Source organism: Rathayibacter sp. AC182 (genome assembly GCF_979253875.1).
Window position 1 is genome coordinate 57672 of the sequence record NZ_CEEDEK010000003.1, and the last position, 111353, is coordinate 169024.

The window sequence follows — 111353 nt, forward strand, 5'->3', positions numbered from 1 at the left end:
GACGAGCCACGGGAGGAGCGAGTCGCTGGCCAGCTCGAGGACCCTCGAGCTTGCTCCAGGCGAGGACGAAGGTCTCCTGCACGACCTCCTCGGCATTACCTGGGTCGCGCAGGATGCCGTGCGCGATCCAGTAGACCGGGCGGACGTACGCCCGGTAGAGCGTGCGGAAGGCAGCCTCACTGCCCGCCGCCGCCCGGCGGACGAGCTCGGCGTCCGTCGTCTCGTCGGTGATCATCGCGCCTCCCCTCGTCCGCTCTCACTGTGACAGTGTCGGCAGGAGGCGGATCGTCTCGGTTCCGCGTCGATCCCGTGACCGGAGGAGACCGGACGGCCGGATTCAGCCGGGGACGACGATCTGCTGCAGGGACCAGGTGTTGCCGTCCGGGTCGGCGAAGTGCACGAACTCGCCCCACGGCTGCGAGTCGATCTCCGATACGTCGGCTCCTCGGGAGAGGAGCTCCTCGCGGGCGGTGACCGCATCGGCGACGACCATCTGGAGTCCCTTCTGGGAGCCCGGCACCATGTCGGTGATTCCGGAGGCCGAGGACGACGGAGCAGGCCGAGCCCGGCGGAGTGAGCTGCACGAATCGCAGACCGTCGTGGACGACGACGTCGTGATCGGCGACGAAGCCGATGACGCGGGTGTAGAAGTCCTTCGCGCGATCGACGTCCGTGACCGGCACGGGGACGAGCTCGAGCTTCATCTCGATCATCTGACTCCCTCTCTCTGTGCTCCGACGGGGCGACGGAGCTGCGGATGAGGGCAGGCTACGGCGCGGACGGGAGAGTGCACCAGTGCGCAGAGGCAGCGAGCCGCGCGGTGGTTCCGGCTCGCAGCCGTGCTCCTCCACAGGCGAGCGGGCGCGGCAGGTCTCCACCGGATCCCACCTCACGCGTCCGCGCCCGTCGCGGACCGACGACGCTGTCCGCCATGCCTCCTCCTCGATCGCACCTCCGACCGTTCCCGTCCATCCGACCCCGACCTGCTGCGCGAGGTCGAGGCTTCGTCCGTGCGAAGGGCTTCGCCGACCTGCTCTCCGTCGTCCCGTCGCTCCTGGGCGTCCTCCCGCAGGAGTCCCTGGTGGTCGTCCCGTTCCTCGGGCGCCGCACCGTCGGCGGCTTCCGCCTCCCGCTCGCCGCGGAGCTGCGTCCGTCGGACGTCGACGCCCTCGCAGAGGGTGCGGTCGCCTCGCTGGCGGCGGTCCCCGAGGCGGACGGAGTCCTCGCCGTCGTCTACACCGATCGGAGCTTCGACGCGGAGGCGGGCATCCCGCTCCCGCAGCTGGGCCGGGCCCTCGTCGAGCGTCCCGAGCGCACCGACCTCGGGATCGTGGGGGTGGCGTGCGTGGCGTCCGACGGCTGGGGCAGGTACACGCTCCCCTCGGAGCGGCGGACTCCGCGTCCTCTCGCCGGGATCGAGGACAGCGAGTCCGGCCTCTTCTCGCGAGCGGTGGCGGACGAGCCGCTGGACGTGTCGGCGCTCGCCGTGCTCCCGGTGGTCGAGGAGGACGACCGCCGCGTCGTCGAGGCGGTGCTCGCGACGCCGCCGGGAGGGATGCTCGAGGACCCGACCGCTGTCGTCGAGCGATGGGCTGCAGGGGCCGTCTGGTCGCGCGGAGGGAGGGGCGGGTCCTCCAGCTCCTGCAGTCCCCGCCACTGCGCGACCAGCCGACGCTGCAGATCGCGCTCGGCCCTCACCGTGCGCGGTCGTCGTTCCTCCGCGTGGTCCGCCAGCAGGCGGAGCAGGAGTTCACCGGCGAGACGATGGACGAGATCATCGCGAGGGAGGCGGCGATCGGGCGCACCGATGCGAGGGACGTCGCCGACGCCGAGCTGCTGATGGGAGAGGGGCCTCGGGCCGGATCGCGGACGACTCGAGCGGGCGACGACCGCGCTGGCGCGGACAGCCGCGCTCGCTCCTCCCGGGGCGCGCGTGCCGGTCCTGACCGTGCTGGCCTGGTGCTGGTGGGCGCGCGGCGTCGGCTCCCTCGCCGCACTGCATCTCGGCGAGGCGCGGAGGCTCGATCCCGCGTACTCGATGGCGCAGCTCTACGAGTCGCTGTTCGCCGCCCGCCACGTGCCCGGCTGGGTCCTCGACGGCACCTCGCGGAGGCTGCTGGCGGCCGCGGAGCGCCGCTGATGTCCGGGGTGGCGGGACGATTCAGGGGAGAGGGGAGCGCGCGACCCGGGCCGCGAGGTCCGGCTCGTCGGATCCGGGCCGGCAGGTCTTCCCTTCCCGCTGACCCGAGGAGTAACGTGCAACCAAATGGTTGTAGATGTGGAAGACGACGAGCGGATCGACCGGGTAGTCCCGAAGCGCTCGCCGACGCCACCCGGCGCGACATCGTCGCCCGGGTGTTGCAGAGCGAGCAGTCGGTCTCGGTGCTGGCGTCGGAGTACGCGATGTCGTTCGCCGCGGTGCAGAAGCACGTCGCGGTGCTCGAGCGCGCGTCGCTCGTGCGCAAGCGACGCAGCGGACGGGAGCAGCTCGTGAGCGGAGAGGTCGAGGCGCTGCAGCGGGCAGCGCGACTCCTCGACGCCTACGAGGAGCTCTGGCGCGGACGCATCGACCGCATCACCGGCCTCCTCGCCGAGGAGGGCGGCAGCCGACCGCAGAACCGAGGAGAGGGAGCGCACGATGACCGTGCTGGAGTCCGTCAAGGACGTCGAGAACCTGACCATGACCATCACCGCGGAGTTCGACGCGGGGATCGACCGCGTCTGGCGCATTCTGGGTCGAGCCGCGACTGCTCGAGCGGTGGTGGGGGCCGCCGACCTGGCCGGCGACCTTCGAGCGGCATGAGGCTGTTCCGGGGAGCCGCAGCAGCTACTACATGACCGGCCCCGATGGGGAGAAGGCCCGGGGATGGTGGCTCGTGACCGCGGTGGAGGAGCCCGCGCGCTTCGAGTTCGACGACGGCTTCGCCGACGACGACGGGAACCCGGTGGACGAGCACGGCACGACTCACGCCGTCGTCACCCTCGAGGAGGCTGCCGGGCGTACCCGGATGGTCGTCCGCTCGGCCTTCGAGTCGGTGGAGCAGCTCGAGCAGATGGTCCAGATGGGCATGGAGGAGGGGATGCGCCAGGCGATGGGCCAGATCGACGCGCTCCTCACGGAGTGAGGGCTCAGTCGGTCAGGGCGGCGGCGTACGCGGCGACGGACCGTCGATAGCGGGGCAGGGTGGGGGTGAGGGCCTCGAGAGCGGTGCGCAGCGCCTCGGCGGGGCGTCCCGCGCTGTGCAGCGCGCAGAGCGAGGAAGACCTCGCGAGCCGCTCCGACGGAGGGGTGTGGGTCCGCCGCGCGCAGCAGGGCGCGACGGCCTCTTCGTGCCGACCGAGGTTCCGAAGGGTGGAGGCGTACTGGATGCTCAGCTGCGCCCGGCGCTCCTCGTCGAGACCGAGCTCCAGCGCCCGCTCGTACTCGGCGGCGGCCTCGGTCTCGTGAACGGCGCTGTCGAGCGCACCGCCCAGCTCGAATCGGCCTCGACCGCCGTCGCCCGGGTAGCTCGCGGCGAGCACGCGCATCCGCTCGACGACGTCGTCGCCCTCCTCCTGCAGACGGTCCGCCGCCCGCTGCCAGGCGTCGAGGTCCTCGGCGGCGGGACGGGGCGGATGGTCGGCGGGGCGGGGCGAGTCGGTCACGAGGCGAGGCCAGCGGGAGAGGCCGACGGGCGAGGGCCGACGTGGTCCCGGAGGCTCGAGCACGCCGTTCACGACGCGGGGATCGAGCCTCCGGAACCCGGAGCGACGGTGTCAGGCGGTGCCGTCGGCGGCGGAGGTGGGGGAGTCGGGGCTGGTCGACGCGGAGGAGTCGGCCGTGGTGGGCGCGGGCGCGCCGGCGCCCGCCGAGCGGCGACCCGCCTCGACGGCGGCGGTCGAGGCGGCGGCGCCGGCGACGAGCGCGAGCAGCGCCCATCCGGCGCCCCACTTCGACCTTGCCGACCAGGGCGTCGAGCGAGAGCGGACCGGGACCGTCGGCGACGACCGCGGCGGTCGCCGCGACGAGCAGTCCGTTGAACTCCCAGCCTCCCCCCGCGTTCCAGAGGCCGTTGCTCCAGTGCACCTTCCGCACCGCGGTGACCATCGGGCCACGAGACCCGCGGCGGCGAGCGGAGTGACCGCTCCGAGGGCCAGTGCGGCACCGCCGGCGGTCTCGGTGACCGCGGCCGCGAGGGCGTTGCGGCGCGGCGGGTGCATCCCGAGGCTCTGCATCATCTGCGAAGTGCCCTCCAGGCCCGGACCGCCGAACGAGCCGCGGAGCTTCTGCAGTCCGTGTCCGACGAACAGTCCGCCGACGGCGAGACGGAGAACGAGCGAGCCGACCTTCATGGGTGACCTCCTGATGCGAGTGGGAGCGTGCGTGGTAGCGAGAGTCGCCGCTCCCAGCTCCTGGGTCAAGGGGTCGCGGAGGCGCGTCGGGACGCTCCGGGAGACGCCGGACGGCGGAGTCGAGCGGACGCACTGGAGAGAAGGGAATGCGGTCAACCGGTTCGCCTCCTATGATCGAGCTGGATCGACTCGAAGGAGAGCACGCATGACCGGACGCCTCATCGGCAAGAACGCCCTCGTCACCGGAGCCGGCTCCGGCATCGGCCGGGCCGTCGCGGAGCGGTTCGCCCGCGAAGGGGCCCGCGTGGCCTTCACGGACCGGGACCTCGACGCGGCGCGCGACGCGGCCGGCGCCTACCCGGATGCTGTCGCCGTCGCGCTCGACATCTCGGACGAGGCGAGCGTCGAGGCCGCCTTCGCACAGCTCGACGCGGACGGCCGTGCTCCCGACGTCGTCGTCGCGAACGCCGGCGTGCAGCTCTTCGGACAGGACGCGAAGATCGCCGACCTGAGCCCGGAGGCGTGGCGCAGGACGATCGACATCAACCTCACCGGCACCTTCCTGACCGTGAAGCACGCGGTCAGGGCGATGCAGGGCCGCGGCGGCTCGATCGTCCTCCACCGGCAGCCCCACGGGGCTGAACGGCGAGGGCCAGGACTTCACCGCCTACAGCAGCTCCAAGGCCGGCATCCACGGCCTCGGCCGCACGGTCGCCGCCGCCTACGCCGGCGAGGGCATCCGCGTGAACACCGTGGTGCCCGGCTACACCGAGACCCCGCTGGTGACCGCGATCTCGGGGACGCCGAGGCGCGCGCCGCGATCGTCTCGCGGATCCCGATCGGGCGACCGGGCTCGGCCGAGGACGTCGAGGGCATCATGGTCTACCTCGCGAGCGACGAGTCCTCGTACGCCACCGGCGCGCTCTTCCGCGTCGACGGCGGCATGACCACCCTGTGACCATGGGGCCGATCGGCATCCGCCCCGCCGCTCCGACGATCCCGGCCGCGCTGCTGCTCCCGGCCGAGCGCGACGAGCGGGAGGTGCGCTGCGGCTCCATGGACCCTGCGCACCGCCGAGGGTCGACTGGACGAGATCCGCTTCGCAGGGGCGCGGATCCTCCGGGGAGTGCGGTTCGTCGTCCGCGACCGCGACTGGGGGACCTTCGCGACCACGCGCGCCGACCTGAGCGCGAAGGACTCCGGGCTCGTCATCGAGGGGGTGAGCGAGAGCGGTTCCGCCCGCGTCGAGTGGACGCTGAGCGCCCGCTTCGAGGAGTCGGCCCTCCTGCTCTCCCCCGAGGCGCGCGCCGCCACCGCTCTGCTGCGCAACCGGCTCGGTCTCGTCGTCCTGCACGGAGCCGAGGCGGCCGAGAGCCGCTCGAAGGTCCGCCGCACCGACGGCTCCGTCGAGCGGATGCGCTTCCCGACGCGGATCGCCCCGCATCAGCCGGCCCGCGACATCACCGGTCTCGCGTGGGCGGCGAGCGGAGTGGCGGTGACGGCGGCGTTCGACGGCGACGTCTTCGAGATGGAGGACCAGCGCAACTGGACGGACGCGTCGTTCAAGACGTACTCCACTCCGCTGGACCTGCCGTTCCCGGTCGCGGTGGCCGAGGGGGAGGTCGTCCGGCAGAGCGTCCGGATCGAATGCTCCGCGACGCCGACCCCGGCGGAGGACGAGCCGGACGGGCTGCGCCTCGCCCTCGCCGGGCACCTGGTTCCCCGAGATCCTCACGGGGGTGTCGAGCGCACCGTCGGCGGCTCGACCGGCGGAGAGCCGATCGTCGGCGCCGGCCTGCTCGTCGAGTGCGACCCGCGCTGGGCCGGCTGGCGGCGGGCACTCGCCCGCGCCCTCGAGGACGCGCAGGAGCGGAGCATCGACCTCCGGATCGTCGCGGCGGAACCGGACGACGTCGCGCGGGTCCTCGATGCCGTCGGCGACGCTCCGCTCGCCCGCCTCGGCGTCTACGCCGCGCACGGCCACCGCAGCACTCCCGAGCTCCTGGACGCGGCCCGGCGCGCGGTGGGCGGGACGGGCATCGAGGTGCTCGGCGGCGTCCGCTCGCACTTCACCGAGCTCAACCGGGGAGCGCAGGAGCTCGCCGTCGTCGACGCTCCGCTCGCCTTCAGCCTGACCGCCTTCATGCACGACACCTCGGGGCACCAGCTCGTGGAGTCGCTCGGGACCCAGCGCACGGTCGCGCGGGACGCCCTGGCGATCGCCGACGGCCGTCGACTGCGCATCGGCCCGATCACACTCGGGGCGCGGATGAACGCGGTCTCGACGTCGCCGTTCGACCCGGGGGACGCCGACGTCGACGCCCACGGCTACGGCCCGCAGCACCTGCCCGGTGCGACCGACCCGCGGCAGTCCTCGCCGGCGCTCGCCGCGTGGGTCGTGGGGAGCCTCGCCGCTCTGGCGCAGCCCGGCGTCGACTCGCTCGCCTACTTCGAGGAGTGGGGACCCCGCGGGGCATCCGGTACACCGGCGGGCCGGGTGCTGGAGTGGGCCGCCGAGATCGGCGGCGGCGAGGTCGTGACCGTCGACGCGGCTCCGCTCCCGCTGGTGGCGATCGGCGTGCAGCGGGAGGGGAGCAGCTGCTCCTCGTCGGCAACCTCGGCGCCACCGCGATCGAGCCGTCGCGGGACGGCGTGCACGAGTGGCGGCGGTCGCTCGACGGCTCCCGCGGGGACGGCCCGCTCCGGCTGGCTCCCGGCGAGGCCGCCCGCGTCGTGCGGACGGTTCAGCCCAGCGGCGTGTAGGTCGACGCCTCGAGCACGACCGTGCCGTCGGTGCAGACCTCGAGGGCGGCCGGAGCGCTGACCGCCGGATCGAGGTCGTCGACGACCTCGGCGACGATCCGGGCGGACACGGCGGAGGGGCAGCCGTAGGCGCCGGGGGAGTGGCGGACGACGCGGACCTCGGCCCGGCCGGCGGGCTGCAGGGTGAGCAGGCCGCCCGGGTTCGGTCCGACCGCGGCGGCGACCGCGCCGATGCGCACGCCGTCGGCGTCCGTCGGGTAGACGCCCGGGATGCCGGCGAGCGCACAGGGCAGCGACGACGCGTTGGTGAAGACGAGGTCGAACGCACTGGAGCCGGCGCCGGAGGCGTCGGGATCGGGGCGGTACTCGAGCGCGAGGTCGCCCCCGTGGCAGCGCTCGACGGGAGCGGGAGCGGGAGCGGGAGCGGGAGCGGCCGGAGCCGGTGCCTCCGGGACCGACGCCTCGGGAGCGGGCGCTGCGGGGAGGGTGCGATCGGCGAGGCGGTGGGCGCCTCCGGAGTCGGCGTCGCACCGGGCGTCGCCGTCGATGCCGCCGTCGGCGTCGCGCTCGGCACCGCCGTCGGCGACGCGCTCACCGGCCTGGGCAGCGGCGTCCGGGAGGAGGGCGATGTCGGCGCGCCCCGCGCAGCCGGCGAGCAGGACGCAGGGCGGCGGCGACGGCGAGCACCGCGGAGCTCGACCGGCCCGGGAAGGTCGTCATGCGCCGAGTCTGCCACCGACCGCGTCGATCAGCTCCTCGAGTCCGCCAGTCGGCGCGAGGCGGTGCTCATGTGCGACTCCATCGCCCGCGCGGCCGCGGCCGGATCGCGCGCCTCGGAGTGCCTCCAGCACGGCGCGGTGCTCGGCGAAGGCGTCGCGCGCCTGCTGCGGGTCGCTGAGCGCGCGCTCGACCCACAGCCGCAGCAGCGAGCGGATGGTCTGCAGCAGGTCGCGGAGCACCACGTTGCCGCAGCTGACCGCGATCTGCAGGTGGAAGCGCACGTCGGCCTCGACGAAGGCCGCGAGGTCGTCCAGGTGCGACTCCATCGCGTCCAGGTGCGCGCGCAGCTTCGCCAGGTCGGCGTCCTCGATGCGGAGTGCCGCGAGCATCGCCGCCTGGATCTCGAGCCCGCTCCGCACCTCGATCAGCTCGGCCGTGCGGCCGGCGGAGAGCATCAGCCCCCAGCTCAGCGTCGTCGGCAGGAGCTCCGACGTGCTGTCGCGGAGGTAGGTGCCGGAGCCCGGGCGCACCGTGACGATGCCGAGGATCTCGAGCGCCGCGAGGGCCTCGCGCACGGCCGAGCGGCCCACTCCAGGCTCTCGGCGAGCTGGCGCTCGGGGCAGGCGCGACCCGGGTGCCAGATCACCCGTGGTGAGGAGGGAGGTCAGCTGCTTCGCCACTTCGGCGACCGCGGTGCCGCGGGGGAGCACCTGGAGCTCCAGGCGCACGAGGGACGGGTCGTCTTCGGGATACGCCGGCATGCGACGACCGTAGCAACGGCTCGCGTGGGGCAGGAGACGCCACGCGACAGCCGAACCGGTTGACACTTGCGGCGGAACGGAGCATCATCGAATTGGTCAACCGGTCAGCCAATTTGGCCCGGTACCCCAACACAGTCGTTGATAAGGATCTGGAGATCGACGTGGACCTTTCCTCTCAGACCACCGCCGGTGGTCCGGCCGCGGCCGACGCCGCCGTCGAGAAGAGCGCGATCAGGAAGATCTCGGTGCGCCTCGTGCCGTTCGTCGCCCTGATGTTCTTCATCAACTACCTCGATCGCACGGCGATCGGCTTCGCCGCTCCCAACGGCATGGAGGCCGATCTCGCCCTCTCGGCGGCCCAGTTCGGCTTCGCCTCCGGCGTCTTCTTCATCGGCTACATCCTCCTCGAAGTGCCCAGCAACCTGGCGCTGCACCGCTTCGGCGCGCGCGCTGGCTCGCCCGCATCATGGTGAGCTGGGGCGTCGTGGCGCTGCTGTTCACGTGGGTGCAGAACTTCGAGCAGCTGGTGGTGCTCCGCTTCCTGCTCGGAGTCGCGGAGGCAGGCTTCTTCCCCGGCGCGATCCTGTTCCTCAGCCTCTGGGTGCCGGCGAAGCACCGCTCCAAGATCCTCGCGCTCTTCTACCTGGCGCAGCCGCTCACCACGGTCATCGGCGCTCCGCTCGCGGGTCTCCTGATCGAGCAGGACGGCATCTTCGGCCTCGAGGGCTGGCGCTTCATGTTCCTCGGCGTCTCGCTCCCCGCGATCGTCGTCGGACTCATCGCCTGGTTCTACCTCAAAGACAGGCCCTCAGACGCGAAGTGGCTGACGCGCGAGGAGCAGGTCTGGCTCACGACGGCGCTGCAGCGCGAGGAGGACGTCAAGACCAAGGGCGTCACGACCCACCCGAAGATGTCCTCCGCTTTCAGGAGCGGCCGCGTCTGGATGCTCAGCTTCGTGTACTTCGGCTTCATCTACGGCCTCTACGCGCTGGCGTTCTTCCTCCCCACGATCATCGAGGGCTTCCAGGAGCAGTACGGCACCACGTTCGGCATCTTCGAGAAGGGCCTGATCACCGCGATCCCCTACGTGCTCCGCGGCGATCGCGCTCTACCTCTGGTCGCGCGATGCGACGCGTCGCGGAGTGCGCACCTGGCACATCGTGATCCCGGCGATCGCGGTGGATCGAGCATCCCGCTCGCGCTGTTCGCCGGCTCGCCGGCCGCGACGATCGCTGTGATCACGGTGACCGCGATGGCGATCTTCTCGGCCCTGCCCAACTTCTGGACGTTCCCGACCCGCTTCCTCACGGGAGCGGCCGCGGCGGCCGGCATCGCCCTGATCAACACGGTCGGCAACCTCGCCGGCTTCTCGGCGCCGTACATCACCGGAGCCCTGAGCGACGCGACCGGCGGCTACGAGATCCCGATGTTCGTCGTCGGCTTCTTCCTGCTGCTCTCGGCCGTGCTGATGGCACTGCTCGCGCGGCGCTACAAGGACGCCCCGAGCGTCGACGTGATCGCCCACCGACGCACACCGCCACCACGACAAGGACCCCGAGATGACCCGGCTCTACAACGATCCTTCCGATTTCGCCGACGAGATGATCGACGGATTCGCCGCCGCGAACCGCCGCTTCGTGCGGCGCGTGCCCGGAGGAGTGGTGCGCTCGACCGAGGTCGCCCCCGGAACGGTCGCGCTCGTGGTCGGCGGCGGCTCCGGCCACTACCCGGCCTTCGGCGGGCTGGTCGGCCAGGGCCTCGCGCACGGCGCGGCGATGGGGAACCTCTTCGCCTCTCCGTCCGCGCAGCAGGTCCACTCGGTCGCCACGGCCGCCGAGCACGGGGGCGGCGTGCTGCTGAGCTACGGCAACTACGCGGGAGACGTGCTGAACTTCGACGCGGCGCAACGGCGCCTGCGCGACGAGGGGATCGACGTCCGCACCGTCACGGTCACCGACGACATCTCGAGCGCGAGCGTCTCCGAGAAGCACAAGCGCCGCGGCATCGCGGGCGATCTGACCGTGTTCAAGGTCGCCGGAGCCGCCTGCGGAGGAGGGCGCGTCCCTGGACGACGTCGAGCGCCTCCGCGATCCGCGCCAACGAGCGCACGCGCTCCTTCGGCGTCGCGTTCTCGGGCTGCTCGCTGCCCGGGGCGTCGGAGCCGCTGTTCACCGTCCCCGAGGGGCGGATGGCCGTCGGCATGGGCATCCACGGCGAGCCCGGCATCCGCGAGGACGACGTGCCCTCGGCCGACGGACTCGCCGAACTGCTGGTCGAGTCGCTCCTCGCCGAGCGCCCGGACGACGTCGCCGAGCTCGAGGGGACTCGACTCGTCGTGATCCTCAACGGCCTGGGCTCGGTGAAGTACGAGGAGCTGTTCGTCGTCTACTCGGGCGTCGAGCGCCGCCTGCGCGAGCGCGGCGTCGAGATCGTCGAGCCGGAGGTCGGCGAGCTGGTGACCAGCTTCGACATCGCCGGCGTCTCGCTCACCTTCTTCTGGGTCGACGAGGAGCTCGAGCGGCTCTGGTCGGCTCCCGTCGAGACGCCCGCCTACCGCAAGGGCGCCGTCCGCGCCGCCGCCCAGGTGGCGGAGCAGGCGGTCGTCGAGAGCGCCCGCGCCGAGATCGGAGCCTCCAGCGAGGAGTCCCGCGCCGCGGCCGGCACCGTGCTCGCGGCCCTCGAGGCGACGCAGCGCGTGATCGACGAGAACGCCGACGAGCTCAGGTCGGATCGACGCGGTCGCCGGTGACGGCGACCACGGCATCGGGATGCAGCGCGGGGTGCACGCGGCCGTCGCAGCCGCCCGGGCCGCCCACGAGGAGCGAGCGGGAGCCGGCACCGTGCTCGACGCCGCCGGCGACGGCCTGGTCGGACCGCGCGGGCGGCACCTCCGGAGCCCTCTGGGGGCCGCGCTCGGCGCAGTGGGCGCGGCTCTCGGCGACGAGGGCCGGCCCGACGCGGCCGCGGGTGCTGACCGGAGTCGACGGCGCGCGGACCGCGATCCTCGCCTTCGGCGCGAGCGTCGGGGACAAGACGATGGTCGACTCCCTCGTGCCGTTCGCCGACGTGCTCGGCGAGCGGATCGGCGCGGGCGACTCCTCGCCGACGCCTGGACCCGTGCGGCCGGGGCCTGCACCGACGCCGCTGCCGCCACCGCGCAGCTGCTGCCCCGGATGGGCCGCGCCCGCCCGCACGCCGAGAAGAGCCTCGGCACCCCCGACGCGGCGCGCACTCGCTCGCCCTGATCGTCACCGCCGTCGGCGCCGTGCTCCGCGAGAGCGCAGCCAGCCCGTCCAGCACCGACGCGTAACGTCGCACACCGTCACCCCGGCACCCGCCAGCAAGGAGAGAGCACCATGAGCGCACCGTTCCGCATCGTCGTCGGATCCGACGACGCCGGTTTCACCTACAAGGAGATCATCAAGGCCGATCTCGAGAAGGACGCGCGCGTCGCGACCCTCGTCGACGTGGGAGTGGACGCCGACTCCCACACGCCGTACCCCAGCGTCGCCATCGCCGCCGCCGAGATGATCGCCCGCGGCGAGGCCGACCGAGCCGTGCTGATCTGCGGCACGGGACTGGGCGTCGCCATCGCGGCGAACAAGGTCGCGGGGGTCCGCGCCGTCACCGCGCACGACTCCTTCTCGGTCGAGCGCTTCGATCCTCTCCAACGACGCGCAGGTGCTCTGCATGGGTCAGCGCGTCGTCGGCATGGAGCTCGCCCGCCGCCTCGCGAAGGAGTGGCTGGGCTACGAGTTCGACACCTCCTCCGCCTCGGCCGAGAAGGTGCAGATCATCGAGGCGTACGAGGAGGGCCGCGCCGACGAGGCTCCGGTCTCCGTCCTCGCCCGCGTCGTGCTGACCCCGGACGCCTCGCCCGCCTTCACCGTGGGCGTGAGCCTGAAGATGTACTTCGGTCACGAGCGCACCCTGGAGTGGAGCCGTCGCGTCGTCGAGATCGCGCGGACCCACGAGGCGGTGACGTCGGGAGTGGTCGAGCTGTTCGTCGTGCCGACGTTCCCCTCGCTCGTGCCGGTCGGCGCGCTCGTCGACGGCTCCGGAGTCGCCCTCGGCGCCCAGGACCTCTTCTGGGAGGACGAGGGTGCGTTCACCGGCGAGGTGAGCGGCTCCGAGCTCCGCGAGATCGGCTGCCGCCTGGTCGAGATCGGCCACGCCGAGCGCCGAGCGCTGTTCGGCGACGACGACGAGCGGATCCGCCAGAAGGTCGCCGCCGCGTTCCGCAACGACCTCGTGCCGCTGCTCTGCGTCGGCGAGACCGAGCGCGGCAGCGTCGAGGACGCCGTCGCGCTCGTGCTCGCCCAGATCACGTCGGTGCTCGACGCGGCCGACGCCGCGGGCTCGACCGGCCCGGTGCTCGCGGCCTACGAGCCCGTCTGGGCCATCGGCGCGCCCGAGCCCGCCGACCTCGGCCTTCATCGCCGGGGTGGTCACCGCGCTTGAAGCGGCGCTGATCGCGCTCCCGGGGCGTGTCGGCAGCCGCGTGATCTACGGCGGCAGCGCCGGGCCCGGTCTCCTGACCGCGCTCGAGGGCCGGGTCCCCGGACTCTTCCTCGGCCGCTTCGCGCACGACCCCGAGGCCGTGCGGACGATCCTCGACGAGGCGCTCGCGCTCGCGGAGGCCCGCCCGTGACGATCGGACTCAGCAGCTACGCCTTCTTCTGGCGCTCCTCCGACCGGGTGGCGGAGCCGATGAGCGTCGAGGACATGGTGCGCGAGACGGCCGACCTCGGCGTGGGCCTCCTGCAGCTGTGCGACGTGCCCGGCCTCGAGGAGTTCCCGCCCGAGCGGCTCGCCGCGCTGCGGGAGCTCGCGGCGGGTCGCGGCGTCGCCCTCGAGCTCGGCACGCGCGGCACCGATCCCGAGCACCTGCGCCGCTGGCTCGGCCTCGCCCGCGCGCTCGACGTCGTGCTGCTGCGCAGCATGTGGACGTCGGGGAGGACCGTCCCGGCCGAGAGGAGACGCTGCGCCGGCTCCGGAGCATCGCGCCCGAGCTCGAGGCGGCGGGCGTGGTCCTGGCGCTCGAGACGTACGAGCAGGTCGGCACCGCCGACCTCGTCGACGTCGTCGCGACGCTGGACGATCCGCGGATCCGGATCTGCCTCGACCCCGCCAACACGGTCGCGAACCTCGAGCTGCCGGCCGACGTGGTCGCGCGCTGCGCGCCGTACGTCGCCAACTGGCACGTCAAGGACTTCGACTTCAGCCGCAACCCGGGCTGGGTCGGCTTCGTCTACACCGGCACCGCCCTCGGCGACGGCCGCCTCGACTACGACGGCTTCCGCGCACTGCTGGATCCGGACGCGCGCGGCATCACCCAGATCATCGAGTTCTGGCTCCCCTGGCAGGACACCGTCCCCGCCGCGGAGCAGGCGCTCGTCACCACCCGGCTCGAAGCCGAGTGGACCCGCACCACCCTCGACCAGCTCAGGAGAAGGAACCCATGACCGACACCACCGCCACCACCGCCCCGGGCACCGCCGCCCCCGCTCTCACCGTCGCCGTCATCGGCGCCGGCGGCAAGATGGGCATGCGGGTCTCGAACAACCTGCAGAAGTCCGACTACAACGCCCTCTACAGCGAGGCGTCGCCCGCGGGGCAGGAGCGCACCCGCGAGGCCGGCCGCGAGATCACCGCGACGCCCGACGCCGTCGAGGACGCCGACGTCGTGATCCTCGCCGTCCCGGACGTCGTGCTCGGCGCGGTCTCTGGAGGACGTGATCCCGCAGATGAAGTCGGGCGCGATCATCCTGACCCTCGACCCGGCCGCGGCCTACGCGGGCTCCTCGCGAAGCGCGAGGACATCCACTACGCCGTGGCGCACCCGTGCCACCCGTCGGTGTTCCTCGAGCGCACCACCCCGGAGGAGTGGGCCGACACGTTCGGCGGCATCGCCGCCCTGCAGGAGGTCGTCGCGGCCCTCGAGGACGCGGACGACGACGTGCGGGCGATCGCCGAGAAGGTCATCTCGACCATCTACGCGCCCGTCATCGCGGTGCACTGGGTGACCGTCAAGCAGCTCGCCGTGCTCGAGCCGACCCTGGTCGAGACCATCGCCTGCATGGTGGGCGAGTTCCTCAAGGAGGCGCTCGACGAGACCGTCAACGGCGTCGGCGTGCCCTACGAGGCGGCGCGCGCCATGCTCTACGGCCACACCTGGATCGCGCTGACCAACGGCCTGCGCGGATCGAACCCGTTCTCGGAGGCCTGCCACATCGCCATGGGCTACGGCCGCGAGGCGCTCATCAAGGACGACTGGAAGAAGATCTTCGACGACTCCGAGCTCGACTCGGTCATCGCCAAGATGCTGAAGATCGACGCCGTCAAGCGCTGACGATCGACCGGGAGACCCCGGACGGTCGAGGTAACCCGCACTTGCAGGTTCCCTCGACCGTCCGGGGTTCCTTCGCGCTCAGATGCGGACGACCATCTTCCCGGTGCTGCCGCCGCGCATCATCGAGAGGAACGCCTCGACGGTGTTCTCGATCCCGTCGACGATCGTCTCGTCGTAGGCGATGCTCCCCTCCTCGAACCAGCCGGCCATGAGCCGGTCGAACTCGGGAGCCCGGTCGAGGTGGCCGGAGAGGGTGAAGCCGCGGAGGGTGAGGCCGCGGGTGATGATGTTCGCCGTGTTGTCGGGGCCGACCGGCTTCTCGGTGCTGTTGTAGCCGGCGATCGCTCCGCACAGGGCGGCGCGGCCGCCGTCCCTGAAGGCGTCCAGCGCGGCCTCGAGGTGGTCGCCACCGACGTTGTCGAAGTAGACGTCGATGCCGTCCGGAGCGGCCTGCGCCAGCTGCTCGCGCACGGGTGCCGCGTGGTAGTCGAAGGCGGCGTCGTAGCCGTACTTCCCGGTGAGCAGCTCGACCTTCTCGGCCGAGCCCGCGGAGCCGATGACGCGCCCCGCGCCCAGGAGGCGGGCGATCTGCCCGGCGGCCGAGCCGACCGCCTCCGGCGGCGCCCGAGACGAAGACGGTGTCGCCCTCCTCCATCCCGGCGATCGTCGTCAGGCCGACGAACGCGGTGAGACCGGTCATGCCGAGGATCCCGAGGCGGAGCGAGAGGGTGCCCCCGGCAGCTCGGGGACGACGCGGAAGGCCGAGGCGGGGGCCTGCACGACGTCGCGCCAGCCGAGCTGGTGCAGCACCGCCGCGCCGACCGGGAACTCCGGGTCGTCCGACACGCTCACGCGTCCGATCGCGCCTCCGGTCATGGTCTCGCCGAGGGCGTACGGCGGGGTGTAGCTCTTGACGTCGTTCATCCGACCGCGCATGTAGGGGTCGACCGAGACGAAGGCGTTCTCGACGCGGATCTCGCCCGCGGCGGGGGCGTCGTAGGTCACCTGGACGGTGCGGAAGTCGTCGGCGACCGGCCAGCCCTCGGGGCGGCGGACGAGCTGGATCTGGGTGCTGGTGGCGGTGGTCATGGAGCCTTCCGGAGAGGGGCGGAGCGGAGCCGGAGCGGACGCGGAGCCGGTTCAGGGCGGCGAGGCCGATCGCGAGCGCGAGGATCGCGAGCAGGCCGGGCGTCATCTGGGTGAGGGCCGCGCGGCGCTTGGCGGGGGAGGAGAGCAGGAGGACGAGCGCCGCGGCGACCATCGAACCTGTGCCCGCGAACACGAGGGCGGCGCCGACCCCAGTCGCTCCGGTCGTGAGGGCGAGGACGCCGACGATCGTCACGATCGCGAGGAAGAGGTTGTAGAAGCCCTGGTTGAAGGCGAGCTCCTTCGTGGCCCGGGCCTCGTCCTCGGTGGTGCCGAAGGTCGAGCGGGCCCGCGGAGTCGTCCAGAGGAGCGATTCCAGCACGAAGATGTAGACGTGCAGCACAGCGGCGAGGGCCGCGAGCACGAGTCCTGTGACGATCACGGCGGGACCTCCTGATTGTGTAACGATCGATCCACCATAGGCCTGCACGCGGCATGATGGAACGAACGGTCCAGAAGGAGGCCCTGATGGGACGCACGCAGACGTTCGAGACCGCCGAGGTCGTCCGATCGGCGCGCTCCGTGTTCTGGGAGCGCGGCTTCGAGGAGGCGTCCGTTCCCGAGCTGGAGGCGGCGACCGGAGTGCGCCGGTCGAGTCTGTATCACGCGTTCGGCAGCAAGCGCGGACTGTTCGACGCGGCCGTGCAGAGCTACCTCGACGAGGTGGTGCGGCCTCGGCTCGCGCCGCTCGCCCGCGAGGACGTGGCTCCGGACGCCCTGGAGGTCTACTGGGGCCTGCGCGCCGCTCTCTCGACGCCGCGAGCCTTCCTCCCGCAGCGGCTGCCTGCTGCTCAATGCCGCGGGCGCGCCGATCGCGCGCGACGACGCCGTGCGCGAGGTGATCGCCGAGTACCGGGCGGAGCTGCTGCGCGCGATGCGCGCCGGGGCCTCTGCGCGCTGGCCCGGGGCGGAGCCGTCGCGGCGGGCGCTGCAGGCCGATCTGCTGGTGTCGCTGCTGGTGGCCGCGCTGGTGCTGGCGCGGGTGGATCCGGAGCAGTCGGTCGCGACCGTGGACGCCGCGCTCGGCCCTCGTGCGGGACGCGCAGGTGTGAAGGACGGAAGCCCCCGGCACGCCGCCTCGGGAGGCGGGTGCGCGGGGGCTCCCGGGAGCGGAGGCGTCAGTCGGTGCCGCGGCGTCGAACGCCGCGCCCTCCGAGGCCAGGTCGGTCGCGCGTCCCAGTGCGTCGGCGGCTGCGGAGCCGCCGCCCTCGGTGATCGCCTCGCCCTCTCCGATCCCGAGGTGCCCGACGAGCTCGGCGGTCGGGCCGCCCACGAGACCGGCGGCCGCGTACTGCTCGAGGCGCGAGCGCGAGTCGGCGATGTCGAGGTTGCGCATGGTCAGCTGGCCGATGCGGTCCTCGGGACCGAACGCGGCGTCGCCGACGCGCTCCATCGAGAGCTTGTCGGGGTGGTAGCTCAGTGCGGGGCCCGCGGTGTCGAGGATCGTGTAGTCGTCGCCGCGGCGCAGGCGCACGGTCACCTCGCCGGTGACGGCGGAGCCGACCCAGCGCTGGATCGACTCGCGCAGCATGAGCGACTGCGGGTCGAGCCAGCGTCCCTCGTACATCAGGCAGGCCGAGGCGGCGGCCCTCGGAGTGGTACTGCGCGATGGTGTCCTCGTTGTGGATCGCGTTGAGCAGGCGCTCGTAGGCGAGGTGGAGGAGGGCCATGCCGGGGGCCTCGTAGATGCCGCGGCTCTTGGCCTCGATGATGCGGTTCTCGATCTGGTCAGAGCTGCCCAGGCCGTGGCGGCCGCCGATGGCGTTCGCCTCGAGCACGAGCGCCACCGGGTCCGAGAACTCCGTGCCGTTGATCGCGACCGGCCGGCCCGCCTCGAAGCGCACGGTGACGACCTCGGAGGCGATCTCGACGTCCTCGCGCCACGACGCGACGCCCATGATCGGCTCGACGAGCTCGATGCCGCTCGAGAGCTCCTCGAGGCGCTTGGCCTCGTGGGTGGCGCCCCAGATGTTCGCGTCCGTGCTGTAGGCCTTCTCGGTGGCGTCGCGGTACGGGAAGCCGCGGGCGACGAGCCACTCCGACATCTCGGTGCGGCCGCCGAGCTCGTTGACGAACTGCACGTCGAGCCACGGCTTGTAGATGCGCAGGCGGGGGTTGGCGAGCAGGCCGTAGCGGTAGAACCGCTCGATGTCGTTGCCCTTGTAGGTGGAGCCGTCGCCCCAGATGTCGACGCCGTCCTCGCGCATCGCGCGGACCAGCAGCGTGCCGGTGACGGCGCGGCCCAGCGGCGTGGTGTTGAAGTAGGTCTTGCCGCCCGAGCGGATGTGGAACGCGCCGCACTGCAGGGCGACGAGGCCCTCCTCCACGAGCGCGCTCTTCGCGTCGACGAGGCGCGAGATCTCGGCGCCGTACTGCGCGGCGCGCGACGGGACGCTGTCGATGTCGGGCTCGTCGTACTGGCCGATGTCGGCGGTGTAGGTGCAGGGCACCGCACCCTTCTCGCGCATCCAGGCGACCGCGACGGATGTGTCGAGGCCTCCCGAGAATGCGATTCCGACACGCTCGCCCACGGGCAGACTGCTCAACACTTTCGACATGGCTCCGATTTTAGGAGACTCGCGCACCCCGCTCGTGCCGCCGGTGGCATACTGAGCCGTATGGCTCACCATGGCGAGGCGCTCGACACGGCGTTCCGCGCGCTCGCGGACCCGACGCGCCGGGCCGTCGTGAGCCGTCTGCGCCGGGGTCCGGCGACCGTCGGCGAACTCGCGGAGCCGTTCCCGATGGCGCTCACCTCGTTCCTCAAGCATCTGCGCGTACTCGAGCAGGGCGGCTGGATCCGCACCGCGAAGCAGGGGCGAGTGCGCACCTGCCGGCTCGATCCGGCGGCGTTCGCCGCGGTGGAGGACTGGCTCGCCGAGCAGCGCGCGGAGTGGGAGGGGCGCACCGACCGCCTGGAGCGCGTGGCCGCCGAGCACGCCGGCTCCGAGCACGCCGGCTCCGAGCACGCCGGCTCCGAGCACGCCGACCCCGAGCACGCCGACCCCGAGCGCCGCCGCCCGGCGACGCCGCGACCGTCCGACGAGAGGACAGCACCATGACCGGCTTCGACCCGCGGCTCGATCTCGAGATCTCCCGTGTGCTCCGCGCGCCGCGCGCCAGCGTCTGGGCGGCATGGACCACCCCGAGCTGTTCGCGCAGTGGTGGATCCCCGCGCCGACGCGCTGCCGGGTCGACGCGATGGACGTGCGCCCGGGAGGTGAGCTCCGGACGCGATGAGCGACGGCGACGCCTTCGTGCCCCACCTCTCCGGCTGCTACCTGGCCGTCGACCCCGAGGAGCGGCTCGTCTTCACGACCGCGCTCATCGCCGGCTGGCGCCCGGCGGCCGCGCCGTTCATCACCGCCGTCGTCACCCTCGAGGACCACCCCGACGGCACGCTCTACCGGGCCCACGTGATGCACAAGGACGCCGCGACCCGCGACGAGCACGAGCGCCTCGGGTTCGCCGACGGCTGGGGAGCGGTCGCGGACCAGCTCGCGGCGGTCGTCGAGGACCAGTCCCGCGCGCCGAGTCCGACCGCCGGCAGCAGGATCCCGTCGATCAACGACAGCAGGAACTCCCGGTCGACGGGGATGCGCAGCAGCAGCACCCGGTAGGCGACCATCGCGGGCGTGACGAGCGCGAGGGTCTCGAGGTCGATGTCCGCCGCGATCTCGCCGCGCTCGATCGCGCGGCGCATCAGGATGCGGTTCGCCTCGGCCCGCGGCTCGATGATCGCGGCGCGGACGGCGTCGGACAGCTCGGGCGACTTCGAGATCATCGCGACGACGCCGGCCATGATCCGGAGCTTGCGCTCGGCGTCCTCGATGGTGTGCGGGCGGATGAGAGCGACGAGGTCGCCGCGCAGGGTTCCGGTGTCCGGGAGGCGGTCGGGGGCGAGGTCGGCGCCCTTGAGGCAGGCCAGGGCGTCGACCACGAGCTCGGCCTTGGAGTCCCAGCGGCGGTAGAGGGTCGCCTTCCCGGCTCGGGCGCGCGCGGCGACCATGTCGATGGTCATGCCGTCATAGCCGGTCTCGGCGAGGACGTCGAGGGCGGCGCTCAGGATCTCGCCGTCGCGGCTCGGATCGCGGCGGCGGCCGGGGCGCACGGGGGCGTCGGTGCCGACGGCGGGGAGGAGGGCGGCGTCATCGCAGCGTCTCCTGTCTGGTGCGGGCGGCCGTCCGTGCGGGCGGCTGGTCGCTCCAGGGTAGGTCAGGAACCCGGAGTTGCGGAACCGAGAAGTTTCGAGACTTCTCAGTATCGGAACCGCTCGGTCTCGCATAGGTTCTCACTCATGACGCAGACCTCCTCCCTGCCGGCCGTCGCCGCCTCCGCGGCCCCGGCCCCCTCGAACCGCCGCTGGTGGACCCTCGTGGCCGTCGGCCTCGCCCAGCTGATGGTGGTCCTCGACTCCACGGTCGTGAACATCGCCCTCCCGGCCGCCCAGGCCGACCTCGGCTTCTCGGACGGCGACCGCCAGTGGGTCGTCACCGCCTACTCCCTCGCCTTCGGCAGCCTCCTGCTGCTCGGCGGCCGGCTCTCGACCTCCTCGGCCGCAAGCGGACCTTCGTGATCGGCCTGATCGGCTTCGCGATCGCCTCGGCCCTGGGCGGCGCCGCCGGCAGCTTCGAGCTGCTGATCGCGGCCCGCGCGCTGCAGGGCGTCTTCGGCGCGCTGCTGGCCCCCACGGCGCTGGCGGTCCTCACCACGACGTTCACCGTGCCGAAGGAGCGGGCGCGGGCGTTCGGCGTCTTCGGTGCGATCGCGGGCGCGGGCGGCGCGGTCGGCCTCCTCCTCGGCGGCGTGCTGACCGAGAGCTTCGACTGGCGCTGGAACCTCTACATCAACGTCGTGATCGCGGTCGTCGCCGTGATCGGGGCGATCGTCTTCGTGCCGCCGATCGAGCGCAGCGGCCCGCGCCCGAGGCTCGACGTGCCGGGCACGCTGCTCGTCTCGGCAGCGCTGTTCGGGCTGGTGTTCGGCTTCGCCAACGCCGAGTCCGACGGCTGGGACTCGCCGATGACCTGGGCGCCGCTGGCGGCCGCCGTGCTGCTGCTCGTCGGCTTCGTGCTGCGCCAGCGGTCGACGGAGCACCCGCTGCTGCGCTGCACATCGTCCTCGACCGCGATCGCGGCGCCGCCTACCTCGCGGTGCTGATCGCCGGAGCCGGCATGTTCGGCATCTTCCTCTTCGTCACCTACTACCTGCAGGTCTCGCTCGGCTACTCGCCGATCCGCACAGGAGCTCTCGTTCCTGCCGATGATCGGCATGCTCGTGCTCGCCGCGCAGCTCTCGACCAACCTGCTCCTGCCGCGCTTCGGCCCGAAGATCATGGTGCCGTCCGGCATGCTGCTCGGCGTCGTCGGGATGCTGCTGCTCACGCGCCTCGACCTCGACAGCGCCTACGCGGCCGACGTGCTGCCGGCGCTGATGGTGCTCGGCGCCGCGATGGGCTCGATCATGCCCGGGGCGATGCAGACGGCGACCCGCGGAGTGGATCCGCGCTTCGCCGGAGTCGCGTCGGCGATGGTCAACACCAGTCAGCAGGTCGGCGGATCGATCGGCACCGCGCTGCTGAACACGCTCGCGGCGACCGCGGTCACCGACTACCTCGCGGCGAACTCCCCGGTCACCTCGCTGGTCGCAGCGCAGGCCGCGGTCCAGAGCTACGCGGTGGCCTACGGATGGGGTGCGGGCTTCTTCGCGCTCGGCGCCGTGCTCTCGGTGCTGCTCTTCCGCCGCCGCTCGGCCGCCGCCCAGGCGCCGTCCTCCGCGGAGCCGGTGCTCGCGCACTGACCCCGCGGGCTCCGCAAGCCCCCGCCGCGGCCTCCGGTCTGCGGCGGGGCGCCGCCGTGTCGCCGTGTTGCGGTCCGGGTCGCCCGACGGCGAGGGCCTCCCTAGCCTCGGGAGCATGCCGGAGACCCTCGACATCGTCCACCTGCGCACGCTCGTGGCGATCGCCGACTGCGGTGGATTTGGCCGCGCGGCCATCGCCCTGCACATCAGCCAGCCCACCGTCTCGCAGCACGTCCGCACGCTCGAGCGCCGCCTCGAGCGGACCTTCATCGAGAAGGCGGGCCGGAAGGCGCGGTTCACTCTGGCCGGCGAGCGCCTGCTCGTGCAGGCCCGCCGCATCCTCGCCGTGCACGACGAGGCGCTCGAGGCGCTCGACGCCGCCACCGAGAACCTGCTCGCCCTCGGGCTCACCGAGCCGGCGGCCGAGCAACTGCTGCCGCGACTGCTCGGCACTCTGCGGCGCGCGTTCGACGACCGGCCGCTGACCTTCTCCCTCGACCGCTCGACGCAGCTCGCCGAGGCCGTGGCGCGAGGAGTGGTCGACCTCGCGGTGATCCTCGTGGGCGGCGACCTGCCGGGACGCCAGGTCGCGACCCTCCCGCTCGACTGGTACGCGGCGCCCGGCTGGCAGGCGCCCGAGGGCGTCCCGCTTCCGCTCGTGGCCTACTCCGAGCCGTGCGGCATGCGCCAGCGGGCGCTGCAGCAGCTCGGCGCCTTCGGGCACGAGGTGCACGTGGTCGCCGAGGCGGCGGCGCTCGAGGGGGTCATCGCCGCGGCACGCGCCGGCATCGGAGTGGCCGTCCTGCCCACCGCGCACGCGGGCGCCGTCGCGGAGGGGCTCGAGGTGCGCCGCGACCTGCCCGCGCTGGGCTCGGTGAACCTCCGCCTCGTCCCGCGCCGCGGACTCGCTCCGGACGTCGAGGAGACGGCGCTCGCCGCACTCGCGGAGGTGTTCGGGACGAACCGCTCGCGGCTCTCGCCCGTACCCCACGGACTGCGCGCGTGACGCCCCTCGCGACGAATGAGTCGGGAGGTTAGCAACGATCGGGAGCGCCGATCGGAACGCATCCGGAATCATCGTTGGACGCCCCGCGACCCCGCGCCGTAGCGTCGTGGACATGACCTCCTCCCGTGCCCTCGCCCCGGCCGCGCCCCTCGGCGCCGGCCTTGCGATGCGCCGTGGAGTCGACGGGTCGACCTGTGCGCGAATGCGCAGGGACGGGGACGCCTCCGCGCCGGTGCGCGGATGTTCCTGTCCGGTCTCCTTCTGACGCGCGGCTTCTGACGCGCCGCTTCTGACGCGCTGATCCTGTCGCGCGGCTCCTGACGCGCTGCTGCCGATTCGCTCGCCGCGCCGAGCCCCCCCGGGTCCGGCCCACTCCTCCGCACGCGATCGACCCCCTCAGCGGGGTCCCTCCGCCGCGCCCTCCTGCGCTCTGCTCACCCTCCTGAAAGGACCTCCCGTGGCCGTCGAGTTCATCTCCGCCATCAACGTCAACCGCTCCAACGAGGTCAACGGCCTCGCCGACAGCGCGATCGACGTCCCCTATCTCCGCCGCTACTCCCGGATCCTGGAGGAGGGCGGGTTCGACTACACGCTCGTCCCCTATGGCAGCGCCGGTCACGACCCGTTCACGATCGCCGCGGCGGTCACGCAGTCCACCGAGCACCTGAAGCCGATCGGCGCTGCGCCCGAACACGGTGTACTCGACGGTCGCGGCGAAGGCGCTCGCCACCCTCGACCAGGCTCTCGGGCGGCCGGGCGGTCGCACCCATCGCCGGAGGGAGCGACCAGCGAGCAGGCCCGCGAGGGCGACCGCCTCGACGAAGGCCGAGCGCTAGCGCGGCAGGAGGAGTACATCCGGATCCTGCGGCGCGTCTGGTCGGCGACCGAGCCGTTCGACCACGTCGGCCGGTACTACCGCTTCGAGGGACTTCGTCTCCCGGGTCCGCCCGGTGCGCGGCGACATCCCGGTCTCGGTCGGGGGATCCAGTGACGAGGCCACCGGCGGGGCGGGGCGCTCGCGGACGTCTTCGGGCTGTGGGGCGAGCCGCTGGCCGACACGCAGCAGCAGATCGACCGGATCGCGGACGCGGCGATCGCGGCGGGCCGGCGCGGACACCCGCGCACCTGGGTCACCTTCCGGCCGATCATCGCGCCGACGGAGGAGCTCGCCTGGGAGAAGGCGCACCGGATCCTCGGGATCCTCGCAGGGCCGCACCGCCGCGCGCCCGCGCAAGGGCGAAGGGGGGCCGGTGCAGACCCCGCCGCCGCCGGCCCGCGAACGTCGGCTCGCAGCGCCTCCTCGACATCGCGAAGCGCAGGACCTGCACGACCGCGCGCTCTGGACGCCGACCGCGACGGCCACCGGCGCCCAGGGCGCGTCGACCGCGCTCGTCGGCACCCCGGAGACCGTGGCCGCGGCGATCCTCGACTACGTCGATCTCGGCGCCGACCTGATCTCGATCCGCGGGTACGACAACCTCGACGACGCGATCGACTACGGGCGGTACCTCATCCCCTCGTGCGGCAGGAGCTCGCGCACCGCGACGCGACCGGGCGCCGAGGCGAGACCGCGGCGCAGCCTCCGCTCGAGGCCGAGCGCGAGCTCGCGGAGGTGTCCGCGTACGCTCCTGACGGAACCGCTGCCGGCCACCGCCGACCTCTCGGACCGCGCCCTCGCCCGCGTCACCGCACGACTCGCCGAGACGGCGGAGCACTACGACCGCACCGCCGAGTTCCCTGGGAAGGCATCCGCGCGGTCCACGACGCCGGACCGCTCACCCTCGCGGTCGGCACCCGCTACGGCGGGCCGACCCGCCTCGACGGTGGACCTCGTGCGCGTCTTCGGCGCCCTCGGCGCGGGCGACCTGGCCGTCGCGCTGATCTCGGCGATGACCGCGCTGCAGCACGCGGCGCAGGACCGCACCGGCGTCTGGCCCGAAGAGCTCTACCGCGGTGTCCTCGCCGACTCCCGGGAGCGACCGGTGCTGCTCAACGCGGTGCGGGCCGAGCCGGAGTGGGGAGCGCCCGCCCGCGGAGGACTCCCGGCCACCACGATCCGCCGCCGGGGCGACCACTGGGTCCTCGAGGGGCGCAGGGATTCGCCACCGGCTCCGAGGGTCTGGCCTACCACCTGGTCTGGGCGGTGGATCTGCAGGGCGCGTCGGGGGAGCCGGAGCTTGGCCACGCGATCGTCCCCGGCGACGCGGAGGGCGTGCGGATCGAGGACCTGGGACCACCTCGGCCAGCGCGCCTCGAGCACCCACGACGTGCTCTACGAGCGCGTGCGGATCCCGCTCGAGCACTTCCGCGGCACGCCGCGCTCGCAGCTGCCTCCCGAGGCGGGGGCCGCCGGCGCCTTCGATCTCCGCGGTCGCCGCGCTCTACGTCGGGGTCGGCCGCGCCGCGCAGCGTTTCTTCGTCCGGTTCGCGAACGAGCGGATCCCCACCCCGCTCGGGCGGCCGATCGCGACCACCGAGCGGATCCGCTCCGTCGCCGGCGAGATCCAGGCGCAGCTCGTGCAGGCCGAGGAGTGCTGCTGCTCACTCGCCGCGCGCGTGACGCGGGCGATCCGCAGGCCGCGGAGCGCGTCCTCGTCGGCAAGCTGCTCGCCACCCGCTCGGCGGTCACCGCGGTCGAGACCGCGGTCGCCGCCTCGGCAACCCGGGGCTCACGCGCACAACCCCGCTCGAGCGCCACCTCCGCGACGTCCTCGCCTCCCGCGTGCACTCCGCCGCAGGACGACGCCGCCCTCCTCCTCGCCGGCACCCGCAGCCTCGCGGCCGCCGCGCACTGACCCTCCCGGAGACATCGACATGACCGCACCCTTCCGACGATCCCGCGCCGCGGCGCTCGTCCTCGCCTCGGCCCTCGCCCTCACCGCCTGCTCCGGCGCGTCCGAGGCGGGCACGGGCGCCGACTCCTCGACCCCGGTCGACGGCGGACGGCTCCGGCTCGCCTTCTTCCCCGGACAACGCCGCGTTCTCGTGCGTCGACCCGTTCCAGACCTACTGGATCGAGCACCGCACCGTGATCCGCAACGTCGCCGACTCCCTGACCGACCAGGATCCCGAGACCGGCGAGATCCGCCGTGGCTCGCCACCGACTGGACGGTGAACGAGGCCGGCACCGAGTACACCTCGACCTGCGCGGCGACGTCACCTTCTCGGACGGCACGGCGTTCACCGCCGAGAGCGTGAAGACCGCGTTCGACAGCGCGCAGGCGACGCTCGCCGAGCTGCCCGCGGCCTACGGAGGCGTCTACCTGGCCGGCTACGCGGGCACGGACGTCGTGGACGCCGACACCGCGACCGTGCGGTTCTCCAGCCCGAACGCCTCGTTCCTGCAGGGCACGTCGACGACGAACCTCGCGATCCTCGCGGCCTCCTCGTACGCGGCGACCCCGGAGGAGCGCTGCCTCGGGAACGTGGTCGGCTCGGGTCCCTTCACCCTGACCGGCTACACGCCGGGCACGGGCATCACGCTCGACAAGCGCGAGGGCTACGCGTGGGGCTCGGCGCTGCGCGAGAACACGGGTGAGGCGCACCTCGACGGGATCGACGTCACCTACGTCGCCGAGGACAGCGTGCGCGTGGGCCAGCTGACCAGCGACGAGATCGACATCGCCTGGCCTCGGAGCCCGATCTCCGAGAACGACCAGGCCGTGATCACCGGGGAGGCGACCGGGTGGAGAGCCGGGCGCTGCCGGGTCCGGCGAGCAACTACTACCCCAACGTCGCGGAGGGCCGGATCCTGTCGGACGAGCGGGTGCGCACGGCCGTGCAGAAGGCGATCGACCGCGGGTCCTACGCCTCGACGGTCTTCGGCGCCGAGTACCCGGCGGTCACCGGTGTCTACAACACGACGACCCCGTACTCCGTGGACCACTCCGACGCGCTGGCGTTCGATCCCGACGGAGCGGCGGAGCTGCTCGACGAGGCGGGCTGGGTGCTCGGAGACGACGGCTACCGCTCGAAGGGCGGCGAGGCTCACGCTCTCGGTGCCGATCGTCACCCAGTTCGGCGCGGGCGACCAGCTGATCCAGGACCAGTTGAAGCAGGTCGGCATCGAGCCCGAGCTGAACGTGATCACCAACGCGCAGCGCGCCGAGGTGCTCGGCAGCGGGCAGTACGACCTCATCTCGACCTACTACACGCGAGCGGATCCCGGAGTGATCCAGTGGATCGTCGACGCGCGCGTCGCCGGGTCGAAGGCGCAGGCGCTCAACAACTTCGCGCCCGAGCAGGCGACGGAGGTGCAGGCGCTGCTCGACGAGGGCGTGCAGACGATCGACCTCGACGGCACGCGCGGCGGTGTACGCCGAGCTGCAGGAGTACCTGATCGACAACGCGCTCGTGCTGCCCTTCGCCGAGCGGGTGCAGCTGGCGGGCGTCTCCTCGAGCGTGCACGGCTTCCGCTTCACCTCGGAGTCGTTCGGCGACTTCGCCGACGCGTGGATCCAGCGATGACGATCGCTCCAGGCGGCGCCGGCCGGGACCCGGGTGCGCTCGGCGCCCTCAGGTCTCGGCCGCTACCTGGCCGGGAGGATCGCCCAGGCCGTGCTGGTGCTCTGGGCCGCGTACACCCTCACGTTCGCGGTGCTCTGGCTGCTGCCGAGCCGATCCGCTGGCACTGCTCCTCTCGGCGAACAACGTGGAGCTCGACTCCCTGTCGCCGCAGCAGCTCGCCGAGGCGCAGGCGCGCTACGGCCTCGATCAGCCGGTGTGGCAGCAGTACGCGGGCATGCTGGCCGACGCGCTGCGCGGCGACTTCGGCACGTCGATCACCAAGGGGATCCCGGTCACCGAGCTGATCGCCCAGAAACTGCCGGGCACCCTCCAGCTCAGCGCGCTCGCCATCGGCCTCGCGCTGATCGGCGGGACCGCTGCTCGCGTACCTGGCGGCGTACGCAGTGGCGGCCGCTGAAGGTCGTGCTCGGCCGGCTCCCGTCGGCGGGGTCGCGCTCCCGGCTTCTGGATCGGGCTCCTGCTCGTGCAGTTCTTCGCCTTCACGCTGCACCTGCTGCCCTCCACGGGCAGCGCGACTCCGGCGGGTCTCGATCCTGCCGGCGGTCACGATGGCGATCCCGACCTCGGCGATGCTGGCCCAGGTGCTCACCCGCAGCTTCGCCGACGTGCAGGCGGAGTCGTACATCACGACTGCGCGCGCCAAGGGCCTGGGCCGCGGGGCGGTGCAGTGGCGGCACGCGTTCCGCAACGCCTCGCTGCCGACCCTCACGATCCTGGGCGTCCTCGCGGGCAACACGGTCACCGGCGCGATCGTGGCCGAGACGATCTTCGCCCGGCAGGGCATCGGCACCCTCGCCCAGGAGTCGGTGCTCACCCAGGACGTGCCGGTGGTGCAGGCGATCGTCGTGCTCGCCGCCGCGGTCTTCGTGGGCATCAACCTGCTCGTCGACCTGCTCTACCCGCTCCTGGATCCGCGCATCACCCACACCTCGAAGGCGGCTCGACCATGACGCTCGAACTCACCCGGCCCGGGGCGGCCGTCACGACCGCCCCGGCGACCGCTCTCCGTCGCCGTCCCGCACGGGCGGGGCGCGAGACGGCGCAGGACGCTCCGACTCCTCCTGCGCCGCCCCGGCTTCCTCCCTGGCGCTCGCCTTCGCGGTCTTCGTGCTGCTCTCGGCGATCGCGCCGGCGCTGTTCACCGCCTACGACCCGTTCGCGACCGCTCCGGCGGACAAGCTGCAGGCGCCGAGCCCCGCCCACCTCTTCGGCACCGACGAGCTCGGACGCGATCTCTTCGCCCGGGTGCTGCACGGGGGAGCACTGACGATCCAGGCGACGGTCGTCGCGCTCGCCATCGCGCTCGTCGGCGGTCTCGCCCTCGGGGTCGTCTCGGGCTACGCCGGCGGAGTGGTGGACGCCGTGATCATGCGCGTGGTCGACGTCCTGCTCGCCGTCCCCGGGCTGCTGCTCGCCCTCGCGATCGTCACGGCGATCGGATTCGGGACGCTGCCCGTCGCCCTCGCGGTCGGCATCGGCATCCTGCCCGGCTTCGCGCGGACGACCCGCGCCGAGGTGCTCCGGGTGAAGACGCTGCCCTACGTCGAGGCGGCGCGGACGGGCGGCGCGACCCGCCTGCGGGTGCTCGTGCGGCACGTGCTGCCGAACTCCTGGGGTCCGGTCGCGGTCCTCGCCGTCCTCGACCTCGGCACGGCGATCATCGCGGTCGCCGCGCTGAGCTTCCTCGGCTTCGGTGCCGCTCCGCCCGCCGCCGAGTGGGGCACCCTCATCTCGACCGGGCGCAACTACCTCGTCACCAGCCCGTGGCTCTCGCTCCTGCCCGGGCTCTTCGTCGGACTCCTCGTCTTCTCGCTCAACCACGTCGCCAAGACCGTCGAGGAGGTGCAGCGCGATGAGCGCCCTGGTCCGTCTCGATCACCTGGCTGTCGCGTACGACGGGCAGCCGGTCGTGCACGACGTGTCGCTCGAGATCGCGCCCGGGGAGATCGTGGCGGTCGTCGGGAGTCGGGGTCGGGCAAGTCGACGACGGCGAACGCCCTGCTGGGACTGCTGCCCGCGAACGGGCGCGTCACCGGCGGCTCGATCACGATCGGCGGAGCCGACGTCACCGCGGCGTCCGAGAAGGAGCTGCGCCGGCTCCGCGGCCGCGTCGTCGCCCTCGTGCCGCAGGACCCGATGGTCGGGCTGAACCCGACGCTCCGGATCGGCGCCCAGGTCGCCGAGGCCGTGCGCCTGCGCGGAGTCGACCGCCGCTCGGTGCCCGCCGAGGTGCGCGAGGCACTCGAGCAGGCGGGCATCGACGATCCCGACCTGCGCGCGCGGCAGTACCCGCACCAGCTCTCGGGCGGACTCCGCCAGCGAGCGCTCATCGCGATCGCCCTCGCCGGGAAGCCGCGGCTGATCATCGCCGACGAGCCCACCTCGGCCCTCGACGTGACCGTGCAGAAGCGGATCCTCGACCACCTGCAGTCGCTGGTCCGCGAGCAGGGCATCTCGCTGCTGATCATCACGCACGACCTCGCCGTGGCCGCCGACCGCGCCGACCGCGTGCTCGTGATGCGCGCCGGTCGCGTGGTGGAGCAGGGCACGCCCGAGCGGATCCTGGTCGCCCCGCGCGAGGAGTGCACCCGCGCCCTGATCGCCGCCGCTCCCGGGCTCGGGCACGGCGGCACGATCGTGCCGCGGTTCACGCGCGTCGAGCCGGCTCCCGAGGTGCTCCGGATCGAGAACGCGGTGAAGGAGTACGCGCTGCCGGGGCGCCGAGCCGGCTTCCGCGCGCTCGACGACGTCTCCTTCTCGCTCCACGCCGGGCGCACGCTCGCCCTGATGGGGGAGTCCGGATCGGGCAAGACCACCGCGCTGCGCGTCGCCCTCGGTCTCGTCGCGCCGACCAGCGGTCGCGTGCTCGTGGAGGGCGTCGACGTGACCGGAGCGCGCGAGCGGCAGTGGCGACCGCTGCGCCGCCGGATCCAGCTCGTCCACCAGAACCCGTTCGCCGCCCTCGATCCGCGCTTCACCGTGCTCGAGTCGGTGATCGAGCCGCTCGTCTCCTTCCGGGTCGGCGACCGGGCCTCGCGGATCGAGCGCGCGCGGGAGCTGCTGGACCGCGTCGGCCTGCCCGCCTCGTCCCTTCGCGCCTGCCCGCCGAGCTCTCGGGCGGCCAGCGTCAGCGGGTGGCGATCGCCCGGGCGCTCGCCCTCGGCCCGGACCTCGTGCTGCTCGACGAGCCCGTCTCGGCCCTCGACGTCTCGGTGCAGGCGCAGATCCTCGCCCTGCTCGTCGAGCTGCAGCAGGACCTCGGAGTGGCGTACCTGTTCGTCTCGCACGACCTCGCCGTCGTCGCCGACGTGGCGCACGAGGTGGTCGTGCTGAACCGGGGGCGCGTGGAGGAGACGGGCACGACCGCCCGCGTCTTCGGCGCGCCCGAGGCCGAGTACACGCGCGCGCTCCTGGCCGCGGTCCCGGGCGCCCGTGTCTCGGCAGTCCCGGCATGAGCGGCCGCATCGTCGTCATCGGGGCGGGCGCCGTCGGCTCCGTCCTCGCCGCCCAGCTGCACCTCGCCGGGCACGCCGTGGTCCTCGTCGCCCGCGGCGAGCAGCTCCGCGTGCTGCGCGAGCGGGGCTGAAGCTGCGCCGTCCCTCCGGAGACGAGACCGTCGCGGTCCCGGTCGCCTCGGGCCCGGAGGAGGTCGCTCCCACCCGCGGCGACGTGCTCGTGCTCGCGGTCAAGGCGCAGGACGCCGCGGCGGCGCTCGCCGAGTGGGCCTGGACGCCGCTCGCGGGAGGAGGCGCGGGGGCGGAGCTCCCGGTGCTGACCCTGCAGAACGGCCTCGCGGCCGAGGACGCGGCGCTGCGCCGCTTCCGCGATGTCTTCGGCGTCTCGATCGGCATCGCCGCGAGCTTCCTCGCACCGGGCGAGGTCGTCTCGCCGTCCTTCCCGACCGTCGGGGTCCTCTGGATCGGGCGGTACCCGGACGCGCTCGACCCGCGCGCCGAGGAGTACGCCGCGCTCCTGCGCAGCGCCGGATTCGCCGCGCGCGCCGTGCCCGGCATCAGCGCCTGGAAAGCGCGGAAGCTGATCGTCAACACCGCGAACGGCCTCGACCTCTTCGCCGGGAGCGACGACGAGCGGACGCGGGCGCGCACGGCGCTCGCCGCGGAGGCGCGTGCCGTGCTGCTCGCCGACGGCCGCGCGATCGCCGAGGACGACGGCACCCGCCTCGTCGTCGAGCCCGTCCCCGGTCACGTCCCCGGCCGCCTCTCGACCTGGCAGAGCTTCGCCCGCGGAGCCGGCAGCGAGGTCGACCTGCTGACCGGAGAGATCGTGCTGCTCTCCCGGCGCACCGGCGTCCCCGCTCCACTCAACGAGCGCCTCCAGCACCTGCTCGGCCTGCGCGGGGCGGAGGCGGCCCGCACGCCGCTCGCCCTCGCCGAGCTCCTGGATCCCGTCCCCGTCCCCACCGTTTCAGAGAGGGTCCCCGCATGACCGTCACCGCCCCCGCCGCCACCACCGCCCCCGTCCTCGCCTTCGACGAGCCGGACGGGATCGCCCCGCGCGGCACCCTCGTCGTCCTCGCCGGCCGCGGCGAGACTCCGGCCGTCTACGAGCGCTTCGGCACCCGGATCGCCCGCGACGCCTACCGGGTCCGCGTCCTCGGCGACGCGACGGCCGCGGGCACGGTCGACGCCGCACGCGCCCTGCTCGCCGACCGCTCGCTCGCCGCTCCCGTCGTGCTCGTCGGCTCCGACGCCGGAGCGGCGGTCGCCCTCGAGATCGCCGCCACCGCGGAGGTCGACGCCGTCGTGGTCGCAGGACTGCCGGTCCGCTCCGGGGGCGCGGCCGTCGGCGACCGCACGGCCTGCCCGAACCATGCGGGCGTGCTCGAGCGCGAGACCGGCTCCGCTCCCACCGTCGTCCTCCCGCCCGAGCTGCTCGCGGTGGCGGCGAGCGCCGTCCGGGCGCCGCTGCTGGCGCTGCACGGCGATGCCGACCCGGTCAGCCCCGTCGACGAGGCCGTCGCGGTGCTCCGGACAGCCCCGCACGCCGAGATCCACCTCGTCGCGGGCGGACGCCACGACGTCCTCAACGACGTGTCGCACCGCTCCGTCGCCGCGACAGTCGTGCTGTTCCTCGAGCGGGTGAAGGCCTCGCCCGAGGGGGCTCCCCTCGTCGTGCGGGCCGGAGCATGAGCGCCGTCGACGTGGAGGTGGTCCGCGCCGACCGCTCGGGCTGGTCCCCGGGCGGAGTGCCGGCGGGCGTCGTCCGCGCCCGCTCGGTCGACGAGGTGCGCGCGACCCTCGCCCACGCCTCCCTGCACGGCCTCCCTGTCGTGACCCGCGGCGCCGCCTCCGGACTCGCCGGCGGAGCCAGCGCGGGGAGGGGGCCCTGGTGCTCGACGTCTCGGGTCTGGACCGCATCCTCTCGATCGACCCCGTCGACCAGATCGCGCGCGTCGAGCCCGGAGTGATCACCGCCGACCTCGACCGTGCGGCGGCCGAGCACGGCTCCTCTACGCCCCCGATCCGGGCAGCGTCGAGATCTCGACGATCGGCGGCACCATCGCGACCAACGCCGGGGGTCTGCGCGGGGCGAAGTACGGCGTCACCCGCGACGCCGTGCTCGCCCTGGACGTGGTCCTCGCCGACGGCTCGCTCGTGCACGTCGGCCGCGACACCTTGAAGGGCGTCGTCGGTCTCGACCTCACCGCGCTTCTCGTGGGCTCGGAGGGGAGTCTGGGCGTGATCGTCGGCGCCACGCTCCGTCTCCTGCCGCGGCCCCGCTCCACGGCCACCGCCGCCGCCTACTTCACCGACGTCGCCGCCGGTGCCGAGGCCGCGACCGCCCTCGCACGGGCGGGGCTCCGGCCCAGCGTCCTCGAGCTCGTCGACGACCGCACGCTCGGGGCCATCGACGCGCTGCGCGGCACCGGCCTCGCCCTGCACGGCGGCGCCTTCCTGCTGGTGCAGACCGACGGCTTCGGAGCGGCGGAGGAGATCGAGGCCGTGCGCTCCGTCCTCGCCCCCACCGCCGTGAGCGTCGAGACGACGCTCGATCCCGCGGAGGGACTCGCCCTCGCCTCGGCCCGCCGCGACGCCCTCCCGGCGATCGAGGCGCGCGGGCGGGTCCTCATCGAGGACATCGCCGTGCCGCGGTCCCGGCTCGCCGAGGCGATCCGGAGGGTGCACGCGATCGCGGACGGCACCGGCGCCGACGTGTACGTCTTCGCCCACGCGGGCGACGGCAACCTGCACCCGATCATCCGACTCCGCGACGACTCCGAGGCCGCCCGCCTCCAGGCCGAGGCAGCCGCCGACGCGGTGTTCGCCCTCGCCCTCGAACTCGGCGGAACGGTCAGCGGCGAGCACGGCGTCGGAGTGCTCAAGCGCGAGTGGGCCCGCCGCGAGCTCGGCCCCGAGGTCGTCGCCCTGCAGCGCGCGCTGCGGCGGGTCTTCGATCCGCAGGGCATCCTGAATCCCGGAACAGCGCTGTGAGCGCGCCCTCGAAAGGACCGTCATGACCGACATCCCCGCCTGCAGCTCCGTGCTCGTCGCACCCGACGAGCTCGAGGCGGCCCTCGCCTCGCCCGCGCCGCCGCTCGTCCTCGACGTGCGCTGGCGGCTCGATCGCCCCGACGGGCGCCCCGCCTTCCTCGAGGGCCACGTGCCCGGCGCCGTCTACGTCGACCTCGATCACGAGCTCGCGCAGCACGGCGCACCGGAGGAGGGCCGGCACCCGCTGCCCTCCGTCGACCGGCTGCAGGAGGCGGCGCGGCGCTGGGGCTTCGCCAGGGGCAGCCCGTCGTCGTCTACGACGACCTGAAGAACCTGTCCGCCGCCCGCGCCTGGTGGCTGCTCCGCTACGCGGGAGTCGCCGACGTGCGCCTGCTCGACGGATCCCTCCGGGCCTGGACCGCCTCGGGCCGCCCCTCGAGACCGGACCCGTCGAGACCGCCGCGGGCGACGTCGAGCTGCGCTACGGAGCACTCCCGGTGCTCGACATCGACGAGGCCGCGGCCCTGCCCGAGCACGGCGTGCTGCTCGACGCCCGGGCGCCGGAGCGCTTCCGCGGCGAGGTCGAGCCGATCGATCCGCGCGCGGGGCACATCCCCGGCGCGCGCAATGCTCCGGCCACGGCGAACGTCGACGAGAGCGGCCGCTTCCTCCCGGCCGACGAGCTGCGCGCCCGCTTCGGAGTCCCTCGGCGTCACCGCGTCGGCACCCGTGGGCGTCTACTGCGGCTCCGGAGTGACGGCCGCGGCCGACGCGGTCGCCCTCACGCTCGCGGGCTTCGCCCCGCAGGTGTTCCCGGGCTCCTGGTCGCAGTGGTCGAGCACGCCCGGCCGCCCGGTGGCCGTCGGCGAGGACTGAGCCGGGCGGAACGCCGGAGCGGCCGCCCTCGGACCCCGAGGACGGCCGCTCTCGCGTTCGAGCGGGTCAGCCCAGGCGCGAGTGCTCGCCGAGGTGGTGCCAGGTGCGGTTGTGGTAGACGAGCGGAGCCGCGGCGTCCGAGTCCTCCGGCACGTGCGCCTCGAGGGCGTGCACCGCGACGATCGTCGACGAGCCCGCCTCCATGCGGTTGATGACGGTGCCCCGGATCCACGCCGCGGCGGCCGGGAAGTACGGCTCGCCGGTGGGCAGTCGCGACCAGAGCGACGTGTCGGCGAAGCGGTCGATGCCGCTGGTCGAGCCCAGGCGGGCGAGGTCGAGCTGCTGCGCCCCGAGCAGGTGCACGACGAGCGTCTCGGAGGCGCGGATCGCGGGCGTGCTCGAGGAGGCGGCGGACAGCGAGGAAGACGAAGAGCGGGGGCTCGGCGCTGACCGAGAACACCGACGTCGCGGTCAGCGCGACGGGTCCGGTGCCCGGGTCGGCCGTGATCAGGGCGACGCCGGCGGCGTGATTGCGGAACGCGAGCTTGAACTCCTCCGGCGACAGGCCGGCGAAGGCGGCGCGGTGGTGCCCGCTCGCATCGGCGTCGGAGGTGGTGGCGAGGTTCTCACGGCTCATCGGAGACTCCTGATCGCTCGGGGTGCGGCGCGGCGACCGGGACGGCTCCGCCTCCGTGCCGCAGCACGGTCCCTCCAGCCTGTCGTACCGGCCGGGGCCGCTCGGGCCGCATTGCGGAGTATGACACCGGCTCCTGCAGGTCCCCTCGGCATCCCGCAACCGGTGGCACAGGATCGGACGCCCGCGCAGACTCGGAGCATGGCCCACCGCGTCCGCGAGTCCTCCGCCCGCCCCGAGAGCAAGACCTGCGCCTCCTGCGCGGGCGCGAGATCCAGTGGCGCGCGAAGTGGGCGCGCGACTGGGAGAACGTGAAGTACCGCTCCGACGCCTGCCGCCGCCGCGGCTGGGGCCGGAGGAGGCGCGGCTGGAGGACGAGATCCGGACCGTCCTGCTCGCCCGGGCCGCGTCCTCGACCGCCTGCCCGTCGGAGGTGGCGCGGAAGGTCGGCGGCGAGGACTGGCGCCCCCTGATGGAACCGGTGCGCCGCGCCGCGCGCCGACTCGTCGACCGCGGCGAGATCGACATCGTCCAGGGCGGGCAGATCGTCGATCCGTCCCGCGCGAAGGGGCCGATCCGCCTCCGCCGCCGCCCCGGCGGTCCCCTGTCGCCGGGCGGCGCCGCGGGCTAGCGTGGGGGATGCCCCGAGACGCCGTCGTCCTCACCGTCCCCGGACCGCACGGCGAGCGGGAGGTGCGGCTCCGAGCCCCGATCGGGTGCTCTACCCGGAGCCGGGGATCACGAAGCGCGAGGTCGCCGAGTACCTGATCGCGGTGGGCGACGCGTTCGTGGCGGCCAACGGCGACCGGCCGATCTCGCTGCAGCGCTTCTCCTCCGGGATCGACGGCGAGCAGTTCTTCTCCGAAGAACCCGCCGAAGGGCGCACCCGAGTACGTGCGCTCGGTGCCGGTGACCTACCCGAGCGGCCGCGTGCATCCGCAGCTCGTGATCGACGAGCCGGCCGTCGCGGTCTGGGCCGCCCAGATGAACACGCTCGTCTTCCACCCGTGGGCCTCGCGCGCCGAGGACTCCGACCACCCCGACCAGCTGCGCATCGATCTCGACCCGCAGCCGGGCACCGGAGTCGCCGAGGCGGTCCGCGCCGCGCACGGTGCTCCGCGAGGTCCTCCGCGAGGCCGGGCTCGAGCCGTTCGTCAAGACCTCCGGCAACCGGGGTCTGCACGTGTTCGCGCCGATCGTGCCCGAGCACGAGTTCCTGGTGGTCCGGCACGCGGTGATCGCCGCCGCCCGCGAGCTCGAGCGCCGGATGCCCCGGGACGTCACCACCGCGTGGTGGAAGGAGGAGCGCGGCGAGCGCCTCTTCGTCGACTTCAACCAGGCGAACCGCGACCGCACGATCGCCGGCGCCTACAGTCCCCGCCCATTGCCGCACGCGCCGGTCTCCTGCCCCGTGGAGTGGGACGAGCTCGACGGTGTCGATCCGACGGCGTTCACGATCCGCACCGTGCCCGACCGGCTCCGCGAGACGGGCGATCCGTGGGCCCGCATGCACGACGCGCCGGGGACGCCCGAGACGCTGCTGGCCTGGTGGGAGCGGGACGTCGCGGCCGGGCTCGGCGAGCTGCCCTTCCCGCCCGACTTCCCCAAGATGCCGGGGGAGCCGCCCCGCGTGCAGCCCAGCCGCGCGAAGAAGACGGCCGACTGAGTCTCAGCCCAGCACGTCCTGCAGGTCGTAGGCGACCGGCTGCTCGAGCTGCTCGAACGTGCACGAGCGCGCCTCGCGGTCCGGGCGCCAGCGCTCGAACTGCACGGTGTGCCGGAAGCGGTCGCCCTCGCGCTGGTCGTAGCGGACCTCGAGCACGCGGATCGGCCGCAGGCGGACGAAGGACGTGTCCCTCCCGTTCGAGAACCGGCTCCGCTCGCCGTCGCCGCGCACGGGCTCCCCGGCCTCGTCGCGCTCCACCGCGTCGGCGAGCTCCTCGACGAGCCCGAGCCGGCGGGCGTCGGTGAAGGCGGAGGCGCCGCCGACCTGCCGCAGCTCGCCGTCGGAGTCGAACAGGCCCAGGAGGAGGGAGCCGACACCGGGCTTGGACGTGTGCTCGCGGTACCCGATCGCGACGACGTCGGCCGTGCGGTGGTGCTTCACCTTGAGCATCGTGCGCTTCCCCGGGGCGTAGCCGGGCTCCCAGCGGCTTGGCGATCACCTCGTCGAGCCCCGCGCCCTCGAAGCGGTCGAGCCAGTCGCGGGCCAGCGCCTCGTCGGAGGTGGTGCGTCCGAGGTGGAGCGGATGCGGCACGCCGTCGAGCAGGTCGGCGAGCGCGGTGCGGCGCGCCGAGTACGGCTCCTCGAGCAGCGAACGCCCGCCGACGGCCAGGAGGTCGAAGGCGACGAGCATGGCAGGAGTCTCGGCGGAGAGGGTCCGGACCCTGCTCGCCGCGGGTGGATGCGCTGCGAGAGGAGGTCCCAGTCGAGCCGCTGCGCGCCCTCCGGCCCGGTCGCCAGCACGATCTCGCCGTCGACGACGCAGCCGTCGGGGAGGAGGCGGGGCGAGGGCCTCGACGAGCTCGGGGAAGTAGCGCGTCAGCGGCTTGGAGCCGCGGCTGCCGATCTCGACGACGCCGTCGGCGATCGAGACGATCGCGCGGAATCCGTCCCACTTGGGCTCGTAGGAGAAGCCGCCCGCGACGCTGTCCTGCGCGGGGACGGCGGCGACCGCCTTGGCGAGCATGGGGGCGATCGGGAGCGGGAACGGGAGGTCCATCCCCGGATCATCCCGGCCGCACCGGTTCCGCGCACCCCCGCGCGGGGTCGAGCGGAGGAGGCGACACGCGGGACTCCCGTGCCCCCAGCGTTTCGTTTCGCGCCACTGCACCGCAAGACTGTGCCCATGCACAGGTGGGGACGCGCTTCCGCAGCGCACGACGGACCAAGCCGATCGACCGGAGGGGCTCCGAAGAGGAGACATGACCCTCGGACGACGGAACGAGCCCCGGACGGAGCGTGCGCTGATGGCGCGCGCGACGACCGCGGCCCGACGTCTGCTCTCCTTCGTGCGCCCCGGTGCCGACGCGGAGCCGGATCGCTCCGAGCCCGACCACCGCGGCGCCACTGCTCACGGGAGCGCCGTGCCGCCCCGGCCGCCCGCCCCGCAGCCCGAGCAGCCCCGCGAACTCCCCGTGTTCGAGGTAGCCGCGCCCGTTCTCGGCGAGACGTGCGAGCTCGACGCCGACGCGATCGAGTTCCCGAACCCGGCGGTCGCCGACTTCGTCCCCGACCTCTCCCGACCCCGCGCCGCCGCCTTCAAGCAGGAGCGGACGCCCCGCGACGTGCCCGCCCGCTCCGAGGTGCCGGTGCCCGTCCTCGAGGTCGATCCCACGCGACCGGAGCCGGACGAGGCGCCGACCGTGCACGAGGTCGACCACGCCGTCGTCGCCCCGGCGCTGCTCGCTCCGGCGCTCGCCGCAGGCGGAGGGGCCGTCGCGCCGGTCATCGGAGAGGTCTGCGAGCTCGACACCGACCACGTCGAGTTCCCGCACCCGGCCGTGGCGTCCTTCGTCCCCGCGGAGGGTCGTCGTCGGGGAGCGTTCGGAGCCGGCGCGGCCCCGCAGCCGACGGCACCCGCGGAGCCCGTCGTCGCGCCGGCGCCGGTCGTCGTGCCGGAGCCCGTCGCCGAGCCGGAGCCCGAGCCCGAGCTCACGCCGGAGCCGGAGCCGATGCCCGTCGTGGCGCCCGAACCCGCTCCTGATCCGGAGCCCGTCATCGAGCCGGAGTCGGAGCCTCTCGTCGCGCCCGAGCCGGAGCCCGAGGTCCCCGTTGCCCCCGAGCCGGAGCCGGCGCGCTTCGTCGAGCCCGAGCCCCTCGTCGCGCCCGAGCCGCCGGCCGCCCCGGCGCCGTTCGTCGCGCCGGTGCCCGTGCCGCACCGTCCGTCGCCTCCGTCCGTCTTCCCGGAGCCCGTCCGCCCCGAGCCCGCCGTCTCGCCCGAGCCGCCCACCGCCCCGCTGACGGAGCCCGACGAGGACCTCCGTCCCTCCGCCGACGCACCGCCCCCGCCCGTCGCCGCTTCGGCGCACCAGTGGTACGGCGCGCCCGTCGATGCCCAGCCGTCGCCGTCCTCGCGCGGCCGTCGCCGCGCCCTCGTGATCGGCGCCGGGATCGGCGCCGCCGTCCTCGTCCTCGGCGGAGCCCTCGTCGCCGTCCCCCTGCTCACGCAGGGCGGGGACGACGCGGCGGAGCCCGTCGCCGCGGCACCCGGCACCACGGAGGCGGCCGTCGCGTGGGTCGCCTCCTCGCTCGACCCCGACTCCGTGCTCCTCGTCGAGGACGCCCTCGTCACCGACGTCACCGACGCCGGCTTCCCGGGCGACACCGTCGTCTCGGAGTCGACCCTCACGGCCGCCGCGCCGGACTCGGCCTGGCGCGCGGCGGACTACGTCCTCGCGACGCCCGCGCTCGGGCGAGCGCGTCCGGCGAGGCCGAGACCGCGCTGGCCAACTCCGAGGCGGTCGCCGCCTTCGGCAGCGGCGGGTCCGCCGTGGAGGTGCGCCGGGTGCTCGACGAGGGGATCGACCAGGCCGCCGCCGCAGCCGCCGTCCTCACCGCCGCTCGCGCGTCGGCCGGAGGGCAGCTCGCCGCGAATCCGGCGCTCACCACGACTCCCGCCGCGCGCGCTCTGCTCGAGCAGGGCCGGGTCGACGCCCGCCTGCTCCTGCTGCTGGGTCAGCAGCTCGCCTCCGCGCCGCTCTCGGTCGCCGACTTCCCCGTCGGACCGAACGAGACCGACGGAGTGCGCCACCTCCTGGTCCTGTCCGGCTACAACGGGGCCGGCGTGCCCGCGGACCCCACCGCCACCGCCGAGGCCACGACGTGGCTCGGCAGCCAATCGGGGGAGTTCGTCCCCACCTCCGTCGAGTCGACCCCCCAGGGCCTGCTCGTCACCCTCGACCTCGACGAGCCGACCGGGCTGCTCCCGGGCGCGCCGTAAGGCACCACCTCACCCGAAGGACCTCTCATGCACCCGTTCGCCCCCTCCTCCCGCCGCCGCTCCTGGGCCGCGATCGCCGTCGCCGCGGTGTCCGCCGCGACGCTCCTCGGAGCGGCCCCCGCCTCGGCCGCGGAGCAGGGGACCGGATGGGTGCGGGTCGCGCACCTCTCGCCCGACACGAAGTCGGTCGACGTGACCCTGACGTCGCTGGCGGGCGGCGGCGCCGCGTTCGAGCTCGACGACGTCGCGTACGGAGCGGTTTCGCCCTACTGGACCCTGCAGCCCGGCACCTACGTCGTCTCGATGGTGCCCTCCGACGCACCCGAGGGCACGTCGCCCGTCATCGAGCAGTCCGTCGACGTGTCAGCGGGCACTCCGCTCACCGTCGCCGCTCTGGGCCGGAACGCCGTACTGCGCACCACCGTCTTCACCGATGATCTGACGCCCCCGGCCGACGGGCAGGCCCGCGTGCGGGTGATCCAGGCCTCCACGACGGCCTCGCAGGTCGACGTCGCCACCACCACCGGCACCGCTCTGGCCACCGACGCCGCGCAGGGGACCGCCACCCCGTACACGAGCGTGCCCGCGGGCCCCTGGAGCCTGGACCTCTCCGCCGGCAGCGTCTCGGCGACCGCCGACCTCGACCTGGCTCCCGGTTCCGTGGCGTCCTCTTCGTCCTCGACGACGCGAGCTCGGGACTGGTCGTCTCCCCGGTCCTCGACTCCGCCGCGGTGGGCGATCTCCCCGTCGGCGGCATCCAGACCGGTGGCGGAGCGACCGCCGTGCACGTCTCCTCCGCGCAGGGTCCGGCGGTCCCCGGACTGCTCGGCGTCGTCTCCGTCCTCGGCCTGATCGCGGGAGCGGTCGCCCTGCTCGCGCGTCGCACCCGTCTCGGCGGCCGGACGAGCTGATGCGCGTCGCCGCGCACGCCGCAGGCCTCGTCGCGGCGCTCCTGCTCCTCGCCGGCTGCTCGGGCGCCCCGGGGGCGGGCGCGCCCGAGGGAGCTCCCCGGTCGCCTCGAGCACTGCGCCGTCGCCGACCGCGCCCGCGACGCCCGGACCCGGTGCCGCCGGAGCGCTGCAGGACCCCGTCTCCGCCGCCGCACCGGCCCGCTCCTCGGTCGTCCCCGTGCGCGTGGTCGTCCCCGCGCTCGGGGTCGACTCCACCCTCGAGTCGCTGACCAGGGACGGCACGGGCTGGATCCAGCCCCCGGTCGCGGTCGACGAGGCCGGCTGGTACCGCGACGGAGTGGTCCCCGGCGACATCGGGCCCGCGGTGATCGCGGGTCACGTCGACTCCCGCATCGGCCCCGGGGTCTTCCTCGACCTCGCCTCCCTCGTCCCGGGCGACACGGTGGACGTCGTGCTCTCCGACGGCAGCACGCGCACCTTCGCGGTCACGGGCTCCGTGACGGTGCCCAAGGAGGACTTCCCGACGGAGGACGTCTACGGCCCGCAGCCGACCGCCCAGCTGCGCCTGATCACCTGCGGCGGCGTCTTCGACGACTCCTACGGCCACTACGTCGACAACGTCGTCGTCTCGGCCGAGCGGGTCGCCTTGACGTCCCGCGACTCGCAGCAGGCTCCGTGGTTCGGCGCGTACCTCCCGGGGTATGAGCACCACTTGGAAGCGCTGGGCGCCCGCTGCGGCCGTCCCCCTGGTCGTCGTCGCCGCGGCCGTCGCCCTGCCCCTCTCCGCGAGCGCCGCCGGGGACCTCCCCGAGAAGTCCGCCTCCGAGCTGCTGAGCTTCGTCGCCGAGAACGACGTCACCGCGTTCTCCGGCGACATCGAGCAGACCTCCGACCTCGGGCTGCCCGATCTGTCCGCGCTCGGGTCGGCCGCGGGCGGAGCGCCCGACTCCGAGGCCTCCGCAGTCGACGCCCTGATGGAGCTCGCCACCGGCTCGCACGAGGCGCGGGTCTTCGTCGACGCCGACCGCGGCGCCCGGCTCCAGGTCCTCGACCGCCTCGCCGAGCGCGACGTCGTCGCGACGAAGGGCGAGGGCGTCTGGGTCTACGACTCCGCCGAGAACACCGCCACCCACTTCCTGCCCCCGGAGTCGGACGGCACGGCCCCCGAGGCCGTCCCGCCGACCGAGGTGCCGACGCCCTCGAGCGTCGCCGAGCAGCTCCTCGCGAGCATCGATCCCACGACGACCGTCGCCGTCGGCTCCGACGTCGAGGTCGCCGGGCGGGACGCCTACGAGCTGGTCCTCACGCCGCGCGACGGCACGACCCTCGTCGGCTCCGTGACGGTCTCGATCGACGGAGAAACCGGGCTCCCGCTCGGCGTCGCCGTCACGGCCCGCGGAGGCACGGCCCCCGCGTTCAGCGTCGCGTACTCGAGCATCGACTTCGACGCTCCCGACGCGGCGATGCTGTCGTTCACCCCGCCCGCCGGTGCCGAGGTCACCGAGAAGGCCGCGCCCGTGCACGAGGCGCCCGAGCCCGGCGCGGTCGAGCCCGGTGCCGTCGAGCCCCAGGAGCCCGGGGCCGACGGATCCCAGGTCGTCACGACCGGTAGCGGCTGGGCGACCGTCGTCGAGCTGCCCGCCGGCGGCACCGGAGCGCTCGGCGCCCTCGACGCCGTGACCACCCCCGTCACCGGGGGCCGCGCCCTCGAGTCGGCCCTCGTCTCGGTGCTGCTGACCGACGACGGCCGCGTCCTCGCCGGAGCGGTCCCCGTCGACGTCCTGGTCGACGCGGCCGGTCGGTGACCGCGGCCGACCTCGCGGTCGAGACCCGCGGCCTCACCAAGCGCTTCGGGCGTCAGGAGGCCGTCTCGGGTCTCGACCTGGCGGTTCCGCGCGGGGCCGTGTTCGGCTTCCTCGGGCCCAACGGCTCCGGCAAGACCACGACCATCCGGATGCTCCTGGCCCTCGCCGCACCGACGGAGGGGAGCATCACCGTCCTCGGCGAGAGCATGCCCCGGCGCTCGGCCGATGTGCTCCCGCGGGTCGGCGCCCTGGTCGAGGGGCCCGGCTTCTACCCGTTCCTCTCGGGTGCGGCCAACCTGCGTCGCTTCGACGCCGCCGAGGCCGGCACCTCGTCGCGCACCCGCCGGGCGCGCGTCGACGAGGCGCTCGCCCGCGTCGGGCTGGGCGCCGCCGCCCGCAAGAAGGTCGGCTCCTACTCGCTCGGCATGAAGCAGCGGCTCGGCATCGCCGTCGCCCTCCTCTCCCCGCGGGATCTCATCGTGCTCGACGAGCCCACCAACGGCCTCGACCCGCAGGGCACCCGCGAGGTGCGGTCGCTCGTGCGCAGCCTCAACGCCGACGGCACGACCGTGCTGGTCTCCAGCCACCTCCTCGCCGAGATCGAGCAGCTCTGCACCCACGCCGCCGTGATGCGGACGGGACGCCTCGTGGCTCAGGGAGGGCTCGACGAGCTCCGCGGGGACGCCGCTGCGATCGAGCTCGTCACCCCCGATCCCGAGCGGGCGCAGCGGAGCCTCGCGCAGCTGGGGCTGGTGCCTCGACCGCGCCCGGAGGCCATCCCTCCGACCCGCCCGTCGTCCTCGCCGCGATGCCTCCGGGACTCGCCGCCGAGTCCGTCGTCGCCGCGCTGGTCGCGGACGACGTGCGCGTGCGCGGCTTCGCCGTGCGCCGCCCCTCGCTCGAGGAGCGATTCGTCGAGCTGACCGGGGAGGGATTCGATGTCGAGCGCTGACCCCGCGATCGCCGTGCGCCGCTCCCGCGGGGGAGCGGGCGGGCTCCTGCTCTCGGAGCTCGCGCTGCTGTTCCGCCGCCGCCGCACGTGGGCGCTCCTGGCGGCCCTCGCGGCGATCCCTTGCTGCTCGCCGTGGCCGTCCGGCTGTCGGGCGAGGGCGGTGGCCCGTCCTTCGTCGGAGCGATCGGCGGCAACGGCCTGTTCACCGGGTTCGCGGCCGTCACCGTCGCCGTGCCGCTCTTCCTGCCGTTGACCGTCGGAGTGGTCGCCGGCGACGCGATCGCGGGCGAGGCGTCGCTCGGGACGCTCCGCTACCTCCTCGTCACCCCGGTCGGGCGGCTCCGCCTGCTCGCGGTCAAGTTCGCGGCCTCGCTCGCCTTCTGCCTCGCCGCCGCCCTCACGGTGATGGTGGTCGGCATCCTGATCGGCTTCGCGCTGTTCCCCGTCGGGCCGGTGACGCTGCTGTCCGGCAGCACGGTGCCGCTGGCCGACGCCGTCGCACGCGCGCTGGCGATCGCCGTCTACGTGGCCCTCTCGCTCGTCGGACTCGCCGCGATCGGCCTGTTCGTCTCGACGCTGACCGACGTGCCCGTCGGCGCCATGGCCGCCACCGTGGTCGTGTCGATCGCGGCGCAGATCGTCGGCTCCCTCTCGCAGCTCGACGCGCTGCATCCGTTCCTCTTCACCGACCGGTGGTTCGACTTCGCCGACCTGCTGCGCGACCCGATCGCGTGGAGCTCGTTCGGCGAGAACGCGCTCCTGCAGCTCGCGTACGTCGCCGTCTTCGGCGCCCTGGCGGCCGGCCGATTCACGACCCGCGACATCCTGTCCTGACGCTGGCCGCAGGAACACGAGAGGCCGCCTCCCGCTGGAGCGGGGAGGCGGCCTCTCGACGGTTCAGCGGACTCAGCCCTGCGCGGCGAGCCCGAAGCTGACGGTGCCGCTGTCGTCGACCTGCGCGTCGAGCACCTTGTCGCCGAGGGCGACCGAGGCGGCGACGTCGAGGAAGACGCGGGCGCCGTCCTGCTCCACCACCGCGTCGGTGGTCTCCGGAGCGGCCGCGACCGCGACCGCGAAGTTCTGGGCGTCGAGGTCGTTCCCGCTGATGCGCAGGCCTCCCTCGACAGGGGTCTCGGTCTGTCCCGTGATGGTCTTGACGACGGTGCTGGCGTTGTCGGTGAGCGTGAGCATCGGTCGTTCCTTTCCGTCCGTGGTCGATGAGACGGCCACGATTCCGAGAACCGCCGTGCGTCTCAAGCCGGGGGAGCGGATGTGGAGGGATGCACACCTGAGCGGCCTGCTCGCTCACCTGCGACACTGTCCGGATGCACCCCGCCGACGCCTGCCCGTGCGGAAGCCGCCGCCACTACGCCGACTGCTGCCGCCCCGCCCACCTCGGCGAGACCCCGTCGCCCACCGCCGAGCGCCTGATGCGCAGCCGCTACAGCGCGAACGTGCTCGGCAGTGCTCCGTACCTGCTCGCGAGCTGGCACCCGTCGACCCGGCCCGCGCGCATCGACCTCGACGACGGCGTCCGTTGGCGCCGTCTGCAGATCGTCGACACGGCTCGCGGAGAGGAGGGCGCCGTCGACGGGCTCGTCGAGTTCCGCGCGTCCTACCGCTCGTCCGAGGGCGTCGGCCTCGTGCACGAGCGCAGCCGGTTCGTCCGCGAGGACGGGCGCTGGTACTACGTCGACGGCGACCTCCTCGACGACGAGTCCTGATCGGGGTCTTCCGGACACCTCGCCCGCGGCGCCCGCCCTCGTCCTACGCTGAGGGCATGGCCCAGGAATTCCGTCGAGCGGACGACGCCTCCCGCTACGAGCTGCACCAGGACGGCGCCCTCGTCGGCGTCCTCGACTACCGCGAGAACGAGAAGGCGGTGTCGCTCGTGCGCTCCTTCACCTCGCCGCCGTTCCGCGGCCGGGGCCACGCCGGGGAACTCGTGGCGTTCGCGGTGGCGGACATCGAGTCCTCCGGCGATCGCCGGGTGGTGCCGCTCTGCTGGTACGTCGGCCAGTGGTTCGACGAGCACCCCGAGAAGGCGCACCTGCTCACCCGCGGGGGCTGAGCCTCACTCCCGGACGAGCGGCTCGACCCCTTCGAGATCGGGTCGCAGGCCGATGTCGACCAGGCGGATGCGCCCGGCGAACGCATCACCGGGCGGCAGCAGGAGCCCCGCCTTGATCGCCCCGAAGGTGACGGTCACGTCAGCGCGCAGGACGACCGGATCGGGCACGCCGCCGTCGTCCGGTCCGACGCCGCTGGGCAGATCGACCGCGACGACGACGGGCGGGTGCTCGCGGTCGGTGAGCGCATCGATCACCGTCGCGACGATCTCGCGCGGCCGTCCCGTCAGAGCGGGGTGGCGGGTGCCGATGCCGAGGATCCCGTCGACGACGACGTCCGCCTTCGCGACCGCCGCCAGCAGAGCGCGCACATCGTCGGCCTGCACGCGGTCGCAGCCCTCGTCGAGCGCGACCGCGAGGCCGCGCTGGTGCCAGCGGTCCGCGGTGAGCACCAGCAGCACGTCGACTCCGGAGGACGCCACCTCGGCGGCCGCGTAGAGGGCGTCTCCGCCGTTGTTCCCCGGCCCCACCAGCACGAGAACCGTTCCGGGCCCGCGCCGGTCGCGTCGCCCGGCGAGCAGTGCGCGGATCTCGCGCGCCAGACCGTCCGCAGCCCGCTGCATCAGCGGTTCGCGCCGGGCGAGGTGCGGCGCCTCTGCGGCCCGCACCTGCGCGGCGGAGTAGCCCTCGACCATCCCTCCACTGTGCGCTCCGAGGGGCGGTTCGGCAAGTCCGGTCCGGTGCTCGACAGCGGACGATCGCCGGGTTCGGCGGAGGTGAGGGAATGTCAGTGGTCGCTGGTTCACTCCTCGTGGGGCGGGGGAGCGATCAGAGGAGGTGGCGGGTGTGGCGAGCGGGTTCGAGAGCGACGAGCGAGAACAGTCGTCGGGGTCGGAGTCGGGGCTCGCGGAGGTGCGCGGGCGCGGTGATCGGGCGGATCGGCTGGTGCGTTCGGTGGCGCCGGTGCTGCTGGCGGCGGCGGAGGAGCTGCATGAGGGGCATCGGGTGGCGGTGAGGTGTCCGGAGGCGTTCGCGCGGGGGTTGTCGCGGAGCGAGTCGGATGATCTGGTGGAGCGGTCGGTCCGGGCCGAGCTGGCGGTCGCGCTGGGGGTGTCGGAGCGGGTGGTGTCGCGGGAGCTGCTGCACGCGCAGCTGCTGGTGGAGGATCTGGCGTGCATGCGGGCGCTCCTCGAGTCGGCGCAGGTGTGGTGGGAGGCGGGTCAGGTGATCTGCGCGGTCGCAGCGACGCTGCCTCCGGAGTCGCGGGCGGTGTTCGATGCGCGGTCGCGCCGCTGGCCGTCGAGCTGACGCCCACGCAGTTGCGGCGTCGGGTCGCGCGACTGCGGGACGAACTGCATGCGGAGCCTCTGACGGTGCGGCATGCGCGTGCTCGGGAGGATCGCGCGGTGTGGGTGGTGCCGGAGGTGGACGGCATGGCGATGCTGTGCGCGCTGCTGCCGGCTCCGGTGGCGGCGGGGCGTTCGCGCGGCTCGATCGCATCGCCCGCTGCCTGCGCGAGAGCGCGGAGAGCGGGCGGGCGGACGGGGACGGGCGCACGCTGTCGCAGCTGCGCGCGGACGCCCTCGCTGATCTGCTGTGCGACGGGGACGTCGCGGGCACCGCTCCCGGCGCCGGACCGGCGGACTCGACGTTCGTGCCGGGGTGCGCGCCGAGGTGCGGCTGACCCTGGCCGCGAGCACCGCTGCCGGACTCGACGACGCGCCCGCGGTGCTCGACGGCTACGGCCTGGTCCCTGCCGGAGCCGCCCGCGAGCTGGTCGGGGTCGCCGCGTCGTTCACCCGGGTCCTGACCGATCCGCAGACCGGGGCGGTGGTGTCGGTCTGGCGCACGCACCGGGTGCCTCCGCCGCAGATGCGCCTCGCGCTGCAGCTGCGGGATCAGACCTGCCGCTTCCCCGGCTGCACCCGCGTCGCGGCCCGGACGGAGGCGGATCACACGATCGAGTGGCGCCATGGCGGAGAGACCGCCCTCGAGAACCTCGCCTCGCTCTGCATCGCCCACCACCACGTCCGCCACGGCGACCGCTGGACCTACGTCCTCCACCCCGACGGCACCGCCGACTGGACCACCCCCACCGGACGCCGCATCACCACGAGACCACCCGCCCTCATCCCCGAGCTCGCCACCACCGCGCGCTCGCCACGCTTCCAGGAGTCCCCACGGCCGTTCTGAGGGTGCTGGCGGATGGCCGAGCCGGCCGCCGGGTGCAGCGGAGAGAGCGTCCTCCGGCATTCCGAGCAACTCCCGGGCGCTGCCGCGCCGCTCCTGAGCGCCCGGACCGCCGGCATCCCGTTGAGATGCTCGCCTTCTTCCGGCGCGCCCCGTCGGTTCGAGGCCCGAGCCGCCGGCGAGCACAGCTGCTCAGGACGACTGCACCGCCCGATCCGCCTCCTCCACGATCGCCCGCATCGCGGTCTCGGCGGACTCCCCGTCCCCCTCGGCGACAGCCGATGCGACCGCGCGGTGCAATCGCACGGCCTCGCTGTCCGCCTCGCGCGGCATGAGCGCGTTCCGGGTGCGTCCGGCGAGCACCTCGGCCACCAGGTCGGCGAGCTGCGCGAGCATCCGATTGCCGGACGCGGCCAGGAGGGTCCGGTGGAAGGCCGTGTCGGCGGCGAGGTAGGCGCTCTCGTCCGCCGAACCGGCGTTCGCCGACATCGTCCGGACCGAGTCCACCAGCGCCTCCCGCTGCGCGGGGGTCACGTTCACCGCCGCGAGCCGCGCGGCCAGCGGCTCGACGCCCAGGCGGAGCTGGCTGAGCTGATGCAGCTGCCGCTGGCGGTCCGGTCCGTCCAGACTCCAGCCGATCACGCGGGGATCCAGTGCGTTCCACGACTCCTGGGGCTCCACCCGGTGCCGGAGCGGCGCCGCGAGGTGACCAGTCCGAGGGACTCCAGCACACGGACGGCCTCGCGCATCACCGACCGGGACACGCCCCGGCGCTCCGCCCGCTCGTCGGCGCTGAACGCCGTTCCCGGCTCCAGCTCCCCGCGCACGATCTGCGAGCCGAGCTCGTCGAGCACCGAGTGGTGCAGGGAGGGCGGCGTCGCGGTCATGGGGACATCCTCCCAAGTCCGCTCGACGCCGCGCCAATCATCGGACATAATCTTCGAGCACACCGGTTATGTCGGACATAACGCTCCTCAGGAGCCGTCCGGCCGCCGTCGGATCGACCAAGGACGCTCATGACACCGACTCTTCCCTCCTCCTCCGCGCCGCGGGCGAGGAGGTCAGCACCACCGCTCCGCAGGGGCAACTGATCCTCGCCGCGATCCTCGGCATCGCCGTGATCGTCGTGCTGATCACCTGGCTCAAGCTGCACCCCTTCGTCTCGCTGCTGATCGGCGCACTCACCACCGGTCTCGTCGCGGCGATGGCCCCCGCCGACGCCGTGGCGAGCTTCGCGCTCGGCTTCGGCAACACCATGGGCGGCGTCGGCATCCTCATCGGCCTCGGAGCCATGTACGGCAAGCTCCTCGCCGATTCCGGCGGCGCCGACCGCATCGTCGACACCCTGATCGCCCGCTCCAGCACTCGGGCACTCGCCCTGGATGATGGGCTTCGTCGGCGCGCTGATCGGCCTGCCGATGTTCTTCGAGGTCGGCCTCGTGCTGCTCATCCCCGTCGTCATCCTGGTCGCCCGCCGAAGCGGCCTGCCCCTGATGAAGGTGGCGATCCCGACGCTCGCCGGCCTCTCCGTCATGCACGGCCTCGTGCCTCCGCACCTGGGCCCGCTCGTCGCCATCGACGCCCTCGGAGCGAACCTCGGAGTCACCCTCGCGTTCGGCGTCCTGGTCGCGATCCCGACCGTCGTCGTCGCCGGCCCGCTCTTCGGCCGCCTCGCGGCGAAGTGGGCGCCCGTCGAGACGCCGCCGCTGTTCGGCGAGGGAGCCGGCGACGCCCGCGAGCACCGCCCCGGCTTCGTCGCCGCGGTCGCGAGCATCCTGCTGCCCGTCGTGCTCATGCTCGGCAAGGCCGTCGCCGACATCGCCGCTCCGGGATCCGACGACGCGTGGAAGTCCCTGCTCGACTTCCTCGGCACTCCGACCATCGCCCTCGCCATCGCGCTGCTGGCCGGTCTGGTGCTGCTCGGGCGCGGCGGCCGGATGAACCGCTCCGAGCTGCAGGACTCGCTCTCCAGCTCCCTCCCGCCCATCGCCGGGATCCTGCTGATCGTCGGCGCCGGCGGCGGATTCAAGCAGGTCCTGGTCGACACCGGCATCGGCAGCGTCGTCGCTCAGCTCGCCGAGGGGAGCGGAGCGTCCGCGCTCCTGCTCGCCTGGCTCGTCGCGGTCGTCATCCGCATCGCCACCGGCTCGGCGACGGTCGCCACCGTGACCGCCGCAGGGATCCTCCAGCCTCTGACCGAGACGATGGACGGACCGATGGTCGCCCTCATGGTGCTCGCGATCGGCGCCGGATCGGTGTTCCTGTCCCATGTCAACGACGCGGGCTTCTGGCTCGTCAAGGAGTACCTGGGACTCAGCATCGGCCAGACACTGAAGACCTGGACCGTGATGGAGTGCCTGGTCTCGGTGACCGGGCTCGCCGGGGTGCTCGTGATCGGTCTGTTCGTAGGAGGTCTCTGATGTCGCAGCCGCTCACCGCGCCTGTCCGCGCGATCGTCGTCATGGGGGTGTCCGGCAGTGGGAAGTCCACCGTCGCCGCCCTGCTCGCCGGTTTCCTGCACTGGAGCTTCCTCGAGGGCGACGACCTGCATCCGCGCTCCAACGTCGAGAAGATGGCGGCAGGAACGCCTCTGACCGACGTCGACCGGGGCCGTGGCTCGCCGAGATCGCCCGAGAGGTCGACGAGCGGATCGGCAACGGCCGCCCTGTCGTCGTCACCTGCTCGGCTCTGCGCCGCAGCTACCGCGACATCCTCCGCCGCGACGACCTGGTGTTCGTGCACCTCGCCGGGTCGAAGGAGGTCGTCGCCGACCGTCTGGCCTCGCGGCTCGACCACTTCATGCCGGCGGCGCTCCTGGACTCGCAGTTCGGCCTGCTCGAGCCCCTCGGCGACGACGAGCGTCACATCGCGGTCGACGTCGGCAGGGCTCCGGAGGAGGAGATCGCGGAGATCGTCGAGCGGCTCGGTCTGAGCTGATCGAGCCGGTCGAGGCCGAGCAGCGCGGATCCGGGTGGTCGTGGTCCTTGTCTGCAACAGCGCCGAGGAGGACACTCTGGTCTCGTGGGAAGAAGGCCCGATGTCGCGCTCCTCTCGTGGTTACAGCCGACCGATCGCGGCCGTCGCCCTGCTCGCTCCGCTTCTGCTGTGTGCCCTTGTCTGGAGCTCCTCTCGCCTTCCCCCGAACGGGGAACCGGCGCGCTCTACCTTCCGACGCCGTGCGCCACTGCCCCCGCGACGACGCTCGCTGCACCGACGGGGCCGGACGGCCGGGTCTGCGTGCCGACGCCCCTCCCCGAGCCGTCCGAATCGGCCCCCGCCGCGCAACAGGAGGAGAACGCACGGCAGGGCACGGGCTCGACGGGGATCGCTTCCGATCAGCCGGAGGTCGCACCGAGTGCCACCGCTTCGGCGACACCGAGCTCCGCTCCGAGCACCGCGGCTCAGCCGCGCAACGACTGGGAGGCGTTCTCAGCGGGATGGACGGCGGCGGTCGACGCCTGGTTGACACCGGTCCTCGCTCCGATCGTCGGCGCAGTCGTCTTCCTCCTCGTCTGCCTGTTCGTCGCCCGTCTGCTCGTCTACCTGCCGATGAATCCGTGGGGACGGATCGGGTTCCGCAGGAACGCCGTCCTCCTCGCGGCGGGCGTCGCAGCGCTCCTTCTCGCCGCGATCGGCTTCGTGCTCATCGTCGGCGCCCTCGGTGCGGACGGTGCTCGGGCTCTCGTCTCGAGCAGCCGGGGGACGACCCCGTGCCTGCGGTGCGACTGGTACTCCTCCCCGTACTGCTCGCGCTGTGGGGGAGCCTCGCCCTCTCGAGGGTCGCCGCCTCGCGACTGCGAGTCGCTGTCGTGATCGGGCCGGCCTCCGATGCCGCGACCGGGTCGCAGGCGCCGGAGGCTCAGATCGGGTCGGCGGCCGAGGACGTGCCGGCGACAGGGGCCGGAAGCGGCCAGGAGGGCGGGCAGTCGACCACCGCCGCGACTGCGGCAGGTCCGCGAGGGGCTGCTCCGTCTCCGCGAGCGGCCCTCCGCCCCTGACCTGTCGAAGAGCCAGTCGGAGGTCGCGAAGCGTTTCGCGGCGGGAGTCAGGACGCTCTGCAGAAGTGATGCCGGATCGATCGAGCTCCCGGCTCCCGGCGACAGCGTCGAAGCACTCGTGCGTCGAGCGATCGAGGATCTTCCCGTCACAGGAGTGCCGATCGCCGGAAAGCTCGCCGTGCCGGCGAGGCTCGTCGGGGCGGCGAAGGCCGCGATCCTGTGGTTCTCGGCCCTGACGCCGTGGGTCGTCACCGTGACAGTCGTCAGCGACGACGTGCATCTGACGGTGCGCCGCAACGGGCGGGTGATCCTCGACGAGTCGATGGACGACAGCGAGTGGGAGCTTCCGCTGGCTCGGACCGGGGAGGAACGGGAGCGCGACAGGATCCTTCTCGCGGCGGCCTCCTTCGTCATCGCCGCAGCTCGAGCGCATCCCGGCTTCGGGTCACTCGCCGGGGCGTCGGACGCGCACGCCCTGGCGTTGCACTCCATCGCCACGACACGTTTCCGATACGACCGCGAGTCGGCCCTTCGGCTGCTGACGCTGGCCAGGGAGCGCGATCCAGGGAATCTCGCCGTCGAAGTGGCACTGCAGCGGACCCGATTCCGTCTGGCGGGCGACCGTGCCGCCATCCACGCGTACCGGGACTGGTTGTGGGAGTTCGACGAGCAGCGCCGATTCGATTTCCACGGCTCCGGGCGCGCGGTCGTCGATCTGCGCTGTCGTGTACTCGCGACCTATCTCGCTCTCGCCAGAAACGGAGGGGAATCGCCCGAGCGCTACGAGACGGCTCTCAAACGACTGCACTCGCTCGTCTTCCTCCGAGGCGCCTTCCTGAGGTGGCCGTTCCGCCGACGCGCGAGCCGTGCGCTGCGGGAGGGGATCCGTGCGGAGCTCGCAGTCAGTGCAGCGGTGACCCTCGCGGAGCAGGACCCGGCCGAGACGGCGGACTCCCGCCGCCACCCACGCCTTCTCGATGGCGGCTGGAACATCGGTGGTACTCGCTCCCGGAGCGACCCTCTGGGAGTGCGTCTGCCTCGCGAAGGCGGGTGGGGCACCTGAGCCGCAGAGGAGGTGGTGCACCTGCGACCCCGCTTCCCGACCGAGGGTGAGCCTCGTGTCGGCGACCGCGGTGACCTGTGAGTCGGGCGTGCTCGGCTTTATCCCCCGAGGCGCCGTCGGACCGCGACTCTCCCTGCCCGAGGGGACCCAGATCCGGGTGGAGCCGGGTACGCGCCTCTCGACGGTCCCCGCCGGAACGATCGTGATGACCCCGAGCGGTCGGCGGGTGATCTACTCGGGGACACTCGTCGTCGCCTCCGCGTCCGTCGTCTGCTCCGGCAGGACGCCCGTCCGACCGCGCACGGCGGGGGCCCACCTCGTCGCTCGAGTCTGGGACACGGCCGTCGCAGACCTACTGCTCGGCACCCGGTGGCGGGATCGCTGGCTCCGTCGCGCCATGGCGCACTCCGATCCGCCGATCGCGTACAGCGCGGCGTGCATGCTGTCGCGAGGCGGCTCGATCTCTCCGAGAGCGATCGAGCTCTTCCGGACCGCCTGCGAGCAGTCGGCGATCCGCGCATGGATCCCGCACGACCCGGAGCTCGATATTCCCGCGGGCCGCTCACCCGCCCGTGAACCCGTCCTCGAGTGGCGGGACGTCCTGGTCGTGTCACGCCACTACGGGTGGAGGTGGCGTTCTGATCCGGTCATCGACGAACTCAGTCGTCGCCTCGGTCTGATCGAGGGCCGCGAACCGTGGGAGGGCCTGCCGCCGGAGTCGGAGCAGGAGGTCGCCCTCATCGCGTCCTCCGAGAGGGTCCGGAAGGAGCGCGAGAGGATCGGCAAGGAGAGGAAGTCGTTCGCCGACCTGATCGACAGAGCCGACAGCGCGCGCGGCCCGATCGATCTCGCTTCGCCGTCGCCTTCTCGGCGCGATCTCGCTCTGCGCACACGTCTCGTCCGGCTGCTCCTCCTCGCAGGCATCCGGTCCAGGGAAGACGTCACGCCTCGGCGCCTCTCCATGCTCGAGGACGCCATCGAGCGAGTCGTCCGCGACGTTCTCGTCAAGACGGCCCCCGATGTCCACGGGCCTCAGGCGCCACTGGATCAGCGCCTCGCCCTCGATCGGACGAACGACTGGCTCCGATCCCTCGCGCCTGACGAGTCCGAGGAGCGTGAGGCCGCTGAGGGAGTCCCCCGATCGACCTCGGGATCCCGCACCTCGCGATCCCGCACCTCGCGCACCCGCGCTCGGCGTACTCGCGGTGGGTGGAGAGGAGTCAGACGACGATCGTCCCTGTAGCCCTCTTCTGTCCTCTCCGGGTCGGCCGCGGAGCGAGTTCCGCTTGCACCCCTGTCCGCATCAGGGCACTGTCGTCCCAGGGCCCGCCGAGCACTGGAGACCGATGGACGACGAGAATCTGCTCGCAGCACTGCACCGCGGTCGTCCGGGCACTCTGGCCGAGGCGGCCGAGCTCACCCACCTCGATCCGTCCGAGGTGGCGGCGGGGCCGAGCGGCTCCGCGGCCGAGGGCTGCTGGCGGGCGAGGGCGAGCTGCTCTCCTACGTCCCGCCGGCCGAGTGGGCCGGCCTGCGGATCGCGCAGCACACGGCGGCGGCCCGCCGCGCCACCCGGGAGTCGACCGACGGCATCGAGGGCATCGTGGCCGAGCTGCAGGGCCTGCTCGGAGCCTGGTCGGTCGGCGAGGTGTCCGGCGACCTCGTGCCCACCCTCCTGCGCCACGGACCGCACGCCTCCGAGGACCTCTGGTTCGATCTCGTCCGCCGCGACTCCGGAACCCTCATCGCGGTCCTGCCGGATGTCGAGCGCTTCCTCGATCCGCCGACCGAGCGGGCGCTGCGCTTCGGACGCGCACTGGCCGCTAAGGACCGCGTGCGGGTCATCATCCCGTCCGAGGGGATCCGCGACCCGCGCGTGCTCGCCCGGATCGAGGCGTACCAGCAGGCGGGCGTGGAGTACCGGCTGCTCGAGACCCCGCCCAGCTGGTTCTGGGTCGACGGCGAGTACCTGGCGGTGCCGTTCGAGTGGGGCGAGACCCGGCCGACGAGCGTGCTGGGCCTGCGGCATCCCGCCCTCGCCGGGCTGGTCGGCTCGTACTTCGAGGAGCTCTGGCGGCAGGCCGTCCCGGTGGACGCCGTCGAGGAGCACTGGACCCCGCTCCTGCGCCTGATGCGCACGGGCATCACCCTCGAGACCGCGTCCTACCGGCTCGGCATCAATCCGCGCACCGGCCGTCGTCGGGTCGCCGCCGCCATGGAGCACCACGGGGTCTCCACCCTGTTCGCGCTCGGGGCGGCCTGGGCGGTCGACTACCGCTCAGCGGGGGCCGAGTCGGGCACCTGACGCGGTGCGCGCCCGCTCGTCGTGGGCGGGGCCGGCGGCCCGGCGCTCCCGTCCGTCCGGTAGGATCGGGTCATGGCCAGGGGGACGCGCTCGCACCGCACGCAGGCCTACCTCCAGGAGCACCCCTGGGCGCTGTCGCTCGTCAGCGCCGTCTTCGTGCTCGCGATCGTGGTCCTGGCGGCCGACGCCGGCTGGGACCTCCAGGCAGACATCGGCGGTTCGCGCCGCCACGCCCCGCTGTGGTTCGTGCTCCTGCTCGGTCTGCCGCTGTTCGGCGCCGGAGTGGTGATGGGAGTCGTGCAGCAGGTCCGGCTCCTGATCCACCGGTCCGCGGCGCCGGCCGCGCCGGGAGCCGACGGCACGCCGAGCGATGATCGGCGGCGCCTCGCAGCGAGGGACCGGGGTGGCTGAGCCGGCGGGGCGAGGTCGGGGACGACGACCCCCCGAGCGCTGCATGAGCGACCGGCGCGCCGGTGCGCCGACCCCGGCCGCCGTGGCCGTGCTGCGCATCTCCCTGGCACTCGTCGTCCTCGGGGTCCTCGGCTACGCGTACGGCCTCCGCCTCGCCGCCGGTGACGGCGCCCCGCTCGACTACTTCGGCTACTTCACGAATCAGACGAGCGCCCTCTTCGCCGTCGTGCTCCTCGCGTCCGGCGCGATCGCGATCGCCGGGCAGCGCCCGTCGGCGGCGTTCGATCTCGTCCGGGGCATCGCGACGGCGTCGTTGATCGTGGTCGGCGCGATCTACAACACCCTCGTCCCGGGCACCGGATCCGCCCCGACCTGGGTCAGCGTGCTCCTGCACGTCGTGCTCCCGCTGCTCGCGGTCCTCGACTGGGCGCTGGTCGCCGACCGCCGCCGGCTGCGCTGGTCCGCCCTGCCCGTCGTCCTGGTCCACCCGCTCGTGTGGCTCGTCGTCGTCCTGATCCGCGGACGCACGGACGGCTGGGTCCCCTACGGCTTCCTGCTTCCCGCGAACGGCGCGCCGTCCCTCGTCCTCCACGTCGTCGGCCTCTCCGCCGCCGTGCTCGCGGCAGGAGCGGCGGTGTGGGCGCTCAGCCGTCGTGGCTTCCGCCCAGCAGCTCGTCCACGCGGGTGACGGGCAGCCCGAACGACTCCGCGACCGCCGCGTTCACCACGTGCCCCTCGTGGATGCTGAGGCCCTTCGCCAGGGACGGGTCGGCCGACAGCGCCCCCTCCCATCCGCGGTCGGCCAGAGCCACGACGTAGGGGAGCGTCGCGTTCGTGAGGGCGCGCGTCGAGGTCTCGGGAACTGCACCGGGCATGTTCGCCACGCAGTAGTAGACGCTGTCGTGCACCGCGAAGACGGGATCGTCGTGCGTGGTCGGCCGCGAGCCCTCGAAGCAGCCGCCCTGGTCGATCGCGATGTCGACCAGCACGGAGCCCGCCTTCATGGTGGCGACCATCTCGTCCGTCACGAGCTTCCGAGCGCGTGCCCCCGGGATCAGGACGGAGCCGACGACCAGATCGGCCTCGGCGACCTGGGCGGCGATCTCGTAGGTCGACGACGCCCGGGTCTGCACCGCGCCGCCGAACCGGTTCTCGAGCTCGCGCAGGCGGGGGAGCGACAGGTCGACGACGGTGACGTCCGCGCCCATCCCGAGGGCGTTGGCCGCGGCGTGCTCTCCGGCGACTCCTCCGCCGATCACCACGACCTTCGCCTTGGGTGTGCCGGGCACTCCGCCCAGGAGCGTGCCGCGCCCTCCGGTCGGGCTCATCAGGTGGTACGCCCCGACGGTGATCGAGAGGCGCCCCGCGACCTCGCTCATCGGCGAGAGCAGCGGCAGCCGGCGATCGGGGAGCTGCACCGTCTCGTAGGCGATCGCGGTGGTGCCGGAGGCGAGCAGCGCGTCGGTGCAGTCGCGCGACGCCGCCAGGTGCAGGTAGGTGAAGAGCACCTGCCCCGAGCGCATCCGCGGGTACTCCGCCGCGATCGGCTCCTTGACCTTCAGGATCAGGTCCGCCTCGCCCCAGACCTCGTCGGCGTCCGCGGCGAGCCGGGCTCCGGCGGCGGTGAAGTCCTCGTCGCGGAGGTGCGAGCCCAGGCCCGCGCCGGACTGCACGAGCACGTCGTGCCCGCGCCGGACGAGCTCGTGGACGCCGGCGGGCGTCGCGGCGACGCGGCTCTCGTTGTTCTTGATCTCGCTGGGGATCCCGATGCGCATGACGGCTCCTCGACTCGCGGGCGCCCGAGGTGCGGCGCCCGGCACTGGGCGGTGGACGCCGATCCTGCGCCGACGTCGGTCCTATCGTGCGAAGATCGTGTTCCGAACAGATGACGTTCCGCAGGATCGTCGATGATCGCCGCCAGATCCGCAGGATCAGCGGTGCGAGAACAGGTGGGGCGGATGAGACCGAAGGATCTGCACGACCTCGGCGATCTCGACCCGGTCGATCGCACGCTGGTCCGGCTGCTGCGCGCGGATGCCCGGACGCCCAACAGCCGCCTCGCCGAGCAGGCCGGCATCGCGGCGTCCACGTGCGTCTCGCGGGTGCGCTCGCTCCTGGACCGCGGCATCATCACGGGCTTCACCGCCGAGCTCGACCCGGCCGCGCTCGGACTCGCACTGCAGGCCCTGATCAGCGTCAGCATCCGCGTCGGTCAGCGCCAGGCGATCACGCGGTTCGCCGATGAGATTCCGGGCGCTGCCCGAGGTCGTCCAGCTCTTCTTCCTCGGCGGCTCCGAGGACTTCATCATCCACGTCGCGGTCCGCGACTCGAACGATGTGCGCGACTTCGTGGTGTCGAACCTGTCGGCGCACCCGGCGGTGGCGTCGACCCGTACGAGCATCGTGTTCGACCACCACCGCAAGGGCCCGGCGGTCCCGGAGTAGCGCGGCCGGCGAGCGGTCAGTGCGCTCCGGGGTTCATCTCGCCGTCGCTGCGCTGGTCCAGCCCGGGGATCCGCTTCGCGAGCCCGGCGATGCTCTCCTCCGGGATCTCGATGCGCGTGTCGCGCAGCCGCTGGCGCAGCAGTGCCTCCGGGTCCTCGTCGGGCCGCAGCTGGAGGTCTCCGGCGACCTGGAGCAGGATCCCCTGCACCTTCTCGTCCTGGACCGCGTCGTCGCTGCCGTGCTGGATCGGGTGGTCCTGGGATGCGTTCGTCATGCCTCCATGCTTCCACCCCGCGCAGGGCTCGGCGAGCACTTGCGGACGCCGCCGCGCGGCAGGATGGAGTCATGCCGTTCACCCGCGCCGAGCTCGCCTCTGTTCCGCGACCGCACCGTCGAGGACCTGCTGGGGCCCCGCGTCCGGCTCCTGTTCGTCGGCATCAACCCCGGGCTCTGGACGGCGGCGACGGGCGCGCACTTCGCCCATCCCGGCAACCGCTTCTACCCGGCGCTGCTCGCGGCAGGGATCCTCGAGCGGCCGATGCGCGTGTCGGAGGGGATGAGCGAGGACGACCGCCGCCTCCTGATCGAGCGCGGCGTCGGCATCACGAATCTCGGCCTCCCGCGCCACCGCGCGAGCCGACGAGCTGACGGCGGCCGAGCTCCGCGCCGGAGCGGACCGACTGGTCGCCACGGTCGAGCGCGTCCGCCCGTCGGTCGTGGCGATGGTCGGGATCACCGCCTACCGCGCCGCGTTCGGCCGCCGCACCGCGAAGCAGGGCCGTCAGGAGGAGGGCATCGCGGGAGTCCCGCTCTGGGTGCTCCCCAACCCGAGCGGTTCGAACGCGCACGACACCACGGCCACGCTCGGCCGCGCGTACCGCGAGCCGGCCCTCGCCGCCGGGGTCGTGCCGCCGGAGGTCGAGGAGGCCGATATCGTCCTGAACGGCGCCGTCGAGGAATAGTCCTCGTCGCCGGGAGGTTGCAGAAGTCCATGAGTACGCATGAAGTGAAGTTCGGGGTCGACACGTTCGGCGACGTCACCCGCGGCGCCGACGGCGCCCTGCTCCCGCACGGCCAGGTGCTGCGCGACGTCGTCGAGGAGGGCGTCCACGCGGACGCCGTCGGCATCGACTTCTTCGGCATCGGCGAGCACCACCGCGCCGACTTCGCGGTCAGCGCGCCCGACGTGGTCCTCGCCGCGATCGCGGGGCGGACCGAGCGCATCCACCTCGGCTCCGCGGTCACGGTCCTCTCCTCCGACGACCCCGTGCGGGTCTACCAGCGCTTCGCGACGCTCGACGGCCTCTCCGGCGGCCGCGCCGAGGTCATCCTCGGCCGCGGCTCCTTCACCGAGTCCTTCCCGCTCTTCGGTCTCGACCTCTCCCAGTACGAACTCCTCTTCGAGGAGAAGCTGGAGCTGTTCCACGCGCTCGTCGAGGGCGGTCCGGTCACCTGGGAGGGTCGCACCCGCGCCGCGCTCACCCAGCAGAGCGTCTATCCGTCCGTCGAGAGCGGACGGCGCCTGCGCACCTGGATCGGCGTGGGCGGCAGCCCGGAGTCGGTGGTGCGCGCGGCGCGCTTCGGCTTCCCGCTCGTGCTCGCGATCATCGGCGGATCGCCCGCGCGGTTCCGCCCCTACGTCGATCTGTTCGGCCGTGCGCTCGACCAGCTCGAGCAGCCCCGGCTCCCGGTCGCCGTGCACTCGCCGGGCTTCGTCGCCGACACCGACGAGGAGGCGCGCGAGCTCTACTTCCCGCACTACAAGGGCATGGCCGACGCCATCGGCCGCGAGCGCGGCTGGTCCCCGCTCACCCCCGAGCGCTTCGCGGAGGAAGCGGGCCCCGACGGCGCCCTGCACGTGGGATCGCCCGAGACCGTGGCCCGCAAGATCGCGAACACGATCGGCGCCCTGGGCATCGACCGCTTCGACCTCAAGTACAGCGCGGGCACCCTCCCGCACGCCGCGATCATGCACAACCTCGAGCTCTACGGCACCCGCGTGATCCCGATGGTGCGCGAGATGCTCGCCGAGGGCTGAGCAGCCGCTCGCGGCGCGTTCCGAGCGGGTGCGGTGCGGGCTCCCATCGGGCACCCGGCCCCCGCCGATATGCTCGAGGACCCGGTGCCCGCACCGCCCCCGACCCCTCCGGAAGACCATGCCCGACAGCCACGCCGCCCGCACGCCCTACGAGGTCCTCGGCGTCCCCGCGACCGCGTCCGACGACGAGCTGAGGAAGGCGTACCGCCGCCTGCTCCGCGAGACCCACCCGGACACGGGCGGGGACGCCGCCTCGTTCCACGCCGTCCAGCTCGCCTGGGAGCGGATCGGCAGCGCCTCCGCGCGGAGCGACTACGACCGCGGAGCTCCGGCTCCGGGGCGCAGTCGCCGCAGTCGCCCTACACCGGCTCGCCTCGCCCGCAGACGGCCTCGGCCGTCCGGGCCCGCTCCTACGGCCACCCGGGCGGAGCGGCGCGCGAGTACTACCTGCGCCTCGTGCGCGAGTGGCTCGGCCGCGGTGTCGACGTCGACGATCCGTTCGATCCCGCGATCGTCCGCTCGGCCCCGCGCGAGGTGCGCAGCTGGCTGGCCAAGGCGCAGGCCGAGGAGGCGACCGCGTCCCTCGTCGCCTCCCTCGGCATCGCGTACACGGTCTGGAACGACGTCGCCGTCGGCGACGGCGGGCTCAAGGTCGACCACGTCGTGCTCGGACCGTCGGGCCTTCTCGCCCTCACCTCGGCGGACTGGGGCGATCCCGTCCGCTTGCGCAAGGGCGAGCTCGAGGGCCCGGGCATCCGGGAGGACGAGAAGCCGATCGCGTCGCTGTCCAAGGCGGCGCGCCGCCTCGGCCGCGAGCTCGGAGTCCGCTTCTCCGCGAGCGTCGTGGTGGTGCCGGACGACGGGCTCGAGCAGCCCTACGAGCAGGTCGAGCGCGGCCGCCACCAGGGCGCCGTGGTGATCCGGCGCTCGCTCCTGCCGCAGTTGCTGCGCTCGGGAACCGACGATCGGCTCGGCGGCTACGGCGAGTCGTTCGAGGTCCGCACCCGCGTGCAGAACCGCGTCCGCTTCGTCTGACGCGGCGCTAGCCGCCTCCGCCGACCCGTGCAAGGGGTTAGCACGCGCCGGGGTCGCCGCGCACGATGGGACGGTGCCCGCGGGCACGCCCCACGAGCGGAACGAGGAGCGACCATGGTGCGATTCGGATACACCCTGATGACGGAGCAGAGCGGACCCAAGCAGCTGGTCGGCTACGCGGTCGACGCCGAGCGGCACGGCTTCGAGTTCGCGGTCTCGAGCGACCACTACTCGCCGTGGCTGACCGAGCAGGGCCACGCCTCCTACGCCTGGACGATGCTCGGCGCGGTCGCGCAGGCCACCTCGACCATCGACCTCACGACCTACGTCACCGCCCCGACGATCCGCTACCACCCCGCGGTCGTCGCGCAGAAGGCGGCGACCCTCGCGATCCTCTCCGACGACCGCTTCACCCTGGGCCTGGGCTCGGGGGAGAACCTCAACGAGCACGTGGTCGGCGAGGGCTGGCCCGCGGTCTCGGTCCGCCAGGACATGCTCGAGGAGGCGGTGCACATCATCCGCGCGCTGCACACCGGCGAGCTGGTCACCTGGGAGGGCGAGTACTTCCGCGTCGACTCGGCGCGGATCTGGGACCTGCCCGACCGGCCCGTCGAGATCGGCCTCGCCGTCTCGGGCGAGAAGTCGATCGAGCGCTTCGCCCCGCTGGGCGACCACCTCATCACCACCGAGCCCGACGCCGAGCTGATCTCGCAGTGGACCGCGGTCCGCGGAGCCGACGCCGCGCCCTCGCGCACCATCGGCCAGATCCCGATCTGCTGGGCGCCGGACAAGGAGCAGGGCATCGCCCTCGCGCACGAGCAGTTCCGCTGGTTCGCCGGCGGCTGGTCCGTGAACGCCGACCTCCCGACCCCGGCGGGCTTCTCCGGAGCGTCGAAGTTCGTCCGTCCCGAGGACGTCGCCGAGCAGATCGCCTGCGGCCCCGACCTCGACGAGCTCGCCGAGAGCTTCGTCCCCTACATCGAGGCGGGCTTCACCGACATCGCCCTGGTCCAGGTCGGGGACGAGCTCCAGCAGCGCTTCCTCGACGAGGCGGCCGACGGCCTCCTCGAGCGGCTGCGGGCCCTCGCGCCGTGACCATCAGAAGCCGCGCAGGCGCTCGATCTCGCGGCGGTCGCGCTTCGTCGGCCGCCCGGCGCCCCGGTCGCGCTCGATGATCGCGGGCGCCGATTCGCGCGGCGGGGGCGGCGGAGTGAGATCCTCCGCGCACTCCGCGGCGATCGGCGCGCCGACGCGCTTCACGATCAGCCCGCGCACGATCAGGCGCCGGTCGAATCCGGCGATGCGCGCGCGGACCTCGTCGCCGACCTTCACGGTCTGCGCCGCCTTCGCACGCTCGCCGTTCACGCGGATGTGGCCCGCGCGAGCCGCCGACGTGGCGGCCGAGCGCGTCTTGTACACGCGGACCGCCCACAGCCAGGCGTCCACGCGCACGGCGCCGGTGACCGGGATCTGCATCCCACCAGTCTACGAACCCGAGCACGACGCGGTCCTCCCGGACCGCCCGACAAGGAGAACCTCATGAGCACCGACGGACCGAACACCGGATCGAACCCCAACGGCAGCACCTACACCGGCCAGGAGGACGCTCCCGTCGCGGAGGGCACCGCGACGAGCACCGCGGCGGGCACCTCGGCCGACGTGGGGATGAGCACGACGAGCGCCCGCTCCTCCGAGGGCGGCACCGGCGTCCCCACCCGCGGCGCGCCCCCGCACAGCGGTCTGCCGTCCGAGCTGCGCGACACGCCCTTCGAGCACGCCGGAGGCACGTTCTCCCTCGTCCCGTCTGGACACGAGGAGTGGCAGGTCCGCCACCCCGACGGCCGCGCCGTCGGCACGCTGGCCGTCATCTCGCACGCGGGGGAGGAGTCGGAGGCCGTGTTCGTCTCCAGCCGTCTCGGATCCGAGGACGCCGTCGCCGAGGGCACCGACTGGCGCGGCCTGGTCTCGGCCGTCATCAACGACGAGGCCGCTGATCAGCGCGAGGGCGTCGATCTCGATCCCGCCGCCGTGCGCGTGCGCGGAGGCATGATCAGCCGCACGACGACGGACGTCACCGACCTCTCCTGAGCGCTCGGCCCCGGATCGACCGCGTCGTCAGCGGGTGAGCAGCGCCGCGTTGATCCTGGCCGACAGGGCAGGATCAACGCGGCGCTCCCGACCGTCGACGGCGCGGATCGGAGCGGCGTTGCGCGCGCTCGAGACCAGCCAGGCGGCGTCGGCGGCCTCCAGGTCCTCCTCGCGCAGCGCGCGGTGGGCGCCGTCCAGCCCCAGTCCCGGCGCCAGTGCGAAGAGATCCGCCTGCGTCGTCCCGGGCAGGAGCCCGAGGCTCGGCGGCGGAGTCAGCAGCACGCCGTCCGAGAGCAGCACGAGGTTCGACGTCGGACCCTCCAGCAGGAAGCCGTCGCTCGAGACGAACAGGGCGTCGTCGGCTCCGCGGCGCGCCGCCTCGCGGGCGGCCGCGCGGTTCACCGCGTACGACAGCGTCTTCGCCCCCGCGAGCAGCCAGGGCGACGTCTCGCGCACGTCGGAGCGGAGCCCGCGGTCCAGCAGCACGATGCGCACCCCTCCCGCCTCGCCGAGGTGAAGTCCGGGCTCGTCTGCACGAAGACGACGCCCGTGGGGCGACCGGCGCCCTCGAGGCCGCGAGTCAGGATCGTCTTCACCATCGCCTCCGGCACCGGTGGGTGCGCGGCGACCGCGGTCCGGATCGCGAGGAGCCACGCCTCGCGGTCCGGGGCGACCAGCTCCAGCATCCGCGCCGAGCTCGCGAAGCGGTCGAGGTGGGCGTCGAGCGCCTGCAGCCGGCCGTCGACCAGGTTGATCGTCTCGAAGACCCCGTCGCCCCGGGTGAAGCCGAGGTCGGTGACGTCGATGCCGCCCACTCCGCTCGGGTCCACGACGACCGGGGAGGGGAGTCCGCGGGCCGGCGCCTCGGCGGACGGGCGATCGAGCAGGACGAGGGTCTCAGCGGGCATGGGCGGTGCGGTCCTTCCGGGCGGTGCTGCGGGGGAGGGGCGGGGCAGGAGCACGATCACCAGCAGGGCGCCCAGGAGCGAGCCGAGCCCGTTCGACACGAGATCGCGGACGTCGGCGACGCGCGACGGCAGCCAGAGCAGCTGGATCGTCTCGACGAGCACCGAGACGCCGAGCCCCGTCAGCGCGGCGAGGAGACGGCTGCGCGGCGGAAGCTGCGCGGCGAGCAGGGCGCCCAGCGGCACGAGCATCAGCACATTGGCGGTGAACTCGGCGACGTCGTAGTCGAACCACGCGGTCAGCGGAGTGGACCCGAGGAACGCGATGATCGAGCGCACGAGCTCGGACGGCTCACCGGCCGGGTAGGGGGCCGGCGTCAGCGTGATCAGCGCGATCACGCCGATCCAGAGCACGGTCGCGAGGCGGAGGACTCCCGAGCGGCGCATCGTCCGATTCTGCCAGTCACGCGGCGTCCCGCCGTCCGGCTCGCCCGGCGCGGTGTGCCAGGCTGGAGGGCATGACCGGCAACGACAGCGGCGGCGACGCCGCCCTTCCGCGCCACCCCTTCGACGCGTCGCTCGGCGACGGCTGGGTCGAGATCGGGGACGGGCGCCGGTTCTGGGGCCGCTTCGGCGCCGCCGGACTGCTGCTGCGCGATCCCGACGGCCGCATCCTCCTGCAGCACCGCGTCGCGTGGAGCCACTTCGGCGGCACCTGGGGCCTGCCCGGCGGCGCACGGCACCCGGAGGAGAGCGCCTTCGAGGCGGCCCTGCGGGAGTCGGCCGAGGAGGCGGGCGTCCCGGTCGCGATCGTCGTGCCCGACGCCGCGAGCGTCGTGACCATCGGGCCGTGGAGCTACACGACGGTCCTCGCGCACGCGCTCGAGCACTTCGAGCCCGTGATCACCGACGCCGAGAGCACCGAGCTGCGCTGGGTCGCTCCGGACGACGTGGACTCGCTCCCGCTGCATCCGGGCTTCGGCGCCTCCTGGAGCGGGCTCCGCGACCTCGATGCAGCTCTGCCGGTGCTCGTCGTCGATGCCGCGAACGTCGTCGGCTCCCGGCCCGACGGCTGGTGGCGCGACCGCGCCGGAGCGGCCGAGCGGCTCCTTCTCGGCCTCGCCCGGCTGAGCGTCGACGGACTGCCCGGAGCCGTGCTCGGCGTCGACGCCGACCGGGTCTGGCCGCTGATCGCGGTCGTGCTCGAGGGAGCCGCGCGGGACGCCGGTTCCGGCGCGGCCCTCGCTGCGTCCGCGCCGGGCCGCCTCCGCATCGAGTCGGCCGAGGGGTCCGGCGACGACGCGATCGTCGCCCTGGTCGCGGGTCTGCACGCCCCCGCCCGCGTCGTCACCGCCGACCGGGGACTCGTCGCCCGCATCGAGGCGCTCGGAGCGAGCGCCGTCGGGCCCCGCGCCCTGCTCGACCGCCTCGCCGCGGAGGACCAGGCGGGCCACCGGGAATAGCCGCGCTCCGTCGGGGGTTGGATCCGGCATGGCTACGACTGCGATGACCCTCGACTCCCACGACGAGACCGTCTCCGACGGCATCGTCCTCATCGACTTCTGGGCGGCCTGGTGCGGCCCGTGCCGCCAGTTCGCCCCGGTCTTCGAGGCGTCGAGCGACAAGAACTCCGACATCGTCTTCGCGAAGGTCGACACGGAGGATCAGCAGCAGCTCGCCGCGAGCTACGGCATCTCCTCCATCCCGACCCTCGTCGTCTACCGCGACGGCATCCCGCTGATGGCGCAGCCCGGCGCCCTCCCCGCTCCCGCGCTCGACAACCTGATCGAGCAGGTCCGCGGCCTCGACATGGTCGAGGTGCGCCGCCAGTACGACGAGGCGAAGGCCGCTCAGGCGGCGGCCGGCCCCGAGCAGTTCGCCGACGGCGCCCAGATCTGATCGGGCCCGATCCGATGCCGACCGCCATCGGCTGATCTCCAGCACGAACGACGGAACCCCCGCCGACCGGATGGTCGCGGGGGTTCCGTCGTTCGAGGGACTCGATCAGCCCGTGTTCTGCAGGCCGGCGGCGACGCCGTTGACGGCCAGCAGCAGCAGGCGCTGATTCTGCTCGGTGCCGGATCCGCCCGGGTCCGTGCGCAGCGCGCGGAGGGCGCGCAGCTGCAGGAGCGACAGCGCGTTGACGTAGGGCGTGCGCAGGCGCACGGCGCGGCCCAGCACCCGGTGCCCGGTGAGCAGGCTCTCCTCGCCCGTGATCGAGAGCACCCAGCGACGGGTGCGCTCCATCTCGTCGAGCACGAGGCCCGCGAGGTCCTCCCGGGAGTCGAGGGCCAGATAGCGGCGGGCGATGCCCTCGTCGGTCTTGGCGAGCGACATCTCGACGTTGTCGATCATCGTGGTGAACAGCGGCCACGACGCGTACGCCGACCGCAGCAGCTCCAGGTCGCCGACCGCCTCGAGGGCGCTGCCGAGACCGAACCAGCCGGTGAGGTTCACCCGCGCCTGGGTCCAGGCGAACACCCACGGGATCGCCCGCAGGTCCTCGAGCGACTCGACCGAGAGACCGCGGCGGGCGGGGCGCGAGCCCAGTGCGAGCAGGCCGACCTCCTCCTGCGGAGTCACCCGGGCGAACCACGGCGCGAAGCCGTCCGCCTTCACGAGCTCGAAGAAGCGCTTGCGCGACTCGCGGTCCATGGTCGCCGCGACGTCGCGGAAGCGGTCGGCCGCCTCGGCGTTGCGGTCGCCCACCGAGGGGGAGGAGGCGAGGAGCGTCGCCCCCGCCACCTGCTCGATGTGCCGCGTCGCGATGTCCGGGTTGCCGTAGCGCGCGAAAATCACCTCTCCCTGCTCGGTCAGCTTGAAGCGGCCGTCGACGGATCCCGGGGCTGGGCCAGCACGGCGCGGTTGGCGGGTCCGCCGCCGCGGCCCAGCGCTCCTCCTCGGCCGTGGAACAGCGTGAGCACGATGCCCTCGTCCTCTGCCCACTGCGCGATGCGCGCCTGGGCGTCGTAGAGCGCGAGGGTCGCCGAGACCGGTCCGACGTCCTTCGACGAGTCGGAGTAGCCGAGCATGACCTCGAGGCGGTTCCCGGTCTCGTCGAGGCGCCTGCGCACCTGCGGCAGCCGGATCATCTCGGCGAGGATGTCCGTCGACGCGTCCAGGTCGGCGAAGGTCTCGAAGAGCGGGACGGCGTCGATGATCGGCGGGTGCCCCTCCGTCGCCGCCTCGGCCAGCTCGAACACGGTCCGCAGGTCGTCCGAGGACTGCGTGAACGAGACGATGTAGCGCCGCGCGGCGTCCACGCCGAAGCGCTCCTGCACCGTGGCGATCGCGCGGAAGACGGCGAGCACCTCCTCGCTGCGCTCGTCGAGCTCGCCTCCGGCCTCGATGGCCGCGATCGTCTCGCGGTGCACCTTCGAGTGCTGGCGCACCTCGATCTCGGCGAGGTGGAAGCCGAAGGTCTCGACCTGCCAGATCATGTTCTGCAGGTCGCCGTACGCCGAGCGGGCGTCGCCGGCCGCCACGAGCGACTCCTGCAGGGTGCGCAGGTCGCTCATCAGGTCGGCGGCGGCGGAGTAGGCGAGAGGGCCGCCGGAGCGCGTCGCGGCGAGTCGCTCCGCTGCGAAGAGCAGCACGCGGCGGTGGGTCTCGTTGGGGGAGCGGTCGGCGATGTCGGCCGCGAGCTCGGGCGCGCGGTCGGTGCAGGCCGACCAGAGGGCGAGGACCGCGTCCGAGGGCGGAGTGGTCGCGGCATCGAGGGTCAGAGCACGGCCCACGCGGCGTGCGACCCGCTCGAGGCCCATCAGCACGTGCTCGGAGGCGATGCCGACGGCCTCCAGGGTCGTCTCGGCGGTCACGAACGGGTTGCCGTCGCGGTCGCCGCCGATCCAGGTGCCGAGCCGCACGAACGCCGGGGCGATCGGGGCGCGGGTGCCGGAGGCCTCGCCGAGGAGCGCGTCGTCCAGGCGGCGGTAGACGCGGGGGAGGACCGAGAAGAGCGACTCGTCGAAGACGCTCATGGCCGTGCGCACCTCGTCCAGCGGCGAGGGCTTCGACTCGCGCAGCGGGGCGGTGCGCCACAGGGTGTCGACGTCGGCCAGCAGACGGCGGCGGTTCTCGAGCAGCACCACGCCGCCCGTGCGCGGGTCGTCGCGCTGCTCGAGCAGCGCGCTGATCCGGCGGATGGTCGAGGCGACCGCGCGACGGCGGGCCTCGGTGGGGTGCGCGGTGAGCACCGGGCGGAACTCGAGGCGCGAGAGGCGGTCGAACGCCTCCTCCTCGCCGAGCTCGGCCGTGAGGGTGGCGATCGACGCGGTGATCGAGTCCTCCGGCGACTGCGCGCCGGCGTCCGCCTCGCGCTGGCGGAGCACGCGGACGCGGTGGAACTCCTCCGCCACGTTCACGAGGTGGAAGTAGCATGTGAAGGCGCGAGCCACCTCCTCGGCCCGCTCGGCCGAGAGCGACGCGACGAACGCCTCCGCGTCGGCCAGGTCCTCGGGTCTACCGCTGTCGTACGCGCTGATCGTCAGCGCGCGCAGGCGCTCCACGTCGGTGTACAGGGACGGGTCCCCGGACTCGCGGAGCACCTGGCCGAGGAGCTCGCCTGGCAGGTGGACGTCCGCACGGATGCGGTCGTCCAGGGGCGGCGCGACGGTGCCGTCGGCGGAGGAGGGGCGGGTGCTGCGGTCGCGGCTGGCGCGTCGGAGATCGGAGGCACGTGAGAGACATTAGCGGCGGTGCGTATCCGGGAGATGACGCCCCGGTCCCGTTTCGGAATGGAATGATCGAAGGTGTGACCGCGACACCCGCACCCTCAGCGCCCGCCGTCCAGACCGAGCAGGCCGCGCCCCACGTCGTCGTGCTCTTCGGTGCGGTCGGCGATCTGGCCCGGCGCAAGCTCATCCCGGGCATGGCGCACCTCGCGCTGTCCTCCCTCGCGCCGGACGTCCGGATCGTCGGGACCTCCCTCGAGGAGCACGACGACGAGTCGTTCCGCGCCTTCGCGAAGCTGGCCTACGACGAGTTCGGCAGCCGCTCGCTGACCCGCGCCCAGTGGGACGAGTTCGCGTCGAAGCTCTGCTACGTCCCGCAGTCGGCGGGTCCGGCGGCTCTCGCCGAGGCCGTGACGTCGGCCGAGAAGGAGCTGGGCCCGGACGTCAGCCGGCTGCACTACCTCAGCGTGCCGCCCAAGGCCGCGCTGTCCGTCGTCCGGATGCTCGCCGAGGCAGGCCTCGTCGAGCGCTCCCGCATCATCATGGAGAAGCCCTTCGGCGTCGACCTCGAGAGCGCCGTCGTCCTCAACGCCGAGCTGCACGAGACGTTCGACGAGGAGCAGATCTTCCGGATCGACCACTTCCTGGGCAAGGAGCCGGCGCAGAACATCCTCGCGTTCCGCTTCGCCAACGGCCTCTTCGAGCCGATCTGGAACCGCAACTTCATCGACCACGTCCAGATCGACATCCCCGAGAAGCTGACTCTGGACCGGCGCGCCGAGTTCTACGAGTCGACCGGCGCCTACAAGGACATGGTCGTCACCCACCTCTTCCAGGTGCTCGCGTTCATGGCGATGGAGCCGCCCACCGCGCTCGAGCCGCAGGCCATCAGCGAGGAGAAGAACAAGGTCTTCCGCTCGATGCGCCCGCTGAACCCCGAGAACGTCGTGCGCGGCCAGTACATCGGCTACCGCGAGGAGCCGGGGGTGGCGCCCGACTCCGAGACCGACACCTTCGTGGCGCTCAAGTGCGAGATCGACAACTGGCGCTGGGCGGGAGTGCCGTTCTACCTCCGCACCGGCAAGCGCATGGCCGAGGGCCAGCGCATCATCTCGATCGCGTTCCGCGAGCCCCCGAAGAGCATGTTCCCTGCAGGGCTCCGGAGTCGGCGCCCACGGGCCGGACCACCTCACGTTCGACCTCGCCGACGCCTCCAAGGTCTCGCTGTCCTTCTACGGCAAGCGCCCGGGCCCCGGCATGCGCCTGGACAAGCTCAGCATGCAGTTCGCGCTGCAGGAGACCGATCGCGCGGGAGACGCCCTCGAGGCCTACGAGCGCCTGATCCTCGACGCGATGCGCGGGGATCACACCCTCTTCACGACCGCCGAGGGCATCGAACGGCTGTGGGAGGTGTCGGCCCTGCTCCAGGACCCGCCGCCCGTGCGCCTGTACGCGCCCGGCTCCTGGGGCCCCAATGCGATCCACCAGCTGATCGCGCCGCACGCCTGGCGCCTGCCGTTCGAGCGGGTCTGGCGCGACAAGCGCTGACCGCGCGCCGGGAGCCCGCCCGTAGGCTGGGCGCATGGCGCGCACGGGGGAGGACCGGATCTGGACGGTGCCGAACGTCCTGAGCATGGTCCGCCTCGCCCTGGTGCCGGTCTTCCTCGTCCTCGTGATCGAGGGGGAGGACGCGCTGGCGCTGCTCACCCTCGTGGTCTCGAGCCTCACCGACTACCTCGACGGCTGGATAGCGCGCCGCTTCGACCAGATGACGCGCCTCGGGCGGGTCCTCGATCCGGCCGCCGACCGCCTCTACATCTTCGCGACCGTGCTCGGCCTGGCCTTCCGCGAGCTCGTGCCGTGGTGGCTGGTCGCGGTGCTGGTGGCCCGCGATCTGATGCTCGTCGTCCTCGCCGTGATCCTGGCCAACACGGGGTACGGGCCGCTGCCCGTGCACCACCTGGGCAAGTTCGCCACCTTCTGCCTGTTCTACGCGCTGCCGCTGATCATGCTCGGGCAGGCGTTCCCGGCCCTCGCCCCGGCCTCGCTGCCGATCGCGTGGGCCTTCGCGCTGTGGGGCGCGTTCCTCTACTGGTGGGCCGGTGTCGTCTACGCCGTGCAGACCGCCGGGCTCGTCCGGGGGGTGCGCGACGAGAACTCCGGGTCCGGCGCCCGCCCGGATTCCGATACGCTGAACGGATAGGAGGTACGTCTTGGCCGAGCCCGTGCGTGGAGCATCATCCACCGAACCGCTGAAGTCCGAGTCCGTCGAGCCCTCGACCGACACGACGCTCACGTTCACCGACGACATCGGTGCGCAGCTCGCTGCGCTCGACAACCGCGCCTCCCGCGAGGAGGCCGAGGCGGTGCGCGCGCTCCCCTCAGGATCCGCCCTGCTGGTGGTCCGCCGCGGTCCCAACACCGGAGCGCGCTTCCTCCTCGACACCGATTCGACCACCGTCGGCCGCCACCCCGACGCGGGCATCTTCCTCGACGACGTCACCGTCTCGCGCCGCCACGCGGAGTTCGTCCGTCGAGGCACCGGCTTCGAGGTCCGCGACCTCGGCTCGCTCAACGGCACCTACTTCGACGGCGTGCGCATCGAATCCGCACTCCTCACCGACGGCTCCGAGGTGCAGGTCGGCAAGTTCCGACTCACCTTCTACGCGTCCCGCGCCGACCTCGTCGCCGCTCCGGACGCGTAGACCGTGGGGCGATCCACCGCCCGGCGCTCGCGTCCGGTCCGGCCGCTCTGCTGAGCATCGGGCAGGTCCTGTCCCGGCTGACGACGGAGTTCCCGGACGTCACCCCGTCGAAGCTGCGCTTCCTCGAGGAGCAGGGACTCGTCTCGCCGGCCCGCACCGAGTCCGGCTACCGCAAGTTCTCCTCGGCCGACGTCGAGCGCCTGCGCATGATCCTGGCGCTCCAGCGCGACCACTACCTCCCGCTCAAGGTCATCCGGGGCTACCTGGACGACGTCGATGCGGGCCGCGAGCCTGTGCTCCCGAGCGGAGTGGGCGGCGGCCCCGCCCTCGCTCCTCGCTCCTGCCACGCGGCTCACCCGCGATCAGCTCGCACAGGAGGCCGGCGCGAGCACCGTCCTGCTCCAGGAGGCGATCGCCGCCGGCCTCGTGCGCGGCGGCGAGTTCTACGGCGAGGAGGCCGCGACGACCCTCAAGGCCCTCGTCGAGCTCGGCCGCTCGGGCATCGAGCCGCGCCACCTCCGTCCGCTGCGCGTGGCCGTGGAGCGCGAGATGTCGCTCATCGAGAGCGTCGTCGCGTCCAGTGCGCGCCGGGGCGACGCCTCCGGTTCGGCGGGAGCCGCCGAGAACGCGATGGGGCTCGCCGCGCAGCTAGGCACCATCCGCCAGGCGATGGTCCGCAGCGCCCTCACGCGGATCTCGCGCTCCTGATCCGACCGCCGCGACGACACGCCGCGGCCCGGGAGCCGATGTCGTTTACTCGGCACCCCCGGGTGAGTACCGTAGGGAGCGCGTTCGGACGATCCGGCGTTTCGGATCCGGAAGGCCACGGGATGAGAGAAGTCAGCCGCGACGTCAGCGGCCAGCGCGACCTCGTCCTGTTCACCGACGGACTGCCCGATCTCGACGCGCACGCGGGGTACCGCGGTGCCGTCGCGGCCCGTGCCGCGGGCATCACCTACCGCCAGCTCGACTACTGGGCGCGCACCGAGCTCGTCGAGCCGACGGTTCGGGGGGCCTCCGGCTCTGGCACGCAGCGCCTCTACGGCTTCCGCGACATCCTCGTGCTCAAGCTCGTGAAGCGACTCCTCGACACCGGCATCTCGCTCCAGCAGATCCGCACGGCCGTCAACCAGCTCCGCGAGTCCGGGGTCGACGACCTCGCTCAGACCACGCTGATGAGCGACGGGGCGAGCGTCTACCTCTGCACCTCCAATGACGAGGTCATCGACCTCCTCAGCCGCGGACAGGGCGTCTTCGGCATCGCCGTCGGCAAGGTGCTCCGCGAGGTCGAGTCCAGCCTCGTCGACCTCGGCGACCAGTCCGTCGATCCGACGGACGAGCTCGCCCAGCGCCGCGCATCCCGCAAGGTCGGCTGACCGCTCCGCACCGGTCACCTGCAGGCACCCGACTGCCCCTGCTGATCGAGTAGCCGCGCCGCGGGCGTATCGAGATCCACCACCGCCAGCAGCCACTGTCACCGCGCCGACCACCCCGCCCGACGACGACGGCGCCGCAGCCGGAGCTGCGACGCCGTGATCGAGACGGGGGAGGCGCTACTTCGCCGCCGGGACCTGCTCGCCGATCCGGCCGGTCCGGATGACACGGTCCAGCAGCAGATCGAAGTTGTGCGCCATCTCCCGGGCGCTCTCGCCGGGCCACACGTGCACCGGCTTCGCCGCGCCCTGCGCCTGCTGGAGCGACGTGCGCTCGGGCAGCTGAGGGCTGAGGACCAGCGGGCCGAACATGTCGCGCAGCTCCTTGATCCGGAACTGGTGCTCGAGCGACTGCACGCGGGCGCGGTTGACGATGATGCCGAGCGGCTGGAGCCGGGGCTCAGGCCGCGCCGGATCTCCTCGATGGCGCGCAGAGCGCGGTCGGCGGCGGCCACCGAGAAGAGGCCGGGCTCGGTGACAACGGCGACGCGGTCGCTCGCCGCCCAGGCCGTGCGCGTGAGCGCGTTGAGCGACGGAGCGCAGTCAATGAGCACGAGGTCGTAGTCGGCCTCGACGCTCGCGAGCGCCTCCTCCAGCTTCCAGATGTCGCGGATGCTCGGGTGCGGTCCGTCGAAGTTGATCGCGGAGGGACTGCCGATCAGCACGTCGATCGTGCCGTGGTGCTCCTTCGTCCATCCGGAGGGGGCGATGGCCGAGCGGACGATCTTCTCCTTCGGCGACGTGAGCACGTCGGCGATGTTCAGATGACCGGCGACGTTGATGTCCATCCCGGTGGAGACGTCGGACTGGGGGTCGAGGTCGACCACGAGCGTTCGCAGACCCTTGGAGAACGCGGCGGACGCGAGGCCGAGGGTCACCGTGGTCTTGCCGACGCCGCCCTTGAGGGAGCTCACGCTGAGTACATGCATGGCTGGTTACTTTACTTTCACTAGGGTGGGAGAACCTAACCGTTCCCTGCGCGCCCACCGCCGGGGAGGCGGATGCAGGGGTCCCGACGTCGTGGCCCCGGCTCCTCGTCGCCCGCGGAGGACCGACCCGAAGGACTGCCGTGTTCTCGAAGATCCTTGTGGCCAATCGCGGCGAGATCGCGATCCGGGCGTTCCGCGCCGCGTATGAGCTCGGTGCGCGCACGGTGGCGGTGTTCCCCTACGAGGATCGCAACTCGCTGCACCGGCTGAAGGCCGACGAGGCCTACCAGATCGGCGAGAAGGGGCACCCGGTCCGCGCGTACCTCGACGTCTCCGAGATCATCCGGGTGGCACGCGAGTGCGGCGCCGACGCGATCTACCCCGGCTACGGCTTCCTCTCCGAGAACCCCGAGCTCGCGCGTGCTGCGGCGGAGGCGGGCATCACCTTCATCGAGGCCACCCGCACGGGTGCTCGAGATGGCGGGAAACAAGGTCACGGCCAAGGAGCACGCCAGCGCGGCCGGCGTGCCGGTGCTGCGCTCCACCTCCTGCCTCCCGCGATCTCGACGAGCTCGTCGCGGGAGCGGAGGGGATCGGGTTCCCGATCTTCGCGAAGGCGGTGGCCGGAGGGGGCGGCCGCGGCATGCGTCGCGTCGACGCCCCGGAGGACCTCCGCGCCGCCCTCGAAGCGGCCATGCGCGAAGCCGACAGCGCGTTCGGCGACCCCACGATGTTCCTCGAGCAGGCGGTGGTCCGCCCCCGGCACATCGAGGTGCAGATCCTCGCCGACGCGACCGGCGAGACCGTCCACCTCTTCGAGCGCGACTGCTCGGTGCAGCGACGGCACCAGAAGGTCGTCGAGATCGCGCCCGCGCCGAACCTCGACGAGGCGACGCGGCAGGCCATGCACCGGGACGCCATCGCCTTCGCCCGCTCGATCGGGTACGTCAACGCGGGCACGGTCGAGTTCCTCCTCGACACGGCGGGGGAGCGCGCGGGAGAGCACGTCTTCATCGAGATGAACCCGCGCATCCAGGTCGAGCACACCGTGACCGAGGAGGTCACCGACGTGGATCTCGTCGCGTCGCAGATGCGGATCGCGTTCGGGCAGACCCTCGCCGAGCTGGGCCTCACCCAGGGCGAGCTGCGGCTGCACGGCGCGGCGCTGCAGTGCCGCATCACGACCGAGGACCCGGCGGCCGGATTCCGGCCGGACACCGGCCGCATCACGACCTACCGCTCGCCCGGCGGCGGCGGGATCCGGCTCGACGGCGGCACGATCAATCCGGGCGCGCAGATCAGCCCGCACTTCGACTCCATGCTCGCGAAGCTCACTTGCCGCGGGCGGGACTTCGAGGCGGCCGTCGGACGCGCCAAGCGCGCCCTGGCCGAGTTCCGGATCCGCGGCGTCTCGACCAACATCCCGTTCCTGCAGGCTGTGCTCGAGGATCCGTCCTTCGCGGCCGGCGACCTCAGCACGTCCTTCATCGACGAGCGGCCGGGACTGCTGGCCGGCCGGGAGTCCCGTGACCGCGGCACGAAGCTGCTGACGTGGCTCGCAGAGGTCACGGTGAACCAGCCGCACGGCGCCCGTCCGCCCGGACTGCCGCCCGTCGACAAGCTGCCCGCCGTCGATCTCTCCGCACCCGCGCCGACGGGGTCGCGTCAGCGCCTGCTCGAACTCGGCCCGCGGGGTTCGCCGCCGCACTGCGCGCCCAGACGGCGCTCGCGGTCACCGACACGACCTTCCGCGACGCCCACCAGTCGCTGCTCGCCACCCGGGTGCGATCGCGCGACCTCGTCGCCGCGGCACCCTCGGTCGCCCGGCTGACGCCGCAGCTGCTGTCGGTCGAAGCGTGGGGCGGGGCGACCTACGACGTCGCGCTCCGCTTCCTCGGCGAGGACCCGTGGGAGCGGCTCGACGCCCTGCGCTCCGCGCTGCCCAACGTCGCGATCCAGATGCTGCTGCGCGGGCGCAACACCGTCGGCTACACGCCCTACCCCACCGAGGTGACCGACGCCTTCGTCCAGGAGGCCGCGGCGTCGGGCATCGATGTCTTCCGCATCTTCGACGCCCTCAACGACGTCTCGCAGATGCGTCCCGCGATCGACGCCGTGCTCGCCACCGGCACCACCCTCGCCGAGGTCGCCGTCTGCTACACGGGCGACCTGCTCGACCCGGCCGAGAACCTCTACACGCTCGACTACTACCTCCGCCTGGCCGAGCAGATCGTCGAGGCGGGAGCGCACGTGCTCGCGATCAAGGACATGGCGGGTCTGCTGCGGCCCTACGCCGCCGCGCGCCTCGTCGAGGCGCTGCGCACCAGGTTCGACCTCCCGGTGCACGTGCACACGCACGACACCCGGGCGGCCAGCTCGCGACGCTCCTCGCCGCGGCGGAGGCGGGGGCCGATGCGGTCGACGCCGCCTCGGCTCCGATGGCGGGCACCACCAGTCAGCCGTCCCTGTCGGCGCTCGTCGCCGCGCTCGCGCACACTCCTCGCGACACCGGGCTCGATCTCGGCGCCGTCTCGGACCTCGAGCCGTACTGGGAGGCCGTCCGTCGGCTCTACCGCCCGTTCGAGTCGGGCCTGCCGGGCCCCACCGGCCGCGTCTACCGCCACGAGATCCCGGGCGGTCAGCTCTCGAACCTGCGTCAGCAGGCCATCGCGCTCGGACTCGCCGACCGGTTCGAGGTCGTCGAGGACCTCTACGCCGCAGCGAACGGGATCCTGGGCCGCGTGCCGAAGGTGACCCCGTCGTCCAAGGTGGTCGGCGACCTCGCCCTGCACCTGGCCGCGGTCGACGCCGATCCTGCCGACTTCGCCGAGAACCCGCAGAACTACGACATCCCGACTCCGTCGTGGGATTCATGGCCGGAGAGCTCGGCGAGCTCCCCGGCGGCTGGCCCGAACCCTTCCGCTCGCGGGTGCTCGAGGGGCGCGACGTCCGGATCGCAGTGGCCGACGTGTCCGAGCAGGACCGCGCGGTGCTCGGCGGCGATGACGCGGCAGCGAGGCGCGCGACGCTGAACCGTCTGCTGTTCCCCGGTCCGTCGGAGCAGTTCCTCGGCGTGCGCGAAGCGTACGGCGACGTGTCGGCGCTCGACACGGCCGACTACCTCTACGGCTTGCGCCAGGGGGAGGAGCACGTGGTCGAGATGTCGCGCGGCGTCCGGCTCTACGTCGGCCTCGAGGCCGTCGGCGACGCGGACGACCAGGATGCGGACCGTGATGACGACGCTCAACGGGCAGCTCCGTCCCGTGTTCGTGCGCGACAGGACGATCACGGTCGAGACCACGAGCGCCGAGAGGGCCGATCGCTCCGATCCCGGCCAGGTCGCCGCTCCCTTCGCGGGTGTCGTCACGCTCAAGGTCGCGGTCGGCGATCGCATCGCAGCCGGCGCCGCCGTCGCCACGATCGAGGCGATGAAGATGGAGGCGGCCATCACGACGCCCGTCGCGGGCACCGTCCGCAGGCTCGCCGTGCCGGCGACGCAGCAGGTCGACGCGGGCGATCTGCTCGTCGTCATCGGACCCCTCCTAGCAGCCGGGGCCCGGGCACTCCAAGGCCCGGCGCCCCGGAAGGGGGCGCCGGTACACTGACCGCAAGCGGAAGGAGGCTCGTTCGCATGGATGAGCGCAACGACGAACAGCCCGACACCGGCACCGGTCCCGTTCCCCGCACCGCGCTCGACGCGGCGAGGGACTCGGCGCAGTACGTGCCGCGCGCCAGCGACACCGCGCCCACGCGGATCCCGGACGGTGTGCGGCTGGATCCGCCCGCCCCTCCGCTGCGCCGCTCGACCGCTCCGGCGCCCGTCGACGACGACTCCGGTCGACGTGGGGACCTTGGGCATCCCCTCCGCGCCCGCTTCCCGCTCCGCCGGGATCCTCCCGCCGGAGCCCGCTCCGGCCGACCCGGGTGGAGCGGTTCGACCGGTCTCCGCAGGCTACGCCGCGCGCGACGAGGTGTCGGTGCTGCCCGGAGACGGCGGCGAGCGCCCTCGCGGCCGCGGCGAGGCGCCGGCGGCGGCTCCCGCCGCCGAGGCGCTCGCGAACGAGCAGAGCCGGGCGGCCACGCGCCGCGACCGCCTGCGCGCCGAGACGGCGACGTCGACCGGCACCGCCTCGACGCCCGAGTCGTCCTCCATGCTCACGCCGGACCGCCTCCTCGAGGTCAACCGGCGCACCCGCCCGGCACCCGTCGGCGGCTGGAACCGCTTCGTCTACAACGTCACCTTCCACGCCGTGAATCTGGGCGACTCCGGCAAGGTGCAGGCGTGGAAGGCCATGGACGAGCGGATCGGACGCCAGTTCGAGGGCGGGACGCGCTTCGTGCCCGTCATGACCCGCAAGGGCGGCGTCGGCAAGACGACGGTGACGACCCTGCTCGGCATGGCCCTGGCGGACTCCCGGGAGGACCGCATCATCGCCGTCGACGCGAACCCCGATCGCGGGACCCTCGCGGAGCGCGTGCCGAAGCAGACGCGCTCGACCGTCCGCGACGTCGTGAACAGCGCGTCGGGCGTCTCGGGATTCACCGACTTCTCGACGATGGTCTCCCGCGACGAGACCCGGCTGGACGTCCTCGCCTCCGACACCGACCCGATGCTCTCCGAGGCCTTCGACGAGGACGACTACAACGTGGTCGCCGATCTCGTCGAGCGCTTCTACTCGATCATGCTCACCGACTGCGGCACGGGCATCGTGCACTCGGTCATGCGCGCGACCCTCCAGCGGGCCGACACCGTCGTGATCGTCTCGGGCGGCAGCGTCGACGAGGCCCGCCTCGCGTCCGAGACGCTGACCTGGCTCGACGCGAACGGATACGGCGATCTCGTCAAGAACGCCGTCGTCGCCCTCAACACCGCGACCCAGGGCACGAGCCTGGTCAAGCTCGAGGAGATCGAGTCGCACTTCCGCTCGCGGGTGCGCGACATCGTCCGCATCCCCTACGACCCGGTGCTCGCCGCCGGCTCCGTCGTGAAGTGGGAGCAGCTGCGTCCGGGGACGAAGGAGGCGGCCCGCCTGCTGGCCGCGCTCGTCGTCGAGGGCATGCCGGTCCGGCGTGCCTGACGCGGCCGTGGAGCAGTCGTCGGAAGAGCTCGCTGCGGCGGAGGAGTTCGACCTCATCGTCATCGGTGCCGGCTCGGGCAACTCGATCGCCGGTCCCGAGTACGACGACGCCCGCGTCGCTCTCCTCGACGACGGCGAGTGGTTCGGCGGCACCTGCCTGAACGCCGGTTGCATCCCGACCAAGATGTTCGTGCACGTGGCCGACGTCGTCACCGACGTCGACGAGGGCGGCCCTCGGCGTGCGCGGGTCGCTCGCGCGGCCCGAGTGGGCGGCTGTGCGCGACCGGGTCTTCGGCCGCACCGACACGATCAGCCGGGCGGGCCTGGAGTACCGCGACGAGCGATCGCCGAACGTGACGGTGCTGCGCGAGAGCTTCGGCTTCGAGTCCCTGGGCGACGGTGCCCGTCCGCACGTGCTCGTGAGCGCGAGCGGCACCCGGATCAGCGCTCCCCGCGTGGTCGTCGCCGCAGGATCCCGCCCACGGCCCCTGCTCGCCGCCTACTCGCCCGACCCGCGGATCCACGACTCGTCGTCGATCATGCGGCTCGACGACCTCCCCGAGCGCCTGGTGATCCTGGGCGGAGGGGCCGTCGCGGTCGAGTTCGCGCACGTGTTCTCCGCCTTCGGCACCGCCGTGACCTTGGCGGTCCGCAGCGACCGCCTGCTCCGCTCGCTGGACGAGGACATCGCGCGCCGCTTCACCGACCTCGCCCGCGAGCGCTGGGACGTGCGCACGGAGGTGACCGCCGAGCAGGTGGACGCCGGCGACGACGGACTCGTCGTCACGTTCAGCGACGGAACCCGCGTCGAGACGGACGTCCTGCTGGTCGCCCTCGGCCGCGACCCCAACAGCGACACCTTCGCCGCGGCGGCCGTCGGCATCGATCTGCATGCCGACGGCCGCATCGCGGTCGACCCGGAGCAGCGCGTGCTCTCGGGCGGCGCTCCTGTCCCGGCCTCTACGCGCTCGGCGACGTCTCGTCCGAGTGGCAGCTCAAGCACGTCGCCAACCACGAGGCGCGGATCGTCGCCCACAACCTCCTCCACCCGGACGAGCCGATGCGCAACACGCTGTCGCCCGTGCCCGGCGCGATCTTCGCGCATCCGCAGATCGCGCACTTCGGTCTCACCCTGGCGGACGCCGAGGAGGCCGGCCTCGCCGCGATCTCCGTGAGCCAGGAGTACCGCACGACGGCCTACGGCTGGGCGCTCGAAGACGAGTCGAGCGTCTGCGTCCTGGTCGTCGGTCTCGACGGCGCCCTGCTCGGCGCCCACCTCATGGGTCCGCAGGCGAGTATCCTCATTCAGCCGCTCGTCCAGGCCGCCAGCGTCGGACGCGGTGTCCACGGACTCGCCCGCAGCCAGTACTGGCCGCACCCGGCGGCGAGCGAAGTCGTCGAGAACGCCCTCCTGAAAGCGGAGGAGGCCCTGAGGGAGCGCACCACATGACCGAACGCCAGATCCGCATCTTCGGAGATCCCGTCCTGAAGACCCCGTCGGCCCCCATCGACGCGATCGATGACGGGATCCGCGGACTCGTCGAGGACCTCGTGGACAGCGTCCGCCCTGCCGGCCGAGCCGGCGTCGCAGCACCGCAGATCGGCGTCAACTTCCGCGCCTTCAGCTACAACGTCGACGGCGTCATCGGCTACGTCCTCAACCCCGAGATCATCGAGCTCAGCGGCGACCCGCAGCCCGTCGACGAGGGCTGCCTCTCGGTCCCGAACCTCTGGTACCCGGCGATCCGCTACCCCCACGCCAAGGTCCGCGGCACCGACCTCGACGGCAACGAGGTGATCCTGGAGGGGGACGGCCTGATGGCCCAGGCTCTCCAGCACGAGTGCGACCACCTCGACGGCCGCCTCTACCTCGACCGCCTGTCCAAGGAGGACCGCCGCGCCGCCATGAAGGACGTGCGGGAATCCCCCTGGTTCTGAGTTGATCGGACGCCCGTCCCTGCCGGGCGTCGCGCAGTCGGCTCGGTGAGGTGGTCGCGTTCTGCAGAGCGTGTTGCGTTCGCCGACGGAAAGCGCTGAGACGCGCTTTCCCGGATACGGCTGCACCTTCGGGGAGCCGGTCCCTGCCCGGCTCCCCGCGGTCGGCTCTTCGAGGTGGTCGCGGTTCGCAGAGCGTGTTGCGTCCGCCGACGGGAAAGCGCTCGAACGCGCTTTCCCGGATACGGCTGTGCCGTTGGGGAGCCGGTCCCTGCCCGCCTCCTCGCGGTCGGCTCGGTGAGGTGGTCGCGTTCTGCAGAGCGGGTCGCGGACGCCGACGGGAAAGCGCTCGGACGCGCTTTCCCGGATACGGCTGCATTTTCGGGGAGCCGGTCCCTCTCCGACTCCGTTGGTGCTCGGGGCGCGGACGTGATTTCGCGCGTCCGGCGGACTGTGGAGGAGAGGGGGCGCTTCGTCGAGGGGTCCTGCCTGCTGATCGAGTAGCCCGGGCAGCGGGCGTATCGAGATCCCTGTGTCCAGGACGGGTGTGGACCGAACGTGACGGGCTCTCCGGAGGCGCCGCCGTCTCCGGCGAGGCGCGATGCAGCGTCTTCCCGTCGGCGGTCGCGACCCGCTCTGCGAATCGCGGACGCTCGCGCGAGACTACCGCGACCGCGGGCGGGCCGGCGGCCTCGAGCGAGCGAGATGCCCTCGGTGGCCGGCGCGGCGGAGTACAGCGCCGAGACGGTGGTCGCGTAGTCCGAGAGGATCACCGCGCGCTTGATGCTCATCTTGGGCGTCAGGTGGCCGCTGGCCTCGGTGAACTCGGTCGGCAGGATCACGAACTTGCGGATGGACTCCGCCCGCGAGACCGCGGTGTTCGCGTGGTCGACGGCCCTCCTGGATCTCGGCGAGGACCGTCGGATTGACCGCCGCCGCGTCGAGCGTCAGCTTCGGGTCCTGACCGTTGTTGCCGAGCCAGGTCGGCAGCATCTCGCTGTCGAGCGTCACGAGGGCCGCGATGAACGGGCGCTGGTCGCCCACGACGACCACCTGACCGACGAGCGGATTCGCGCGGATCGGATCCTCCAGCGCAGCCGGCGCGACGTTCTTGCCGCCCGCCGTGACGATGATCTCCTTCTTGCGCCCGGTGACGCGCAGGTAGCCGTCCTCGTCGAGCGAGCCGAGGTCGCCGGTCCGGAACCACTCGCCGTCGAACGCCTCCGCGGTCGCCGTCTCGTTGTTCCAGTACCCGCCGAAAACGCAGATGCCCCTGACCTGGATCTCGCCGTCGGCGGCGATCCGGATGGAGGCGCCGGGCATCGCCGGTCCGACGGTCCCGATCTTGAAGAGCTCGGTGCGGTTCACGCTCGCGGGAGCGGTGGTCTCGGTGAGGCCGTAGCCCTCGAGGATCTTGATCCCGAGGCTGTGGAAGAAGTGACCGAGCCGGTCGCCGAGGGGTGCGGATCCGGAGACGGCGAATCGCACGTTCCCGCCCATCGCCGCGCGGAGCTTGGAGTACACGAGCCGGTCGAAGAGGAGGTACTGCAGCTTGAGGGCGAGCGGCACGGACCCGGCCTCGACGGCGACGGAGTGGGCCACCGCGACATCGGCCGCACGGCGGAAGATCTTCCCTGGCCTCCCTGCCTCCGCCTTCTGCTCGGCAGAGTTGTACACCTTCTCGAAGACGCGGGGCACGGCGAGCAGGAACGTCGGCTTGAACGAGGCGAGCGAGGGCAGCAGCTGCTTGGTGTCGGCCTGGTGGCCTACCTTCACGCCGCCGTGCACGCAGAGCACCGAGATGAAGCGCGCGAAGACGTGCGCGGTCGTGATGAAGAGCAGCGTCGAGGCGCCCGGCTGGTGGATCAGCTCGGTCAGCGCCACCGCGGAGTTGCGGCTGAGCTCGACGAAGTTCGAGTGGCGGATGATGCAGCCCTTGGGGCGGCCCGTCGATCCGGAGGTGTAGATGATCGTCGCGATGTCCGAGCCGGTGGCCAGCGAGCGGCGGCGCTCGATCTCGGCGTCGGGCACGTCGACCCCGCGCTGCGAGCTTGTCGAGGTCGCCGAGGCCGATCTGCCAGGCGATCCGGACGTCCGGGACGTCGGCGCGGATCTCGTCGAGTCGCGCGAAGTGGTCGGCCGTCTCGACGATGACCGCGTGCGCCCCCGAGTCGGTGAGGTTCCACTGCACCTGGGCTGGGGAGGAGGTCTCGTAGATCGGCACGAGGATCGCGCCGGCAAACCACACGGCGAAGTCGATGAGCGTCCACTCGTAGCGGGTCTTGCAGATCAGCCCGATCTTCTCGCCGGGCTCGATGCCCGACGCCACGAGGCCCTTCGCGAGTGCCGTGACCTCGTCGAGGAACTCCTGCGCGGTGACGTCCCGCCAGCCTCCGCCCTCCGGCACGCCGAAGAGCACGCGATCGGGTGTCTCGCGGACCCGGTCCAGCAGCAGGTCCGCAGTGTTGGCCTGCGGATCGGCGGCCACCACGGCGGGCGAATCGAACTGTTCCACGGCAACTCCTTCGGTACCTGACGAACGTCGAGCCCACTCTATCGGCGGGATCGAAGCTGTGGATCCGTTCAGGGTAACGATCGGGGCCGTCCCTCCCGCGCGACTCTCCGGGCAGGCCTCCGCCGCCCCGGTGATGCCCGCGGTCACTACACTCGATCTGGTCGCCGGAGCAGGCGGCTCCACCGGCGCCTCGCGCCGACGGCGGAGGGAAGGCGGTTCGCGTGCACGCGATCGGGATCGACATCGGCGGCACGAAGATCGCGGGAGCGCTGGTCGACGAGTTCGGCGCCATCCTCCGCGAGGACCGTCAGCCGACGCCCGCCGGGCATCCCGAGCTGATCGTCGACGTCGTCGTCGAGATGGTCGAGCGCCTGCGCGACGGACTCCCCGCCGGTGACGTCGCCGCGGTCGGAGTGGCGGCGGCCGGGTTCATCGACGCGTCGCAGTCGATCGTCTACTACGCCCCGAACATCAACTGGCGCAACGAGCCCTTCCGCGAGAAGCTCTCGGCCCGCATCGACCTCCCGATCATCATCGAGAACGACGCCAACGCGGCCGGCTGGGCCGAGTTCCGCTACGGCTCCGGGCGCCTCGTCAGCGACATGGTCATGCTGACGATCGGCACCGGGGTCGGTGGCGCGATCGTCATCAACGACCGCCTCCTGCGCGGCGGCTTCGGCGCCGCGGCCGAGGTCGGGCACATGCGCGTCGTCCCCGGCGGCCTGCCCTGTGGCTGCGGTGCGCGCGGCTGCATCGAGCAGTACGGCTCCGGACGCGCACTGCAGCGCTTCGCCGGTGAGCTGGCCGACGCCGGCGGGATCGGCCAGGGCATCGCCGACGCCCGCGCCCGCAACGGCGGCGAGCTGAACGGCCGCATCATCTCGGACCTCATCGTCTCGGGCGATCTCGGCGCCCTCGCCGCACTGCGCCAGCTCGGCCACTGGCTGGGCGAGGCGGCGGCGAGCCTGTCGGCGGTCCTCGATCCGCAGCTCTTCGTGATCGGCGGGGGAGTGGCCCAGGCCGGCGACCTGCTGCTGGATCCGATCCGCCAGGCCTACCTCGACAACCTCCCCGCGCGGGGCTACCACCCCGAGCCGGAGTTCCGCATCGCGGAGCTCGTGAACGACGCCGGAGTCGTCGGCGCGGCCGACCTCGCCCGGCTCCACGCCGAGTCGCTCTGATCCCGCCCCCACCCCTTCCCCGTCGACCCGCCCACGCTGAGGAGCCGCACGATGTTCTACTGGTTCATGAAGCACATCGTCGCGGGACCGCTGCTGAAGACGATCTTCCGGCCCTGGGTGGTGAACGCCGATCGCGTGCCGAAGACGGGCGGAGTGATCCTCGCCAGCAACCACCTGTCCTTCATCGACTCGGTGTTCCTCCCACTGGTGATCGACCGCAACATGGTGTTCCTGGCCAAGAGCGACTACTTCACCGGCAAGGGCCTCAAGGGCTGGGCGACGAAGATGTTCTTCACCGCCACCGGCATGCTCCCCATCGACCGCTCGGGCGGCAAGGCCTCCGAGGCCTCGCTCAACACGGGTCTGCGGGTCCTGGCGCGCGGCGAAGCCCTCGGCATCTATCCCGAGGGCACGCGCAGCCCTGACGGCCGGATGTACCGCGGACGCACCGGCGTCGCGCGCATGGTCGCTCGAGGCGCGCGTGCCCGTCATCCCCGTGGCGATGGTCGACACCGCGCGCATCATGCCGATCGGCAGCCGCCTGCCCAAGCTCGGCCGGATCGGCATCGTCTTCGGCGAGCCGCTCGACTTCAGCCGCTTCGAGGGCATGGAGGGCGATCGCTTCATCCTGCGCTCCATCACCGACGAGATCATGTACGAGCTCCTCGCCCTCAGCGGCCAGGAGTACCTCGACGTGTACGCGACCTCGGTCAAGGAGAAGCGCGCCGCGCTCGTCCGCTGACCGCCCGCTGTGCGCGGGACGCCGCCTCTCCGGAGGCCTCCCGCGAGGCGATATGCTCGTCAACCGCTGCCGTCCGTCCGGGCGGCACCCGCTCGCGCGCCGCTCGGCGCCCGTCAGAACCAGGAACCCCCGTGGTCATCGATCCGAACGAACCGTACGTCCTCGCCGCCCCCTCCGTGGTCGCCGGCCTGGACTATTGGCGCGAGCCTCGAGATCAAGCAGCAGCCGCAGTGGCCGGACGCGGACGCGGTCAGCGCCGCCTCGGCTGAGATCGCGGCGCTGCCGCCCCTCGTCTTCGCCGGCGAGGTCGACCAGCTGCGCGAGCGCCTCGGCGCCGCCGCGCGCGGTGAGGCCTTCCTGCTTCAGGGCGGCGACTGCGCCGAGACCTTCGCGGGAGCGACCGCCGACCAGATCCGCAACCGCGTCAAGACGGTCCTGCAGATGGCCGTCGTCCTCACCTACGGCGCGAGCATGCCCGTCATCAAGATGGGTCGGATGGCCGGCCAGTTCGCCAAGCCGCGCTCGAGCGATCTCGAGACCCGCGGCGACGTCACCCTGCCGGCCTACCGCGGCGACATCGTGAACGGCTACGACTTCCACTCCGGAGTCGCGCACCGCCGACCCCCGTCGGATCGTGCAGGGGTACCACACGGCCGCGTCGACGCTGAACCTCATCCGCGCCTTCACGCAGGGCGGGTTCGCCGACCTGCGCCTCGTGCACTACTGGAACAAGGGCTTCACCGAGAACCCGCAGAACCAGCGCTACGAGCAGCTCGCCCGCGAGATCGACCGCGCAGTCAAGTTCATGGTGGCGTGCGGCGCCGACTTCGAGGGCATGAAGCGCACCGAGTTCTACACGGGTCACGAGGGCCTGCTGATGGACTACGAGCGCCCGATGACGCGCATCGACTCGCGCACCGGCACCCCGTACAACACGTCGAGCCACTTCATCTGGATCGGCGAGCGCACCCGCGAGCTCGACGGAGCGCACGTCGACTTCCTGTCGCGCGTGCGCAACCCGATCGGCGTGAAGCTCGGTCCGTCGACGAGCCCCGAGACGATGCTCGAGCTCATCGACAAGCTCGACCCGGATCGCGAGCCGGGCCGTCTCACCTTCATCACCCGCATGGGTGCCGGGAAGATCCGCGACGCCCTGCCGCCGCTGCTCGAGGCGGTCAAGTCGAGCGACGCGCTGCCCCTCTGGGTCACCGACCCGATGCACGGCAACGGGCTCACCACGCCCACCGGCTACAAGACCCGTCGTTTCGACGACGTCGTCGACGAGGTCAAGCGGCTTCTTCGAGGCGCACCGCGCCGCGGGGACGCACCCGGGCGGCATCCACGTCGAGCTCACCGGCGACGACGTCACCGAGTGCCTCGGCGGCTCCGAGCAGATCGACGAGGCCACCCTCGCGACCCGCTACGAGTCGGTCTGCGACCCCCGCCTCAACCACATGCAGTCCCTGGAGCTCGCCTTCCTGGTCGCCGAGGAGCTCCGGCAGCGCTGACCCGCGGGAGGGGCGCCCCGGCGCCCCTCCCGCGCGGTCGGCTCCGCACCACGGCCGGCCCTCGCGGCGTGTCTCGTTGGCTTCCGTTGGTCGAGCAGCCGCGCAGTGGCGTATCGAGACCCTTCCCTCCGGAGCTCTCCGATCTCGATACGCCCTCTCCGAGGGCTACTCGATCAGCAGAAGACGGTCCGCCGCCCACGCCCGCCCCGGCCCCGCTGAGGCCCGAGCCACCCGGATCGCCGCGCCCTTCGAGGCGAACGCGTGAATCGCGTTCCAGCGATTCGCGCTAGCCGTTCGCGACCCGCTCTGTGGAACGTGACCATCCCGAGCTGCCGACCGCGGCGATGGCGGCGAGGACGCCATCGCGATACGTACGGCGAACGGGTGAATCGCGTGTCAGCGATTCGCCCTAGCCGGTCGCGACCCGCTCCATGGAACACGGCCATCCCGCGAAGCCGACCGCGGCGACGGCGGCGAGGACGCCATCGCTGACAGCTACGTCGTGATGGTGATCGACAGCTGGACCGAGGTGCCGCGCTGCACGGGCTCGCCTGCGGGGTCGGACTGCGCCGTCACCTTGGTGATCTCGTTCGGTGCGGCGTCGATGAGCGCGCCGAGGGTCGAGAGGGAGTAGCTCCACGTCAGGTCGACGGCGTCGAGGGCGGCTTTCGCCTCGTCGCGGGTCATGCCCACGACGTTCGGCACGGCGACCGGCTCCGGCCCCTTCGAGACGACGACCGAGATCGTCCCGCCCGTGGTCGCCGGCGACTCGGGGTTCGCCTGGATCAGCACGACCCCGGCGGGGACGGTGTCGCTCCAGTCGTCACCGCTGCGGTCGAGTGCGAGTCCGGCCGCCTTCGCGGCGGCGGTGGCCTCGTCGACGCTCAGGCCCACCACGTTCGGGATCGCGCCCAGGCTGACGGTCATCGCGATCGTCGACTGCTCGGACAGGGTGGCGGGGAGTTCCGCGCCGTCGGGGAGCGAAGCCGAGATCACCCGTCCGGCGTCGACGTCCGAGTCGAAGACGCGGGTGGTCTCGCCGACGACGAAGGGCGCGCCGGTGATCGCGGCCGTCGCCTCCTCCTCGGTCAGGCCGGCGAGGGCGGGGACCTCGAGCTGCCGGGGACCGCTCGAGACGACGAGCGTCACGACCGAGTCCTTGTGGATCGCCTCGTCCGGCGCCGGATCGGAGCTCATCACCGTGCCGGCCGGGACCGTGAGGTCGGACGCCTGCTGCTGCTCGGCGCGCAGCCCGCTCGACTCGATCAGTGCTGCGGCCTCCTCCTGCGGGAGCCCGACGACGCTCGGGATGGTGCGCAGCGCGCCCGGTCCCTCGCCGAACCAGTACGCCGTTCCCCCGCCGATCAAAGCAAGCAGGATCACGGCGACGAGCAGCACGAGGCCGCGGCGGCGACGGACCCTCCGTTTGGAGGCGAGGCGCGCCACGGCGGTCTCGTCGTCGTCGTCCAGCTGCTCCTCGCCGGCCGCGCCGTCGAAGACGGCGGTCTGCCCGGGGGTCGCAGGGTCGAACGGAGCGGCCGTCGCCGGAGTCGTCTCGGGGAGCGGAGTGACGGCCTGCGTGTCCGCGACGCGCCGGTCGGTCGGCGTGATGCCCATGAGGCGCTCGGCCTCGAGCAGCTGCGCGAGCATCACTCCGGCGTCGCGAGGCCGCATGTCCGGGTCGCGCTCCGTCGCCCACAGCACGAGCTCGTCGAGCGAGCTCGGCACGGAGGGAACCTTGGCGCTGGGATACGGGACGGAGTCGTTGGCGTGCTGGTAGGCGATCTGCATCGGCTGCTCACCCGTGAAGGGCTGCTCACCGGTGAGCATCTCGTAGATCATGATGCCGATGGCGTAGATGTCGCTGCGGGTGTCGGCGGTGCCGCGGGTGACGAGCTCGGGGGAGAGGTACGCGATCGTCCCCAGCAGCGCCTGCCCCGACGCGGTGTTGGCGGAGGCGGCCCGGGCGAGGCCGAAGTCGCCGATCTTGATGCGACCGTCGTCGGCGAGCAGCACGTTCTCGGGCTTGAGGTCGCGGTGCAGGATCCCCGCGCGGTGAGCCGCGGCGAGGCCGGACAGGACCGAGTGCATGATGTCGACGACCTGCTGGGCCGTCAGCCTGCCGCGCTCCTTCAGGAGGTCGCGCAGGGTGATTCCAGGCAGGTACTCCATGACGAGGTACGCCATGTCCGAGTCCTGGCCCTGGTCGAAGACGCTCACGACGTTCGGGTGCGCCAGTCGGGCGGCGGATCGCGCCTCCTGGACGAAGCGGTTCTTGAAGGTGGCGTCGTCCGACAGGTGCCCGTGCATCACCTTGATGGCCACGCGGCGCTCGAGGCGCTGGTCGGTGGCGAGGTAGACCGTCGCCATGCCTCCGCGCGCGATCCTCGAGCGCACCTCGTACCGGCCGTCGACGAGACGGCCGAGGAGGGGGTCGAGCTGGCTGGTGGTCACGCGACGAGTCTAGGCAAGACCGTTCGGCGATCCCGTGTGCAACGCGGGAGCGGCCTCCCGACCTCGCCGGGACGGATGGCTTGGAGGCGCCGCACTGCCGTGGCAGTCTTGACCGGTGACCGACTCGTCCGCTCCCGCCCCTCGACCGCCTCCGAGATCGAGTGGCTGACCGTCCCCGATCTCGTCGAGATCACCGGCCTCTCCGTCAGCCGCGTGCGCCGCCTCCTCGAGGAGCGCCATCTGCTGGGGACCCGACGCGACGGCAAGCTCGTCGTCCCGTCCCTCTTCCTCCGTGACGGGGAGCCGATGTCCGAGATCCGCGGTACGGCGATCCTGCTCTCCGACTCCGGCTTCTCGGACGACGAGGCGGTCGAGTGGCTGCTCTCGGAGGACGATGCACTGGGCACGAGCCCCGTGCTCGCCCTGCGCGCCGGTCGCAAGGCCGAGGTCCGCCGCGTCGCCCAGGCTCTCGCCTGATCGATCGCGTCCGGCCGACGTGCCGGGCCCGAGCGGAGGCGCCGAGGCGCCCAGGCCGTGCGGACGCTGACGCGGTCCGCCAGTTCGCGCAGTTCCGCCACACCCTCCGGCCGCAGCGGAGCGCCCGGCAGCGCCGCCAGTGCCGACTCGACGTCGCGCTCGATGCGCTCCTCGAGCCGGTCGAGGGCCCCGCTTCCGGCCACGATCTCCTGAGCCAGCGCGATGTCCTCGGCGCTCGCGTCGCCGCGCCCGACGACGGCGTCGAGCTCGGCCCGGGCGGAGTCGGACGAACCGGTGCGGGCGAGGCCCAGCAGCACGGTGCGCTTGCCCTCGCGGAGGTCGTCTCCCGCGGGCTTGCCGGTCAGTGCCGGGTCGCCGAAGACGCCGAGCACGTCGTCCCTCAGCTGGAAGGCGATGCCTAGCGGTAGGCCGAAGCGGCGCAGCGCGTCGATCTGGGCGTCGTCGCCGCCCGCCAGCGAGCCGCCGATCGCGAGCGGCGCCTCGATGCTGTACTTCGCGCTCTTGTAGACGACGACCCGCTCGGCGCGCGCGAGGTGCTCGTCCTCCGCGTGCCCGGCCCAGGCGCTCTCCTCGAGGATGTCGAGGTACTGGCCCAGCGTCACCTCGGTGCGCATCAGGTTGAACTCCGCCTGGGCCCTCGCCGCGCTCGGCCGGTCCTCGAGCGCCCATTCGGCGTCCGCGAAGATCTCGTCGGACCAGACCAGCAGCAGATCGCCGAGCAGGATCGCGGAGGAGCGGCCGAACTCGTCCCCGGAGCCCGACCACCCTCCGTCGGCGTGCATCCCGGCGAAGCGGCGGTGCGCCGCCGGCGCCCCTCGCCGGGTGTCGGAGTTGTCGATCACGTCGTCGTGGACGAGGGCCGCTGCGTGGAACAGCTCGAGTCCCGCTCCGACGCGCGCGACCGGGTCCGAACCGCCCGATGCGCCTCGCTGGAGACGGCGGAGACGGCCGTCCAGCCCGCCTCGCAGAAGCGCGCGCGGAACCGCTTGCCCCCGCTGAGAAAGTCCCGCGAAAGGTCGCCCAGGGCGGAGACGTCTCTCCTATGGAGCGCAGAATTGGCGTGCGCCCGGCGAGGAATCCCTCGATTCGGAACTGGACGCGGTCGACCAGACGAGTGCTGTTGTTCACCCGACCAGCCTATGCATCCGAGGCGTCTCAGCGCCTGTGCCGGGCTCGGTCTACACTGAAGCGCCACCCGCCCGGTCGAGCACACCGTGCCGCCAACCTGACGCCGTTCCGAAGAGGAACGGCGTCGCACCCTTGAAGGGGTCAAGATGCCGCTTTCGGAACACGAGCAACGGCTCCTCGACGAGATGGAGCGCAACCTCTATCAGAACGACGCCGATTTCGTGGCGGCCGTCAGCAAGGGGCGCGGCGGCACCAACTACCGGGCCCTGGTGCTCGGCATCCTCCTCTCCCTCGTCGGTCTCGGAGTCCTCGTCACCGGCGTCATCGTCGCCCAGCCGCTCGTCGGCGTCGGCGGGTTCGCGATCATGCTCGCGGGCGTCGTCGTCGCCATGCGCCCGGCGCCGGGTGGAGCCGAGGAGCCCGGTCTCCCTACCGTCGGCCGCACCTCCAAGCCCCGCTCCTCGAGCAGCCGGTCGGGCTCCACCTTCATGGACCGCTTGAACGAGCGATGGGACAACCGCGGCGACGGTCGCAGCTGACCGCCGCTCCGCACCACCCACAGGGTCGATCCTCACGGATCGGCCCTTTTTTCATGCCCGCGGACTCTCCGGGAGCGCACTCCTCCTCCCTTCCGCACCACGCACGGGGTCGATCCTCAAGGATCGGCCCCTTTCTGCTCCCCGCGGACCGCTGCGGAGCGATACATCCCTCCACTCCGCTCCACCCGCGTTCCTGCCCGGGAATACGCGGATGACCGGGGGTGAACGCGCTGAGCCGGCGCGCCGTGAGGGTTGTGGGTGGGGCGAAGTGGAGTACTGTGGAGGACACACCATCCTTGGCCGGAAGAAGTGGGGGGCAGTCCGTTGTTCCTCGGCACCTATTCCCCCAAGCTCGACGAGAAGGGCCGCGTGATCCTCCCCGCCAAGTTCCGAGACGAGCTCTCCTCCGAGTCGTCGTCACGCGCGGCCAGGAGCGGTGCCTCTACGTCTTCAGCCAGAGCGAGTTCGAGACGATGCACGAGAAGATCCGTCAGGCGCCGGTCACGAGCAAGCAGGCCCGCGACTTCCTCCGCGTCTTCCTCTCGGGGGCGAGCGCCGAGACCCCCGACAAGCAGAACCGGGTCACGCTGCCCGCGCCGTTGCGCGCCTACGCGGGCCTGGACCGCGACCTCACCGTCATCGGAGCGGGCAACCGCGCCGAGATCTGGGCGCAGGACGCCTGGGACGCGTATCTGACCGAGCAGGAGTCCGTCTTCTCCGACACCCAGGAGGAGGTGATCCCCGGACTGTTCGAAGCTCCTGCCGCGCGACTCTCAGCCACTCGGCGCCCGGACGCACCTTCCCCGGTGTCCGGTCGCGAGATGGATGGGGATCGGGCAGCAGGAACAGGACGGCGGGACCGCCATGGCAGACGACTCCGAGAAGAAGCAGGTGCGCCCGACCGAGGAGCGCCACCTCCCGGTGCTCCTCGAGCGCTGCGTCGAGCCCCTCGCTCCGGCGATCGAGCGCGACGGCGCGGTGCTGGTGGACGCGACGCTGGGCATGGGCGGCCACTCGCTGGCCCTGCTCGAGCGCTTCCCGGGCTCCACCTCGTCGGCCTCGACCGCGACCCCGAGGCACTCGAGCTCGCCGGCGAGCGGCTCTCGGCCCACTCCTCCCGCATCGACCTGGTGCACGCCGTCTACGACGAGCTCCCCGACGTGCTCGACGAGCTCGGGATCGACGAGATCGACGGCGCGCTGTTCGACCTCGGCGTCTCGTCGCTGCAGCTGGACGAGACCGAGCGCGGCTTCTCCTACTCCAAGGACGCTCCGCTGGACATGCGGATGGACGCGACCGCGCCCCTGACCGCGGCGAGCATCCTCGCGGAGTACGACGAGGGCGCGCTGCGCCGCATCTTCCACGAGTACGGCGAGGAGCGCCTCGCCCAGCGCTACGCGAAGCGCATCGTCGAGGCGCGTGGCGACGCGCCGATCGAGCGCTCCGGCCGGCTGGTCGAGATCATCCAGGCGGCGACCCCGGTCGCGATCCAGCGCAACGGCCATCCGGCCAAGCGGGTCTTCCAGGCCCTGCGCATCGAGGTCAACCAGGAGCTCTCCGTGCTGGAGCGCGCGATCCTCGCCGCGCTCGACCGCGTCGCCGTCGGCGGCCGGATCGTCGTCGAGGCCTACCAGTCGCTCGAGGACCGCATCGTCAAGCGCGCGCTGCAGGCCGCGTCGTCCTCGACCGCTCCCGCGGGGCTCCCCATGGAGCTCCCCGAGCACCGACCCGAGTTCCGCCTCGTCATCCGGGGCGCCGAACTCGCCTCCGACGAGGAGAAGACCCGCAACCCCCGAGCAACACCCGTGCGTCTGCGCGCGGCCGAGAGGATCAGGAGGACCGCGTGAGCGCCACCGCCGTCATCGACCCCGCCGTCATCGAGCCCGCCCGCACCGCGAGGCCGGACGAGCAGTCGCCCCGCCCGCGCATCGAGGCGGTCCCGACCGCCGCCGGCGCGCCGCGACCCAAGCTCGTCTACGGCATCGTCGCCGTCGCCGGCCTCTTCGCGATCATCGTGATCCAGCTCCTCGTGAGCGTCGGGCTCTCGCAGGGGCGTACCAGATCGCCGCGCTGCAGACCGAGCAGAAGACGCTCACCCGCAGCAACGCCGAGAAGCAGGACGCGGTGGACACCCTCAGCTCCCCGCAGAACCTCGCGACCGCGGCGCAGGGGCTGGGCATGGTGGCGAACACGGCTCCCGTCTACCTCCGCCTGTCCGACGGAGCGGTGCTGGGCGACCCCGCCTCGGCCGCCTCGAGCGAGGTCGGCACGGCCGGTGCCGCGGCACTCGTCCCCAACGCGCTCATCCTCCCGGCCGGTGCCGCCGCGACTCCGGTCGACGCGAGCGCGTCCTCCGCGGCTGGAGGAACCTCGGCCGTACCGTTGCAGGGCGAGCTCCCCGCGCCCCTGACGCACTGACGCCTCCCGCACGGCCCGCCTCCCGCTACGACACGACCGACGGCGGCGATCCCGCCAGGACGAAGAAGGACACCGCAGCAGTGAGACAGAACCGCTCGAGCAGACGCCGCACCGCCGTCACCTTCGTCGTCATCGCCGCGGTCGTGGGACTGTTCATCGGCAAGCTGGTCGACATCCAGATCGTGCGGGCCAACGAGCTGACGGACGCCGCGGCGCTCAGCCAGTCCAGCAGCAGCGTCACCTACGGCACGCGCGGATCGATCGTCGACCGCTCGGGAGCCGTCCTCGCCGACACGACGACCCGGTACCGCCTGACGACGTCGCCCCGCAACGTGGGGGAGTTCCTCCGCGAGATGCCCGACGGCCAGGACGTCGTCGTGAGCGTCGACCAGGCCGCGTCCGAGATCGGCGCGATCACCGGCCAGAGCGTCGAGCAGATCAGGACGCTCGTCGACGCCGCGCTCGCGAAGGACGCGAAGGCCAACTACCTGATCCTCTCCGAGGGCCTCGACCTCGAGGCGTACCAGAAGCTGCTCGCGCTGGAAATCCCGTGGACCTTCTTCGAGACGCAGCAGGGCCGCACGTACCCCAACGGGGCCGTCGCCGGGAACCTGATCGGCTACGTGGGGCGGACGGCGCCGCTCAGGAGGGCGTCGAGTACACCGAGAACGCCTGCCTCGCCGGGAAGAACGGCTCCGGAGAGCTTCGAGCGCAGCGCCGACTTCGTCCGGATCCCCGGCAGCACCGTGGCCGAGACCCCCGCGGTCGACGGCGGGCAGGTGCAGCTGACGATCGACTCCGACCTGCAGTACTACGCGCAGCAGGTGCTGTCGCAGCGCGTCGCCGAGGTCGGCGGCAGCTACGGGATCGTCGTGGTGCAGGAGGTCGAGACGGGCAAGCTGCTCACCGTGGCCGAGACCCCCACGGTCGACCCCAACGACGTCTCGGCGAGCGCCCTCGCCGACCGCGGGTCGCGCGCCTTCCAGAGTCCGTTCGAGCCCGGTTCGACGTTCAAGCCGATGACCGCGGCCATGCTGATCGACAAGGGACTCGCGACGCCCACGACCCACGTCGTCACTCCGGACACGTTCGAGAAGAACGGCGCCTCGTTCAGCGACGACTTCGCGCACACCCCGACGAACTACACCCTGACGGGGATCCTCAAGGACTCCTCGAACGTCGGCATCGCGACCATCGGCTCGAAGCTGTCCGCGCAGGACCGCTACGACTACATGCTCAAGTTCGGACTCAAGGCGCCCACCGCGGTCGGGTACCCCGGCGAGTCCGGCGGACTGCTCAGCGACTACCAGGTCTGGGACAACCAGACGAACTACACCACCATGTTCGGCCAGGGAGTGTCCGCCACCGCGATCCAGGTCGCCGGCATCTACCAGACGCTGGGCAACGGCGGGGTGCGCCTGCCGGCGCAGCTGGTCGCCGGCTGCACGACCGCCGACGGCACTGTCATCGACGTCCCCGACACGACCGGCACCCAGGTCGTCTCCGCCGGTGCGGCGCAGGACGTCGTCGACATGCTGCAGACGCACTACACCGACGGCTGGCTGGCCGACTACATCCACGTGGACGGCTACAACATCGCGACGAAGACCGGAACGGCTCAGCAGCCGGACGGCGACGGAGGGTACTCCTCCAGCTACACCGTCTCGCTCGCCGGGCTCGCTCCGGCGGAGGACCCGAAGTACGTCGTGACGGTCACCATCGCCGATCCGGTTAAGATGAACACGTCCCAGGCGACCGCCCCCGTCTTCCAGCAGGTCATGACCCAGGTGCTGAAGACGAACCGGGTGGAGCCGTCGACGGTCCCCGCCGTGAACTACCCCACGACGTGGTGATCGCACCACCACGAGAGAAAGAGCGGGCATTGCACGTCACTCGCCCGCAGTCCTCCCTCCGACCGGAGCACCCGGTCCCGCGGTCGCTGTCGCAGCTCGTGGCCGAGTTCTCGCTCGGCACGGTGCCGGGAGTCGACGGGGTCGAGGTCAGCGGCGTCACGCTCGACTCCCGGCAGGTCGAGGCGGGCGACCTGTACGTCGGCATCGCGGGGCGCAAGGTCCACGGCGCGGCCTTCGCCGCCGACGCCGCCGCCTCCGGAGCCGTCGCTGTGCTCACCGACCCCGAGGGCGCCGAGGCCGCGTCGGCGAGCGGACTCCCCGTCCTCGTCACGCCCGATCCCCGCGCAGCCCTCGGCGACGTCGCGTCCTGGATCCACCGCACCCGCGAGGACGTGCCGACGCTCTTCGGAGTCACGGGCACGAACGGCAAGACCAGCGTCGTGTACCTGCTCGACGCCCTGCTCCGGCGCCTCGGCGTCGTCTCGGGCCTCAGCTCCACCGCGGAGCGCCGCATCGGCGACGTCGCGGTCGCGAGCTCGCTGACCACCCCCGAGGCGACCGAGCTGCACGGACTCCTCGCGCGGATGCGCGAGTCGGCCGTCCGCGCCGTCTCGATCGAGGTCTCGGCCCAGGCGTTGACCCGGCACCGCATCGACGGCGTCGTGTTCGACGTGGTCGGCTTCACGAACCTCAGCCACGACCACCTCGACGACTACACCGACATGGCGCAGTACTTCGAGGCCAAGGCCGACCTGTTCCAGCCCGATCGGGCCCGACGCGGAGTCGTCACCGTCGACAGCGCCTGGGGCCGGGAGCTCGCCGAGCGCTCCCGGATCCCGATCGCGACACTCGCGAGCTCCCCGGTCGTCGGCGAGGCTCCGGCCGTACCGGCCGACTGGGCGATGACCGTCCTCGAGAGCACCGCCGACCGCACCGTGTTCCGTCTGGACGGTCCGGACCACCGCTCGGTCGAGGTCGCCGTCCCGCTGATCGGCTGGTACATGGCGGCGAACGCCGCGCTGGCGATCGTGATGCTGGTCGAGTCCGGCTTCGACCTCGAGGCCATCGCCCACGTCCTCGAGGACGGCCGTCTCGACGTATACATTCCCGGTCGCGCCGAGCGCGTCTCGGGAGACCGCGGCCCCCGGGTCTACGTGGACTACGGGCACACGCCGGACGCGTTCCAGAACGCACTTCGAGGCGCTGCGGGCGCTGACGCCCGGCCGCCTCGTCATGGTCTTCGGCGCCGACGGCGACCGCGACGCGACGAAGCGCGCCGACATGGGCGCCATCGCCGCCCGGCTGTCCGACGTCGTCGTCGTCACCGACTTCCACCCGCGCTGGGAGGACCCGGCCGCGATCCGCGCCGTGCTCGTCGGCGCGGCGCGGGAGGCGGTGCCCGACAGGGAGATCCACGAGATCTCGACCCGCGCGCCGCCGTGCGCCGCTCCTCGCGCTCGCGCGCGAGGGGGATTCGATCCTCTACGCCGGACCCGGACACGAGGACTACCAGGAGGTTGCAGGAGTGCACATGCCGTATTCGGCCAGGGACGACGTCCGTCAGGCTCTGCGCGAGGCGGGCTGGCTCTAGATGATCGCCCTCACTCTCACCGAGGTCGCCGAGGCCGTCTCCGGGCGCCTCCACCTCGCCGGCCCCTCCTCGACCGCCGCGACAGCGGTCGACGGCGCGACCGAGACCGACTCCCGCGAGATCCGTCCGGGCGGGATCTTCGTCGCCAAGCGCGGCGAGCACACCGACGGGCACCTGTTCGCGCCGGCGGCCGTCGAGAACGGCGCGGCCCTCCTGATCGTCGAGCGCCCGCTCGACCTCGACGTGCCGCAGGTGCTGGTCGACGACTTCGTCCAGGCGCTCGGCGCCCTCGCGACCGAGGTCGTCCGGCGCGTCCGCGCACTAGGGCGGCCTGACGGTCCTCGGCGTGACCGGCTCGAACGGCAAGACGACGACCAAGAACCTCCTCCGGACGATCCTCGAGCGCGTCGGCGAGACCGTCGCCCCTCGCGGATCCTTCAACAACGAGGTCGGCGCGCCGATCACGATGCTGCAGGTGTCGGAGTCGACGCGCTTCCTCGTCGCCGAGATGGGCGCCAGCGCCGTCGGCGAGATCCGCCGCCTCGTGCGCATGGCGAAGCCCGACGTCGGCATCGTCCTCGCGGTGGGCCTCGCGCACGCCGGCGAGTTCGGCGGCATCGAGCGGACCCTCGAGGCCAAGACCGAGATGGTGGCCGACCTCACCGCCGACGACATCGCCGTGCTGAACTCCGACGACGGCCGCGTGGCGACCATGGCCGGCCGCACCGCGGCCCGCGTGCTGTGGTTCGGTCGCGGCGAGCGCGCCGACGTGCGCGCGGTCGACGTCGAGCCCTCCGCCGAGGGCACCCGCTTCGCCATCGAGGTGCGGGAGGGCGAGGGCCGCGAGGCCGGGCGCGCCGAGCTGCTCCTCAGGGTCCTCGGCGAGCACCACGTGATGAACGCCCTGGCCGCCACTGCCGCCGCCCTCTCGGTCGGCGTCCCGCTGCCCGCGATCGTCGAGGCGCTCTCGACCGTCACCCTCGCGGAGCGCTGGCGGATGCAGGTGCTCGGCGGTCAGGACGTGGTCGTCGTGAACGACGCGTACAACGCGAGCCCCGACTCCACCGCCGCGGCACTGCGCACTCTCGCCCAGATCGCGAAGCCGGAGGCCGCACCGTCGCCGTCCTCGGCGAGATGAGCGAGCTGGGGGAGTGGGCCGACGAGGAGCACGAGCGCGTCGGCCTGCAGGCCGTGCGCCTGAACGTCTCGCAGATCGTCGTCGTCGGCGCCCGCGCCCGGCGCATCCACGTGGCCGCCGAGCGCGAGGGCCGTGGAGCGGCGAGTCCGTCTTCGTCGACACGGCCGACGACGCGTACGCGTTCCTCGACGGCTATCTGCAGACCGGCGACACCGTCCCGGTGAAGTCCTCGAACTCGGCGGGCTTCGATTCCTCGGCGACCGACTGGGGAGCGACACCGATGAGAGCACTCCTGATGGCGGGCGCCTTCTCCGGCGCCTTCACCCTCCTGCTGACGCCCCTGTTCATCCGGCTCTTCCACCGGCTGCAGTGGGGCCAGTTCATCCGCGAGGACGGGCCGCAGTCCCACCACGTGAAGCACGGCACCGCCACGATGGGCGGCATCGTCATCATCATCGCGACGGTGGCGGGCTACTTCCTCGGCATGCTGTTCGGCAACCGCGCCGTGGCTCCCTCGGCGCTCCTGGTGCTGTTCATGATGGTCGGACTGGGCTTCGTCGGGTTCATCGACGACTTCCTCAAGACCCGCAACCAGCGCAGCCTCGGCCTCGGCGGCTGGGCGAAGATCGCGGGACAGGTGATCGTCGCCGCGGCCTTCGCCGTGATCGCCATCCTGGTGCGCGACCAGAACGGTCTGACGCCCGCGTCGACGTCGATCTCCTTCATCCGAGACCTGCCGTTCGACTTCGCCGCTCTCGGCTGGATCGGCATCGGGCTCTTCGTGCTCTGGATCTGCGTGATCGTCACCAGCACCTCGAACGGAGTCAACGTCGCCGACGGCCTCGACGGCCTCGCCACGGGATCCTCGATCCTCGCGATCGGCTCCTACGTGATCATCGGCTTCTGGCAGTCGAACCAGTGGTGCTGACGACGCCCAGCTCAATCCCGAGGTGGCCGACAAGCGCTACCAGGTGAGCGATCCGTTCGACCTGGCGATCATCGCCGCGGCGATCTCGGGCGCGCTCGTCGGGTTCCTCTGGTGGAACACCTCGCCGGCGCAGATCTTCATGGGCGACACCGGCTCGCTCGGCCTCGGCGGCGCACTCGCCGCCCTCGCGATCCTGACCCGCACCGAGCTGCTCGTCATCCTCATCGGCGGCCTCTTCGTCATCGTCACCGGCTCGGTGATCGTGCAGCGGATCTACTTCAAACTGACCCGGGGCAAGCGCATCTTCCTGATGAGCCCGCTCCACCACCACTTCGAGCTCAAGGGTGGGCCGAGATCACCGTCGTGGTCCGCTTCTGGATCATCGCGGGCATCTTCGTGGCCGCCGGTGTCGGGCTCTTCTACCTCGAATGGCTCTCCCGGCATGACCAATCCCGCACGCGCCGAACGGCTCGACTCCTCCGCAGCTGGAACTCGGACTGGCGCGGGCTCCGCGTCGCGGTCCTGGGGCTCGGGGTGACCGGCTTCTCCGTCGCCGACACGCTGACCGAGCTCGGCTCCGACGTCCTGGTCCTCACCGACCGGGCCGACGAGGAGCGCGAGCGCCTGCTCGAGGTGATCGAGCCTGGCCGCACCGCGCGGACGGCCTCGACACCGTGCCCTGACGAGCTGATCGACTTCGACCCCGAGCTCGTCATCGTGTCGCCGGGCTTCCGGCCGACGCACCTGATCGTCGAGTGGACGCTCGCGAGGGGGACCGGTCTCTGGGGCGACGTCGAGCTCGCCTGGCGCGTGCGCGACAAGGTCGTCCGGGCCGACGGGACGCCCGCGGACTGGGTGCCTCGTGACCGGCACGAACGGCAAGACGACGACCGTGCAGCTGACGGCGACCATGCTGGTCGCTGGCGGCCTCGCGCGGCTCCGTGCGGCAACATCGGGATCCCGGTGCTCGACGCGGTGCGCGATCCGCAGGGCTTCGACGTCCTGGTGGTCGAGCCTGAGCTACCAGCTGCACTACCTCGGCGCGATCGAGCCGATCGCGTCGACCCGCCTCAACATCGCCGAGGACCACCTCGACTGGCACGGCACCTTCGAGGCGTACCGCGATGCGAAGGCCAAGGTCTACACGGGCACGCGGGTCGCCCGCGTCTACAACCGGGCCGACGCGGCCACCGAGCAGATGGTGCTCGACGCGGAGGTCGTCGAGGGGGCCCGGGCGATCGGCTTCGGTCTGGGAGTCCCCGGGCCGAGCGACTTCGGCATCGTGGACGGGATCCTCTGCGACCGGGCGTTCCTCGAGGACCGATGCACGAGCGCGATCGAGATCGCGACCGTCGACGAGCTGGCCGCGCGCCACCTCGCGGCACCGCACATCGTGCAGAACGGCTCCTCAGGCCGCCGCGCTGTCCCGCGCGTGCGGCATCGAGCCCGGCGCGATCCGCCGCGCGCTCGCGGTCTTCGAGCTCGACGCCCACCGCATCCAGGTCGGCCGTGCGGTCGGGGTCACCTGGATCGACGATTCGAAGGCCACCAACCCGCACGCGGCCGACGGCCGCTGCGCGCGTATCCGTCGGTCGTCTGGCTGGTCGGCGGTCTGCTCAAGGGCGTCGAGTGGACGTCTCGTGGCCTCGCACACGACGCGACTGCGCGGTGCCGTGGTCACCGGAGTCGACCGCGTCGCGGTCCTCGAGGCATTCCGACGACACGCCCCCGAACTCCCCGTGACCGAGGTGGCCCCGGATGACACTGGAGTTCGGTGCATGCAGGCGGCCGTCGAGGCCGCGGTGGGCTTCGCCCGAACCGGCGATGTCGTCCTGCTCGCACCCGCCGCGCAGCATCCATGGACCCGAAGTCTGCGCGACTACGCGGAACGGGGCCGGTCGTTCGCTGCGGCCGTCGAGAAGCACCTGAGGAGAGAGAGGCCGATGACCGCTCCGGACGACGAGCCGGATGCCGGGCCAGCTCGCGCGCCGACGCTCGGGAAGCCGAAGGACCGGCGAGCGGACTCGCGCGCACCGGGCGCGCATCGTCCTCTCGAAGGTCTTCGCCTCCGAATCGCCGAACTTCTACCTCCTGTTCGGCACCACCCTCTTCCTCGTGCTCTTCGGGCTGACGATGGTGCTCTCCCTCCTCGTCGGCGACGTCGTTCCGATCGAGCCCGACTCGTTCGGCGGCTTCCTCCGGCAGGGCATCTTCGCCGTGCTCGGCGTGCCGCCTCATGCTCCTCGTGTCGCGCTTCCCGATCGCACTGTGGAAGCGCGTGACGTGGCATGCATGCTCATCGTCGGCTGCATCCTGCAGATGCTGGTGCCCTTCACGCCTCTGGATACGCAGTGGGAGGCAACAAGAACTGGCTGTACCTCGGCGGCTTCCACCATGGCAGCCCTCCGAGGTGCTCAAGCTCGCCCTCGTGCTGTGGCTGGGCCTCGTGCTCGAGAGGCGGCTGCGCTTCAAGCAGGACTGGCAGCACGCCTCATCCCGGTGCTCCCCATCGGCGGCTTCGCCCTGTTCCTCGTGCTGCTCGGCGGCGACCTCGGAACCGTGATGATCATGGCGGGGATCCTGCTGGCGGCGCTCTTCTACTCCAACGTCCGGCTGCGGATCATCCTGCCGATCGTGCTGATCGAGCGGTCGTCGCAGTGCTGTTCGCCATCTCGACCGAGAACCGCCGCACCCGCATCTTCTCCTTCCTCACCGACTGCTCCGGCCCCGGGCAGTACGAGACGTCCTGCTGGCAGCCCCTGCACGGCACCTGGGCGATGGCGTCCGGCGGCGTCTTCGGCGTGGGGCTCGGCAACCCAAGGCGAAGTGGTCGTGGCTGCCGGCCGCCGACAACGACTACATCTTCGCGATCATCGGCGAGGAGCTGGCCGACTCGGGGCGGTCGTCGTCCTCGCGCTGTTCGTCGTGCTCGCCGTCGCCTTCTTCCGCATCATCCATGCCGCGACCGACCCGTTCGTGCGGGTCACGACGGCGGCGGTGATGGTCTGGCTCATCGGCCAGGCCTTCGTCAACATCGGCGTGGTGCTCGGGGTCCTGCCGGTCCTCGGCGTCCCCCTGCCGCTCATCTCCTCCGGAGGGCGCCCTGCTCAGCTCACTGCTCGCCATCGGCGTCGTCCTCTCCTTCGCGAGGACCCAGACCACCGGATTGCCGCACCTCGGCGCCGCCCGCCGCGCAGGCAAGGCGGAGGCGGAGTGACTCCGCTACCTGCTCGCGGGCGGCGGCACCGCCGGGCACGTGAACCCGCTGCTCGCGACCGCCGACGAGATCCGGGCCCGCGACTCGGGCGACGAGGTGCTCGTGCTCGGCACCGCGGAGGCTCGAGGCGCGCCTCGTCCCGCTGCGCGGCTACGAGCTGTCCGTGATCCGCGGCTGCCGTTCCCGCGTCGCCCCGGCGCCGCGGCGCTGCGCTTCCCGGGCGCCTTCCGCGGGCGCCGACGGCGTGCGGTGCGCACGATCCGCGAGCGCAGGATCGACGCGGTGGTGGGATTCGGCGGGTACGCGTCCGCCTCGCGTACCTCGCGGCGCGGCGAGCCGGCGCGCCGTACGTCGTGCACGAGGCGAACGCCCGCCCCGGCCTCGCCAACCGCCTCGGCGCCCGCGGCACGCGCTCCGTCGGAGTCGCCTTCGAGGGCACCCCGCTGCCGCACGCGACGACGGTCGGCATGCCGCTGCGCCGCGAGATCGCCGATCTCGACCGCCCCGCCCGACGCCACGAGGGCGTCGCCGCGTTCGGGCTCGACCCGGCCCGGCCCACGCTGCTCGTCACGGCGGCTCCCTCGGTGCGCGGCGGATCAACGCGACCGTGCACGCCGCGGCCGCGTCGGTCCTGGCGACCGGCTTCCAGATCCTGCACATCACGGGTGACCGCTCCGAGATCACCGACCCCGGCCTCGACGGCTACCACCTGATCCCGTACTGCGACCGGATGGATCTCGCGCTCTCGGCCGCCGACCTCGTGGTCTCGCGCGCGGGCGCCGCCACCGTGAGCGAGCTCAGCGCGCTGGGGCTCCCCGCCGTCTACATCCCGTACCCGGTGGGCAACGGCGAGCAGCGCTTCAACGCCCGCGGCGTCGTGGACGCCGGGGGCGCGGTGCTCGTCGAGGATGCGGCCTTCCTCCCCGGCTGGGTGCGGGGAGCTCGTGCGCCTCCCCGAGGACGCCGGGCGCCGCGACGAGATGGGCCGTCGCGCCGCGACGGTCGGCGTCCGCGACGGTGCGGAGCGCCTCGTCGACCTCATCGGATCGGCGCTCCGCGCACCCCGCTGACCCTTCTCCGCCGGGCTCCGAGGAGCCCTCCCGCACAGCTCGCCCGCACTCGATCCGGCGCCCTGCCCGCGGCCCTCGGCCCGGGTGCCACCGAGACGCCGAAGACCCGGAAAGCGAGACCCCCGTGATCAAGCCCGACCTCGGCATCACCGTCCCCGACCAGCTCGGATCGGTGCACTTCATCGGCATCGGCGGATCCGGCATGAGCGGCATCGCGCGCCTCTTCCACCACGCCGGCCACCGCGTCACCGGATCGGACGTGCGCGAGTCGCACCCGATCGAGCAGCTCGCGGCTCGGCATCCCGGTCGCGATCGGACACGACGCGGCGAACCTGGGCGATGCCGAGGCGGTCGTGGTCACCTCGGCCCTCTGGCCCGAGAACCCCGAGTACGTGCTCGCCCAGGAGCGGGGGATCCCCGTGCTGCACCGCTCGCAGGCGCTCGCCTGGCTCGTCCGCGGGCACCGCCTCGTCGCGGTCGCGGGCGCGGCACGGCAAGACGACGTCGACCGGCATGATCGTCACGGGTCTACTGGGTCTGACGCCGATCCGAGCTTCGTCAACGGCGGCATCATCGAGAGCCTCGGCACCTCGTCGGCGGCGGGCTCGGGCGACCTGTTCGTCGTCGAGGCGGACGAGTCGGACGGGAGCTTCCTGCTCTACGACACCGCCGTCACCCTGATCACGAACGTCGACCCCGACCACCTCGACCACTACGGCTCGCTGCAGGCCTTCGAGGACGCCTTCGTCACCTTCGCCTCGAACGCCGGCGAGCTCGTCGTCATCTCGTCGGACGACCCGGGTGCCGTCAAGGTGTCCGAGAAGCTCGAGGGCAAGCGGGTCCTCACCTTCGGCGAGGCCGAGGGAGCGGACGTGCGCGTCGTCGACCTCGAGCTCGTGGGCCCGGTCGGCTTCACCGTCGAGTTCGAGGGGCGCCGCTACCCGCGCGGCTGCGCATCCCCGGCCGCCACAGCGCGGTGAACGCCGCGGGCGCCTTCGCCGTGCTCGTCGGTCTCGGCTTCGATCCCGCCGCGTCGCTCGAGGCGGTCTCGGCCTTCGGAGGGACCGAGCGCCGGTTCGAGCTGCACGGCTCGGTCCGCGGCGTCAGCGTCTACGACGACTACGCGCACCACCCCACGGAGGTGGCCGCCGCCTTCAGCCGCGCGCACCGTCGTGGGGGAGGGGCGCATCATCGCCGTGCACCAGCCGCACCTGTACAGCCGCACCCGCCTCTTCGCGAAGGAGTTCGCCGAGACGCTCGAGCGCTACGCCGACGAGACGATCGTGCTCGACGTCTACGGCGCCCGCGAGGACCCGGAGCCGGGAGTGACCGGCGAGCTGGTCGGCGGCAAGTTCGCCGACGCCTGCGCGCGTCTCGTTCGTCCCGGACTGGCAGGAGGCCGCCGAGCGGACCGCTCTGATCGCCCGTGAGGGCGACTTCGTCATCACCCTCGGCTGCGGCGGCGGTGTACCGGATCATCCCGCAGGTGCTCGAGCTGCTTCGCACCGGCGAGGACGCCGCGGTCGCCCGATGACCACGACGCCCTTCCCGGCCCCCCGGGGGCGACGGGCGTGAAGCGGCCGGAGGGGTCCGCCGGCCGGCACCCGTTCGCGCGGAGCCCCGCGAGAAGACGCCCGCGCCGGCGTCGAGCGGCGAGCCGACGGAGCCGATCCGCATCGTCGCCGCGCCGCCCGCCGCGCGCCTCCCGCGTCCCGAGGCCCGTCCGCAGAAGGGGGCCTCCGGCTCGGACGACGAGTCCGCCGTGCCCGTCGTCGCGACGGAGCTGCGTCGTCCGCGGCGGCGGCCGGACCGAGGGTCGGCCCGCCGCTCTCCCGAGCCGTCTGCGCGTGCCGGGGTCCGAGCGGCGCACGGTAGCCCGCGCCGCCCGCGAGCGGCGGCGCTTCGAGCGCGGAGAGGTGCGGCGCTTCACCAAGCGGCCCGGCGACGGCGCCTCACAACCCTCGCGATCGCGGGTTCGCTCGTGCTGCTGGCGATCGTCGCTCGCCGTCGCCGCGTACTCGCCGCTCATGGCGGTGCGGACGATCGAGATCTCGGGCACGTCCCGCGTCGACTCGGGCGGGGCGCTCCAGGAGTCCCTGTCCGATCAGCTCGGCGTGCCGCTGACTCTCGTGGACCGCGAGGCGGTCGGCGAGGAGCTGGCGCCTACCCGCTGATCCAGAGCCACTCCCCGCAGACGCGGCCCCCGAGCACCCTCGCCGTGTCGATCGTCGAGCGCACCCCCGTCGGCGTCCTGCAGAACGGGACCCGCTTCGATCCTCGTCGACTCGGCGGGCGTCGTGATCGAGACCGCCGACGCGGCGCAGGCCGGGTACCCCGCGCTGACCACGCCGTCCGGAGGCGCGACCGGCTCGGCGTTCCACTCCCTCGCCCGCGCGCTGCTCACGCTCCCCGCAAGGCCTCGACGGGCAGGTGACCGTGGCGACGGCCACGACGGGCGACGACGTGACCCTGACCCTCTCCAACGGCGCCGTCGTGATGTGGGAGGCCCGGACCGCTCGGCTCTCAAGGCTGTGGTCCTCGAGAAGCTGATGGCCGCGACCGACCCGGCGACCGTGACCTCCTACGACGTCTCGTCGCCCGCCGCGGCGGTCGTCGCCCAGCGCTGATGCGCCCTCGCACCGATCCGCCGGGCGGTTTGCCGAATGCGGGCGTGTCCGTCGCGAGGCGGGAGCGGACTCCCTACCGTCGAACCACAACCCCAAATGCATACTCAGCATAACTTTAAGCCTCAACCACGGGTTCAAGGTTCAGCCCGGAGGCCGGACACGTGACTTCAAACCAGAACTACCTCGCCGTGATCAAGGTCGTCGGCATCGGCGGCGGCGGCGTCAACGCCGTGAACCGCATGATCGAGCTCGGCCTCGCGGAGTCGAGTTCATCGCCATCAACACGGATGCGCAGGCCCTGCTGCTCAGCGACGCCGACGTCAAGCTCGACGTGGGCCGCGAGCTCACCCGGCGGGCTCGGTGCGGGCGCCGACCCCGAGAGGTCGGCCGTCGTGCCGCCGAGGACCACGCGGAGGAGATCGAGGAGGTGCTCGCGGGCGCCGACATGGTCTTCGTCACCGCGGGCGAGGGCGGCGGAACCGGCACCGGCGGCGCTCCCGTCGTGGCGCGCATCGCCAAGTCGATCGGAGCCCTGACCATCGGCGTCGTGACGAAGCCCTTCGGCTTCGAGGGCCGTCGCCGCCAGACGCAGGCCGAGGCGGGTCGCGACGCTCGAGAACGAGGTCGACACGCTCATCGTCGTCCCCAACGACCGCCTCCTCGAGATCAGCGACCGCGGCATCTCGATGCTCGAGGCGTTCGCGACCGCCGACCAGGTCCTCTCGCGGGTGTCCAGGGCATCACCGACCTCATCACCACCCCGGGTCTGATCAACCTCGACTTCGCCGACGTCAAGTCGGTCATGCAGGGCGCGGGATCCGCGCTCAGCTGGGCATCGAGGTCCGCTGCGCGGTGCGGACCGCGCCATCAAGGCGGCGGAGCTCGCCGTGGCGTCCCCGCTGCTCGAGGCCAGCATCGACGGCGCGCACGGCGTGCTGCTCTCGATCCAGGGCGGCTCAACCTCGGCATCTTCGAGATCAACGACGCGGCCCGTCTGGTCCAGGAGGCGGTGCACGCCGAGGCGAACATCATCTTCGGCGCCGTCATCGACGACACCCTCGGCGACGAGGTGCGCGTCACGGTCATCGCGGCCGGCTTCGACGGCGGGGAGCCCGGCGGCCAGGCCCCGCGGCCATCGCCCAGCCCCGCGCCCAGCAGAGCGCGCCGGCCGAGTCGTCCTCGGAGCCCGCTCCGGTCGCCGCCGCCGCTCCCGCCGCCGGGTCGATCTGGTCGAGCACCCCGTCGCCGCCCCCGCCCCGGTCGCCGACCCGTCGTTCGACGACGACGACAGCGACCTGGACATCCCCGACTTCCTCAAGTAGTCGCCGTGTCCGATCCCGAGCTGGCCGAGCGCTGGTCCTCGGTGTCCGAGCGGGTCGTCGACGCGGCCCGCTCGGCCGGTCGCGATCCCGGTGAGATCACGACCATCGTGGTCACGAAGTTCCACCCGGTGCGGCTTATCCGCGACCTCCTCGAGCTGGGCGTCGTCGACTTCGGCGAGAACCGGCACCAGGAGGCGCAGGAGAAGGCGGCCGAGCCTCGCCGGCACTCCCGCGCGCTGGCACTTCCTCGGGCAGCTGCAGGGCAAGAAGGCCCGGCAGGCTCGCCGCCACGCCTCATCGGTCCACTCCGTCGACCGGCTCGCGCTGGTCCCGCTGCTGGATGCGGGAGAGGACCCGCTCGACGTCTTCCTCCAGGTCAACCTGACCGACGATCACGAGCGCGGAGGAGCGGCACCGGACGACGTCGAGCCGCTCGCCGAGGCGCTCTCCGCGGCCCCGCACCTCGTCCTGCGGGGCGTGATGGCGGTCGCTCCGCTCGGCGAGGACCCACGCCCCGCGTTCGCTCGGCTGCGCGGCCTGTCCGAGCGCGTGCGCGCCGTCGAGCCCTCCGCCACCGCGGTGTCGGCGGGCATGTCGAACGACTTCGCGGAGGCGATCGCGGAGGGCGCGACACACCTGCGAATCGGATCGGCAATCACCGGCAATCGCCCCGCCCGCACGTAATCTCGTCGTGACCCACTAGTGGGAGCAGACACGACACGGAGGACACAGATGGCCAACCCGCTGAAGAAGACGATGGTCTACCTCGGACTCGCCGATGAAGAGGTCGAGTACGAGCGTGCCGACACCGTCGAGGCGGCTCCGACCACGGCCCACCGCGCCCGGTCTCCCCGGTCAGCCGGTCCCGGTCGAGCCGACCCCGCAGCAGCCCCGCGCGACGGTCACCCCGCTCCTGCAAGCCCACCCCCAGACCCCGAAGGCGACGGCCCACGCCGAGATGAACGAGATCCTCACCGTCCACCCGAAGCAGTACCGCGACGCGCAGGTCATCGCGGAGAACTTCCGCGACGGCATCCCCGTGATCATCAACCTCTCGCAGATGAGCGACGCGGACGCCCGCCGCCTCATCGACTTCGCGAGCGGCCTCTCCCAGGGCTTGTACGGCCGGATCGAGCGCGTGACGAGCAAGGTCTTCCTGCTCTCCGCCGTCGCACATCACGGTCGCCGGCGATTCGGCCTCCGCCGAGAGCGACGCCGACGCGTCGTTCTTCGCGAAGTCCTGACCCAGGGAGCCCTGGCCCGCGGTGAACTCCGTCCTCTCGCTCCTCGGGAGCGTCCTCTACTTCGTCCTGCTCCTGTACTTCTTCGCCATGTGGGCGAGGTTCGTGCTCGACCTGGTCCGGGTCATCCGACGAGACTGGCGCCCCCGCGGAGCCGGTCTCGTCGCCGCGGAGACCGTCTACACGGTCACCGACCCGCCGATCGCGTTCTTCCGCAGGCTCATCAAGCCCGTGTCGATCGGCCCCATCGCGCTCGACTTCGGCTGGAGCCTCACCATGCTCTGCGTCATCGTCGGCATGTACATCGCGACCTGGCTCGGAGCCGCCTGACGCCCTCGGCGGATCCGCCCCTGCGGCGGATCCGCCTTCTGCAGCATCCTGGGCGGTGCCTGGATCAGCGCTGGTCCCTGTATCGTTGGCGGCGACCGGACGTTCTCCGCGGTGCTCGCACTGCGCCGCGTTCACGGTTGCTGGCTTTAGTCGAACGTTGATAAACGTGTACCTACTTGAAATCGAAGGTGGAAAGCCATGGCGCTCACTCCCGAAGATGTTGTCACATATGCAGTTCCAGCCGACCAAGTTCCGCGAGGGCTACGACCAGGACGAGGTCGACGACTTCCTCGACGAGGTCGTCGTGGAGCTGCGTCGCCTGAACCAGGAGAACGAGGAGCTGCGCCAGAGCCTCGCCTCCGGCGGTTCCCGACGCTCCGCGCATGTGGCCTCCGTGAGGCCGCTCCGGCTCACTGTCGTCCGACGAGACGCCCGCTCCCGAGCCGGAGCCCGAGCCCACCCGGCTCCCGCGCCGGTCGCTGCTCCCGCCGCCTCCCAGTCGGCCCCGGTCGACGAGGCCGAGAGCTCCAGCGGTCTGCTGCAGCTCGCGCGCCGCCTCCACGAGGAGCACGTCCGCGAAGGCGCCGAGAAGCGCGCACGCCCTCGCGGCCGAGGGCCGCGCCACCGCCGCGCGCCTCGTCGCCGAGGCCGAGGCGAAGCAGCGCCAGCAGCTCGCGAAGCTCGACGAGGAGCGCGCGACCGTGGAGCACCGCATCGACGAGCTCCGCACCTTCGAGCGCGAGTACCGCCAGAAGCTGAAGAGCTACATCGAGGGTCAGCTCCGCGAGCTCGACGTCCAGCCGGTCTCGGCGGAGTCGTCCCTCGTTCCCCGGCTTTGGGGCGTAGCACCACCGCAGCGAACGTCAGGCCGAGGGTGCTCGTCACCCTCGGCCTCGTTGCGCTCGCGGTGTTCGCGATCGATCAGATCGCGAAGCACCTGGTCACGACGAACCTCACCCTCGGCGAGGACGTCCGCGTCCTCGGAGACGTGCTGATCCTCCACTACGTCAAGAACCCCGGCGCCGCGTTCTCGCTGGCCAGCGGCTCGACCTGGATCTTCTCGATCATCGCGGCATGCGTGGTCGTCGCCGTCATCTGGTTCGCCCGCCGCATCCGCTCCTCCGCGTGGGCCCTGTTCTTCGGCCTCCTGCTCGGCGGGACGCTGGGCAACCTGTTCGACCGGCTGTTCCGCGAACCGTCCTTCGGCCTCGGGCACGTCGTCGACTTCCTGTGCACGCCGTGGCTCCTGCCGGCGATCTACAACATCGCCGACATCGCGATCTGCTCGGCGATGGCGATCTTCGTCGTCCTGAGCCTGCGCGGGGTGAACGTCGACGGCACGCGCACGACGAAGGCGAGCGAGGCGGCGGCGAACGCCGAGGCCGCGGAGCCCGCCGTGCACGACTCCGAGCCGCGGACCGGCGCCTGATGGTGCAGTCCCGCTCGCTGCCCGTCCCCGACGGGCTCGACGGCCTGCGCACGGACGCGGCCGTCGCCAAGCTCCTCGGCTTCTCCCGCACCTTCGCGGCCGACGTCGCCGAGGCCGGGGAGTGAGCGCCGACGGCCGCGTGCTCGACAAGAGCGACCGCGTCGTCGCCGGCTCCTGGCTCACGGTCGAGTGGTCTCCCCGTGAGGAGCCGCGCATCGTCCCGATCGCCGTGCCCGACCTCGGCATCGTCCACGACGACGACGACATCGTCGTCATCGACAAGCCGGTCGGAGTGGCCGCGCATCCCGCCGTCGGCTGGGAGGGGCCCACGGTGCTCGGCGCCCT

92 protein-coding genes and 54 pseudogenes (2 of these 146 cut by a window edge) are annotated in these 111353 nt (G+C 72.6%); 116 read left to right on the forward strand and 30 right to left on the reverse strand.

Annotated elements, in window-relative coordinates:
• On the reverse strand, window positions 1–235 hold the 5' portion of the coding sequence (locus AC0CII_RS03040; protein ID WP_465228651.1) for an RNA polymerase sigma factor. Its footprint begins 77 nt before the window's first position; the window shows 235 of its 312 coding nt (coding positions 1–235); it begins with the start codon at window positions 233–235; its stop codon lies beyond the left edge, outside the window.
• A gap of 102 nt (window positions 236–337) precedes the next feature.
• Window positions 338–710 (reverse strand): annotated as a pseudogene (locus AC0CII_RS03045) (VOC family protein).
• A 221-nt stretch (window positions 711–931) separates the two neighbouring features.
• Here AC0CII_RS03045 and AC0CII_RS03050 point away from each other — a divergent pair.
• The 4 genes and pseudogenes from AC0CII_RS03050 to AC0CII_RS03065 all read left to right on the forward strand — a co-directional run bounded on the left by AC0CII_RS03050 (window position 932) and on the right by AC0CII_RS03065 (window position 3125).
• Window positions 932–1840: a DUF4192 family protein gene (locus AC0CII_RS03050; protein WP_465228652.1), complete on the forward strand. Its 909-nt coding sequence runs from the start codon at window positions 932–934 to the stop codon at window positions 1838–1840.
• A gap of 33 nt (window positions 1841–1873) precedes the next feature.
• Window positions 1874–2140 (forward strand): annotated as a pseudogene (locus AC0CII_RS03055) (DUF4192 family protein); the annotation flags it as partial.
• 126 nt (window positions 2141–2266) lie between these two features.
• Window positions 2267–2595, forward strand: a pseudogene (locus tag AC0CII_RS03060) (ArsR/SmtB family transcription factor); the annotation flags it as partial.
• 43 nt (window positions 2596–2638) lie between these two features.
• A pseudogene (locus AC0CII_RS03065) lies at window positions 2639–3125 on the forward strand (SRPBCC family protein).
• Between the two features lie 4 nt (window positions 3126–3129).
• Here the strand turns inward: AC0CII_RS03065 and AC0CII_RS03070 are convergent.
• On the reverse strand, window positions 3130–3717 hold the full coding sequence (locus AC0CII_RS03070; protein WP_465228653.1) for a tetratricopeptide repeat protein: 588 nt from the start codon (window positions 3715–3717) through the stop codon (window positions 3130–3132).
• Window positions 3718–3756: 39 nt separating this feature from the next.
• Complete coding sequence (locus tag AC0CII_RS03075; protein ID WP_465228654.1) at window positions 3757–4332, reverse strand: DoxX family protein; 576 nt, start codon at window positions 4330–4332, stop codon at window positions 3757–3759.
• Between the two features lie 205 nt (window positions 4333–4537).
• Here AC0CII_RS03075 and AC0CII_RS03080 point away from each other — a divergent pair, with 205 nt between their 5' ends.
• Complete coding sequence (locus AC0CII_RS03080; protein WP_465228655.1) at window positions 4538–5290, forward strand: SDR family NAD(P)-dependent oxidoreductase; 753 nt, start codon at window positions 4538–4540, stop codon at window positions 5288–5290.
• Window positions 5291–5362: 72 nt separating this feature from the next.
• Window positions 5363–7156 (forward strand): annotated as a pseudogene (locus AC0CII_RS03085) (hypothetical protein); the annotation flags it as partial.
• Here AC0CII_RS03085 and AC0CII_RS03090 read toward each other — a convergent pair.
• Genes AC0CII_RS03090 through AC0CII_RS03100 form a run of 3 tightly spaced genes read right to left on the reverse strand, consistent with a single transcriptional unit; the run spans window position 7077 to window position 8543 of the window.
• Window positions 7077–7724 carry a DUF4232 domain-containing protein gene (locus AC0CII_RS03090; RefSeq protein ID WP_465229021.1) on the reverse strand — a complete coding sequence of 216 codons (648 nt, stop codon included), beginning with the start codon at window positions 7722–7724 and terminating at the stop codon, window positions 7077–7079. The pseudogene AC0CII_RS03085 and the gene AC0CII_RS03090 overlap by 80 nt on opposite strands.
• Window positions 7687–7815 carry a hypothetical protein gene (locus AC0CII_RS03095; protein WP_465228656.1) on the reverse strand — a complete coding sequence of 43 codons (129 nt, stop codon included), beginning with the start codon at window positions 7813–7815 and terminating at the stop codon, window positions 7687–7689. Before AC0CII_RS03095 ends, AC0CII_RS03090 begins: the two co-directional genes overlap by 38 nt.
• Window positions 7812–8543 (reverse strand): FadR/GntR family transcriptional regulator, encoded by a 732-nt coding sequence (locus AC0CII_RS03100; RefSeq protein WP_465228657.1) that lies wholly within the window; start codon window positions 8541–8543, stop codon window positions 7812–7814. Before AC0CII_RS03100 ends, AC0CII_RS03095 begins: the two co-directional genes overlap by 4 nt.
• A 305-nt stretch (window positions 8544–8848) precedes the next feature.
• Between AC0CII_RS03100 and AC0CII_RS03105 the strand changes: the two are divergent.
• From AC0CII_RS03105 to AC0CII_RS03135, 7 genes and pseudogenes are all read left to right on the forward strand, one after another.
• Window positions 8849–10077: pseudogene (locus tag AC0CII_RS03105) on the forward strand (MFS transporter); the annotation flags it as partial.
• Between the two features lie 100 nt (window positions 10078–10177).
• A pseudogene (locus AC0CII_RS03110) lies at window positions 10178–10567 on the forward strand (dihydroxyacetone kinase subunit DhaK); the annotation flags it as partial.
• A gap of 152 nt (window positions 10568–10719) precedes the next feature.
• On the forward strand, window positions 10720–11325 hold the full coding sequence (locus AC0CII_RS03115) for a dihydroxyacetone kinase subunit DhaK (protein ID WP_465229022.1): 606 nt from the start codon (window positions 10720–10722) through the stop codon (window positions 11323–11325).
• 167 nt (window positions 11326–11492) lie between these two features.
• A pseudogene (locus AC0CII_RS03120) lies at window positions 11493–11821 on the forward strand (DAK2 domain-containing protein); the annotation flags it as partial.
• Window positions 11822–11932: 111 nt separating this feature from the next.
• Window positions 11933–12386 (forward strand): annotated as a pseudogene (locus AC0CII_RS03125) (ribose-5-phosphate isomerase); the annotation flags it as partial.
• A gap of 96 nt (window positions 12387–12482) precedes the next feature.
• Window positions 12483–13037: a triose-phosphate isomerase family protein gene (locus AC0CII_RS03130; RefSeq protein ID WP_465229023.1), complete on the forward strand. Its 555-nt coding sequence runs from the start codon at window positions 12483–12485 to the stop codon at window positions 13035–13037.
• Window positions 13021–13227, forward strand: coding sequence for a hypothetical protein (locus tag AC0CII_RS03135; protein WP_465228658.1), 207 nt, complete (start codon window positions 13021–13023; stop codon window positions 13225–13227). Before AC0CII_RS03130 ends, AC0CII_RS03135 begins: the two co-directional genes overlap by 17 nt.
• Window positions 13228–13243: 16 nt before the next feature.
• Here the strand turns inward: AC0CII_RS03135 and AC0CII_RS03140 are convergent, their stop codons facing one another.
• A complete protein-coding gene (locus tag AC0CII_RS03140; protein WP_465228659.1) occupies window positions 13244–13519 on the reverse strand; it encodes a hypothetical protein in 276 nt (91 codons plus the stop codon).
• On the opposite strand from AC0CII_RS03140, the gene AC0CII_RS03145 reads away from it, so the two are divergent.
• Together AC0CII_RS03145 and AC0CII_RS03150 are read left to right on the forward strand one after the other, a co-directional pair.
• The gene (locus tag AC0CII_RS03145; protein WP_465228660.1) at window positions 13520–14041 is read left to right on the forward strand and encodes a sugar phosphate isomerase/epimerase family protein; all 522 of its coding nucleotides are present in this window, start codon (window positions 13520–13522) and stop codon (window positions 14039–14041) included.
• A pseudogene (locus AC0CII_RS03150) lies at window positions 14038–14928 on the forward strand (phosphogluconate dehydrogenase C-terminal domain-containing protein). The gene AC0CII_RS03145 and the pseudogene AC0CII_RS03150 overlap by 4 nt, the downstream one beginning before the upstream one ends.
• 78 nt (window positions 14929–15006) lie before the next feature.
• Here AC0CII_RS03150 and AC0CII_RS03155 read toward each other — a convergent pair.
• Window positions 15007–16017 (reverse strand): annotated as a pseudogene (locus tag AC0CII_RS03155) (NADP-dependent oxidoreductase).
• Window positions 16018–16102: 85 nt separating this feature from the next.
• Window positions 16103–16504 (reverse strand): annotated as a pseudogene (locus AC0CII_RS03160) (DUF1304 domain-containing protein); the annotation flags it as partial.
• Window positions 16505–16542: 38 nt separating this feature from the next.
• Here AC0CII_RS03160 and AC0CII_RS03165 point away from each other — a divergent pair.
• Entirely contained in the window at window positions 16543–17289 is a 747-nt protein-coding gene (locus AC0CII_RS03165; RefSeq protein ID WP_465228661.1) for a TetR/AcrR family transcriptional regulator, read from the forward strand.
• On the opposite strand, the pseudogene argG reads toward AC0CII_RS03165, so the two are convergent.
• Window positions 17207–18632, reverse strand: a pseudogene (gene argG, locus AC0CII_RS03170) (argininosuccinate synthase); the annotation flags it as partial. The gene AC0CII_RS03165 and the pseudogene argG overlap by 83 nt on opposite strands.
• 60 nt (window positions 18633–18692) lie before the next feature.
• Here argG and AC0CII_RS03175 point away from each other — a divergent pair.
• Window positions 18693–19136 (forward strand): ArsR/SmtB family transcription factor, encoded by a 444-nt coding sequence (locus tag AC0CII_RS03175; protein WP_465226018.1) that lies wholly within the window; start codon window positions 18693–18695, stop codon window positions 19134–19136.
• Between the two features lie 174 nt (window positions 19137–19310).
• Window positions 19311–19529: pseudogene (locus AC0CII_RS03180) on the forward strand (SRPBCC domain-containing protein); the annotation flags it as partial.
• On the opposite strand, the gene AC0CII_RS03185 reads toward AC0CII_RS03180, so the two are convergent.
• Window positions 19478–20359, reverse strand: coding sequence for a TetR/AcrR family transcriptional regulator (locus AC0CII_RS03185; protein WP_465228662.1), 882 nt, complete (start codon window positions 20357–20359; stop codon window positions 19478–19480). The pseudogene AC0CII_RS03180 and the gene AC0CII_RS03185 overlap by 52 nt on opposite strands.
• A gap of 12 nt (window positions 20360–20371) precedes the next feature.
• On the opposite strand from AC0CII_RS03185, the gene AC0CII_RS03190 reads away from it, so the two are divergent.
• The 20 genes and pseudogenes from AC0CII_RS03190 (at window position 20372) to AC0CII_RS03285 (ending at window position 34734) form a co-directional block, all read left to right on the forward strand.
• Window positions 20372–20650 (forward strand): hypothetical protein, encoded by a 279-nt coding sequence (locus AC0CII_RS03190; RefSeq protein ID WP_465228663.1) that lies wholly within the window; start codon window positions 20372–20374, stop codon window positions 20648–20650.
• The gene (locus AC0CII_RS03195; protein WP_465228664.1) at window positions 20647–21234 is read left to right on the forward strand and encodes an MFS transporter; all 588 of its coding nucleotides are present in this window, start codon (window positions 20647–20649) and stop codon (window positions 21232–21234) included. Before AC0CII_RS03190 ends, AC0CII_RS03195 begins: the two co-directional genes overlap by 4 nt.
• A gap of 102 nt (window positions 21235–21336) precedes the next feature.
• Entirely contained in the window at window positions 21337–21873 is a 537-nt protein-coding gene (locus tag AC0CII_RS03200; protein WP_465228665.1) for an MFS transporter, read from the forward strand.
• 115 nt (window positions 21874–21988) lie between these two features.
• Entirely contained in the window at window positions 21989–22879 is an 891-nt protein-coding gene (locus AC0CII_RS03205; protein ID WP_465228666.1) for a LysR family transcriptional regulator, read from the forward strand.
• A gap of 457 nt (window positions 22880–23336) precedes the next feature.
• The gene (locus AC0CII_RS03210; protein WP_465228667.1) at window positions 23337–23870 is read left to right on the forward strand and encodes an LLM class oxidoreductase; all 534 of its coding nucleotides are present in this window, start codon (window positions 23337–23339) and stop codon (window positions 23868–23870) included.
• On the forward strand, window positions 23830–25674 hold the full coding sequence (locus tag AC0CII_RS03215; RefSeq protein WP_465228668.1) for a hypothetical protein: 1845 nt from the start codon (window positions 23830–23832) through the stop codon (window positions 25672–25674). Before AC0CII_RS03210 ends, AC0CII_RS03215 begins: the two co-directional genes overlap by 41 nt.
• Window positions 25675–25693: 19 nt before the next feature.
• Window positions 25694–26077: a hypothetical protein gene (locus AC0CII_RS03220; RefSeq protein WP_465228669.1), complete on the forward strand. Its 384-nt coding sequence runs from the start codon at window positions 25694–25696 to the stop codon at window positions 26075–26077.
• Window positions 26074–26469 (forward strand): annotated as a pseudogene (locus AC0CII_RS03225) (ABC transporter substrate-binding protein); the annotation flags it as partial. The gene AC0CII_RS03220 and the pseudogene AC0CII_RS03225, both read left to right, overlap by 4 nt.
• A gap of 176 nt (window positions 26470–26645) precedes the next feature.
• Window positions 26646–27218, forward strand: coding sequence for an ABC transporter substrate-binding protein (locus AC0CII_RS03230; protein ID WP_465229024.1), 573 nt, complete (start codon window positions 26646–26648; stop codon window positions 27216–27218).
• 402 nt (window positions 27219–27620) lie between these two features.
• The gene (locus AC0CII_RS03235) at window positions 27621–27803 is read left to right on the forward strand and encodes a hypothetical protein (protein WP_465228670.1); all 183 of its coding nucleotides are present in this window, start codon (window positions 27621–27623) and stop codon (window positions 27801–27803) included.
• Window positions 27790–28356, forward strand: coding sequence for an ABC transporter permease subunit (locus tag AC0CII_RS03240; protein WP_465228671.1), 567 nt, complete (start codon window positions 27790–27792; stop codon window positions 28354–28356). The genes AC0CII_RS03235 and AC0CII_RS03240 overlap by 14 nt, the downstream gene beginning before the upstream one ends.
• Before the next feature lie 418 nt (window positions 28357–28774).
• Window positions 28775–30430, forward strand: a pseudogene (locus AC0CII_RS03245) (ATP-binding cassette domain-containing protein); the annotation flags it as partial.
• Between the two features lie 302 nt (window positions 30431–30732).
• Window positions 30733–30861: a hypothetical protein gene (locus AC0CII_RS03250; RefSeq protein WP_465229097.1), complete on the forward strand. Its 129-nt coding sequence runs from the start codon at window positions 30733–30735 to the stop codon at window positions 30859–30861.
• A pseudogene (locus AC0CII_RS03255) lies at window positions 30858–31270 on the forward strand (ketopantoate reductase family protein); the annotation flags it as partial. The gene AC0CII_RS03250 and the pseudogene AC0CII_RS03255, both read left to right, overlap by 4 nt.
• Before the next feature lie 138 nt (window positions 31271–31408).
• Window positions 31409–31852 (forward strand): ketopantoate reductase family protein, encoded by a 444-nt coding sequence (locus AC0CII_RS03260; protein WP_465229025.1) that lies wholly within the window; start codon window positions 31409–31411, stop codon window positions 31850–31852.
• On the forward strand, window positions 31849–32556 hold the full coding sequence (locus AC0CII_RS03265) for an alpha/beta hydrolase (RefSeq protein WP_465226008.1): 708 nt from the start codon (window positions 31849–31851) through the stop codon (window positions 32554–32556). The genes AC0CII_RS03260 and AC0CII_RS03265 overlap by 4 nt, the downstream gene beginning before the upstream one ends.
• Entirely contained in the window at window positions 32553–32834 is a 282-nt protein-coding gene (locus AC0CII_RS03270; RefSeq protein ID WP_465228672.1) for an FAD-binding protein, read from the forward strand. The genes AC0CII_RS03265 and AC0CII_RS03270 overlap by 4 nt, the downstream gene beginning before the upstream one ends.
• A pseudogene (locus AC0CII_RS03275) lies at window positions 32756–32973 on the forward strand (FAD-binding oxidoreductase); the annotation flags it as partial. The gene AC0CII_RS03270 and the pseudogene AC0CII_RS03275, both read left to right, overlap by 79 nt.
• A gap of 9 nt (window positions 32974–32982) precedes the next feature.
• Complete coding sequence (locus AC0CII_RS03280) at window positions 32983–33858, forward strand: FAD-binding oxidoreductase (RefSeq protein ID WP_465229026.1); 876 nt, start codon at window positions 32983–32985, stop codon at window positions 33856–33858.
• A gap of 22 nt (window positions 33859–33880) precedes the next feature.
• A pseudogene (locus AC0CII_RS03285) lies at window positions 33881–34734 on the forward strand (sulfurtransferase).
• Between the two features lie 66 nt (window positions 34735–34800).
• On the opposite strand, the pseudogene AC0CII_RS03290 reads toward AC0CII_RS03285, so the two are convergent.
• Window positions 34801–35371, reverse strand: a pseudogene (locus AC0CII_RS03290) (flavin reductase family protein).
• A gap of 269 nt (window positions 35372–35640) precedes the next feature.
• On the opposite strand from AC0CII_RS03290, the gene AC0CII_RS03295 reads away from it, so the two are divergent.
• The 3 genes and pseudogenes from AC0CII_RS03295 to ligD all read left to right on the forward strand — a co-directional run bounded on the left by AC0CII_RS03295 (window position 35641) and on the right by ligD (window position 37034).
• Window positions 35641–35841, forward strand: a complete 201-nt coding sequence (locus AC0CII_RS03295) for a DUF2256 domain-containing protein (protein WP_465229027.1) — start codon at window positions 35641–35643, stop codon at window positions 35839–35841.
• Entirely contained in the window at window positions 35748–35999 is a 252-nt protein-coding gene (locus tag AC0CII_RS03300; RefSeq protein WP_465229028.1) for a DUF3253 domain-containing protein, read from the forward strand. Before AC0CII_RS03295 ends, AC0CII_RS03300 begins: the two co-directional genes overlap by 94 nt.
• Window positions 36000–36007: 8 nt before the next feature.
• A pseudogene (ligD, locus tag AC0CII_RS03305) lies at window positions 36008–37034 on the forward strand (non-homologous end-joining DNA ligase).
• Between the two features lie 3 nt (window positions 37035–37037).
• Here ligD and AC0CII_RS03310 read toward each other — a convergent pair.
• From AC0CII_RS03310 to AC0CII_RS03320, 3 genes and pseudogenes are all read right to left on the reverse strand, one after another.
• Complete coding sequence (locus AC0CII_RS03310; protein WP_465228673.1) at window positions 37038–37484, reverse strand: ATP dependent DNA ligase; 447 nt, start codon at window positions 37482–37484, stop codon at window positions 37038–37040.
• Between the two features lie 67 nt (window positions 37485–37551).
• Window positions 37552–38295 (reverse strand): annotated as a pseudogene (locus AC0CII_RS03315) (ATP-dependent DNA ligase); the annotation flags it as partial.
• A 147-nt stretch (window positions 38296–38442) separates the two neighbouring features.
• Window positions 38443–39537 carry a hypothetical protein gene (locus AC0CII_RS03320; RefSeq protein WP_465228674.1) on the reverse strand — a complete coding sequence of 365 codons (1095 nt, stop codon included), beginning with the start codon at window positions 39535–39537 and terminating at the stop codon, window positions 38443–38445.
• A 66-nt stretch (window positions 39538–39603) separates the two neighbouring features.
• Here AC0CII_RS03320 and AC0CII_RS03325 point away from each other — a divergent pair, with 66 nt between their 5' ends.
• The 7 genes and pseudogenes from AC0CII_RS03325 to AC0CII_RS03355 all read left to right on the forward strand — a co-directional run bounded on the left by AC0CII_RS03325 (window position 39604) and on the right by AC0CII_RS03355 (window position 44813).
• A complete protein-coding gene (locus tag AC0CII_RS03325) occupies window positions 39604–40311 on the forward strand; it encodes a hypothetical protein (protein ID WP_465228675.1) in 708 nt (235 codons plus the stop codon).
• Window positions 40312–40338: 27 nt separating this feature from the next.
• Window positions 40339–41163 (forward strand): DUF4397 domain-containing protein, encoded by an 825-nt coding sequence (locus tag AC0CII_RS03330; protein ID WP_465228676.1) that lies wholly within the window; start codon window positions 40339–40341, stop codon window positions 41161–41163.
• Window positions 41164–41221: 58 nt separating this feature from the next.
• Entirely contained in the window at window positions 41222–41491 is a 270-nt protein-coding gene (locus AC0CII_RS03335; RefSeq protein WP_465229098.1) for a hypothetical protein, read from the forward strand.
• Window positions 41446–41805 (forward strand): annotated as a pseudogene (locus AC0CII_RS03340) (sortase domain-containing protein); the annotation flags it as partial. The gene AC0CII_RS03335 and the pseudogene AC0CII_RS03340, both read left to right, overlap by 46 nt.
• Before the next feature lie 118 nt (window positions 41806–41923).
• Complete coding sequence (locus tag AC0CII_RS03345; protein ID WP_465226001.1) at window positions 41924–43027, forward strand: LolA family protein; 1104 nt, start codon at window positions 41924–41926, stop codon at window positions 43025–43027.
• Window positions 43024–43979, forward strand: a pseudogene (locus AC0CII_RS03350) (ABC transporter ATP-binding protein). Before AC0CII_RS03345 ends, AC0CII_RS03350 begins: the two are co-directional and overlap by 4 nt.
• Window positions 43966–44813, forward strand: a pseudogene (locus tag AC0CII_RS03355) (ABC transporter permease). The pseudogenes AC0CII_RS03350 and AC0CII_RS03355 overlap by 14 nt, the downstream one beginning before the upstream one ends.
• Before the next feature lie 72 nt (window positions 44814–44885).
• Here the strand turns inward: AC0CII_RS03355 and AC0CII_RS03360 are convergent.
• Entirely contained in the window at window positions 44886–45170 is a 285-nt protein-coding gene (locus tag AC0CII_RS03360) for a hypothetical protein (RefSeq protein ID WP_207406373.1), read from the reverse strand.
• 134 nt (window positions 45171–45304) lie between these two features.
• On the opposite strand from AC0CII_RS03360, the gene AC0CII_RS03365 reads away from it, so the two are divergent.
• Together AC0CII_RS03365 and AC0CII_RS03370 are read left to right on the forward strand one after the other, a co-directional pair.
• Window positions 45305–45703, forward strand: coding sequence for a YchJ family protein (locus AC0CII_RS03365; RefSeq protein ID WP_465225998.1), 399 nt, complete (start codon window positions 45305–45307; stop codon window positions 45701–45703).
• A 56-nt stretch (window positions 45704–45759) separates the two neighbouring features.
• Entirely contained in the window at window positions 45760–46050 is a 291-nt protein-coding gene (locus tag AC0CII_RS03370; RefSeq protein WP_465225997.1) for a GNAT family N-acetyltransferase, read from the forward strand.
• 3 nt (window positions 46051–46053) lie between these two features.
• Here AC0CII_RS03370 and AC0CII_RS03375 read toward each other — a convergent pair whose 3' ends face one another.
• Complete coding sequence (locus AC0CII_RS03375; protein WP_465225996.1) at window positions 46054–46743, reverse strand: NAD(P)H-hydrate epimerase; 690 nt, start codon at window positions 46741–46743, stop codon at window positions 46054–46056.
• Between the two features lie 259 nt (window positions 46744–47002).
• On the opposite strand from AC0CII_RS03375, the gene AC0CII_RS03380 reads away from it, so the two are divergent.
• The 3 genes from AC0CII_RS03380 (at window position 47003) to AC0CII_RS03390 (ending at window position 48241) form a co-directional block, all read left to right on the forward strand.
• Window positions 47003–47356, forward strand: a complete 354-nt coding sequence (locus AC0CII_RS03380) for a hypothetical protein (RefSeq protein WP_465228677.1) — start codon at window positions 47003–47005, stop codon at window positions 47354–47356.
• Between the two features lie 100 nt (window positions 47357–47456).
• On the forward strand, window positions 47457–47732 hold the full coding sequence (locus tag AC0CII_RS03385; protein WP_465228678.1) for a hypothetical protein: 276 nt from the start codon (window positions 47457–47459) through the stop codon (window positions 47730–47732).
• The gene (locus AC0CII_RS03390; protein WP_465228679.1) at window positions 47711–48241 is read left to right on the forward strand and encodes an HNH endonuclease signature motif containing protein; all 531 of its coding nucleotides are present in this window, start codon (window positions 47711–47713) and stop codon (window positions 48239–48241) included. Before AC0CII_RS03385 ends, AC0CII_RS03390 begins: the two co-directional genes overlap by 22 nt.
• Before the next feature lie 189 nt (window positions 48242–48430).
• Here AC0CII_RS03390 and AC0CII_RS03395 read toward each other — a convergent pair whose 3' ends face one another.
• Both AC0CII_RS03395 and AC0CII_RS03400 read right to left on the reverse strand, forming a co-directional pair.
• Window positions 48431–48880, reverse strand: coding sequence for a FadR/GntR family transcriptional regulator (locus AC0CII_RS03395; RefSeq protein ID WP_465228680.1), 450 nt, complete (start codon window positions 48878–48880; stop codon window positions 48431–48433).
• Window positions 48877–49125, reverse strand: a complete 249-nt coding sequence (locus AC0CII_RS03400) for a FadR/GntR family transcriptional regulator (protein WP_465228681.1) — start codon at window positions 49123–49125, stop codon at window positions 48877–48879. Before AC0CII_RS03400 ends, AC0CII_RS03395 begins: the two co-directional genes overlap by 4 nt.
• A 68-nt stretch (window positions 49126–49193) precedes the next feature.
• Between AC0CII_RS03400 and AC0CII_RS03405 the strand changes: the two are divergent.
• The 9 genes and pseudogenes from AC0CII_RS03405 to AC0CII_RS03445 all read left to right on the forward strand — a co-directional run.
• A pseudogene (locus AC0CII_RS03405) lies at window positions 49194–49538 on the forward strand (GntT/GntP/DsdX family permease); the annotation flags it as partial.
• Between the two features lie 118 nt (window positions 49539–49656).
• Entirely contained in the window at window positions 49657–50658 is a 1002-nt protein-coding gene (locus AC0CII_RS03410) for a GntT/GntP/DsdX family permease (protein ID WP_465228682.1), read from the forward strand.
• Window positions 50659–50968: 310 nt separating this feature from the next.
• Window positions 50969–51175: a hypothetical protein gene (locus AC0CII_RS03415; protein ID WP_465228683.1), complete on the forward strand. Its 207-nt coding sequence runs from the start codon at window positions 50969–50971 to the stop codon at window positions 51173–51175.
• Between the two features lie 525 nt (window positions 51176–51700).
• Entirely contained in the window at window positions 51701–52051 is a 351-nt protein-coding gene (locus AC0CII_RS03420) for a hypothetical protein (RefSeq protein ID WP_465228684.1), read from the forward strand.
• 339 nt (window positions 52052–52390) lie between these two features.
• Window positions 52391–53299, forward strand: coding sequence for a hypothetical protein (locus AC0CII_RS03425; protein WP_465228685.1), 909 nt, complete (start codon window positions 52391–52393; stop codon window positions 53297–53299).
• Window positions 53300–53369: 70 nt separating this feature from the next.
• Entirely contained in the window at window positions 53370–54542 is a 1173-nt protein-coding gene (locus tag AC0CII_RS03430) for a hypothetical protein (RefSeq protein WP_465228686.1), read from the forward strand.
• Window positions 54543–54902: 360 nt separating this feature from the next.
• The gene (locus tag AC0CII_RS03435) at window positions 54903–55604 is read left to right on the forward strand and encodes a hypothetical protein (protein ID WP_465228687.1); all 702 of its coding nucleotides are present in this window, start codon (window positions 54903–54905) and stop codon (window positions 55602–55604) included.
• Between the two features lie 72 nt (window positions 55605–55676).
• Window positions 55677–56015, forward strand: coding sequence for a hypothetical protein (locus AC0CII_RS03440; protein ID WP_465228688.1), 339 nt, complete (start codon window positions 55677–55679; stop codon window positions 56013–56015).
• Between the two features lie 43 nt (window positions 56016–56058).
• Window positions 56059–56703 carry a Pr6Pr family membrane protein gene (locus AC0CII_RS03445; RefSeq protein WP_465225988.1) on the forward strand — a complete coding sequence of 215 codons (645 nt, stop codon included), beginning with the start codon at window positions 56059–56061 and terminating at the stop codon, window positions 56701–56703.
• On the opposite strand, the gene ald is transcribed toward AC0CII_RS03445, so the two are convergent.
• Window positions 56660–57790: an alanine dehydrogenase gene (gene ald, locus AC0CII_RS03450; protein WP_465228689.1), complete on the reverse strand. Its 1131-nt coding sequence runs from the start codon at window positions 57788–57790 to the stop codon at window positions 56660–56662. The genes AC0CII_RS03445 and ald overlap by 44 nt on opposite strands.
• A gap of 183 nt (window positions 57791–57973) precedes the next feature.
• Here ald and AC0CII_RS03455 point away from each other — a divergent pair.
• A pseudogene (locus AC0CII_RS03455) lies at window positions 57974–58460 on the forward strand (Lrp/AsnC family transcriptional regulator).
• Between the two features lie 16 nt (window positions 58461–58476).
• On the opposite strand, the gene AC0CII_RS03460 reads toward AC0CII_RS03455, so the two are convergent.
• Entirely contained in the window at window positions 58477–58734 is a 258-nt protein-coding gene (locus AC0CII_RS03460; protein WP_465225986.1) for a hypothetical protein, read from the reverse strand.
• A 63-nt stretch (window positions 58735–58797) separates the two neighbouring features.
• Between AC0CII_RS03460 and AC0CII_RS03465 the strand changes: the two are divergent.
• The 6 genes and pseudogenes from AC0CII_RS03465 to AC0CII_RS03490 form a co-directional block, all read left to right on the forward strand.
• A pseudogene (locus AC0CII_RS03465) lies at window positions 58798–59025 on the forward strand (uracil-DNA glycosylase family protein); the annotation flags it as partial.
• A gap of 115 nt (window positions 59026–59140) precedes the next feature.
• Window positions 59141–59422, forward strand: a complete 282-nt coding sequence (locus AC0CII_RS03470; RefSeq protein ID WP_465229029.1) for a uracil-DNA glycosylase family protein — start codon at window positions 59141–59143, stop codon at window positions 59420–59422.
• A gap of 29 nt (window positions 59423–59451) precedes the next feature.
• A complete protein-coding gene (locus AC0CII_RS03475; RefSeq protein WP_207406347.1) occupies window positions 59452–60498 on the forward strand; it encodes an LLM class flavin-dependent oxidoreductase in 1047 nt (348 codons plus the stop codon).
• Between the two features lie 118 nt (window positions 60499–60616).
• Window positions 60617–61417, forward strand: a complete 801-nt coding sequence (locus tag AC0CII_RS03480; RefSeq protein ID WP_465228690.1) for a J domain-containing protein — start codon at window positions 60617–60619, stop codon at window positions 61415–61417.
• On the forward strand, window positions 61411–61533 hold the full coding sequence (locus AC0CII_RS03485; RefSeq protein ID WP_465228691.1) for a hypothetical protein: 123 nt from the start codon (window positions 61411–61413) through the stop codon (window positions 61531–61533). Before AC0CII_RS03480 ends, AC0CII_RS03485 begins: the two co-directional genes overlap by 7 nt.
• Window positions 61534–61647: 114 nt before the next feature.
• Complete coding sequence (locus tag AC0CII_RS03490) at window positions 61648–62628, forward strand: TIGR03557 family F420-dependent LLM class oxidoreductase (protein ID WP_207406345.1); 981 nt, start codon at window positions 61648–61650, stop codon at window positions 62626–62628.
• 3 nt (window positions 62629–62631) lie between these two features.
• Here the strand turns inward: AC0CII_RS03490 and AC0CII_RS03495 are convergent, their stop codons facing one another.
• Window positions 62632–63009 carry an RNA-binding S4 domain-containing protein gene (locus AC0CII_RS03495; RefSeq protein ID WP_055794888.1) on the reverse strand — a complete coding sequence of 126 codons (378 nt, stop codon included), beginning with the start codon at window positions 63007–63009 and terminating at the stop codon, window positions 62632–62634.
• A gap of 63 nt (window positions 63010–63072) precedes the next feature.
• On the opposite strand from AC0CII_RS03495, the gene AC0CII_RS03500 reads away from it, so the two are divergent.
• Window positions 63073–63621 (forward strand): hypothetical protein, encoded by a 549-nt coding sequence (locus AC0CII_RS03500; RefSeq protein WP_465225983.1) that lies wholly within the window; start codon window positions 63073–63075, stop codon window positions 63619–63621.
• A gap of 27 nt (window positions 63622–63648) precedes the next feature.
• On the opposite strand, the gene AC0CII_RS03505 is transcribed toward AC0CII_RS03500, so the two are convergent.
• Both AC0CII_RS03505 and AC0CII_RS03510 read right to left on the reverse strand, forming a co-directional pair.
• Window positions 63649–64116: an aminotransferase class IV gene (locus tag AC0CII_RS03505; RefSeq protein ID WP_465228692.1), complete on the reverse strand. Its 468-nt coding sequence runs from the start codon at window positions 64114–64116 to the stop codon at window positions 63649–63651.
• Window positions 64020–64973: a VanZ family protein gene (locus tag AC0CII_RS03510; protein WP_465228693.1), complete on the reverse strand. Its 954-nt coding sequence runs from the start codon at window positions 64971–64973 to the stop codon at window positions 64020–64022. The genes AC0CII_RS03505 and AC0CII_RS03510 overlap by 97 nt, the downstream gene beginning before the upstream one ends.
• Before the next feature lie 71 nt (window positions 64974–65044).
• Between AC0CII_RS03510 and AC0CII_RS03515 the strand changes: the two genes are divergently transcribed.
• Complete coding sequence (locus tag AC0CII_RS03515) at window positions 65045–65989, forward strand: NUDIX domain-containing protein (RefSeq protein ID WP_465225980.1); 945 nt, start codon at window positions 65045–65047, stop codon at window positions 65987–65989.
• Between the two features lie 43 nt (window positions 65990–66032).
• On the forward strand, window positions 66033–66425 hold the full coding sequence (trxA, locus tag AC0CII_RS03520) for a thioredoxin (protein WP_465228694.1): 393 nt from the start codon (window positions 66033–66035) through the stop codon (window positions 66423–66425).
• Window positions 66426–66530: 105 nt separating this feature from the next.
• On the opposite strand, the pseudogene AC0CII_RS03525 reads toward trxA, so the two are convergent.
• Window positions 66531–69127 (reverse strand): annotated as a pseudogene (locus tag AC0CII_RS03525) (phosphoenolpyruvate carboxylase).
• Window positions 69128–69396: 269 nt separating this feature from the next.
• On the opposite strand from AC0CII_RS03525, the pseudogene zwf reads away from it, so the two are divergent.
• The 6 genes and pseudogenes from zwf (at window position 69397) to AC0CII_RS03555 (ending at window position 73280) form a co-directional block, all read left to right on the forward strand.
• Window positions 69397–70747 (forward strand): annotated as a pseudogene (gene zwf, locus AC0CII_RS03530) (glucose-6-phosphate dehydrogenase).
• 34 nt (window positions 70748–70781) lie between these two features.
• Window positions 70782–71402 carry a CDP-alcohol phosphatidyltransferase family protein gene (locus tag AC0CII_RS03535; protein WP_465228695.1) on the forward strand — a complete coding sequence of 207 codons (621 nt, stop codon included), beginning with the start codon at window positions 70782–70784 and terminating at the stop codon, window positions 71400–71402.
• A 49-nt stretch (window positions 71403–71451) separates the two neighbouring features.
• A complete protein-coding gene (locus AC0CII_RS03540) occupies window positions 71452–71904 on the forward strand; it encodes an FHA domain-containing protein (RefSeq protein ID WP_242683311.1) in 453 nt (150 codons plus the stop codon).
• Window positions 71905–72017: 113 nt separating this feature from the next.
• Window positions 72018–72113: pseudogene (locus AC0CII_RS03545) on the forward strand (MerR family transcriptional regulator); the annotation flags it as partial.
• A 67-nt stretch (window positions 72114–72180) separates the two neighbouring features.
• Window positions 72181–72612 (forward strand): hypothetical protein, encoded by a 432-nt coding sequence (locus AC0CII_RS03550; RefSeq protein WP_465228696.1) that lies wholly within the window; start codon window positions 72181–72183, stop codon window positions 72610–72612.
• Between the two features lie 122 nt (window positions 72613–72734).
• Window positions 72735–73280: a MerR family transcriptional regulator gene (locus AC0CII_RS03555; protein WP_465225976.1), complete on the forward strand. Its 546-nt coding sequence runs from the start codon at window positions 72735–72737 to the stop codon at window positions 73278–73280.
• Between the two features lie 177 nt (window positions 73281–73457).
• Here the strand turns inward: AC0CII_RS03555 and AC0CII_RS03560 are convergent.
• Window positions 73458–74266 (reverse strand): annotated as a pseudogene (locus AC0CII_RS03560) (ParA family protein).
• A gap of 158 nt (window positions 74267–74424) precedes the next feature.
• On the opposite strand from AC0CII_RS03560, the pseudogene AC0CII_RS03565 reads away from it, so the two are divergent.
• The 9 genes and pseudogenes from AC0CII_RS03565 to def all read left to right on the forward strand — a co-directional run.
• A pseudogene (locus AC0CII_RS03565) lies at window positions 74425–74658 on the forward strand (biotin carboxylase N-terminal domain-containing protein); the annotation flags it as partial.
• Window positions 74625–76097 carry an ATP-binding protein gene (locus tag AC0CII_RS03570; protein WP_465228697.1) on the forward strand — a complete coding sequence of 491 codons (1473 nt, stop codon included), beginning with the start codon at window positions 74625–74627 and terminating at the stop codon, window positions 76095–76097. The pseudogene AC0CII_RS03565 and the gene AC0CII_RS03570, both read left to right, overlap by 34 nt.
• On the forward strand, window positions 76049–77020 hold the full coding sequence (locus AC0CII_RS03575) for a hypothetical protein (RefSeq protein ID WP_465228698.1): 972 nt from the start codon (window positions 76049–76051) through the stop codon (window positions 77018–77020). Before AC0CII_RS03570 ends, AC0CII_RS03575 begins: the two co-directional genes overlap by 49 nt.
• Window positions 76933–77390, forward strand: a pseudogene (locus AC0CII_RS03580) (pyruvate carboxylase); the annotation flags it as partial. The gene AC0CII_RS03575 and the pseudogene AC0CII_RS03580, both read left to right, overlap by 88 nt.
• Before the next feature lie 97 nt (window positions 77391–77487).
• Window positions 77488–77871 (forward strand): biotin/lipoyl-containing protein, encoded by a 384-nt coding sequence (locus AC0CII_RS03585; protein ID WP_465228699.1) that lies wholly within the window; start codon window positions 77488–77490, stop codon window positions 77869–77871.
• Between the two features lie 246 nt (window positions 77872–78117).
• A complete protein-coding gene (locus AC0CII_RS03590; protein ID WP_465228700.1) occupies window positions 78118–79344 on the forward strand; it encodes a MinD/ParA family ATP-binding protein in 1227 nt (408 codons plus the stop codon).
• Between the two features lie 239 nt (window positions 79345–79583).
• A complete protein-coding gene (locus tag AC0CII_RS03595; RefSeq protein ID WP_465228701.1) occupies window positions 79584–80519 on the forward strand; it encodes an FAD-dependent oxidoreductase in 936 nt (311 codons plus the stop codon).
• A complete protein-coding gene (locus AC0CII_RS03600; protein WP_465228702.1) occupies window positions 80405–80794 on the forward strand; it encodes a hypothetical protein in 390 nt (129 codons plus the stop codon). The genes AC0CII_RS03595 and AC0CII_RS03600 overlap by 115 nt, the downstream gene beginning before the upstream one ends.
• A complete protein-coding gene (gene def, locus AC0CII_RS03605; protein ID WP_465225973.1) occupies window positions 80791–81282 on the forward strand; it encodes a peptide deformylase in 492 nt (163 codons plus the stop codon). The genes AC0CII_RS03600 and def overlap by 4 nt, the downstream gene beginning before the upstream one ends.
• Before the next feature lie 695 nt (window positions 81283–81977).
• On the opposite strand, the pseudogene AC0CII_RS03610 reads toward def, so the two are convergent.
• Window positions 81978–83794: pseudogene (locus AC0CII_RS03610) on the reverse strand (AMP-dependent synthetase/ligase); the annotation flags it as partial.
• Between the two features lie 221 nt (window positions 83795–84015).
• On the opposite strand from AC0CII_RS03610, the gene AC0CII_RS03615 reads away from it, so the two are divergent.
• The 3 genes and pseudogenes from AC0CII_RS03615 to AC0CII_RS03625 all read left to right on the forward strand — a co-directional run bounded on the left by AC0CII_RS03615 (window position 84016) and on the right by AC0CII_RS03625 (window position 87225).
• Entirely contained in the window at window positions 84016–84975 is a 960-nt protein-coding gene (locus AC0CII_RS03615) for an ROK family glucokinase (protein ID WP_207408104.1), read from the forward strand.
• A gap of 51 nt (window positions 84976–85026) precedes the next feature.
• Window positions 85027–85717 (forward strand): annotated as a pseudogene (locus AC0CII_RS03620) (lysophospholipid acyltransferase family protein).
• Window positions 85718–85893: 176 nt separating this feature from the next.
• Window positions 85894–87225, forward strand: a pseudogene (locus AC0CII_RS03625) (class II 3-deoxy-7-phosphoheptulonate synthase).
• A 495-nt stretch (window positions 87226–87720) separates the two neighbouring features.
• On the opposite strand, the gene pknB reads toward AC0CII_RS03625, so the two are convergent.
• Window positions 87721–89679 (reverse strand): Stk1 family PASTA domain-containing Ser/Thr kinase, encoded by a 1959-nt coding sequence (gene pknB / locus AC0CII_RS03630; RefSeq protein WP_465225972.1) that lies wholly within the window; start codon window positions 89677–89679, stop codon window positions 87721–87723.
• A 108-nt stretch (window positions 89680–89787) separates the two neighbouring features.
• Here pknB and AC0CII_RS03635 point away from each other — a divergent pair, with 108 nt between their 5' ends.
• Window positions 89788–90156, forward strand: a complete 369-nt coding sequence (locus tag AC0CII_RS03635) for an Rv2175c family DNA-binding protein (RefSeq protein ID WP_465229030.1) — start codon at window positions 89788–89790, stop codon at window positions 90154–90156.
• A gap of 266 nt (window positions 90157–90422) precedes the next feature.
• Here AC0CII_RS03635 and AC0CII_RS03640 read toward each other — a convergent pair.
• Window positions 90423–91145: pseudogene (locus tag AC0CII_RS03640) on the reverse strand (polyprenyl synthetase family protein); the annotation flags it as partial.
• A gap of 306 nt (window positions 91146–91451) precedes the next feature.
• On the opposite strand from AC0CII_RS03640, the gene AC0CII_RS03645 reads away from it, so the two are divergent.
• The 25 genes and pseudogenes from AC0CII_RS03645 to AC0CII_RS03765 all read left to right on the forward strand — a co-directional run.
• The gene (locus AC0CII_RS03645; RefSeq protein WP_465225969.1) at window positions 91452–91844 is read left to right on the forward strand and encodes a DUF3040 domain-containing protein; all 393 of its coding nucleotides are present in this window, start codon (window positions 91452–91454) and stop codon (window positions 91842–91844) included.
• Between the two features lie 324 nt (window positions 91845–92168).
• Window positions 92169–92593 (forward strand): annotated as a pseudogene (mraZ, locus tag AC0CII_RS03650) (division/cell wall cluster transcriptional repressor MraZ); the annotation flags it as partial.
• A gap of 115 nt (window positions 92594–92708) precedes the next feature.
• Window positions 92709–93691: pseudogene (gene rsmH / locus AC0CII_RS03655) on the forward strand (16S rRNA (cytosine(1402)-N(4))-methyltransferase RsmH).
• A 277-nt stretch (window positions 93692–93968) separates the two neighbouring features.
• Window positions 93969–94262, forward strand: coding sequence for a hypothetical protein (locus AC0CII_RS03660; protein ID WP_465228703.1), 294 nt, complete (start codon window positions 93969–93971; stop codon window positions 94260–94262).
• A gap of 80 nt (window positions 94263–94342) precedes the next feature.
• Complete coding sequence (locus tag AC0CII_RS03665; protein WP_465228704.1) at window positions 94343–96115, forward strand: peptidoglycan D,D-transpeptidase FtsI family protein; 1773 nt, start codon at window positions 94343–94345, stop codon at window positions 96113–96115.
• Window positions 96116–96237: 122 nt separating this feature from the next.
• Window positions 96238–97089, forward strand: a pseudogene (locus AC0CII_RS03670) (Mur ligase family protein); the annotation flags it as partial.
• Window positions 97090–97348: 259 nt separating this feature from the next.
• Window positions 97349–97477 (forward strand): annotated as a pseudogene (locus AC0CII_RS03675) (glutamate ligase domain-containing protein); the annotation flags it as partial.
• Window positions 97478–97706: 229 nt separating this feature from the next.
• Window positions 97707–99114: pseudogene (locus AC0CII_RS03680) on the forward strand (UDP-N-acetylmuramoyl-tripeptide--D-alanyl-D-alanine ligase); the annotation flags it as partial.
• A 10-nt stretch (window positions 99115–99124) separates the two neighbouring features.
• Window positions 99125–100213: pseudogene (gene mraY, locus AC0CII_RS03685) on the forward strand (phospho-N-acetylmuramoyl-pentapeptide-transferase); the annotation flags it as partial.
• 36 nt (window positions 100214–100249) lie between these two features.
• Window positions 100250–101754, forward strand: a pseudogene (gene murD, locus AC0CII_RS03690) (UDP-N-acetylmuramoyl-L-alanine--D-glutamate ligase); the annotation flags it as partial.
• A 586-nt stretch (window positions 101755–102340) separates the two neighbouring features.
• Window positions 102341–102811: pseudogene (locus tag AC0CII_RS03695) on the forward strand (FtsW/RodA/SpoVE family cell cycle protein); the annotation flags it as partial.
• A gap of 217 nt (window positions 102812–103028) precedes the next feature.
• Window positions 103029–103241 (forward strand): annotated as a pseudogene (locus AC0CII_RS03700) (UDP-N-acetylglucosamine--N-acetylmuramyl-(pentapeptide) pyrophosphoryl-undecaprenol N-acetylglucosamine transferase); the annotation flags it as partial.
• Window positions 103242–103342: 101 nt separating this feature from the next.
• Complete coding sequence (locus AC0CII_RS03705; protein ID WP_465229099.1) at window positions 103343–103702, forward strand: hypothetical protein; 360 nt, start codon at window positions 103343–103345, stop codon at window positions 103700–103702.
• Window positions 103597–104187, forward strand: a complete 591-nt coding sequence (locus AC0CII_RS03710; protein WP_465228705.1) for a UDP-N-acetylglucosamine--N-acetylmuramyl-(pentapeptide) pyrophosphoryl-undecaprenol N-acetylglucosamine transferase — start codon at window positions 103597–103599, stop codon at window positions 104185–104187. Before AC0CII_RS03705 ends, AC0CII_RS03710 begins: the two co-directional genes overlap by 106 nt.
• A pseudogene (gene murC, locus AC0CII_RS03715) lies at window positions 104184–105593 on the forward strand (UDP-N-acetylmuramate--L-alanine ligase). The gene AC0CII_RS03710 and the pseudogene murC overlap by 4 nt, the downstream one beginning before the upstream one ends.
• A 382-nt stretch (window positions 105594–105975) precedes the next feature.
• Window positions 105976–106233: a hypothetical protein gene (locus AC0CII_RS03720; protein ID WP_465228706.1), complete on the forward strand. Its 258-nt coding sequence runs from the start codon at window positions 105976–105978 to the stop codon at window positions 106231–106233.
• Between the two features lie 123 nt (window positions 106234–106356).
• A complete protein-coding gene (locus AC0CII_RS03725; protein WP_465228707.1) occupies window positions 106357–106686 on the forward strand; it encodes a hypothetical protein in 330 nt (109 codons plus the stop codon).
• 301 nt (window positions 106687–106987) lie between these two features.
• A pseudogene (locus tag AC0CII_RS03730) lies at window positions 106988–107230 on the forward strand (cell division protein FtsZ); the annotation flags it as partial.
• A gap of 343 nt (window positions 107231–107573) precedes the next feature.
• Window positions 107574–107728 (forward strand): annotated as a pseudogene (locus tag AC0CII_RS03735) (cell division protein FtsZ); the annotation flags it as partial.
• Between the two features lie 370 nt (window positions 107729–108098).
• Window positions 108099–108692 (forward strand): YggS family pyridoxal phosphate enzyme, encoded by a 594-nt coding sequence (locus tag AC0CII_RS03740; RefSeq protein ID WP_465228708.1) that lies wholly within the window; start codon window positions 108099–108101, stop codon window positions 108690–108692.
• Window positions 108693–108740: 48 nt separating this feature from the next.
• Window positions 108741–109252, forward strand: a pseudogene (locus tag AC0CII_RS03745) (cell division protein SepF).
• 21 nt (window positions 109253–109273) lie between these two features.
• On the forward strand, window positions 109274–109579 hold the full coding sequence (locus AC0CII_RS03750; RefSeq protein WP_465228709.1) for a YggT family protein: 306 nt from the start codon (window positions 109274–109276) through the stop codon (window positions 109577–109579).
• Window positions 109580–109777: 198 nt separating this feature from the next.
• Window positions 109778–110574: pseudogene (locus AC0CII_RS03755) on the forward strand (DivIVA domain-containing protein).
• A pseudogene (gene lspA, locus AC0CII_RS03760) lies at window positions 110517–111008 on the forward strand (signal peptidase II); the annotation flags it as partial. The pseudogenes AC0CII_RS03755 and lspA, both read left to right, overlap by 58 nt.
• A 2-nt stretch (window positions 111009–111010) precedes the next feature.
• Window positions 111011–111353 (forward strand): annotated as a pseudogene (locus tag AC0CII_RS03765) (RluA family pseudouridine synthase) (it continues 577 nt past the right edge of the window).

Excerpts from the sequence above, each read along its gene's own strand:
- AC0CII_RS03440 (WP_465228688.1), top strand. The coding sequence starts at position 55,677 with ATGGCCAGGGGGACGCGCTCGCACCGCACGCAGGCCTACCTCCAGGAG.
- AC0CII_RS03555 (WP_465225976.1), top strand. The coding sequence starts at position 72,735 with ATGAGAGAAGTCAGCCGCGACGTCAGCGGCCAGCGCGACCTCGTCCTG.
- AC0CII_RS03220 (WP_465228669.1), top strand. The coding sequence starts at position 25,694 with ATGACCGCACCCTTCCGACGATCCCGCGCCGCGGCGCTCGTCCTCGCC.
- AC0CII_RS03495 (WP_055794888.1), bottom strand. The coding sequence starts at position 63,009 with ATGCAGATCCCGGTCACCGGCGCCGTGCGCGTGGACGCCTGGCTGTGG.
- AC0CII_RS03190 (WP_465228663.1), top strand. The coding sequence starts at position 20,372 with ATGACGCAGACCTCCTCCCTGCCGGCCGTCGCCGCCTCCGCGGCCCCG.
- AC0CII_RS03500 (WP_465225983.1), top strand. The coding sequence starts at position 63,073 with ATGAGCACCGACGGACCGAACACCGGATCGAACCCCAACGGCAGCACC.
- AC0CII_RS03080 (WP_465228655.1), top strand. The coding sequence starts at position 4,538 with ATGACCGGACGCCTCATCGGCAAGAACGCCCTCGTCACCGGAGCCGGC.
- AC0CII_RS03490 (WP_207406345.1), top strand. The coding sequence starts at position 61,648 with ATGGTGCGATTCGGATACACCCTGATGACGGAGCAGAGCGGACCCAAG.
- AC0CII_RS03585 (WP_465228699.1), top strand. The coding sequence starts at position 77,488 with ATGCGGACCGTGATGACGACGCTCAACGGGCAGCTCCGTCCCGTGTTC.
- AC0CII_RS03345 (WP_465226001.1), top strand. The coding sequence starts at position 41,924 with ATGAGCACCACTTGGAAGCGCTGGGCGCCCGCTGCGGCCGTCCCCCTG.
- AC0CII_RS03205 (WP_465228666.1), top strand. The coding sequence starts at position 21,989 with ATGCCGGAGACCCTCGACATCGTCCACCTGCGCACGCTCGTGGCGATC.
- AC0CII_RS03270 (WP_465228672.1), top strand. The coding sequence starts at position 32,553 with ATGAGCGCCGTCGACGTGGAGGTGGTCCGCGCCGACCGCTCGGGCTGG.
- def (WP_465225973.1), top strand. The coding sequence starts at position 80,791 with ATGACCGAACGCCAGATCCGCATCTTCGGAGATCCCGTCCTGAAGACC.
- AC0CII_RS03515 (WP_465225980.1), top strand. The coding sequence starts at position 65,045 with ATGACCGGCAACGACAGCGGCGGCGACGCCGCCCTTCCGCGCCACCCC.
- AC0CII_RS03200 (WP_465228665.1), top strand. The coding sequence starts at position 21,337 with ATGATCGGCATGCTCGTGCTCGCCGCGCAGCTCTCGACCAACCTGCTC.
- AC0CII_RS03445 (WP_465225988.1), top strand. The coding sequence starts at position 56,059 with ATGAGCGACCGGCGCGCCGGTGCGCCGACCCCGGCCGCCGTGGCCGTG.
- AC0CII_RS03175 (WP_465226018.1), top strand. The coding sequence starts at position 18,693 with ATGGCTCACCATGGCGAGGCGCTCGACACGGCGTTCCGCGCGCTCGCG.
- AC0CII_RS03370 (WP_465225997.1), top strand. The coding sequence starts at position 45,760 with ATGGCCCAGGAATTCCGTCGAGCGGACGACGCCTCCCGCTACGAGCTG.
- AC0CII_RS03130 (WP_465229023.1), top strand. The coding sequence starts at position 12,483 with ATGTACTTCGGTCACGAGCGCACCCTGGAGTGGAGCCGTCGCGTCGTC.
- AC0CII_RS03165 (WP_465228661.1), top strand. The coding sequence starts at position 16,543 with ATGGGACGCACGCAGACGTTCGAGACCGCCGAGGTCGTCCGATCGGCG.
- AC0CII_RS03460 (WP_465225986.1), bottom strand. The coding sequence starts at position 58,734 with ATGACGAACGCATCCCAGGACCACCCGATCCAGCACGGCAGCGACGAC.
- AC0CII_RS03050 (WP_465228652.1), top strand. The coding sequence starts at position 932 with ATGCCTCCTCCTCGATCGCACCTCCGACCGTTCCCGTCCATCCGACCC.
- AC0CII_RS03140 (WP_465228659.1), bottom strand. The coding sequence starts at position 13,519 with ATGCTGCGCAGCAGCACGACGTCGAGCGCGCGGGCGAGGCCGAGCCAG.
- AC0CII_RS03075 (WP_465228654.1), bottom strand. The coding sequence starts at position 4,332 with ATGAAGGTCGGCTCGCTCGTTCTCCGTCTCGCCGTCGGCGGACTGTTC.
- AC0CII_RS03535 (WP_465228695.1), top strand. The coding sequence starts at position 70,782 with ATGGCGCGCACGGGGGAGGACCGGATCTGGACGGTGCCGAACGTCCTG.
- ald (WP_465228689.1), bottom strand. The coding sequence starts at position 57,790 with ATGCGCATCGGGATCCCCAGCGAGATCAAGAACAACGAGAGCCGCGTC.
- AC0CII_RS03480 (WP_465228690.1), top strand. The coding sequence starts at position 60,617 with ATGCCCGACAGCCACGCCGCCCGCACGCCCTACGAGGTCCTCGGCGTC.
- AC0CII_RS03600 (WP_465228702.1), top strand. The coding sequence starts at position 80,405 with ATGCGCAACACGCTGTCGCCCGTGCCCGGCGCGATCTTCGCGCATCCG.
- AC0CII_RS03645 (WP_465225969.1), top strand. The coding sequence starts at position 91,452 with ATGCCGCTTTCGGAACACGAGCAACGGCTCCTCGACGAGATGGAGCGC.
- AC0CII_RS03410 (WP_465228682.1), top strand. The coding sequence starts at position 49,657 with ATGTTCTTCGAGGTCGGCCTCGTGCTGCTCATCCCCGTCGTCATCCTG.
- AC0CII_RS03330 (WP_465228676.1), top strand. The coding sequence starts at position 40,339 with ATGCACCCGTTCGCCCCCTCCTCCCGCCGCCGCTCCTGGGCCGCGATC.
- AC0CII_RS03365 (WP_465225998.1), top strand. The coding sequence starts at position 45,305 with ATGCACCCCGCCGACGCCTGCCCGTGCGGAAGCCGCCGCCACTACGCC.
- AC0CII_RS03310 (WP_465228673.1), bottom strand. The coding sequence starts at position 37,484 with ATGCTCAAGGTGAAGCACCACCGCACGGCCGACGTCGTCGCGATCGGG.
- AC0CII_RS03265 (WP_465226008.1), top strand. The coding sequence starts at position 31,849 with ATGACCGTCACCGCCCCCGCCGCCACCACCGCCCCCGTCCTCGCCTTC.
- AC0CII_RS03510 (WP_465228693.1), bottom strand. The coding sequence starts at position 64,973 with ATGCGCCGCTCGGGAGTCCTCCGCCTCGCGACCGTGCTCTGGATCGGC.
- AC0CII_RS03400 (WP_465228681.1), bottom strand. The coding sequence starts at position 49,125 with ATGACCGCGACGCCGCCCTCCCTGCACCACTCGGTGCTCGACGAGCTC.
- AC0CII_RS03475 (WP_207406347.1), top strand. The coding sequence starts at position 59,452 with ATGAGTACGCATGAAGTGAAGTTCGGGGTCGACACGTTCGGCGACGTC.
- AC0CII_RS03550 (WP_465228696.1), top strand. The coding sequence starts at position 72,181 with ATGCGGGCCGCGAGCCTGTGCTCCCGAGCGGAGTGGGCGGCGGCCCCG.
- trxA (WP_465228694.1), top strand. The coding sequence starts at position 66,033 with ATGACCCTCGACTCCCACGACGAGACCGTCTCCGACGGCATCGTCCTC.
- AC0CII_RS03375 (WP_465225996.1), bottom strand. The coding sequence starts at position 46,743 with ATGGTCGAGGGCTACTCCGCCGCGCAGGTGCGGGCCGCAGAGGCGCCG.
- AC0CII_RS03185 (WP_465228662.1), bottom strand. The coding sequence starts at position 20,359 with ATGCGAGACCGAGCGGTTCCGATACTGAGAAGTCTCGAAACTTCTCGG.
- AC0CII_RS03360 (WP_207406373.1), bottom strand. The coding sequence starts at position 45,170 with ATGCTCACGCTCACCGACAACGCCAGCACCGTCGTCAAGACCATCACG.
- AC0CII_RS03335 (WP_465229098.1), top strand. The coding sequence starts at position 41,222 with ATGCGCGTCGCCGCGCACGCCGCAGGCCTCGTCGCGGCGCTCCTGCTC.
- AC0CII_RS03095 (WP_465228656.1), bottom strand. The coding sequence starts at position 7,815 with ATGACGACCTTCCCGGGCCGGTCGAGCTCCGCGGTGCTCGCCGTCGCC.
- AC0CII_RS03235 (WP_465228670.1), top strand. The coding sequence starts at position 27,621 with ATGCTGGCCGACGCGCTGCGCGGCGACTTCGGCACGTCGATCACCAAG.